This window comes from Enterococcus sp. AZ194 (assembly GCF_051713825.1).
Lineage (GTDB): Bacteria > Bacillota > Bacilli > Lactobacillales > Enterococcaceae > Enterococcus_K.
In genome coordinates this window covers 2,217,672-2,333,014 of sequence record NZ_JBIOQR010000001.1, presented here as the reverse complement: position 1 = coordinate 2,333,014, position 115,343 = coordinate 2,217,672, and the positions used below count along the sequence as shown (strand labels likewise).

Sequence of the window (115,343 nt, the reverse complement as noted above, 5' to 3'; positions counted from 1 at the left end):
CTCATGTCAATTTACGTTCAACTCAAAAAAGCATGTAAAGAAAATAAACTAAATAAGATATCCTTTATTCGATTATCTTATTTTGAAAATGAACCAACAGCCATAAGTACAATGAAAGAACAAGTAATCTCGCTTGTCGAGCAATTATCCAATGGCAAGTTAACAGACGTCCATGAGTTAGTGAATCAACAGACGACTCTTATTTCGGGTCGATTAGATAAGAAAGGACTCTTTAATATAAGTCTCGCAGTAACAAAAGTTGCCAGTCCCATACTGAAGGTTGAACTCGTTGGCGAGCATGTAATGATTCAATTAGACACCTCTACAGACAGCGCATTTGGAGGAACCTACCACGGAAGTTTAGTCACTCACTTTCATTGAAAAATAAAGTATCAGGAGTTGAAAAAAATTGAAATTATGTATCCTAGGCGTGGCACATATGCACGTGACTAGTTATTTAAAGATATTTATAGATAAGAAAATTGACATTTTAGGTGTATACGATAACGATCCAGTCAGAGCGGAACAATTTGCGAAAAAAAATCAGCTACTTCGCTTTGAATCATTAGATGAGTTGTTAAAAACTGACTGTGATACCGCATTAATCTGTTCAGAGAATGTTTTTCATAAATCACTTGTACTAAAAGCCGCAGCGGCAAACAAACACGTGATTGTAGAAAAACCAATGGCGCTTTCTGGTGACGACGCACAAGAGATGATCGATGCAACTCAACAAGCAAATGTGAAATTGATGGTTGCACATCCTGTTCGGTTTTCAAAAGTTGCCCAAGATATGAAACAGATACTCCATACACATTCACTAGGAAAGCTACGTTCAATCAATGCATCAAATCATGGCAAGAATCCCGGGGGGTGGTTTATTAATCCAGCGCTTTCTGGTGGGGGAGCTTTAATTGATCACACCGTTCATATTTGTGACCTTGTTCGTTATTTTTTTGATCTTACACCGAAAACCGTAACAGCTTACAAAGAAAGGAGCATGCCTTCCTTACTCGTAGAAGACATTGGCTTAGTTCAGATTCGTTTTGAAACAGGGGTCATCATGTCGCTAGATACTTCATGGAATAGACCTCACTCTTATCCTGTTTGGGGAGATGCTGTTATGGAATTAGTTTTTGAAAAAGGTTACTTAGTTATGGATGGCTTTGGTCGCAAGATGTCTGTATTCAACGACTCAAAAGGAGGGCAATCTAATTTTTATTATGAAGAGGACATGGATCTATTAATGATTGAAAAATTCATTCATGCAATCGATGAGAACGAGCCTTCTCCAGTTAACGGTGAAGATGGTTTATATACGGTAAACATCACTGAAACTGCTTTTAAATCCGCTCAGAAAGGAGAAACAATTAATTTATGAAATTACTAAAAGGAATGAACGTTTGGTCTCTACCAAAAAACTTAACATTGAGAGAACAATTTCAACTCGTTAAAGAAGCAGGTTTTGATACGATTGAGTTAAACGTATCGGAAATAAACAGTCAACCAACCCTCGTTAGTGAAGAGCTTGCATTGAGCGACGTCCCTTATTTAACTCTAGATAGCACATCAAATGAGATAGGGAGGCTCCTTGATTTAAGCAAAGAATTTGCTCTACCTATTTCTAGTCTATCCACCTCTTTACACTGGACCTATCCATTAAGTTCATCAGATACCTTGAAAAGAGAAAAGGGTATCACCATTGTAAAAAAAATGCTTCAGTTTGCAGCACAACTTGAATGCGACACCATCTTAGTTGTCCCAGGACTTGTGACCAAAACAGAAGCTTATGATGAATGTTATAGCCGAGCTAGTCAGGCACTCAAGGAACTTGCACCGCTTGCAGAAATGAAAGAAGTAACAATCGGCTTAGAAAATGTTTGGAATAAATTCCTTTTAAGCCCATTAGAAATGAGAACTCTGATTGACACAATTGGTAGTCCCTATGTAGGTGCCTATTTTGATGTCGGAAATATTCTTCAATACGGGTTTCCAGAGCAATGGATTCAAATTCTTGGTCACAGAATAGCAAAGATTCATGTAAAAGATTTTAATCAATCAATTGGAAACATTCAAGGGTTCACCTCGCTTCTAGCCGGTGATATAGACTGGGCAGCAGTCATTTCTGCACTAACAGCTATCAACTATAACGGACCTTTGACTTGTGAACTATCTCCATATAAACAATTTGGAGAGCAGTTGACTTTTGATAGTAGTCAGGCGCTTAATCACATCATTTCATTACAAAAAAAGGAAATAGGAGGAACAAATAATGATTAGAGTAGGTTTAGTTGGTTTAGGATTTATGGGAAGTTCACATTTAAGTCAATACATGCGTTTGATGAGGGAGGGCTTTCCCATTGAACTAGTGGCAATTTGTGATGTCAATACCAGCAAAAAAGAAGGAAAGCTAACACAAGGAAATATTGATATCAGTGATAAAAGCATTGATTTCCATCAATTCAACTTTTATACAGACATGGAAAAAATGATTGAGACGGAAAAGCTTGACTATGTTGACCTTTGTTTGCCGACTTATCTTCATGCACCTTATGCAACCAAGGCTATGGAAAAAGGGTTACATGTATTTTGTGAAAAACCAATGGCCATCTCATCAAAAGCTTGTCAAGAGATGATTGATGCTAGCGTTAAATTCAAACGCAAATTAATGATTGGTCAAACATTGCGATTCTTTCCTTCATATAATTACATCAAAGAAACAATAGAAAGTAATCGTTATGGTAAATGTACAGAGGCAAGCTTATTTAGAGGCGGAACTACTCCTTTCTGGTCTTGGGAAAACTGGTTACTCCAAAAAAATAAGTCAGGTGGTTGTTTACTTGATCAACACATCCATGATGTAGATACAATCAACTGGTTATTCGGCACACCAACTGCCGTTTCAACAACAGGAAGGGTGGTCTTTGAAGGCAGTGGTTATGATGTAGTTTCAACAAACTATCTGTTTGATGACAAAGTAGTCAACGCGCAAGATAACTGGACAATCAATAATGATGATTTTGGGTTTACCATGAGTTTCCGTTTTAGTTTTGAAAAAGGGACCATCATACTAGAAAAAGGGAAACTAACTGATTATCCCTATGATCAAGAAAGCTTTGTCCCTCAAATTGATTCAGAGAGTGGCTACTACATTGAAATTAAACATTTTGCCAACTGTATACTTGAAGGAACGGATCCACAGATAGCTGCACCTTTAACAAGCACAATGGAAACTATTCGAATTGCCGAGGCCGAAGTAGCTTCTGCGGATTCGAAAACAATTGTGCCCCTATAATAAAGCAAGAGACAGCAAAGGGCGAGTTAAATTTTTAATAATTGATTTCTACTGCTCTTCTTTTGCTGTCCTTTTCATCTTACGTGAATGAGCCTATAAATAAACGAATGGAGTTGACGATACAGATAATGAAAGCCACACACACATTCAAAGAACGATTATCGGCCTTGATTCAACAAGAAATTCTACCAAAAATCAATGACAATTTAAAAACTTATAAAACAACTTTCCCAAGTCCAAATTCTGAAAATCTGATTTATGAAGCGTGGGAAAATATTGAGTGGACACCAGGTTTTTGGACGGGGATGCTCTGGCATGCGTATCAAATAACCAATGACGAAATCTATTTAAATACTCTTTACACATTACTTCCTACTTTCAAAGACCGCATGGATAACCAAGTGATGTTGACCACCCATGATATTGGGTTTATCTATGGTTTATCGACTTATCCAGCTTATTTACTAGTCGGTAATCAGGAATACAAAGACCTCACGATACAAGCCGGCAACACCTTGATGCAACGTTATAACCGAACGGCTAATGTGTTTCAAGCGTGGGGGAAAAGTAACGATTTAAACCAACAAGGAAGACTAATTGTTGATTCTCTACTGAACATGCCTTTATTATTTCAGGTCTCCAAACTAACAGGCAACCCAATGTATGCACAATCGGCAAAAAAACATATCCAACGCTGTGCGCAATTTCTAATGCGTGAAGATTATTCAACCTACCATACCTATTACTTTGATACCTTGACTGGTCGACCACGATTTGGTAAAACTGCTCAAGGAAAATCCGATGACTCTACTTGGGCTAGAGGTCAAGCTTGGGCAGTATTAGGTTTTGCTTTAAATTTCACGTATACGAAGGATCTTACTTTACTTGAAAAGGCTAGCCAAGCTGCAGACTATTATTTGACGAAACTTCCCGAAGACTTAGTTCCATACTGGGATCTGTCCTTTCAAGAAGGCGAAGAGCCTAGAGATAGTTCAGCTGCGGCTATCTTGGTATGCGGATTACTTGAGCTATCAAATCATCTTCCTCTATTAGATGAAAAAAGAACCCGTTATGAAGAATTTGCCATAAAAATCATGTCTTCTTTAATCGACACCTATACCACAAAAGGATTGAAGTCGACTGGTATTTTAAATCATGGAGTCTACTCAGTTCCCCATGGAAATGGCGTTGACGAGTGTTGCATTTGGGGCGACTATTTCTTTTTCGAAGCGGCCTTACGTATGTCAGAAAATATTTTACTATTTTGGTAGGAGGAAAATGATGAAAAAAGATATACAGAAACGCGTTGTAGTAGGAGTACTTCTAATGCTTCTGATTCTCGTCAGCGGATGTTCAAAAAAAGAGGATCAAACTTTGAAGAACTTTAACGTTAACCAAGAGCCCGTAAAAGAGGCGACACTATCTATTTATGTTCCTCAAGGAAAAAATGAAAACTATATTACAAAATCAATTGAGCTATACAATAAAAAATATGGCGCCGATATAAAAACTAACATTACCAATGTGACCCCTGGTGGTAGTACGACTCAAATGATTTCCCCAAAAATGGTCGCACATGAAAAAATGCCGGAAATTATTTTTATTCAAGATACAAATGCCGCTGGAATTCTACAGCTATTCTCAGATTCATTTTTAAGCGCTTCAGATTTTGGTTTCTATGATAAATATGCTGCCGATTTTTACGAACCAAAAGTAGATGTTCTAAACAAGATGTCAGAAGGTGGACGAGCGACTGCCTTTCCAAATGATTTTGGTGTAGCCGTCACTTATTATCAACCCGAATTATTTAAAGCGGTGGGTGCAAACTTTGAGGATATAAACTCTTGGGATGAGTTAATTGATATTGGAATAAAAATAAAAGAAAAAACAGGTCATCAACTACTTGCCTTATCGACAGCCGGAGAAGTAGAGCAGGTCTCAGCTATCATGGATCAGCTAGATACTCCTTTAATGGATTCATCCGGAAATATTAACCTTGGTTCAAAAGCAGCTAAAATTTCAGCTGAAACTCTTCAAAAATTAATTGATAACAACTTAATAGCTTGGACTACGGACAGCAATGGAGAAAAAGTGAAACAAGATATGGCGATTAATTTGACTGGGAGTTTTTACGCATCAAACATGCAAATGAATTTCCCTAGCGCAAAAGATAAATGGCGTGTCGCTGAGTTTGTACCTTTTTCAGAAGAAAATCCAGGGAAAACACCATTAAGCGGAGGCTCTAGTTGGTATGTACCAAAAGATTGCGACTATCCATTAGCCGCGGCTCAGGTACTAACTTTTATGTTAACCGATCCAGATGCACTAAAAATTGCTCTAGAAGAAGGTGTCATGATTTCCAATCGAGAAGCGTTCAAAACCGATGCTGCTCATAAAGAATTTGAGTATTTTGGAAACCAAAAAATATTGGAAATTGTTGCTAAAGCAAATGAAAATGGGGCGGCTATTAATATTTTCCCTAATTCAACGGATAGCCGTGCCTATGTGGGAGCTGCTAGTTATGCGTATTGGAAAACGAATGACTTTGAAAATTCTTACGTGCGAGAAGCAACAAACTTCGCAAAAAAATATGGATTAAAAGTTAACAAATAGAACAGTAATAAAATGAGAAAGAAGGCTACAATATGGAGAGTTCACATGAAAAAAAGAGCTTACTCGTGAAAAGTTCAAGAGAGAAAAAATCTCGTTTGTCAGACCGAGTAAATGAAAGCGGGTACTATTTCGTATCACCGTTTCTATTATTTTTTGCCTTTATTGTTTTAGTCCCTGTAGTCATATCATTGTTATTTAGTTTTATGCGTATAGGGACAGGATTCACGTGGGTAGGCTTTCAAAATTATATCGACATGTTTCGTGACCCGCTACTGTTTCAGTCCTACTACAATGTTTTATTGTTAATGGTGTTTTCAATTCCCATTACAATGATTCTTGCCTTATTTTTAGCTGTCTTATTAAACAGCACCCATTTAAAAGGAAGAGGATTCTTTCGGACCGTTTATTATATCCCAACGGTTACTTCTGTTGTCGCTATTGCTTCTGTTTTCATGACTTTCTTTGATCCTGCTGGGCTATTTAATTTGATTTTAAATAGGTTTGGTATTGAAAGCATTCAGTGGTTAACTCATCCGTTTTGGCTACGTGTTTCCATGGTTATTACAGTTGTCTGGATGAATACTGGGTACAATACCATTCTATTTCTTGCAGGGCTTCAAGGATTACCCACTGAAATTTATGAAAGTGCTGAAATAGATGGTGCATCAAAAGTAAAACAATTTTTCTTGATTACGATTCCATTACTCAAATCAATCATATTAATGGCCGTCGTCTTAGCTACTATCGGTGGTTTATCCACCTTCGAAATTCCAAATATTTTCTTCGGAAGTTCAAACGGACCAGAAAATGCTGCATTAACAGTAGGTGTAAACCTTTATAAAACGAGTTTTGAAGCGGTAAACTTTGGTAAAGCTTCTGCAATTGCTTGGTCTATGGTATTTGTTGCCTCTATTATTTCAGCAATCCAATTCAAACTCGGAGGAAAAAACGATGAAAAATAATCGACGAACTGCCAATAAAATTTTTCTATATTTAATTATCATCTTAGGAGCCATCGTCTTTTTAATTCCTTACGTCTATATGATTTTTGCCTCTACTCAAAATAATGAAATGATTATCGGTGGGGGACTAAACTTCAAGTTTGGTTCATCTCTCGTAGATAACTGGAATGCTTTAATGAGTCGGTTTGACTATGGGCGTGTCTTATTTAACTCACTATTCATCGCTTGTGCTAGTACTTTTTTAGCAACAGCAAGCTCGACAATGGCTGGTTATGCGTTAGCAAAATTTGACTTTCGCGGAAACAAGACTATCTTTCGACTCATCATGCTCGCTCGGATGGTCCCTGGTTTTACCACTCTAATTCCCTTGTTTTATCTGCTTAGTCGGATGGGGTTAACAAATAGTTATGCAGGTTTAATTATTCCAGCTATTGCTGCGACATCATCCGTTTTTATCATGCGACAATATATTTATCAGTTTCCAAATGAACTGTTAGAGTCTGCTCGAATTGATGGGGCGAGTGAGTGGCGAATTTTTATTTCTATTGTTATTCCTGTGTTAAAACCGACAATCATTACTAATGCCTTACTCATTTTTATGGGCAGCTGGAACAGTTACCTGTTTCCACTTGTAATGATTTCTGATCCTAAAAAATTTACGGTTTCTCTTGTAATTAAGAACATGTCCGTAGCAGGGATGGAACCTATTAACTATGGTGCGCTAATGCTAGTGTTGACCATTTCAGTAATTCCTATCATCTTACTGTACTTCTTTGTTCAATCAAAATTTAAAGATGTCGGTGTAAGCTCTGCAATTAAATAGAATCTGGAGATAAAACAATGATGCATAAGATTACCTATTCTAATGTGGACTCAGATTATTTCGAGGCGCTCCCGTTAGGAAATGGAAAGTTTGGCTGTATGGCTTACTATAAAGCACACACACTGCATGTAACATTAAATCATTATGATATTTATTACGAAGCAGTTGATAAAGAAAAAACATGGGGGACGGCTAATTATTGGGCAGATAAAGCAATGTATCAAAAGCTACCTATTGAACAACGATTAGCCCAGCCCTATCAGCAAACCTTACGTCCATATACTACACAAATAGACCCGTTGTATTCACTGAAGAAGACACCCGAAACCGGGCGTCTTCAGATTCAGTTTAGCCAAGATATCGTGTTTCATGAGCTCTCACTTCTCATTGAAAAGTCAATGTTAGAGCTAATTATTTCTAAAGATCGGCAACAGATTATTATACAATTATTAATCATAGAGTCAGAAGATACGCTCATTTTGCATTCCGAAGAAAACTTATCTGAGCTGCTACTAGGTATTTCTCTCACTTTTACTCAGCATGAAAATAGCTACACTACACAAAAGCTTACAGATAGTACCCTCCTTGTAAAAAAAGCAAATAATGATTACTTGTTTATTCAAACAGATGGTTCACTAAAGAAGGGGGCAAATAATTTACTGGTTCCTAAACAGGAGCAGCAGAACCATCTTTTGGCCTTTTCATTATTTTCACCAATGAGAGAAACTTTTACTTGGCAAACTATTTTAATGAATCATCTAGATTTTTGGACAGATTGGTGGAAAACAACCCTTAGCATTCCTGATAAGTTCCTTGAAACACTTTGGCACTTATATACCTACCTCATCAAAGCATCCAGTGGGATAGGTAGCCTCCACTTCAAACAAGGGCCTGGGCTAAACGGATTATGGGATACTAAAAATGAATCCTTATGGGGAAGTATGTGGTATTGGGATGTGAATATTCAATCCATCTTTTGGTCAACTTTCTCGTCGAATCATCTAGAACTAGCGAAACACTTTTGTGATGCTTATTTAGCCCATGAGAAGGACATCCGCTCCTACACCAAAGCCTATTATGGAAAGGACGGTTGGGCAATCGACTATCCTCATCATTTTTACAACTGTATTCAGCCTTGGTGTGCCCAATTCTTATTTTGGTATTATGAATACACAAATGACCTTGATTTTTTGCGAAAAGCTTCACTTGTTTTTAACGCACAATGTGATTTTATTCTCGCTACCTATACACTAACAGAAGACGGGTTATTTTTTCCGGACATTTCGCCAGAACAAGGCCCTCTTACATCAGATAGTACGATTACGATTGCAACAATCCGTTATCTGTTTGAATTTACATTAAAAACTTTAACAATTTTAAACGAGGAAACAAATCCTATCTATCAACAATTTTTAGAAAAGCTACCTAATTATGCAATTACAAACGAAAAAAAGCCTCGTTTAATGGATTCGCCGTATACAAAAAAAGAGCAGTGGCTTCGTCATCCATCTGTTCTAATGCCCATTTTTCCGATAAAAGACCCACAATACAGTCTGAACGGCACATTTGAAACGATTGCCAAAAATACTGTAGATTATGCTTTTAATAACTGTGAAATAGGGATGTTTGGTCCCACTTGGATTGCCTCGGCTTATGCCCAACTAGGTGAAGGCGATAAAGCCATTAAAACGCTATATGAAAAAGGTCTCGATTTCTATATTCATTCAAATGGACTTGCTTATGAAGAGTCTGAACGTTGGATTAATCTCGCACTGATTACAAAACCACCCATCCAATTGCCTGCAATGATGGAGCCAACTGGTGGCCTGACCAATACTATAAATGAGTTATTAATTCAAAAACAGGGGAATATCCTTTGTTTGCTACCTGGACTGCCCATTGGAGTCAAAAAGATCCCCAATTCAATAGCTTCTGATATAGAGAAGGGCGGCTGGAAAAATTGCGCATTTTCTAATTTGCTAGTCAAAGGCGGACATGTCATTAGTCTGCAAGTAATCAACCTCCGCATTTGTTGGCTAAAAATTATTGGAGGTAGTACTGAAACCATTCAAATACGATACCCTGCTCATCTAATTCTAGACTTTAAAGAGGCGCTGCCAAACATATCACTAAAAGAGGGGAGTGTTGTCGAGTTTGGAAAACAAGTTAAAGAACCTGATTCTATAAATTATCCACTAAAAAGAGAAAGTCTTTGCAAAAGAACTTTATTTTTAGGAAAAGATGAGACTACTCATTTTTGGAAAAAAATTGATGCGATGACTAGACCTTATTTGATGGGCAACACTTATATTTATCCTATGACCGTCTACAAGTTTGACTTTGGTGGGACTCAGGAGAAAGACTATCGTAGTCTATTTGCTCGTCAGGTAAATCTAGCAACACCTGTTGAGTTGCTCGTTACAGGTTATCGTTCTATTGATGCTGAGGATACAATTTGTAAGCACCAAATGTATGGATTTGATCAACCAACTGTTCAGTCTATCAAAGGGAAAACAGCGAATATATTACAAGAGGATTGTTTAGTATCAGATAAAAAAAATATATTTACTGTTGTTATGCCTGCTGGAAAATATACCTTGCTACTCGGTATTGGTGGAACAATTGCTTCTTATACAGAGGTTCGGGTTAATCAAGAAAAACAGACGTTTAAGCTTGAAGCTAACCAGTACGATTATCTTGAATTTCCTTTTGTTCACTCTGGGGGCCCATTAGCCATTCAATTAGATACGAACCCCAGTAATAACCCTGCATCAGGTTCTGTGTGGGCCATCAATTTTTTAATTATTAATAAAGATAGGCTCTTTTACTAAGGAGGAGAACAAACTAATGAAGAACCAATCTACTGTAGTCAATTTAGATTCGACGACTTTTGAAAAATATTCTACAAATGATACTCTCAAAAGCTATTTCTCTCAACGAAAACAAGCTTATTTAGGAACTCATTTATCTTTAACTCTCTCGTTGATTAAAAATAATCCTGACTATCAAGAAGAACTTGAGCATTTGATGAGCCATGGCGAAAAATTGCTCCATCAAATTATTACCTATGACAACGAATGGGACATGGAACGCTGCCCAACACCTTATCAAATGAACAAACTCATTGATTGGGAGAAGACTCCGAACGGGGATCCAGAATGGATGTGGATGCTTAATAGACAGCGCTATTTGATTCAACTAGTTCAATTATATAGCCTGACAAAAGACGAAAAATATCTGTTTTGCTTCTTTGACTGGTTAGAACAATGGATTTCTTATCATAAGAAGCCATTAACTCACTATGCCAGAACCTCTTGTCGAACAATCGATACAGGCATTCGTCTAAAAAATTGGTGTTTCTGCCTCATGATGATCTTTCAACAAGATGAAGCGATGGATTTATTTCCTTCAGAATTATTAGTGAAGGTTTTAAGAAGTATACAAGAGCAGATTGTATATTTAATGAGTCCAAAAAATTTAGCGGTCGCACCTGTTAGTAACTGGAAAATCTTAGAAATGAACGGTGTCATTGCAGCACTCTCACTATTTCCAGAATTACGTGTTCCGACTGATTACTTAAAAAAAAGTATCGATTATTTGAACGAATCTGCAGAATTACAGATTCGCAAAGATGGACTACATTGGGAACAGTCATTCATGTACCATCATGAAGTCTTTCTTTCACTATTGGAAATTCTAGAGCTAGGCCACCGATTAGGCTTTGAAAAACAACTTTCCTTTAAGAAAAAGGTCCAACAGATGTTGGTTGTCTCGCTCGCTTTAACAAAACCAGATGGAAAACAATCGCCTTTTGGAGACAGTGATGAAGAAAAAATGGCTTCTTTGTTAACCAAGGCTGCCCTCATTCTACGTAGTTCACAGGCAAAATTCTTAGGAGAAACTAGACTTTCTTTTGAAACCTTGTTCTTTTATGGGGGCACAGCTAAGGAAGAATACGAACAACTCCCTTCCTTAACTCCTAATTTTGATAAACTCGTTTTACCTGATAGCGGCCTAATTTTTTTAAGAGACTCATGGACCAATAGTGGGATATATACCATGTTCGCTTCAGGTCCTCAAGGTGGTGGACATGGGCATTGCAACTTATTACATTTAGAGATTCATGCCGGAAATGACTACTTGTTGACTGATTCTGGCCGTTTTACTTATCTTGAAGGAAGTCAGACACGCAAAACATTTAAGAGTGGCATTGCTCATAATGTTCCAACCGTCGATAACCAAGAATTTACAAGACAAGAAGGCTCATGGACCTTTCAATCTGTTGGACATAGTTTGCCAACTTATGTACGCTTAACCGATTCTGTTGACTATATTGAAGGCAGTCATTTAGGCTATATGAATGATTCGATGAATGTTTTTACACAAAGAAAGCTGTTCTATATTCAAAAAGGAATTTGGTTAATTATTGATTATTTTCATACGAATGAACCTCATTCCTATCAACAACACTTCCATTTCCCGAACACTTTATTAGAGCAAATAAATGAAAATGAGTTCGTCTATAGTGGGGACGAGCACCAGTTATTTATCCAGACGCTCAAAACGAAAAATTCTTGTATTAAGATAGAAGATGCATGGTATTCTCCACGATACAATGAATCTCATCAAAGTAAAAAAATGATTCACGAGTCAAGCGAGCCGATTATGGTGTCTGTTCTTAGTTTAGATCAATCTATTCAGCTTAAGGAACGAAAGTTAGTTGATTTATATCACACAGAAATTGCTTCAAAATATGCTTGCTGTTACGAAATTACTGATAACCGAGACACACATCAGATAATTTTAACTCATCTTGAAGATCAAACTTCATCTAGCAGAAAAGTCTATCAACTAGATGAGCTCAAGGTAGTCGCTAGAGCTGCTTATAGTAAAAATTCTACAAATAAGATTATTTTGAAAGGTTAGCCGTATGGATAGGAGAGGGAAAAATGACTATTGGCTTTGGTATCATCGGCCTAGGAAACAGGGGATATAAATATGCTTTACGAACGATTTCCAAACAGAAAGATTGTCATATTGAAATTGTTTGTGACACAAATGAAAATAATTTTGATCAATTTCCAACGGTGGAAAAAACGACAGACTATCAACAGGTATTAAATCATCCGAATGTTCAAGCTGTTTTCATAAGTACGCCAGATGACACACATGGGGAAATTATGTTGGCTGCCGCTGCCGCTGGAAAACACATTCTTTGCGAAAAACCGCTAGAAATTTCTACAGAAAAAATTGTAGCGCTTTGGTGTAAATTATCTGCATATCCGAATGTAATTGAAATTGGTTATGTATTAAGATATGCTCGTTTATTTCAAAAAGCACGTCAGCTTTTAGATGAAGGACTGCTAGGAGACCTTGTAATGATTAACGCGATTGATCATATTCCCTATGGTGGTTATGCTTTCTTTCATGACTGGCATAGGCTTCGTAAAAACTCAGGAAGCTTACTTCTACAAAAAGCCACACATTCACTAGATTTACTCAACTTTTTTGTGAATTCATTGCCTGAAAAAGTCGTTGGATTTGGAGGGCTAGCCACAATGGGGAAACCCGGAGCATTAAAAAAATTTGGGCATCCTGTTCCAACAGACCTTCATTGTTGTACTTGTCCTTATCAGATGTCCTGTGAAGAAAGTATACAAAATTTAGCGACTGAAAAAAATATTAACTGGGGGGAAAACTGGCCAGATAGCTGTGTCTTTCATGAGGAAATAGATGTTGATGATCACCAGACACTCGCCATCCAGTATCAAAATGGAGCAAAAGCTTCCTATCAGCTTTGCCAATTTAGTGCTTATTATAAACGAGAATTCCAGCTATTTGGCTCAAAGGGAGAAATGATTATTGAAGATGCAACCAATACAATTACATTTAGGAATCGATTAAAGAATGAATCGATTATTTATACCGATTCATCTGAAACGGTTGAGATGGAAACAGGAGACCTAGAACAACTTCAAGATTTCATACAAGCGATTCACTCGCAAAAAGCCCCCGTTTCCTCTCTAAGTTCAAGTGTAGCGGTCGGTTTATTGGCGCTAGCTGCACAAGAATCAATTGATCAAAAAAAAATTATGACACTCTCTTGGCCAAAAGGGCTCGGCTGATTACGTCATAAACAAAAAATATAATAGATTGTATGTCAGAAAAAAGACCTTATTCTGTCGTACAATCTATTTTTGTAGCAACTAAGATAAAACGCGAAACCACAGTATGCCTAAGTATTTCTGTCTAACTATAATTTTCAAGCTACAAAATTGATACACTTATTTTTTTATAATCATTTGAATGGCTTTTTCTAGTTTTTTTGTCTGCTCTTGAGGATCTTTTTCAGGGTCTTCCAAACAATCTTTCAAATTTTCCGCCACAATGATTCCCATCACACGATCGATACTTGAACGAATGGCACTCAGTTGTGTCATTACATCCATACATTCTTTTTCTTCCTCAATCATTTTTTGAACCCCACGAATTTGACCTTCTGTTCGTTTCAAGCGATTTAATACTTGTTTTGTTTGAGAAGTTTTCTCCATATCATTGCCTACTTTCTAAAAAGTTCTAAAGGGAGCTTTATCTATTATTGACGCAGTTTCTGTCTTTTGATGTGTGTGTACTAGAAATAAATACTCTTTTTTAGTAACACGTTACTAACACATCATACCCACTAGGGGTATGATTGTCAAATCGTTTGGTAGGTCTAGATAACCCACTCAACTAATTAGTTCTTGACAATAAAGGAAAACAAGCGTTTAATATACCGTATAGGGTATATTAGCACAGTAGAAAAGGAGGAATTGGTGTGTTCTCATTATTTCAGCCCATCAAATCTATTTCAACGACTCAATTCGCGCAAATAATCGATAAAAACAGCCAACTATTAGATATTCGAACCCCATTAGAATATCGTTCAGGACATATCCAACGATCAATAAATGTTCCTTTACAGAAGATAAATACCTATAAGGGTAAAAAAGTCCTTCACTATCTCATTTGCCAATCAGGTGGTAGAAGTCGACATACAGCAAAAATAGTAAAAAAAAAGGCTATGAAGTGATCAATATCCGTGGTGGTATGAACAGCTGGACCGGAAAACAAGTAGGAGGAAAATAGAGTGAAAATTGTAATTATAGGCGGTGTTGCAGGAGGCATGTCTGCGGCTACACGTTTACGGCGACTGATGGAAGATGCAGAAATTATCGTGTTTGAGAAGGGACCTTATGTTTCTTTTGCCAATTGTGGCTTACCCTATTTTGTTTCAGGAGAAATCGACACACGTGAAAGTTTGGTTGTACAAACACCCGAAGCGTTAGCCGCTCGTTTCGGTTTAGATGTTCGCCCACATCATGAAGTTATCGGCATCAATCCCAACGAACACACGGTCACAGTTCAAACAAATGGACAAATCTTTTCTGAAAGCTATGACCGACTTATTCTTTCACCTGGGGCAAAACCACTGATTCCGCCAATTCAAGGAATAGAAGAAGCGAAAAATGCCTTTAGTCTCAGAAGTATTCCTGATTTAGATCAAATCATCAAGACTCTTGATACTCAGGCTCAACAAGCAGTGGTTATTGGTGCGGGATTTATTGGCTTAGAAATGGCTGAAAATCTAAAAAAGAGAGGCCTTTCAGTGACTCTCATCGAAAAAGCGCCTCAGGTTCTCCCTCAATTTGACGAGGAAATGGCCGCATTTATAGAGAAAGAATTAAAGAATAACGAAGTGCAGGTAACCACCGGACAATCAGTAGTTGCGTTTGAAAAGGAAGGCAAAATCCTCATTTTAGAAGATGGCACACGACTATCTTCTGATTTAACCATTCTTTGCGTTGGCGTTCAGCCAGAAAACTCGCTTGCTCTACAAGCAACTATTAAAACAGGTTTTCGTGGGGGCATTTTAGTGGATGAGCACTATCAAACCAATCAACCAGATATTTATGCAGTAGGGGATGCGATCGTTGTCAAACAACAACTCACAAATGAAGATACGCTGATTTCTTTGGCCTCACCCGCAAATCGACAAGGAAGACAAGTCGCTGATGTGATTGCAGGGTTTAAAAGAAAAAACAAAGGGGGGATTGGAACGGCTATCGTTCGAACCTTTTCTCTGTGCGCTGCTTCAACGGGACTAAGTGAACGCGCAGCACGCCAAAAAGAGCTACCAATTTCTGTGGTTCATATCAATGGAAAAGATCATGCAGCTTATTATCCTGGTGCAACTGAGCTGAATTTGAAACTAATTTTTAATCAAACCACTGGAGAAATCTACGGGGCACAAGGTATCGGAGAAAAGGGTGTAGACAAACGCATTGATATTCTCGCTACAGCCATTAAAGCTAAATTATCTGTTTTTGATTTGCCTGAACTAGAGCTAACTTATTCGCCACCATTTGGTTCAGCCAAAGACCCAGTCAATATGTTAGGGTATGTGGCCATGAATCTAATCGAAGGCTTCAGCCAGTCTGTACAATGGTATGAGTTAGCTGATGAACTCGCAAAAGGAAAAATTCTTTTAGATGTACGAACGTCAGATGAACAAACACAGGGTAGATTTCCTCATTCACTAAATATCCCATTGAATGAATTGAGAGAACGCCTTGATGAGCTAGATAAAACAAAGGAGTACATTGTCAGCTGCTATAGCGGACTACGTAGCTACATTGCAGAAAGAATATTGAAGCAGTCTGGTTTTTCTGTTGCCAATTTAGATGGTGCTTTTAGACTATATCAAATCGTCAGAGAAGAGGAGCTTATCTATGTTTAAAACCATTTCTATGCCCGAATTTTACCAACTCAGCAAACAAAATCAACTAAATGTTATTGATGTGCGAGAAGCTGATGAATATGTAGTGGAACACTTGTCTAATGCTACAAACTATCCATTGAGCCAGCTGAACTGTCAATTTAAACAGCTAGATAAGCGTCAAACGTATTACCTTATTTGTCAGTCAGGAAGTCGTTCTATGACGGCTTGTCAATTTTTGTCTAGTCAAGGATATGAGGTCACTAATGTTCTTGGAGGAATCTCAAGTTGGTTAGGAGAATTGGTCTCATAAAAAGCTTCTTTCTATTTTGCAAGAGACCTGCTTTTCCTGTTTAAAAGTGTAGAATTGATGTATCTAACCATCGATTCTATGCTTTTTTTATTCATTTAAACGGCCCAAAATATTTTTATAAATAGCTGATATCACTAGTGTTGCGCAAATATAGTCAGAATAATCTGAAAACTATCTTTCGCTAAAATTTAAAAAAAAGTCGAATGCTTACGCAAGGGATGACTTTTTTCCAGAAAATTTTGGTCGTATTTAACTGAATCCTAAAAGCGTCGACAACGTATTTAGTCAAAATCACCCGGGTCTGTGGCGCTCTAACCAGATTTCTGCAGGCTCAAAACGTAGATAATGAAATGAGCGCTTTAACTGGAAAAGTGTCGCTACCGAATTCAATTCGATCTTTACCAAATAGGTTAACAGCGTCGCGATAAGGGTGAGAATCACTTGATTAATTGCACCTTGTTCGCTTCGTGAGTAAAGTTGCTTGATTGCCAGATTCTGTTTTAAATGTTTGAAAAACAGCTCAATTTGCCAACGTGCTTGATACATGTCGGCGACTTCATTTGGCGAAATATCAAAACGATTGGTAACGATTCGCAAGAGACGTTGACCTTTCGTCAAAACGGTCACAAGACGAAATCGTTCGGTGACGTGATTGTTTCCGCCGCCTAAAATGACGTGTTGATCACTGATAAGTTGACCGTCTGTTGTTTTTGGATTCACGAGTTCAATTTGTTCTAAGACTGTAATCGTCGTATTGGATTTTGTTCGTGTCACAAAGAAATAACCGTCATTGTGCAGGTGATCCAGCAGTTTGTAATCAAAATAGCCGCGATCCACAACATAGGTCGCTTCTGTTTTGTCCACTAAACATTCGAAATGATTCCGGTCATGTTCTTCGGCATTAGTAATCGTAAAATGTTCTGGGTATTGATTGGTTTTGTCCAGATAACAGAGGTTCAAATGAAGCTTGATACCTGCTTTAGTTTTCCGAAAATTTGCCCATGGAAACCGCGTCTTATTCAACGGGATCGTGGTTGAATCAACAAGTTGAAGGCTAGTTGTTTTTGAACTTGGTCGTTCTTTTGCCACTTTCTGAGCCAACTGCGCAAAGATCTCCATTAGAACTTCTTGACTGATTTCAGGAATTTTACGAGAAAGTGAACTGTAGCACAGCGAATCTATGCCTATTTCTTGGCGAAGACTTCGATCCATAAAGGATCTGTCCATTTCGCGAAAGCTTGGAAGCTCTTCATAAACGGCATGTAACAGAACTTTAATTGTGGTCGTGAAGTCCAGTTTTTTACTGTAAGAATTAAATTGTTGCATCCAATTTTTGGCTTCTTCCGATAAATTATTCAAATTTATTGAAGAAAACCATTTCTGAAATGAAGTTTTTGAGTTATACTTATCCATGTTGTGGTCCTTTTTATTGGTCTTGGATAAGTCATCCAAGAGTAGTATAAAGGATTTTTTTTTGTCTGGATAGCTTTATATCAAGTTTTAGATAGGTTGAGGAGTCTTTGCAACACTAGTGAGCTGATATAAAAGTAGGAAAAATTGAAAGGGAAGCCTATAATATAAACCAAGTATCAAATGTCATAATAGAAGCCGAATTAAAAAATAGGAGATGTACAATGAATACGACAAAACAGTTTTGGAAAAAGACTTTGGATGAACTAGCTCGGACACCTAGCCAATTTCAGCGAAAAAAAAGACCAGATGTATTCCCACATGCAGAGGTTTATGATTTTTCTTTTCAAAGCCTACTTGAAGAGACAATCTATGGCCTTCTTTTAATCCCTAAAATTGCTCATCCTTGCCCAATCATCATTGATTTTCTTGGTTATATGAATCAGATCCAATCGCCTGATCATTATATTGGTTGGCTAGAAACAGGATGTGCTTATCTCCTAATTGACAATCGTGGACAAGGCGGTAAGACAATGGACACGGCTCCTTATGAGACAATTACTTTGAACGCCCCTATAGGAAAAGGATTCTTAGCTAGTGAAGATTTTTATATGAGAAGAATCATTGCCGATAATTTGCGGGCAGTGACTCTTGTCTCACAGCTTCCTGAAATTGATTCCAAAAAAATATTCCTACGTGGGGGTTCGCAAGGTGGCGGGCTGGCACTAATTGTTAACGCACTGACAGAACAGTCGATCCAAGCGACCTTCGCGAATGTTCCTAGTCACTCAACTATTTCCAAAAGAATTGACGAGGGGACTGGTTCATATGGGATAATTCATGACTACATTAAACAACATCCGGAGACGGATTCTCAAATTAAAGGAGCTCTTTCTGTTTTTGACACAGTCAATTTGGTCGAATCGATTCAAAATCCTGTCTATATTTCAGTTGGAAGTGCGGATCCCATTTGTCCAATGACCAATTTTATTCCAACCTATCATAAACTTCATTCGCCAAAAGAAATCATTATTTATTGGAACAAAGGCCATGAAGGTGGTGGACAGCGTCAATTAAAAAGAGAAATGCGAAAAATAAACGAACTGCTGAAGGAACAATAAGCTGAAAAAAAATATATTTATTAGAAAAACGAGCATTAAACTTTTTTAGTGAATGCTTGTTTTTTTTACGGCTACTTTGAAATAAGGGCAACTATGTTTCACATTCAGTGTAACAGACGGTTGTTCTTTTTATAAAAATGCGATAGGTAAGAGGATAAGTAAAGAAAAAAAAAGAAATTTCAGAAACAATAAAAAACAGCGGAAATAAACTTTTTAAAGACTTTAAAAAGTTTATTTGAATGGTTATTCTGAAACATCTGCATTTGAATAAGTTTTCATTACTATTTTCATTTAAGTAGATTTCACTTAATAATAGCGACATATAAATTTAAAATAACAATTTTTTGTGAATAATTAGTGTGCTATTAATTCAGATGTTATCCACAGATTTTCGAAAAAACTTTATTTGCCTGTTTTAAAAATTTTTTCGCCATTTTTTTGTGGATAACTTAAAGAGAGGTTTTTTCCTTATTTATTTGAATGAATTTTTTTTTAAAGAAAGGTACAAAAATTCCCATAAATTAATTTAGTTTATTTACTTTATCAATTTAGATAGTTGATACTTAATACTTTATTTTATAGTAGATAAAAGTGATAATTTTCTATCAAAAACCCGTGAAACACTGATTGAATAAGCGTTTATTAGAATATTCTAGTTGCAAAAGTGTCCTAGCAAAAGTACAAAAATATCCTGTTAAGGAACAAAAAAGTTCAAGAAAGATACAAAAATTCCCGAGTAAAAATCAATTATTCCCATCAAAAGAACAAAAATTCCCTGAAAGGTACAAGAAATCCCTAGGGTACAAAAATTCCCATATAAGCGATTATAAGGAGCTGCTTTAGGGTACAGAAATTCCCATCATCGAGAGGCGTTTATATTTCATCAAAAATACAGAAATTCCCAGGGGAAATCTGAATAAGCTCGTTCAAAATGCTACTAAATAAGGCTTTTTTCTCTCGTCGTGATTGTAGAAGTACAAAAATTCCCATGATAAAAGGGCGTGTGGATAACTATTTTTGAGGAAAGGTACAAGAATTCCCATAAAAAAGAACAACTTTTCCCATCAAAGGTACAAAAAATCCCCGAAAACGAGTGGGAATTTCTGTACTTTAGGATAAATAGCCGAAAAGTACAGAAATTCCCATCAAAAGTACAAAAATATCCACCGAGTCAATCTATAGAAATTTTGAATGTAGTTAGGTACAATTGTATTTGTGTCTGGAGGGGCAATATGAATAAATTAAGTTTTCCACATAAACAACATAATTTCCACATTGCTAAGTCCAATAAGCTTTTACGAGAAGGTCGAAATGATCTGAGTAAAAAAGCATTTATTATTAGTGAGTTCTTAATTTCAAACATCAAGCCTGAAGATACTGGATTTAGTACAGTCGAGGTCAGCGTTAATGAGTTAAATGAAATTTTGGGCTTTCCTAATGAAGGTGGAAAAGCAATCCAAAACACCAAAGAGGCGATTTTAGAATTAGGTTCGAAAGCCTGGTGGTGGGTGGAGTATGATGAAAAAAAGAATACAAAAGGGATTAAGCCAAAAAAGAAAGAATCTTTGATGCGGTGGCTGGATAAGGCGGAGTTAATTGACAACAATACGTATCACTTAAAGTTGTCAGAGGTGCTGACCCCTTATTTGATTCAGTTGAAGAACCAAGGAAATTATACCCAGTATCAGCTATACGATGTGGTGAACCTTGGAACTGAAAGTAAAGCTGCATTACAATTATATGGCTATCTTAGATCATATGCATTCCAGGGTGAGGTTGAGATCACTGTGGAAATTTTGCGTGAGCTTTTAGATAAGCATGTGGATGCAACGGGAAATGAGATACGTTGGGCCACGGTTAATCGTGATATCAAAAAAGCGATTGAAGTCATCAACAAAAAAACCTTGTTGAAGGTTGATTATATTGCCAAAAAATCAGGTAGAAAGACAACGGCGCTCGTCTTCTTTTTAGAGTTGAAGGAAACTAAGGTAATCAACGAAGAAGAGCCTGCACTAGTTGAAAATAATAAAGGGCTTATTAAAGCTGAGTTTGAAAAAATTTGGCGTAATTTTCCGAAAAAGACCAATAAAGTTTCTGGTGAAAAATACTTCCTTCAAGCGATTGAAGAGGGAACGGATATTGAAGTAATTAAGACAGGCATTTTAAATTATTCTCAGTACGTTGAAGAAAATGAGATTGATTTCAAATATGTTCTCTCAGGTGGTAACTTTTTCAAAAACAAACGTTGGGAAGATGAGTGGCCGACCAATCATGCTGAAGTCGAGGAGACAGAAACCTTCACGCCAGATTTTGAAGAGCTATGGACAATTTATCCGAAAAAAGCTGATAAAGAAAAAGCTTTTCTGGCATTTGATAAATTGATGGTGGAACACTTAGATGAGTATGGTCTCATACGAAATGGCGTTTTTCGCTATCGACGATTTGTCAATCAAGAGAAAAAGAGTGTGGGGACATTACTCGACTTTAAACTGTTTTTAGAAAAAAGAGAGTATCTAAGTAAGTGGAAGGTGAAGGGACAAAAAGAAAATCTCCCTTCATGGTTCTATGATGATTTACCGAGTAGACCACATGATTTGACTGAAGAAGAGTGGAAAAATGAACAAATTCAGCGTTTAAATCAAAAACTAGCGACTGAGACATTTGAAGAAGCTTCTGCTACGCGAGTGACGGAACAAAAAGAGTGGGAAGAAAAAATTCTTCGAAAACTCTGAGTAGGTTTAGACAGATTGAATTATCTGTTTCAGTGTGATAAAAAAACTGTATTAATAAATGAGCTTAGAAAATCGACAATTATGTTTGTCGGTTTTCTTTTTTTAGAGTGCTAGACGTTTGAAAAAAAGTTGTATTTTCATAAATTTGTTTATATATAAGCAGAAATCTATTCATCAATTTTGAAATGGTTTTTAGTAAACAATTTCTGTGAACTATGCTATACTCATTTTGAAACAAAAATATAAACTGTATCAACAAAAATGGATATATTTGTACTTTTAATAAAAGAAGGCTATGAATTAGCTGTAAAGAAAGAAGTAATACAGATGAATAAAAAACTGAAACAGGGTTCAGATTTAGTGGTTGAAAGTTTAATCAATCATCAAGTTCCTTATATCTTTGGGATTCCTGGAGCTAAGATTGATGGCGTATTTAATGCTTTAGAAGACGCGGGACCAGAATTAATCGTAACACGACATGAACAAAATGCGGCTTTTATGGCACAAGCGGTTGGTCGAATTACGGGAGAACCAGGAGTAGTCATTGCGACGAGTGGACCTGGTGCGAGTAATTTAGCGACCGGATTAGTCACAGCTACCGCAGAAGGTGACCCTGTTTTAGCAATTGGCGGTCAAGTGAAGCGTGGTGACTTATCCAAACAAACACACCAAAGTATGAACAATGCGGCCTTATTTGCACCGATTACCAAATATAGTGTGGAAGTTCAAGATCCAGAGAACCTTTCTGAGATTATTGCGAATGCCTATCGAACAGCTAAAGCCTCAAAAAAAGGCGCGAGCTTCATTAGTATTCCTCAAGATGTTGTCGATGCACCAATCAGCAGTGAAGCTATCAAACCATTGAGAGAACCAAAGCTTGGTTCAGCTTCACCGGAAACGATTCAAGAGCTCGCACAAAAAATTAAAGAGGCTAAATTACCTGTGTTACTAGTCGGTATGCGTGGTTCAAGCGTTAATGAATCAGCAGCGATTAGAGAATTGATTAGCCAAATACAGCTACCTGTAGTGGAAACCTTCCAAGCGGCGGGCGTGATCTCTAGAAGATTAGAAGACCACTTTTTTGGACGCGTTGGTTTATTCAGAAACCAACCAGGGGATATGTTGTTAAAGCGCAGTGATTTAGTGATTGCGGTGGGGTATGATCCTATCGAATATGAAGCACGGAACTGGAATGCAGAAAAGGATGCTCGAATTGTGGTGATTGATGAAATCCCCGCTGAGATTGACCAATATCTTCAACCCGAATCAGAGCTTATCGGAAATATTGCGGCGACGTTACAGTCATTAACACAGGAAATTGGTAGGTATCAGTTGGCAGAAGATTCTTTAGCTTATTTAAAGACGCTGCAAGAAAGATTGACCGCGCGAGATATGTTTGAACCTCAAGAAGAAACAGGGGAGCTTCATCCGTTAGAAGTGATTCGTACATTACAAGGCAAGGTCACAGATGAGATGACTGTGACGGTTGATGTGGGGAGTCACTATATTTGGATGGCTCGCCATTTTAGAAGTTATGAACCTCGTCATTTGTTGTTTAGTAACGGCATGCAAACACTAGGAGTTGCGTTACCTTGGGCGATTGCAGCAGCCCTAGTTCGACCTAATACTCAAATTATTTCTGTATCTGGGGACGGCGGATTTTTGTTTTCTGCACAGGACTTAGAAACAGCAGTGAGAAAGAAACTAAACATCATTCATTTAATTTGGAATGACGGGCATTATAATATGGTCGAGTTCCAAGAAAAGATGAAGTATAATCGCTCATCAGGTGTCGATTTTGGTCCTGTTGATTTTGTCAAATATGCCGAGGCGTTTGGCGCTAAAGGTCTTCGGGTATCCTCGGTAGAAGAACTATCAAACGCGATTAAAGAAGGTATGGACACACAAGGGCCGGTGATTATTGATATTCCGATTGATTATCGAGACAACGAAAAACTGGGAGAAACGATTTTACCAGATCAATTCTATTAAGAAGGAAGAGGAATAGTATGAGTAAGACAGTACTGCATCAGCATGGTACGTTGGGCGCATTAATGGCTGGGTTAATGGATGGCACTGAGGATTTAGCGAATCTATTAACGCTCGGAAATTTGGGTATTGGCACTTTACATGGTTTAGATGGGGAGCTAATTATTTTGGGAGACAAGGGGTTTCAAGGGAAATCAGATGGAACGCTCGTTGCGCTGACTGGACAAGAACGGGTACCTTATGCCGCGGTTACGCAGTTTGAAGCCGAGGAAATTTTCTCTGTTAATGAAAGACTTTCTAGCTATAAGGTGAAACAAAACCTGCTTCATCAAATGAAGAGTCAAAATATGTTTAGTGCAATCAAAATTACGGGGCAGTTTTCGTTCATGCATATCCGCATTATGCCTAAACAAGAAAAACCGTATAAACGACTGGTTGAAGTTTCTGCTAATCAACCTGAATTCACGAAAAAAAAGGTCACTGGCACGATTGTTGGTTTTTATGCACCGGAGCTGTTTCAAGGAGTGGCTGCTGCTGGGTTTCACTTACATTTTTTGAATGAGGAGCAAACATTTGGTGGGCACATTTTAGATTTTGAATTAGAAAAAGGAAAGATAGAGATATCTAGGATGGATAGTCTATGCCAACATTTTCCAACGACAGATGAAACATTCTTAAAAACAGCGATTGATTATGCCGATTTAGCACAAGAAATTGAGCGTGCAGAGGGTTCGAAATAAAGAATGAAAAAGTTTCGATTATCGAGGGGGAAGAACCAGATAATCGAAACTTTTTTAGCTAATCAGTTGAAATTTAAAATGACTCTGGATAGACAAGGTCAATGTTGTTTTCTTCACAAATTTGATTGTATTGACTATTTGGTTTGTCGTTGGTGACAATCACATCATAATCAGTGAATGTGCCTATTTTGAAGAAGTGAGTGGAGTTGAATTTTGAAGAGTCGGCTAAAAGAATTTTTAATTTTGCGTTGTCCATCATACTTTTTTTCATTTGAGCTTGAGAAAAGCTTGCTTCATAAACTCCTTCATAGTCAAGTCCACGACAGGAAAAAAAGGCAATATCGAAACGAAATGAGCTGTTTATAAGGTCAAGGTTATTTGAGATGACAGAGCTGGTATTCAATTTTACTGCTCCACCGGTCATATAGGCCTTGATTGTCCCGTTATCTGTTTCGCTAATTTTTAAGGCAGTTTTTAAGCCGTTTGTAATAATAATTAAGTTCGGAATTTCTAAAATGTAAGGGATAAGTTGATAAACCGTACTGCTAGAATCTAAAAAAAGGCACATGTTAGGACGAATATAGTCTCGAACTAATTCGCCAATCACTTTTTTTTGTTGAATGTTTATAGTAGTACGATAAGAGTCACTGTATTCATTGTTGGAAGTCTCAGATAAAATCGCGCCTCCTCGAAAGCGTTGAATAGTTCTTTTTTTCTCAAGTTGAATTAAGTCTCTGCGTAAAGTACTTAGACTACAATGTAGTTCTTGACATAATTGTTGGTGTGTTGCTCGTTTATGCTTTGAAAGATAGCTCATTATCTCTTTTTCTCTAGTGTTTTCCATATTTCTCCTCCACACCGGTTGAAATCGTTTGCGTGATATCAGCTTGAACATAATTTAACACTCTTTTGAACAATTATCAATCTATTGTTCAAGTATATATTTTCTCTTGAAAGCGATTTATAATTTTGTTGTAATAAATATTGATGGAGGTCAGAGATGAGTGTAGATGAACAATTATTAAAAGAGCAAATTTGTGATGTGTGTCATAAGATGTGGCAAAAAGGTTGGGTTGCAGGTAACGATGGGAATGTTTCGGTAAAGATTGATGAGGATCATTTTTTATGCACACCCACTGGCATCAGTAAAAGTTTCATAACCCCCGATAAACTAATTAAAATTAATGCCAAAGCTGAAGTACTTCAAGTAAATGGTGACTACAAGCCATCGAGTGAAATTAAAATGCATTTGCGTTGCTACAATGACAGAGAAGATGTTGGAGCGGTAGTTCATGCGCACCCACCAGTAGCCACAAGCTTTGCACTAGCTCATATACCGTTGGATAGTTATTCACTAATTGAGAATGCGATTATTATTGGTTCTGTCCCGATTGCACCATTTGGAACGCCTTCAACAGATGAAGTACCAGAATCTATTGCACCATTCTTACCAAATCATGATGTACTTCTTTTAGAAAATCATGGCGCACTAGCTGTGGGGTGTGATGTGATTACTGCTTTTTACCGAATGGAAACCTTGGAATTAGTAGCAAATACTACGTATCACGCGAGAATGTTATTGGGTGGAGAAAAGGAGCAAGAAATTCCTAAAGAAACCTTGGAGCGATTGTTTGCCATGAGAGCAAACTATAAAGTAACAGGAAAACACCCGGGGTATAAGAAGTACAGCTAATAGGAAGAGAGGGATGTAGATGAAGAAGGTTTTAGCTTTTGATTTTGGTGCTTCTTCCGGTCGAGCTGTTTTGGGCATTTATAAAAATGGGCATTTGGCGCTTGAAGAAGTGCATCGTTTTTCCAATTACCCTCTAGTAAAAGAAGGAAGATTATTTTGGGACATTCATTATTTATTTCAGGAAGTCCTTATTGGTATAAAAAAGGCGCTAAAAGATCATGTCATTGATAGTATTGGCGTGGATACTTGGGGAGTTGATTTTGGTCTGATTGATAAGGGTGGGGACTTGTTAACTCTTCCAAGAAGCTATCGGGATTCATATACTCAAGGTGTGCTCCAAGAGATTGAAGAAATTACTGATTTGAAACACCTTTATAAGCAGACAGGAAATCAGTTGATGGAGATAAATACCCTCTTTCAACTTTATAAGTTAAAGCAAGAAGATCCTGAAATTTTTAATCAGGTTAAGAAAATCTTATTCATGCCAGATTTGATTAATTATCTATTAACGGGTGAGCTTTTTGCGGAAAGAAGTATTGCGTCTACTTCACAAATGCTAAATCCAGAAACAAATGAATGGGCAACCGAAATTTTAGAGGAGTTGAAAATTCCCATTAGAATTTTACCAACTTTGGCTGATGCTGGTCATGTGGTAGGCTACACCAAGCCTGAGCTAAAAATAGGAAACATCAAGGTCATTCACACTTGTGAGCACGATACAGCTAGTGCGGTAGTGAGTGTTCCTAGTAATCAGAAATTTTTGTTTATTTCTTGTGGGACTTGGTCGTTAGTGGGGACAGAATTGACGACACCTGTGATAACTGAAAAGGCATTTGACTATAATTTGACAAATGAGTTAGGTTTTGGTCGAAGGACTAGATTTCTGAAGAATTTAACTGGACTATGGATTTTGCAAGAATTGCGGCGAAATCTTTCCTGTGAAGGGAAAAATTACACCTTTGAAGAGCTGACACAGTTAGCTGAGGATGCAAGAGCATTTACTTGTTGGATTGATACAGATCATGCATTATTTTCCGCTCCTGGTTCAATGAAAGAACGAATCATTCAGTATGCGGAGTATACCCATCAAACACCTCCTAAAACAGAAGGCGAATTTGTTCGCTGTGTTTATGAAAGCTTAGCAATGAAATATAAATTGACGTTCATGGAAATTTCAGAGGCGATTGAGGGCGACTTCGACATTATTAATATTGTTGGTGGGGGGTCCCAGGCAGCAATTCTCTGTCAGTTTGTCTCTGATGCTTGTAATATTCGTGTGGAAGCTGGCCCAGTTGAAGCGACAGCAATGGGGAATATCGCAGTACAGCTTTTTTCTGAAAATGAGTTTTCTTCTATTGAAGAAGTGCGTCAGTGTGTGAAAGAAAACACCCAAACAAAATATTATTTTCCTGAAAAAAATTATAAAAATTGGGACCGAGAGTTTTCTACTTATCAAAATATTATAAAGACAGAAGGAGTTGATTGTCTTGTTAAAACACATTCCTAAAAAATTATCGCCTGAATTAGTCAAAACTTTGATGGAGATGGGGCATGGCGATGAATTAGTCATTGCTGATGGCAATTACCCTGCAGCTTCTAATGCGAACATTTTAGTTAGAGCAGATGGGGTAGGTGGTGTAGCGCTATTAGAAGCAATTTTAGAATTGATGCCTTTAGATAGTTATGTGACAGCTCCTGTAGCTCTTATGGCTGTTTCGCCGAATGAAAACTTTACACCAGCTATTTGGGATAGCTATACAGAAATTATTAGGGAAAAAACAGGAGTGAATTTTATAATTGAGCAGATGGAGAGAAGTGCCTTTTATGAGCGAGGGTCAAAAGCTTATGCTATTGTGGCAACGGGTGAAGAGGAAATTTATGCGAATATTCTTTTGAGGAAAGGTGTTGTACAGTGACATCTGAGTTAGCGTTGAGTGAAGATCAATCAGTAAAAAGAGGTATTGTATGTAGGTTGAAAGTCTACTCAGAGTAAAAATTATTGCCTTGGAGAAGAGGTAGAGGCTTCTCTGTATAGAGTATAAATTTATAGAAGATGCAAAAATGGAGGAAAAAGAAATGAATAACTATCCAAAAATTGGGATCCGCCCGACAATTGATGGGCGTCAAGGTGGCGTGCGGGAATCTCTAGAAGAAAAAACGATGGTGATGGCTAAAGCGGCCAAAGAGCTTATTGAAGCCAGGTTGTATTATGCGGATGGAACACCGGTTCAGTGCGTTTTAGCAAGTCGAACGATTGGTGGAAAAGGAGATGCTGCTCTTGTAGCAGAAGAATTTCTTTGTGAAAATGTTGTCGCTACTCTATCTGTGACACCAAGTTGGTGCTATGGAACTGAAACAATGGACTTAGACTCAAAGACTATTAAAGCGGTGTGGGGATTTAATGGTACGGAACGTCCGGGCGCAGTTTATTTAGCTGCTGCAATGGCTGGTTATGCTCAAAAAGGATATCCTGCTTTTAAAATTTATGGTCAAGACGTGCAAGATTTAGATGATAATGAGATTCCAGATGATGTTCAAAAGAAAATTCTGAGTTTTGCTAAAGGAGCCATTGCGGTAGGCCAAATGAAAGGAAAATCATATGTTAATATTGGTTCTTCTTGTATGGGGATTGCGGGCTCTCAAGTAGATAGCGGTTTTTTTAATAAGTACCTTGGGATGACCGTAGAGTTTGTCGACATGACAGAAATTCTTCGTCGAATGACATTGGGTATTTATGATCCCGAAGAATATGAAAAAGCACTTTCTTGGATAAAGGTTAACTGTAAAGAGGGACTAGACATTAATGAAGGGAAAAATTTTCCTGAAATTATCACGAAGTCTAAAATAGTTGCAGCTGATGAGGATTGGGCATTTATTGCGAAGCATGCTATTATTATTCGAGATTTATTATTTGGAAATAAAAAATTAGCTGATTTGGGGTGGTATGAAGAATCTAGAGGTCGAAATGCGATTGCTGCAGGTTTTCAAGGACAGCGTCAATGGACGGATTGGTTACCGAATGGTGACTTTACAGAAGCGATTATGGCCTCTACCTTTGACTGGAATGGGCCAAGACCTGTAACTGCTTTTGCGACAGAAAATGATACACTGAATGCTGTTTCGATGTTATTTGGAACATTATTGACTAATAAAGCACCGATTTTTTCAGATGTCCGAACGTATTGGTCTGCTGAGTCGGTGGAAAGAACCACAGGAAAATGTTTAAGTGGCAAAGCCAAACAAGGAATGCTACATCTGATTAATTCAGGTGCTTCTGCCTTAGATGGGACCGCTGCCGCAGTCAACGAAGTCGGGGAAAGAGTGATGAAAGAGTTTTGGAATATGACAGACTCAGATATTCACAATTGTCTGGAAGCGACTGATTGGTGTCGAGCGAATTATGAGTATTTCCGTGGCGGTGGTTTTTCTTCTCATTTTACAACAAATGCAGAGATGCCGATGACGATGATTCGAGTGAACATGGTCGACGGAGTAGGTCCGACGTTACAAATTGCTGAGGGATATACATGTGTTTTAGATGAGGAAATCCATAAAATCTTGGATGAGCGAACAGATAAAACTTGGCCAACGACTTGGTTTGCGCCTAATTTAGGAGAAGCAGGATTTGAATCTGTTTATGAAGTCATGAATCACTGGGGCTCAAATCATTGTGCATCTGTTTACGGACATGTGGGCGATGAGCTTATCACTTTGGCAAGTATGCTACGAATTCCTGTTGCGCTTCATAATGTTTCGAAAGAGAGAATTTTCCGCCCCCATGCGTATAGCGGTTTTGGAACAAAAGATATCGAAAGTGCCGATTTTGTAGCGAGTCAGCATTTTGGCCCATTATATAAATAATCTCGTAAATTTTAGATTATTTTTCCGAGCATTCCATTCTAGCATACGACTTTGCGTAGAAGTTATTGAGGATGAAACGTAGTGTAGATGGAGGCACTTCTGTGTCGTCTATTCGGATAATAGGAGTGTAGGACATAACTTTTTGAGTTCATGTCCTACACTCGTTTTTTTTTTGCAACTGTTAAGAAGAAAAAGTTATGGTAAAATAGTTTACAGTTATGTTTTATGAAAGGACATTCATCGCACACAAAAGCTTATTTTTGACTCATCTTTGCTTTTAAAAATGGAGGAAATAATGAAAATTGCGATTAAAACAAATCAAGAACATGCTTATCAAGAGTTATGTAAAATGATTAATGAATCGTTGCCTGATACAGAATGTTTTTTGTCAAATGAACAACAGACGGCTCGTTGTGAACTATTGTTAGTTATGCCAGACTTATTGACTGAAAATTGGTTGATGTATTCTACGGAATGGTTAACACAACGAAGTTATTTGCAGATTGCTGTTGTTGAACGTGAGGACGCAGCAAGTATGGTCGACTATCTAGATCAAGGAGCCGATTTCGCTTGGATTTTACCAGAAAATTTAGATGAGTTGATAACTCGTTTGGTGGCTATACAGATATGGAAAGAACAAGATGCACTAGATAAGCAGTTGATTTTTAATGAAAAAGAATTGGTGATTTTACACGAAACAAAACAAGTTTTCTTTCGTGAAAAGGAGCTGCTGCTGACTTCTTCAGAATACCAAATTTTATTACGATTGGCTGAGCATCCTTTCCGAATTTATTCTAGAGAAGACTTATTATTATTGATAGGAAATGATTCGGGGATGAATCGAGTAGTTGATACACATATAAAAAATCTGCGAAAAAAAATGGAGATTGATCCCAAAAATCCACGTTATATTCAAACCGTTCACGGGCGAGGGTATCGATTTGGAATTAAGCGAACTGAAAATCAATAAGAAATTGTAACCTAATTCAGAGAAAGAAGTGATTGACAGATGACATGGAAAAACGAGACACAAAAAAGACAAGCTTACGAAATTTTATTAAAACAACAAGAAGGACTCCTAGAAATCGAGTCTAATTGGTTAGCGAATTTAAGTAATTCCTCGGCTTTATTAAATGAAACTTTACCAGAGACAGTGTTTGCGGGTTACTATCTTTTTGAGGAAGGGGAACTTATTTTGGGACCTTTTCAAGGGCGTGTGTCTTGTACGAGAATTAAACTAGGCAAAGGTGTCTGTGGTGAGTCTGCTAGTAAACGAGAAACGTTGATTGTAGAAAATGTAAAGGAACATGAAAACTATATTTCTTGTGATTCAAAAGCAATGTCAGAGATTGTTGTTCCGATGATTCATGAGGATCAATTAATTGGTGTGTTGGATATAGATAGCGGCGTTGTTGGGAACTACGATGAGGTCGATAAAGAATTTTTAGAAGCCTATGTTGAGCTATTATTGACAATGAAAAAGTAATTAATGAAAGGATTGCTGGGGCTAGTTGTCACTTAAGGTCTAGGCTCTTAACATTCGAATAAACGGTGGATACAGAAGCAACTCCATCTACACTCCGATCTCATCAATTTCTAAAGGTGAAACACCTTAAGAATTGAAGGACTGCGTTCCGCTCTCAACAACTTCTACGCATGAGACATGCTAGAGTTGAAGGTTCTTATTGCTGTAAAACACAACGAAGCATGAGTTGATGTTGCACAGTACCTAATCGGTGCTGTAAAACACAACGAAGCATGAGTTGATGTTGCACAGTACCTACCCGGTTCTCGGAGTTAAACACTTCTGTCCCAACCTCATTTTTTGTCTTTGTTTAGAGAATGAGTTTATTTTCTAACTGATGGAATCCATAGATAGGGTTCAGCGTACCTTCATAGGAATACAGCAGTTGAAAGGTTTTATACAGCATTAATTTGGTGTAAACTTCCTTCATGGTTAAGGGGGTAAGTGAAGGTTGGAAGTCGAAAATTAAGTGGCGGTCTTGAATGTTTATAGCGGTTAAAGGGAGGAAACGGTCCTTTTTTTGTAGAAAGATTCCTGCATATTCCTCGGTGATGGTTGGAATAACGATGGCTGTTAACAAATCATTGGCACGCATAGTAATCAGTCTCCCTTTTGGCATGTTGTTTATTCTTAATAAAGTATATCAGAGAGTGGGAGAAACAACCATGGTCGATTCCCTAAAAAAGCTCCCAAAGACAGTAGCTACCCCAGTTGTTTAACCATTTATATTAGGGGAAGTTCAGTAAGAAGGTATCATTTGAAAATGGATATTTTTGTATTTTTGATAAATTGAGACGAAACGAGTGATCTCTCTCAAATCACGTTGTCTACAAAAAACTCGCTGCATCTTTTTGTGCGGCGAGTTATACGTTTTATTTTAGTACGGCGATGGCCAGTGCTTTTTGGATTTCGTTGATACTTTTATCTTTGCTAAATTGCAGAGATTCAGCCGGTTCGAGGCCACTCGAAATCCATATCTTTAATTCTGCATCTAAATCAAAGTGTCCAGATGTTTCAATACTAAACCGAGAAATACTCTTGTAAGGAATGGATTTGTAGGCGACTTTTTTTCCAGTCATTCCTTGTTTATCTACAATGATTAATCGATAATCTGTAAAAACAATCAAATCACGGACAAATTTGTACGCTAAATTAATTTGCTCACCTGGTATTAGAACCTCTTCTAGTTGCTTTTCCGCTTTCTCTTGTTTGATGCTAGTTGCGTTCTCCATCAAGCCGTTAAATAAACCCATAACAGTCATCCTTTCATTTTTTCTTTCTATTCTAAGTGTAGAGGAAGAGGGACAGAATGAAAAGGATTATTTTTTGCGAGAAGACTCACTGGTTTTTTATTGTGTTTTTAACCAAACTTTTCTTTTTTTAGTTATAATAAAAGTGAGGTAGAATAATTGTTCTATCAATAATGCAAGCGATTACTTTCGAGCAGCTAGCTAAGTGACGAAAAAAGTAGAGTCAATGCTCAAAAGACATCAACTCTACATTTTGCTATAAATCGTTTACGAGTTTTGTTTAGTTGCACGGACCTAATCCTCTTTATCTAAAGGAATTCCTAGGATAAAGGTGGTTCCAGAAGGGCGACTGTGTATATCGAGAATCCAGTCATTCTTTTTAGTAATCGATGAGACGATAAATAGGCCAAGCCCCGTTCCATCTGATTCTGTTTTTGTCGTAAAGAAGGGAGTAAATATTTTTTCTTCTATTTCTTTTGGAATACCAGGACCATTGTCGGTCACAGCTATTTGGGCAAACTGTTTCTTCTGATACGCAAGTGAATGTTTCTGGAACTTTTCTAATTGTTCTTCGCATGCTAAGGATAAGCTGACGGCAATTTTTGGGTTATGCACAGAAGCTTGGTAGGCGTTTGTAATTAAGTTATAGAGGATAACCTGCAAATCGTTGGCTTCAAATTTTGCGTTGCCTACTGAAGCTGATTGATAGGTTAATGAGACCCTTTTAGGAACGAGTATATTCATTGTTTCAATAGCCTCAGTTACTACCTCTTCGACAGAAAAATAACTTTTGTTTCTTGAACCTGTTTTTGTAAAACGGAGCACATTTGTTGAGAGCATTTGCCCTTTTTCAGCAGCTCTATAAACTTCAGATAAGTCAGCGATAAGCTCTGTGTCAGAGTGACGTTCTTCAATGAGTAGCTGTAGGTTTCCAATCATAGGTGTTAAAAAGTTATTCATATCGTGAACAATGGTCGTCGTTAGAAGACCAACTGTTTCTAATTGAGACTTTTGCATCATTGTTTTTTCTAGCATATGTTTTTCTTTTAAAAATGTTTGGCGTTCGACTAGTTGAAGGTTCTCTAAGTAGGTTTGATTTCGACGAGTATAGTTGATAAAGCTGACACCCAAAAGAATAATAATAGCTAATAAGAGAGCCAATAGACCCAATATAATAAGATTTTCTTGGAGGGCTAAGCCATTTCGTTCGTAATAATCAGAAGAACTAGCGACAATCCAATGGGCATCACCGATAGTGATCCATTCGTAAGCGGAAAGTTTCAAGACTTTTTTTGGTTCTTTTTCAGTCCACCAGTAAGAATTATAGCTTAAAGTTCCTTTTTTATTTGTTTTTTGGACTTTTTCAAGTCGGATTAAATCACTGTAGTCTAGGTTTGGGTATTTTTTCTGACGGTCTTTTACGATATCAAAGCCAATCTGTTCTTCTGAAGGATGCATCAAAACTTTCATCTCTTCATTCTTAACCATTGTATAGCCATTCTGGTTCTCTGTGGTATCAATCTCTTTTTGATAGAGTTCCTCAAGATTGATGGGCAAAACAAGGATCGATTGAAGCGTGTGTTCTTTATCATAAACGGGCCTATACAAATTAACATAAGAAGTATTTTTAGCAAAGTAAGCTTCGCCATTTTGAAGAATACTGCCTGTAAGAGCCTTTTTATAGAGCGGATCATTATCAAGGTCGATCGTGGTTACGGGTTTTTCAATGAACTGATCTCCATGAATATCCTTTCCGTAAAGGAGGGTTCCGTTTGGCGAAATAAGGTAGAGTCCAGCAGCTGCTGAGGTCTTATATAAAAGGCTATTTTGAATTTGTTTGTCTTCAATTAAGGTATGATAATTTCCATCAACAAAAATATTCGAAGCGTAATCTTCCAAGGCTAAAGTATAAGATTGTATCTCTAAACGCAGTATTTTGATACTTGAATCATTGATTTTAGCTAGTTGGTTTTGCCCCATTTCCAATGCCTGTTTTTGTGTTTGGCGATAACTGCTTGCAGTAATTAACATCCCTAACATGGTCAGGAAAATGACTGTGATAATTCCCAGGCTAAGTAATTTATTTGAAGGTTTTTTCATTAGGTAGCTCCCTTTAAAATTAGATACAAAAAATTAGGAGGAAAAAAAGTGAGAAACGAAAAAATTCTTGTTATTGATGACGATTCTGCTATCCGGCGACTAATATGGAAATCATTACAATCAACAGGGGTACTAATCTATCAAAGTGATTCTGTAGAAAAGACCGTTGATATTATGACAAGGATACGATTTGATTTGTACTTGTTAGATATTAGTTTGGAGCATGAAAATGATGGCTATCATTTAGCTCAAATTATACGCGAACAAGATCCTCTTGTACCAATTATTTTTTTGAGTGGTAAAAAAAATGAAGAAGATATCATTGCTGGCTTAGAGATGGGTGCAGATTATTATATGACCAAGCCCTTTTTACCAAGTTTATTAAAAGCACAAGTTATCGCAACGCTTGATCGAGGCCGGGTTTTAAAAGAACATCGTACTTTTTCAAAAGAGAATAAAATTAAAATAGGCGACTTTTGTTTTGATAAAGCTCGCTATCATTTGTACAAAAAGGATGAGCAAATCAAACTTTCATCCAAAGAAATAAAGCTAATGCAATTTTTTATGGAGAATCCAGATCAAGTTTTTTCAAAAGAACAAATCTATCAAAGTGTCTGGAACGAAAGTGAGCCAGATGTAAATACAGTGATGGTTTTTATTAGTCACTTAAGAAATAAAATTGAGGATGATCCTAAAAATGCGAATTATATTAAAACGGTTTGGGGCTTAGGTTATACTTTTTTGCCACATGGGGAATGAAGGATGCCTTCTAGCTGAGCAAAATAAATACCCAAGGCCAACAAATCCGCTGAACCACCAGGGCTTAGATGGCGTTTCGTTAAAAGTGTATCATAGTGGTCTAATTCATCAAGTAACTCTTTTTCTGTAAAAGAGGCTTGATGAATTTTTTTGCTTTCAGATTTTACTTTCATCCAAGCGTCTATCCCACCTCGATGGAGTAGATTTCCATCTTCAATTTCACTCATTAAGAACACAAGTGCACGCAATAAACGATCTCTAGTAGACAAATCTAGCGTGTTTCGCAAAAAAGGAAGGAGTTTGTCTTGGAGGGTGGGGTACCCTGCGGCCGCTTCTCCTCGTATCCCTGTTATCCCATAATCCAAATACAATTTTTCGCCATAGGTAAGTGTCTCTTTGGATTCTAAATCAGTAAAATCTTCAATAAGTAGGTGCTCAGTCAGTTGACGGGTTCGCGATAAAATATGCTGAATATCTACTTTAGTCAAAGGTAATTCACTGTGTTCTTTTTGTTGAAGGTACCAACCAGACGCTCCTAAGATAACGGCAAATGAGAAATTAGCTCCTTTGTGTGCGTTAATCTGTTGAGTGGCTTGAAGCATAGCTTTTTCGGCTTTGATACCAATCGTTCTTAACTTCTGAAACAAATTAATAGCTGATCCGTTATGAGTGAATCCAGCCTCGGCGTATTGCTGGAAATACGTGCGTAAACTAACGGTACTATCTAAAAAAGTGAAGATGTTCATGTCGCTGTGTGCACCTGTAGATAGAGGATCAACAAGACCTGGCTTAGGTGCTAAACTCACCTCATAAAGGAGAGCTTTTTCAGCATAATCAGCTAAGAGTAGGGGGAAGTTAGTCAATTTGTCTACGCTCCATTTCTGCTAAAATAAACTGTAATGAACGATCCAAATGCTCGTGTGTAATTAAGGTGATTTGTTCGACATTCTTCGTCTTCATTCCTCGATAGATTAACCAATGTTCTTCTAAGGCTTTGTCTCTTCTTTTAGAGGAACGAATCGCAATATCACGAAAATAGACAAGATAAGCTTGCAGTTCCAAAACAATCGATTTTAAACGAAGCATTTGACTTTTCTCATAGATAAAGGCGTTAAAATCAGAGAAGTTTTGTAAGACTAACTCTGTCTCATCTGCTTTGTTATAAGCTTCTCCACGTTCTAAAAGTTCTTTTAACTCACGAAAGTCTTGTTCAGTCATCTTATTCATGGCTTTAATGGTGGCCAAGGTATCTAAAGATTTGCGAATATCATAAATTTCATAGGCGTCTTTGACTCGAATTCCTTGAACGACAATCCCGATTTTAGGCACATGAACAACTAGTTTTTCATTTACTAATTGTTTCATAGCCAAACGAATAGGGGTTCTACTGATATTTAGCTCTTCTGCAAAGACTTTTTCGTTAATTCGCGTATCAGCTGGAATATCCCCTAAAATAATTGTTTTCCGGAAGGCTTCATAAATCAAAACATTCAATGTTTTATTTTGTGTTAAATCCAAGTTTTTTCTCACGGCTTCAACAATGGTACTCATTTATCTCTCCTCATTTCTTCTAATGCAATGAAAATATATATCTATATGGGAAATTATTCAACAGTTCTTAGAATATCCTCATTCAAAAAATAATAGGGGCGGGACCGTAACAACGACCCGCCCCTGTAATATACTACCTATTATTGTGGAATGTATAGTGGCATATGACCAAGTAATACAATAGTTACGATAAAGATAACAAAGATTCCAAGGGCATACTTAGCCGCTTCTTTTTGCCATTGTCCCATGTCTAAACCAGTTAGACGTAGAAGTAAGTAAATGAATGCAACTAATGGACTTAGTAAATGGAATGCTTGACCCATAAGAGAAGCAAGGGCCATTTGCATACTTGTAAAACCATACGCATGTCCAGCTTCAGCTAATACAGGAAGAACACCAAAGTAGAAACCATCATTTGAGATGAAGAAGGTTCCTGGTGCAGAGATTAGGGCAATCACTAATCCCCAGAATCCAGCTAATTGTTTAGGAATGATATGAGTGAAGCTGTTTGCTAAAGCTTCAGCCATTCCTGAACCTTGGAATAAGCCCATAAATACGCCGGCTGCAAAAACTAAGATAACAACTTGAACGGCATCTCCGCCGTTAGCGCCAATACGTGCAGACTGATCTTTTAATACTGGATAGTTGACCATCAAAGCAATACATGTTCCCACTAGGAATAATAAAAGTGGTGGAAGAGCAATAGAATCAATGAATGAACTTGCAACTAACCAAGCGATAAGACCGATAGTTAGAATACCGTTAAATGCGAAGTTTTTTGGACGACGAATTTGTAATGTTTCAGGATCTGTTACAGTCGTCATTTCTAAAATTTCATCTGCTGATAATTCAGTAATTCCCAAACGAGCACGTTCTTGTTTCCCCATACGGCGAGCAACAAAAAAGATAACGTAGATGATTGATAAAATCATTCCTGGTGCAAGATAGGTAAGAATATCCGCATCCACTTCTAGAACTGCCATGGCACGAGCTGTTGGTCCGCCCCAAGGTAATAAGTTCATAATGGTGTTTTGTAGAATAATTAACACACCAAGGTTCATCATTTTCATGTTTAATTTTTTATAAATTGGAATAAACGCAGAACAGCAAATCAAGGTAGTTGTTGTACCATCTCCATTTAGAGAAACAGTGGCTGCAACGATAGCTGTTGCCATTAAGACCTTCATCGGGTCCCCTTTAGCAAAATAAATCATTTTTTTCGTGATTGGATCAAATAATCCTGCATCCAACATAATAGAGAAATACAAAATTGCAAAGAGCAACATAATCCCTGTGTTCGATGTAGTCTTAATTCCTTCTAATACAAAATCTCCAATATTTCCTTTGTTTGATACTCCTGAGACCATTGCAACTAAGGTAAACACTAAAGGAATGACTACCAAAGAGGTGAATGGCGACATTTTCTTTTTCATGATTACAAACATGAAGACAATAATCATGGCATAAGATAAAACAGTCAATAACATAATTTTCTTCCTTTCTACAAATCAATTAATAAGTTCTTGTAAACGGTGTCAATTCCAACAAATAAAAAAGCGACTAAAAAAGTATGTGAGAGAAGTGAATCAGACGCTTAGTGAGGAATAACTTTTCCGTTTGACGTGTATAGAATAAGCAATATTTCGTTTATAAGATAGGTCAATTACGGAAAAAGAACAGGAAAAAAACAATTCGGCATAGGTATTCTTAGTAAATGTTTAACAAGATATTAACAAAATCTTAACGCCTTAAAAAGGCTGGTATAACAACGTTTGTGAGGTTTTTTTGTTAATTCTATAAAAATAAGAACAGAAAAAAAACAATAAAGTCCTCTTTTGAACTTTCAGATTTATCCATTCTTACTATAATGTGAATGAGAGAAGGAAAGGAGCAAAAAAGAAGGTATGGGAATATTTGCGCGACTGTTTAAAAAAGAAGAAACACCCGTGAAGACGACACAGACCGCTTCTATCATTTCTACTAAAGATGAAATGGAAGAAGGGTGGACGACAATTCCAGCCTATATAGATGCGAATGCAGAAGATTATCAGCTGGTGAGTTTGATTGCGACAGCGATTGCGGCCGGGGATCAGCCGGATAAACAGTTTGTTGTCAAAAAGATCAAAAAACGCAACCCAGAAGCAAAGCTAGTTTCTCTTATAGCATCTAGCATTGCTGCAGGCACCAATGAGAACAGTCAATTTGTTGTTCGACGTATGGCAAAAAAATAGAATTTTGGAGGGAACAAAATGTTACGTAAATTTAAAATTTCGATTGATGGAAAAGAGTATTTAGTAGAAATGGAAGAAATTGGCGGCGTACCACAACCAACTGCTCCTGTACAACCGGTTGCTGCACCTGCTGCGCCAGTTGCTCAAGAAGCACCTCAAGCGGCTGCACCTGAAGCTGCACCTGCACCAAAAACACAAGCTGGGGCAGATGCAATGCCTTCACCAATGCCGGGAACTATTTTGAAGGTTTTAGTGGCTGTCGGTGACACCGTTCAAGAAAACCAACCATTGATGATCTTAGAAGCCATGAAAATGGAAAATGAAATTGTCGCAGGTGCAGCTGGAACTGTAACAGGAATTCATGTCACTCAAGGTGAGATGGTCAATCCAGGAGATTCTTTGATTACGATTCAATAATTCAAGTGAATCAATTGGTGTAAAAATGAAAGTGAAAAGGAAGTGACATTAGTGGAAACACTTGTTGAAGGGATTTTAGGAATGGGTCAAGAGCCAGGACGTTTCGTCATGATGGTAATTGGTGGCATTCTGATGTATTTAGGAATTAAAAAAGAGTATGAGCCAACCTTGTTAGTACCGATGGGGTTAGGAACAATTTTGGTCAATTTTCCAAACTCTGGTGTGTTAAGTGCTGGAGGCGAAGCCGGCCCATTTCAAGTATTGTTTGATATGGGGATTTCAACCGAGCTATTCCCGTTATTATTATTTATAGGGATTGGTGCGATGATCGATTTCGGTCCGTTATTGCAAAATCCATTCTTGCTTTTATTTGGAGCGGCAGCCCAGTTCGGTATTTTCTTTACGATTATCGTTGCGGTCTTAATCGGCTTTGATTTAAATGATGCTGCCTCTATTGGAATTATCGGTGCGGCAGATGGACCAACGTCTATCTTTGTTGCCAACACGTTAGATTCGAAATATATGGGCGCTATCATGGTCGCTGCGTATTCTTACATGGCGTTAGTGCCAATCATTCAGCCGGTAGCGATTAAAGCTGTGACAACGAAAAAAGAACGTCGCATTCGTATGAATTACCGAGCAGGAGAAGTTTCGCAAACAGCAAAAATATTATTCCCGATTGTTATTTCAATTGTCGCAGGACTGATTGCCCCAGTTTCTCTACCTTTAGTTGGTTTCTTGATGTTCGGAAACTTATTGAGAGAATGTGGCGTGTTAGACCGTCTATCAGTGACTGCCCAAAACGAGCTAGTGAATATTATTAGTATTTTGCTTGGGTTATCTATCTCTGTAAAAATGCAATATGAAGAATTCTTACAGCTAGATACATTAATGGTTATTGGTTTAGGATTAGTAGCGTTTATCATGGATTCAATAGGTGGGGTATTGTTTGCCAAGCTATTAAATCTATTTAGAAAAGAAAAAATCAATCCGATGATTGGCGCAGCCGGAATCTCAGCCTTCCCAATGTCGAGTCGAGTGATTCAAAAAATGGCAACGGATGAAGACCCACAAAACTTTATCTTGATGCATGCAGCAGGAGCGAATGTATCAGGACAAATCGCTTCAGTTATCGCAGGTGGCTTATTGCTTGCGTTACTTGGATAAGAAAGGAGAACGTATATGTCAGCAGATTTAATGAAATCATTGGAATTACTAGTATTAGGATGGGGTGGCGTATTCGCAGTTATCTTAATTATCTATCTTGCGTCTGTGTTACTAAGTAAATTATTCCCAATTAAAAAATAATCAAAGAAGAGGATTGTATGTATTCATTAAAAAGATTGTGGTTGAAAAAAGATAAGCAAGCCTACGAACAATGGGCGAATTTAATGGACAAAGCGAATTTGAATAAAGAAGAAGCGCTTGATTATACTGTCGGGATTTATATGAAGGATCAGCTAATGGCGACGGGATCTTATTATCGGAATATTTTAAAGTGTCTCGTTGTTTGTAAAGACGCTCAGTCGGAAAATTTATTGACTGAAATCGTTCAGCACCTGATTAGTCGCTTGTCAGATGAGGGTGAGCATCATTATTTCTTATATACAAAACCGATTCATGCGTCTATTTTCCGTTCATTAGGCTTTCAAAAAATTATCGAAACTGCAGATATTCTTTTTATGGAGCAAGGATTTCCTAACTTCCAGAACTATCTTTCTATGCTCAAAAAAAATAAAAAGGTCGGTTCTGGAAGTGGGATTGTTATGAATGCCAATCCGTTTACTAAGGGACATCAATATCTGGTGGAAACAGCCTCAAAAGAATCTGAACAAGTCTATGTATTTGTATTATCGGCAGATGACTCAGAGTTTTCTTCTAGTGATCGGTTTGAAATGGTCAAGCGCGGAGTGGCACATTTAAACAATGTTACGGTGTTTCCTACAAATGATTACCTTATTTCATCTGCTACCTTTCCCTCATACTTTTTAAAAAGTAGTGCGATAGAAAGTGTAGCAAAAATACAAGCAACCGTTGATGCGCAGTTGTTTAAAGAGAAAATTGCACCTGTTCTAGCGATTGATACTCGTTATGTAGGAGAAGAGCCTTATTCAAGAGTGACAGAAATTTATAATCAAGCAATGGCTATTGTGTTTGATTCTTCTTTGAACTTAACGATTGTGCCTAGAATTAGTGTTTCAGGGCAGATAATTAGCGCAACAAAAGTTAGAAAAGCCCTACAAGAGGGAAACGATCAACAAGTAAAAAACTATGTCCCGCTAACAACCTATAATTATATAAAAAAGCAAAGTGAGAGGTGAAGCAAAGTGGAAATCACAAGAAGTGCAGTTGCAGGAACCGTTGAATCGAGCGATATTATGGTGACCGTTGAGCCGATGGAAGAAAAAGGAATTCAAATTTCTTTAGAAAGTAGTGTTGAGAAACAATTTGGTGAACAAATCAGACAGGTAATTTCAGAGACACTTGCAAAATTAGGGGTTGAAGCGGCCCAAATAACGGCAGTGGATAAAGGAGCGCTTGATTGTACCATTCAAGCTCGAACAATTACAGCCGTTCATCGTGCTTCAGAAACAGAGACTTATGATTGGAAGGAGATTCGCTCATGGAACGCTTAAGAAGAACCATGATGTTTGTGCCTGGTGCAAATGCTGCAATGTTGCGAGATGCCCCATTATATGGAGCAGATTCAATTATGTTTGATTTGGAGGATGCTGTCTCTTTGAAAGAAAAAGACTCCGCTCGAACATTGGTTCATTTTGCTCTACAAACATTTGATTATAGTCAAGTGGAAACAGTGGTCCGTATTAATAGTTTGGATGCAGGTGGCGCCCAAGATGCTGAAGCGATGGTTTTAGCAGGTGTGAATGTCATTCGTTTGCCAAAAACGGAAACAGCCCAAGATATTGTGGCTGTTGATGAAGTGATTACCGCCGTTGAAAAAGCCAACAAGATTCCTGTCGGCACAACAAAAATGATGGCAGCTATCGAGTCAGCTGAAGGGGTCTTGAATGCACGTGAAATCGCAAAAGCGTCAGATCGTTTAATTGGGATTGCTTTGGGAGCAGAAGATTACGTAACCAACATGAAAACAAGACGTTATCCAGATGGTCAAGAGTTATCATTTGCACGAAACATGATTCTTCATTCAGCTAGAGCTGCTGGAATAGCTGCAATTGACACCGTTTACTCAGATGTAGATAACGTTGAAGGCTTTAAAAATGAAGTCCAACGCATTAAACAATTAGGTTTTGACGGGAAATCAGTGATTAACCCACGTCAAATTCCATTAGTAAATGCCATTTATGCACCAACAGAAAAAGAAATCCAACAAGCAAAAGAAGTGATTTGGGGGATTCGTGAAGCTGAAGCAAAAGGCTCAGGTGTTATTTCTGTGAATGGGAAAATGGTTGATAAACCAATCGTTGAACGTGCAGAACGAGTGATTGCCTTAGCGAAGGCAGCAAAATTGATTACTGAGGAGGATATTTAGTCATGGTCATGAATAAAGCAGGAAAAGAAATTCCTCAAGCATATGCAGAAACATATGGCGTATTTGAAGGTGAACTAGCACATATTGATACGTATAAAGAAGCAAGTCGAACCATCAAGCCTGTTCGTCCAAGAGACACAAAACTGTTGAAAAGTGTCCGTGAAGCGATTGAAAAAACAGGATTAAAAGATGGCATGACTATTTCGTTTCATCATCATTTCCGTGAGGGCGATTTTGTCATGAATATGGTTTTAGAAGAGATTGCTAGTATGGGAATCAAGAATCTTTCTATTGCCCCAAGTTCAATTGCCAATGTTCATGAGCCATTGATTGGACATATCAAAAATGGCGTAGTAACCAATATCACATCAAGTGGGCTACGAGATAAAGTCGGAGCGGCTATTTCTGAAGGGATTATGGAGAATCCAGTCGTTATTCGTTCTCACGGAGGGCGTGCGCGTGCGATTGCCGCAGGAGATGTGCATATTGATGTAGCCTTCTTAGGTGCGCCAAGTTCAGATGCTTATGGAAATGCTAATGGAACAGTTGGGAAAGCGACATGTGGTTCTTTGGGCTACGCGATGGTGGATGCAAAATATGCGGATCAAGTCGTGATTATTACAGATACATTGGTTCCTTTTCCAAATACACCAATCAGTATTCCACAAACAGATGTTGACTATGTGGTTGAGGTGGAAGCAATCGGCGATCCAAATGGAATTGCCAAAGGAGCCACTCGTTTCACAAAAAATCCCAAAGAGTTATTAATTGCAGAGTATGCCGCTAAGGTTATTACCAACTCGCCGTATTACAAACAAGGATTTTCTTTCCAAACGGGAACAGGGGGAGCTTCCTTAGCCGTTTCAAGGTTTTTACGTGAAGCAATGATTCAAGATGAAATTACAGCAAGTTTTGCATTAGGTGGCATTACGAATGCGATGGTGGAGTTGTTAGAAGAGGGCTTAGTTGAGAAGATTATTGATGTTCAAGATTTCGATCATCCTTCTGCCATCTCTTTAGGAAAAAATGAAAACCATTATGAGATTGATGCCAATATGTACGCTTCTCCATTAAGTAAAGGCGCGGTGATTAACCAATTAGATACGGCTATTTTATCTGCTTTGGAAATCGACACAAATTATAATGTGAATGTTATTACCGGTTCTGATGGTGTCATTCGTGGTGCTTCTGGGGGTCACTCAGATACAAGCATGGGTTGTAAGATGAGCTTGGTTATCTCACCACTTGTTCGTGGACGTATCCCAACAATTGTAGATACTGTAAATACAGTGGTGACGCCAGGAACAAGTATTGATGTCGTCGTGACGGAAGTTGGCATCGCGATTAATCCAAACCGTCAAGATTTAATTGCTCATTTCAAAAAATTAGATGTGCCACAATTTACTATTGATGAATTAAAAGAAAAAGCATACGGAATCGTGGGAACACCTGAAGCGATTAAATATGGCGAGAAAGTAGTCGCTTTAATTGAGTATCGTGACGGCACATTGATTGATGTTGTGAAGAATGTATAATTCATTATTTGATGGACCAGAAGTTTCTTTACCGGAGATGTTAGCGGCAAGAGAAAACCGAGCAGCTTTACAAAAAGAGTTACTGGAATCGTGTCCTCAACAGATACTGTTATCTGCGACGATGAATATTCCAGGGGCGGTCAAAACATCAAAAGAGCTAGAAACTATTTTTAGATGTGTGACAGACGAAATTGAAGCTGTCGTCATGGAGATTATTCCACTGGCCAATGTTTATCGAAACGAAAAGACAGGCTATGAATACTTTTTGTTAGTACCTCTAGAAAAAAAAGAGTTAAAACAACAGATGATAGAAATTGAAGAAGAACATAAATATGGGCGACTAGTTGATTTGGACGTTCTTTGGCTTGAAGAGGGCGAAGTAAACGTGTTGAGTCGTGAAGCATTAGACTATCCTAAACGAACATGTTTTGTTTGTAAAGAGGATGCAAAAATTTGCGGACGTACACGAGCACACTCGGTTGAAGAGATCCAAAAAGAAATTAGCCAGCTAGTTGAAAGAGGAAGGATGCAAGCAAATGACTAAAAAAATTCATTTTATGGAGACGGTCTTACGCGATGGGCAACAAAGTTTAATTGCAACACGAATGCCTACAGAAGATATGCTACCAATCATCAAAACGATGGATGAAGCGGGCTACCATTCATTAGAGATGTGGGGAGGCGCGACATTTGACTCTTGTATTCGTTTCTTAGATGAAGACCCATGGGAAAGATTACGCCAAATTCGTAAAGCAGTGAAGAATACGAAGCTTCAAATGTTGCTTCGAGGCCAAAATTTACTTGGATATAAAAACTATGCGGATGATGTAGTCAGAGAATTTGTGGAAAAATCCATAAAAAATGGAATTGATGTCGTTCGTGTTTTTGATGCTTTAAATGATACACGAAACTTAAAAACGTCTATTGTGACAGCTAAGGAAGCTGGCGGGCACTGCCAAACAGCTATTTCTTATACAACAAGTGAAATCCATACCGTAGATTATTTTGTTCATCTAGCAAAAGAAATGGCCGCTACGGGCGCTGATTCCATCTGTATCAAAGACATGGCGGGAGTTTTGACTCCTCAAACAGGCTTTGAATTAGTCAGTCGAATCAAAGATGCCGTGGATTTACCATTAGAAGTGCATACACATGCAACGAGTGGTATCTCAGAAATGACTTATTTAAAAGTAGCAGAAGCAGGTGCGGATATTATCGATACAGCCATCTCTTCATTTGCTGGTGGGACAAGTCAACCAGCGACAGAATCAATGGCGATTTCATTAGAAGAGATGGGATATGATACTGGATTAAGCATGGAAAAAGTGGCACAAATTGCTGAATATTTTAATCCTATCCGTGATCGTTTCCGTGAAGAAGGGATTTTGAATCCCAAAGTCAAAGATGTCGAACCTAAGACCTTAATCTATCAAGTGCCTGGGGGGATGTTATCCAACCTTTTGAGTCAATTAACCGAACAAGGTTTGCAAGATAAGTATGAAGAAGTTTTGGCAGAAGTGCCAAAAGTTCGTGCAGACCTTGGATTTCCTCCTTTAGTTACCCCTTTATCTCAAATGGTTGGAACCCAAGCCTTGATGAATGTGATTTCTGGGGAACGGTACAAACTTGTGCCGACAGAAATTAAGGAATATGTTCGCGGATTGTATGGACGACCACCAGCACCGATCGCAGCGAGTATTCAAGAACAGATTATCGGCGACGAAGAAGTGATTACAAAACGTCCTGCTGATTTGATTGCCCCACAGTTACCAGAATTTAAAGAAGAGATCAAAGCGTATGCCAAATCAACAGAAGATGTGTTGATGTATGCCTTATTCCCTCAACAGGCGAAGGATTTCTTAGGGCGTCGTGAAGATCCATTTTATGATGTACCTGTTCAAACAGTTGATGTGAAAATCGACATAAACTAGACATAAATAGACTGATTAAACGTTTTTTGTAAGAGGAAGAGTGAGTCCATCTTGCAAAAAAGGCCTTTAATCAGTCTATATTTTGTTAAAAAAGAGAGTGGCTTTTTGGATAACGACTATTTTCAAATTCATACATAATCTTGGTTTTCCCTAGAACGCGGTAGTTGCGCGTTACAAACTGGTTTCTCGCATTCAGCGTACCTGCAATAAGAATAGTCATCTGATCTTCTACCTCTGCTAAAAAAGTCAGGGAATGAGTAGCAATCAGGCAATTTACCACTTGGTCTTTTGCCTGCAAAGTAAAACGAACAAGCGGTTGTGGGGAATAGGTAAGAATTTTAATTTTGCTAACGGTTCCTGTTAAATGCATTATCTATCATCCTTCCTCATACCAATCCTGTGAAAAATCGGCTTCCTGATAGTCATCTTGATAGTCTTCTGTTTCTTGTGAAGCAAAGACATCGAAGCTAGACCATTTTTTTTGCTCCACCAGTTGAATGTGGCGAATATCTTCACAAAGAATAAGGGTATCTCCAATTAGTAAGGTATCTTCGTAAAACTGTCCAGAAAAAAAGCCTTCAATCGATTCTAGTGGGCGCCCCCAGGTATCTTGTCCATTTAGTTGGATACTAACTGCTTTTGTCTTTAGAAAGGCGGTTGTTAAGACCGCATTGATTTCTTGGATGCTCATTTGAGGAAGTAGCGGAATCGTTTTGATGGCCTCTGCGTGATTTTCATCAATACTAGAGGTTAATTCATCTAAAGCAAAGGCGGTGACCCATTTTAAAAAGCCACGATCATGGTAGTTGTTATAGTCAGAAAATTCTTTTTTTGTTCGGTTCCTCATCAGTTTTTTCACCTTCTATTCCTGCCATTCCACCTGCGTGACCACCAACCAAATTACTTCGGGCGATGGCTCGCCCTCCATCTAATAAACTATTCGCATGAACCAAACTGCTAAATCCATAACGACTTCGGATGGTATCAACTGCTCGATCTGTCGTCATTTGCTTGACTTGGTCATCTGGACTAGAAAATAAATCTAACTGAATACTATCTGTAAAAATGAGCTTTGAGCAACCGACAGAAATATTTCGAACATCTTGGTTTTTGTAATGGTGTCGAAAAATCAGCAGAAGATGTTCAGCTAACTGTTTACTACTGGCTGTAGGGGAGACTTTCATTTGTTTATGAAACCCTTTCTTACCTGAGGGATCTACATATCCTAATGAAAAACCAATCCAGAGAGAGACAACTTGTGTTTGCGCATGCATCCTACGAAGTCGAGTGGCTACTTGATCGGCCATCTCTTTAATGACTAATTCAATCTCATTTTTCCGCGTATAGTCTTTGTGTAGTACTTGAGAGTTTCCGATTGATTTTTCTTTTGGTTTGATTTTTTTGCCAAGAAAACTTCGATCGATTCCCCAAGCATGGGCATAGAGCTGTGCGCCTAAAACACCTAGTTGCGATTTTAAATAGTAGTAGTTGGTATGTGCCAAATCATAAATTGTTCGAATACCCATACGATTTAGTGTTTTGGCGGTACGGCGACCGATTCCCCAAAAATCTGTTAGCTTTTGGATGGACCAAAGTTTGTCGGGGATATCTTCGTAACGCCATTCCGCCTTCATCCCTTCTATATGCTTGGCTTCGTTATCTAAAGCCAGTTTGGCTAACAAAGGATTGTCACCAATGCCAATTGAAGTGTAGAGTCCTGTTTTTCTATACACATCAATTTGAATCTTTCTTGCCAGTTCGTAGGCAGATTGACAATCAAAAAGCTGAAGAGAATTGGTCACATCTAAAAAAGATTCATCTACTGAATATACATGATGGTTTTCCTCGTCGGTATAGCTTTTATAGATAGCATTAATTTCTCTGTTTTTTTGCATATAAATCTTCATTCGAGGAGAAGCAATCACTAAATCGTCGGGATAAGGGAAAGGCAAGTCACGTGCGCGACTAACATTTGTGATATTATAGGCTTCTTTTGCCATAGGGGAGGAGGCTAGAATCAATCCACTACCTCGTTCGGTTGGACTGTCGCTAGGGTAAGACATCACAACCAACTTTGTTTTTAGCGGATCTAAATTACGTGCAGCACACTCCACAGAGGCATAAAAACTCCGACAATCAATACACAAAATATCTCTGCTAGGTTCTTTTGAATAATCGAAAAAGAGCTCCGTGTTATACATCTTCCAATCACCTCAATAAAAATTATACGAACGTTTGTTCGATTTGTAAAGCGAACAAACTTTAAAAATTTAGAAAAGTTTTTATTTAGATTACGAGAGGAAAAAGAGGCGCATTTTTAGAGAACAAAAAAACCTTATAAAAAAAGTCTTCATCATGGGTAATGAGAAGCGCTTCTTATAAGGAAAATCATAAATTATTTTTATCCGTGAATGAAAGGTTGTTTTTTTCTTGTCTTCACTAATAGTGGAATGACAAGTGATACGGCAACTAATGCGGTTATTGCAGCAACTCTTTTTTTCATAAAGATCGGCTCCTTTCAAAAGTAAACAGCGACGCATAATTTCGCGCTACGTGAACGGTAGGATTCGAACCTACACCTCAAACATCAGAGAACAAACCATCGTTAATTCTCGAAAAAGAGTCATAACACCACGTTCATCCACGAGAGGGTGAGGGTGGCAGATGAGCCACTCTCACTTGAAAATTAACAAAATTCCTTTTACAAGAGAATAAAAGGGAATCGGAAGAGGGAAATGGTCCCTTTTGTTAATGTATCTATAGAATAATCGACAAAACTTAAATCAAATGTAAAAAAGGGTAAAAAAAGTCCTAAGAGTGTGAAAAAAAGAAGAAAATTCGAGAATAACAAGTTAAAGAGAGTAAAAATAAAGAAGAACCCCTTCAAAAATGAGGATTTACACCATTTTTGAAGGGGGACTGTGGAACCTGTATGTGAGCTAAGCTTGCTGCTCATTTTTTCTAAATTCAATCATTTCCTTAATTAAAGCGTTAGGGAGCGGTTTGTTATAGGGAAATTGAACGGCTCCTTTACTTGTTTTGTAGTCGGAAAGCTGTTCTGAGAATGCTTCTATGGCAGAGGGTGTTGGGTAGAAACCCAAATGTTTTTTCATCCCTGCAAAATGAATTAAATTTTCTCCTTGAAAAAACGTGGGCATACCATAGCTCATTTTTTCAACTGCATCAGGCAAAACTTCTTTCGCGATTTTGTAAACAGTTTGTAAATATTCTTGTTGTTCTGTAGGTGCTGATTGAATGTAGTCGGTGATGACGGTCACGTGAATTCCTCCTATAAAGTTATCTGTGTCAATTTGGCAATAGGTCTTTTTCTATGCTCTTCACTTTGAAGTATACGTAGTTAGGAAGTGGACGTCAATGTTTGTTTGAATTATGCTTAATGATGAAGATAGCTCAGAAATTCGTCTGATTTAACAAAGAAACAAGTTTAGCCAAAGTAATCGATAAAAAGGAAGAATCCCACAAGTGTTGATTGGTGTATCGGAAACTTGTGGGATTCTGAGTATTCAATTTAAATTTAGAAGAAATTAGATTGATTATACGCGGTCATAGTCTTCTAAACGAATCGCTTCTAATTCATCTTCGTTAAAGTTCAGCTCTTGATTTAACACTTGTTCAACTGCTTTGATTAATGAAGCCGCATCTAAATGATATTTCTTCATTAAGTAGGGTTTTGACGCACCGTGTGTCCATTCATCTTGGATACCAACTTTCACTAATTTTTTGTTTAGTTGATTTTCAAGCATTACTTCACCAACAGCTGTTCCTAACCCACCAATTACGGTATGGTTTTCCATAGTAACTACGCCATACTTGGCTTTTTTGATGGATTCAACGACTAAAGGATCTGTAAATGGTTTTAATGTAGTGATATGAACATGTTGCACAGAAATTCCTTTGTTCTTTAACCATTGTGTAGCACGCATAGCCTCCTCTGTACATATACTACTTGAGAAGAGTGTAATATCTGTTCCTTCAGAGATTACGCGCCCTTTGTTAAACTCTGTTGGTTGTTTTGGATCGAATAGGCGAGGCATTTCTCCTCGTAACATCCGGACATAAATCGGTGCGTTTAACTCTTTACAAATTTGTAAAACGGATTCGACATCTGTAGCATCCCCGCAATCAAAAATATTCATATTAGGAATCGTTCGCATGATTCCAACATCTTCAATTGATTGATGTGTGACGCCACCAGGGGTAGTGATACCTGGAACGAATCCTAGTAAAGAAACAGGCAGGTTTGGATAAGCGATGGACATTTCCAACTGATCTAATGGGCGTCGATATAAGAAGACAGCGAATGTGTGTAAGAAGGGTCTGAAGCCTTCTCTCGCAAGTCCAGCAGCCCAACTTAACATGTTTTGTTCTGCTATCCCCATAGAAAGATATTTTTCAGGTAATACTTTAGGGAACTCTTTTACTTCACATGAGGTGCCTAAATCAGCAGATAATACGAGAACATCTTCGTTTTCTTGTGCGAATTTAATCATGTTTTTTGAATGAACATTTGATTCTACTTTCATTATTTTACCCCTTTTCTTTATGCCATTTCATTATAAAATTTTTGGTATTTGTCGAATTCTTCTCCTTGTTTTAAGCGTACAAAATGAAGAATTGGGCGGCGTTCCTCTAAATAAGGTATTCCTTGAGTTGGGTTTGTGTAACATAAGATAACGAGTGGTTTCCCAACTTCTCCTTGTTTTGTTGCCTCTTCAATTGCTTCTATATCATGTCCGTCGACTTCGACGGCTTTTGCTCCAAATGCGTCAAACCGAGCTTTTAATGGTTCGATAGCCATAACAGAGTCGGTTGTTCCTTCTACTTGAGAGCCATTGACATCTACAAGGAGGACTAAGTTATCTAATTTGTAGAATGCCGCAGCTTGGATGGCTTCCCAAAGCTGGCCCTCTTGCATTTCACCGTCTGACATCATGACATAAATTTTGCCATCTTCTCCGCGGAGTTTTCTAGCATGAGCGGTTCCTCCTGCAACACTAATCGCTTGGTCCAAAGTTCCCGCAGCATTCTCAAATCCTGGGGTGTGATTTGCGCCAATCATTTCCATTGCGTAGCCATCTCGGTTAAACATTTCTAATGAGCTTTGCGAAAGTCTGCCTGCTTCAATGAGTGCTGCATAAACAGGGGCAGCATAGTGAGCTGGAGAGATGAAAAAGCGATCGTAGGGTGCAGATAAGTCGCCATGATAGTCTGCGCCTTGAATATAGTCCATGTTATCGTTAGAAGGTGTTCCGGGAAATGGGCCAGGAACTTTAGGTGCTTTACTTTCAGTGATATTAAGAACTCTGAGATAGAGAGTTGCTAACAATTCCGCTGAAGAGCAAGCTTGAGAAAGGTAGCACCCATTTCTTTCAAGTGTTAACTGTAAGACATGCTTTCTGATATTTGTAGCAGCTGTTTGTACTTCTGAGATTGAATGATTTTGTGACATTTTGAAACCCCTTTCGTTTTTATTGACCATAATTAGTTTGGTAGAAATCGTAGACCTCAGAAACATAGTCTGTATCTAGAGGTGAAATCCCTTGATTCAATGTTTTTGCGAAATAGACGCTTTGGGCTGTTTCTTCTAAGATGACTGCAGCTTTTAATGAAGATGTGGCACTTTTTCCAACTGTAAACACCCCATGGTTCTTTAATAAAACAGCCGGACAATTTGTTTCTTTGTAGCATCTAGAGATTTCTTCTCCAATTGCTTTTTCTCCAACAGCTGCAATGTTTGAGGTAGGAATGGTGTTACCGAAAACCGCAGCTGAAGTTGTGGTGTAAATCTCCAATGGCTCACCAAGAATAGAGAAACAAGTAGCGTAGGGTGAATGCGTATGAGTGATGCCAAATACATCGGGACAGTTTTTATAGACATATAGATGAGAATCCGTATCTACTGATGGTTTTAGCTCGCCCTCGATGACATGACCTTCTAAATCTACAACAATCATCTTCTCTGGAGTTAAATCTTCAAAATGAATTCCGCTAGGTTTAATGACTACAAACCCAGTTTCTGGATCTCTAGCGCTGACATTTCCGCTTGTCCAAAGAACGAGTCCGTTTTTAGGAAGTGCTTGATTGTCCTTACAAACGATGCTCTTTAATTTTTCTAACATAATGTACCCTCCTAATTTCTATTTTTTCAATTACATTATTTCACCGTTGTGAAAAAATGTCAACAAGTATATTTTTGTATTTTTAGTGATGTTTAATAATTAGTTCCTTGACAATGTCAGTAAAACCAAATGTGTAAGCGTTTCTAAAAAGTTGTTGACAGCAAATGTTCGATATGTAACAATACGGGTATAAAGTTCTTTTGTTTGAAATAAATTTCATTAGGAGGGAAAGAATTGGAATTATTGCAAAGTATTTTAAACTCTTTTGGAGCGGCGGTAGTTGTTCCGATCATGTTGTTCATTGTGGCGTTGTTTTTGAGGGTGACACCAAAGAAAGCTTTTCAGTCTGCCTTGAATGCGGGGATTGGATTAACAGGATTTAACTTGATTGTTAATTCGTTTGTTCCTATTATCACACCGGTCATTAACAAAATGGTTGAACAAACTGGGATTCGCTTACCCGTATTAGATACAGGTTGGCAAGCGACTTCGGTAATCGCTTATTCTACACAAATTGGCGTCATCTTTTTGGTTGTCGGATTGGTATTGCAAGTAGTTTTATTCCTAATTAAATGGACAGATGTTTTCATGCCGAGTGACATGTGGAATAATTATTCATTTATGGTCTGGGGCTCAATGATTTATTTGATCACCAATAATATGATACTTGCTATGACATGTATGATTGTACAAAATTTATATGTCATGTTATTTGGAGAAGTAATCTCCAAACGGTGGGCGTCATACTACAATCTTCCTGGAACTACGCTAACTGCACCACACCATGTCTGTAGTGTTCCTTACGCTATTACGATGAATTGGTTATTAGACAAGTTAGGCGCAGATAAGGTAAATTGGGACCCACAAACCTTGAAGAAAAAACTAGGATTTTTGGGAGAACCTGTTACATTAGGTTTGTTCTTAGGACTTTTGATTGGAATTATGGGGAATTTAAATGCGCTTACGACTTTGGAAGGCTGGGGCAGCGTCTTCAGTGTCGGACTAGCAACGGGCGCGGTAATGGCTGTTTTCCCAAGAGTGGCAAGTATTTTTGCTTCTGCATTTACTAGCTTAACGAATGCAAGTAAGAAAACCGCAAAAGGAAACGGAAAAGATAGAGAATGGTTGCTTTCAGTGAATGATGCAGTTGGTTATGGAGAACCAGCGACATTGATGACGGGGCTAATTTTGATTCCTATTATGGTTCTATTAGCAATGGTGCTTCCAGGAAATGAAACTTTACCATTAGTTGATTTGATTGCTTTACCTTATATGGTTGAAATGATTATCTGTGTCTCAAAAGGCAATGTATTTAAAGGGATTATCTCCGGTGTTATCTGGTTTACAATTGGGTTGTATGTGTGTACATTCACCGCCCCTTATTTTACAGAAGTTGCAGCTCAAGTAGGTGTAACTATTCCAGAAGGCGCTATGATGATCACAAGTTTTGGTATTTTGTATAATCCAGTGATGGCCTTGATTTTCTTGAGCTTCTTGTCAGGTAATTATGTGTTGATGGGCGTGGTCGTGGCTATATATGCTGTGATGTATATTGTCTTCAAAAAAAACAAAGAAAAAGTTTGGTCATTCATTGAAAATGATAAGACACCAACTAACGAAGAGGTGGCTGCATGAAGGCATTAGTCAAAACAGCTCCTGGATATAATCAAATGGTGCTTCAAGAAATTGACAAACCCGTACCAATGAATGCAGAGGTTTTGGTAAAAGTAATGTATACGGGGATTTGCGGAACGGACATGCACGGATTTAAAGGGGAATATGACCGTTTAAAGACACCACTAGTTCTTGGACATGAGTTTTCAGGAATTGTAGAAGCGATTGGACCGGACGTTGATCAGGTTAAACTAGGTGATTTAGTGACTAGTGAAACAACATTTTCAACTTGTGGAGAATGTGCGTCTTGTAAAAATAAAGAATACAATCTTTGTTTAAAGAGACAGGGATTAGGTTCCCAAGTTAACGGCAGCTTTGCTGAGTATGTGTTAACAAGACAAGAGAGTATCCATTTGTTGAATGATCAGATTTCTTTACTGGAAGCATCAATTACGGAACCTATTGCTTGTGGTGTGCATGCTTGTATGGAAAAAACACAAGTCAAAAAGAATGATTATGCAATTGTTATCGGCCCTGGACCAATCGGATTATGTTTAACGCAAGTTTTGAGCGGAATCGGTGCGAAAGTAATTGTACTAGGGATTACCCAAGATAAACAGCGATTGCAGACAGCTAAAGAAGTGGGTGCAGATCATGTCATTGATACACAAACAGAGGACGCTGTTTCGATTATTCAGGAATTGACGAATGGTGTTGGTGCAGATTATTGTTTTGAGTGCTCAGGTGCTGCACCAGCAGTGAAGAACGCATTTGATTATTTAAAACAAAAAGGAACACTAGTACAAATGGGCGTTTTCTCCAAAAATGAGAATTTATTGGATTTGAATTCGATTGTTCAAAGAGAAATGACTATCATCGGTTCTCGTTCGCAAAAGCCTTCTACATGGTTAATTACATTGGATTTAATGAAAGAAAACAAAATTGATGCAAAAAAATTAATTACAAAGGTCTATCCGCTAGAGGAATGGGAAGCAGCATTTGAGGCAGTACTAGCGGGAAATGAAATTAAAGTCGTGCTACAACCGAATCAGACTTAATGGGGGCAAATAGTATGGTGGATAATCAATTAATTGAAGAAAGTTGTATTTTTTTGAATCAGGATATTCAGACATTTGAGGAAGTAATTCAAATGGTGGGGGAACAATTTGTTGCCAAAGGAATCGCAAAAGAGAGTTATGTTCAAGCAGTGATTGATCGAGAAAAGATTTATCCGACTGGCTTGCCTGCAGATGGTTACAATATAGCCATTCCTCATACCGATTCGAATCATATCTTACGACCTAGCATTGGTGTGGTTGTGACAAAAAATCCAATAGAAGTTTCTATGATGGGCAATCCCGAAATGAAGCTTTCTTGCCAGATGTTTTTCCCATTAGCGATGGAGCATCCTAAAAAACAATTGGCACTATTAAAACAATTGATGAAGTTTTTCCAAAATAAAGAAGACTTAGAAAAAATTTGCGCGGCAACAAACAAAAAAGAAGTCTTACAAGTACTAAATAAAATTACCTTATAAAACATTGGAGGAAATAGAAATGTCAAAAATCAAAGTATTGTCCGTTTGTGGATCAGGAACAGTCAGCTCAGCAATGGTTGGAGAGCGAATTGTTGAATTGTTATCAGAACATGGTTATGAAGTAGAAATAGAAGAAGTAAGTCCGGGTATGGTCAAAGGAGCGGTTGTAAATGGAGGGATTGATTTAGTGGCCTTTACAAGTCCAATTGATCCAGAAGATGCAAAAGGAATTCCGCAAATTAATTCTGTAGGCCTTCTTACTGGGTTAGATGAAGAAACATTTATGGAGCAAGCTTTGGAGGCTTTGAAAAATTTGGGAAAATAACTACCCAATAGTAAGGAAAAAAGCGTGGTTGAGTAATAGTTATTCTGAAGGATTGGGACCTAACAGTCTCAGCCCTTCTTTTTTCAAAAATAGTGTAGATTCCTGTGAATTGGCTGACAAGTTTTATTTTAGTCTGTTTTTAAGGAGGAAAAACGTATGCGATTAGTAGCATTAGATATTGATGGAACAATATTGAATTCCAAAGGGGAGCTCACGCCAAACGTAACAAAAGAGATCCAGCGGTGTATGGATGACCCTGAATTACAGGTTGTTTTTTGTTCAGGGCGAAACCTAGCAGGAATTAAGCGTTTATTTAAAACACTCCAGACATCCGGTGAGCAAGCTCATGTCCTGTACAACGGCGCGTGTATTCAAAAAGAGACAGGTGAAAAGTTATACGAAAAAACAATTTCTGGCCATCAGTTTATTGAGGTACAACAATATTGTGAACAAGAACATTTGACATTGGTTGCTGTCAAAGAAGATTCTGTTATCTCGATTACGAATAAACTGAACAGTTCAGCGATAAAATTTTGTTATCTGACTGAAAGTGATATCTGGTTTAGAAGGATAGAGGAGTGTCGTTGCGACCAGTATTTAAAACTGATGATTTGTGAAAAAGAGCAAATTATTAATAACATAAAGGGAAACATTAACCAACAATTTTCTAATCAATTTTATTGTATACAAGGTCATGAAGAATTTATTGAATTAGCCCCAAGTGGTGTCAATAAAGGAAAAACCTTGGCTAAACTGGTAGAGTATTATAATATAGATAAGGAAGACGTGTATGTTGTTGGAGATAATGAGAATGATTTATCTATGTTTGAATTATTTTCAAACTCGATTGCCATGGGAAATGCTGTGGTAGAGTTAAAACAAAAAGCAAAAAGAGTTTGTGCATCAAATGATGAAGATGGAGTAGTTGATGTACTCAAAAATATACGTAAATATATTTGGTAATTCGGAGGAAAATGATGGCATACGATATTTCCACACTATTAAAGGTCGCAGAACTATACTATTTAGACAGAGTAAACCAAAGTGAAATTGCCAAAAGAATGGGTATTTCACGTCCCTCAATTTCTAGAATTTTGGAAGAAGCTCGGGAAAAAGAGATTGTTAAAATTTCTATTGAAGCCCCATTTGAACGAAATAATCGTTTAATGAGTCAGCTGCAAGAAATGTTTCAACTCAAAGATGTGATTGTTGTAAAAGATTTAGGTGAGTACAATTATAATATGGAAAATGTTGGAAAAGCCTCTGCAGATTATTTATGTAGCATTTTAACAGAAACTTCTATTTTAGGGATTTCATGGGGGAATGCAGTAGAAAAAATGGTGAGTAATTTTCCCAAAATAAAAATGAGTGACATGAAAGTTGTTCAGCTAAATGGTAGCTTAGGATCAGAAGGTGAATCCAAAGATGGAAATGAGTTGGTTTTTCGATTGGCTCAAAAAGTTGGCGGACATCATGAGTTCTTTAATGCACCTGCTTTTGTTGATTCAAAAATGCTACAAGAAGCCCTTCTATCACAACCTCAAATTATTGAAAATATCAAATTAGGGAAAAAAATGAATATCGCGTTTGGTGGAATAGGAAATTTAGAAGTTGCACATAATACACTTGTTTCATCGGGTATTTTGGACAATCAAGATTTACTAGTTTTAAGAAATGAAGGAGCAGTCGGCACGATGATGGGACGAGCCTTTGATTTAAGCGGGAATGAAGTATTGTATAAAAACCGATTTCCAATTTCAGGAGAATTAGAGTCTTTAAAAAGTGCGCCTATAAGTATTGGTGCTGTTTGTTTAAAAGAACGCGCGAAAGCAACATTGGGAGCCATCCGTGGTGGTTTAATCAATGTATTAATCTGTGATGAGAGCTTGGCCAATGAACTATTAAACATAGCTTAAGAGGTGAGGACTTGCGTTATAAGATAGAACGAGAAAAAATTGTAACTTATGGAAAGAAGATGTTAGCCGACCAACTAACCACAGGGACGGGTGGGAATATTAGTACTTTTTTACGAGAAGAGCAGCTCATGTTGATTAGTCCCAGTGGTCTTAATTATGAGGAAACCTTGCCTGAGGATATTGTTCTTTTAGATTTAGAAGGTAATATTGTAGAAGGGCGAAGAAAACCTTCGAGTGAGTATGACTTACACCGAATTTTCTATCAGAATCATCCGACGATTGGTTCTGTTGTGCACACACATTCAGAATATGCAACATCTGTGGCTTGTTTGAACGAAGAAATTCCACCTATCCATTATTTAGTTGGTTTGATTGGCGAAAAAATCAGATGCTGCAAATATAAAACATTCGGAACTATGGCGCTTGCAGAAGAAGCTTTTCAAGTGATGGCAGACAATAAAGGAATATTGATGGGCAATCATGGTGTATTGGCTGTAGGTGAGACCCTAGAAAAAGCGTATGGAACGGCTGCAGATATCGAATTTTTAGCTAAATTGTACATTCATGCAAAAAGTGTCGGTACACCAACTTTGTTAAGCAAGAATGAGATAGCTGTCGTGTTGGAAAAAGCAGCCAATTATGGTCAAAACGCGCATAGCTAAAGGGAAATTAGAAGAGGCAGATAACTCTCTGTTTAGTCTATGATGTGTGGAAAAAAGGAATCAATACAACAGCTTGAGGTTGGGACAGAAGTGTTTAACTCTGAGAACCGGGTAGGTACTGTGCAACATCAACTCATACTTTGTTGTGTTTTACAGCAATAAGAACCTTCAACTCTAGCATGTCTCATGCGTAGAAGTTGTTGAGAGCGGAACAACGTCCTTCAATTCTTAAGGTGTTTCACCTTTAGAGATTGATGAGATCGAAGTGGTTTTACGGAGTGAAGACCTTCAACTCTAGCATGTCCCATGCGTAGAAGTTGTTGAGAGCGGAACGCAGTCCTTCAATTCTTAAGGTGTTCCACCTTTAGAAATTGATGGGGCGGAGTGAAGATGGAGTTGCTTCTGTACCCACCGTTTATTCGGATAAAGAGATCCTGAGACTGGGACATAACTTATAAAGTTGTGTCCCAGTCTCAGGCTCTTTTTTTAGAAGGCGGGTTCTTCAGATAGGTAAAACCATAGATAAATCATGATTATTGTCTCAAATTAGTCAGAGTTACTAAACAAATGGCCTAGATTCCTAATTGACAAGTATGCCTTCTCTGTCTATAATTAAAACACTTAATAAACCAACTTAAATAAATGGTTAGGGATGATTCTATGCAAATAAAAAAAAGAATAGAGCGAGGGGCACCTTATTTGGAGAGCTGTCAGAGCCCATCAAGAGAGCGACTTCTTGCCGAACATCGGATGAGGGAGTTTAACCAAACGAAACCAGATGAAATTGTGCTAAGATTTTGTCTGTTCAAAGAAATTTTCGGTGTTCAAAAGAAAGTCAGAATTGAGCCGCCTTTTTTCTTTAGTTATGGGAGAAATATTCAGATTGGTGATCATTGTTTGATTCATTCCAATTGTACCTTTTTGGACGAAGGGAAGATTTCGATTGGAGAAAATGTTTTGTTTGGTACGGGGGTTACCATTCTTACAAGTGAACAATCAATCAATCCAAACGATGGGGAATTTATGTATACGAAGGCAGTAACAATCAAAAATAATTGTGTTATTGGCGCGAATGTCACGATTTACCCAGGAGTGACTATTGGTGAAAATGCCGTGGTAAAAGCAGAAAGCGTAGTATCCGAAAGTCTTCCAGATAATTGTGTTGCTAAAGGGAATCCGTGTAAAGTAGAACAAAAAATGAATGACCAAGATTAGATGTTTTACGAAGGAGACAGAAATATTTGCTGAGAAGAAGGTTACTGAGATTATGAAGACGAGTGTGCATACAAAAAATAAACGTTGAGAGGGCTTCTCCACGCTTTGAATTTCAGGATGGGTGTGTCTACAAAAAAAGAGAGGTTGGGACAACTTTATAAGTCTCAACCTCTTATTTTTGCGAGTGCTTGTTTAATAAACGGCTAAATCATAAGGCGTGCCTCTGTAAATCATCCAATGCAGCCCATAGACAATGGATTGCTCAATATTGTCAGCGTAATTAATGATCGGGACATTGGCTTGTTTATTTAAGTAGGTATTTTCAGATAATGAGTGCTCGACAGCTTCTTTCATTGAATTGTCAATGGAAATAATGATACGGTGGGGCGCAATGACGGCATTGTAAGTGGCTAAGAGATAATTGAGATTCTCAATAAATTCTTGGCTATTTTTTGCGCTTCCTTTTTCAATAAATAAAGGTAAGTATTTGGCTTCACCAGCTAATGAAACTTGGCCTTCTAGAAGGGTCGAATTTCCGATGATAGTGACGCCAGGGACACTGTTTTGCGGATAATAAACGCCGACGATAGTTTCGGATAGTTTGATATGGTTCAATATACTATAACCAACCGTTAGGACATGGGCATCATTTTGAAAATAGCACGTAATTTCAGTTACTTCTTTGACTAATTGTTCGACGTTCCAGTCATTCATCTTCTCATACCAACTAGAGGTAATCACACCATTGGCTACTTTTGCTGGAAATAAAACGGCAATCGAGTCAATCGTTGTCTGATCGCTCAAATTAGCGGCAATCAATAATTGAAACTTTTCTGGCGAGATTTCATGAAAATCCTCTTTTTTATGTGAGAGAATGGTTCCGCCCATATTTATCGTGTATATATCGACATAAAGTTGATGATCAAATTCTATAAAAGAAAAGAGGAGAGATTTTTGTGAATTATAGTTAAACTCATATTGAGTCGCAGGCCGCCCAAGTTCTTTTTGCACATTCGGATGCTCGAGTAATATAGTTTGATCAACTAACTCCTTGAGTAAAACATTCACCGTGACCATGCTAATTTGTGTAGTAGCGACTATTTCTGCAGCAAACATTCGTTCATTTTTAAAAATACAAGAGGTGACTGCATCGATATTTGCTTGGCGGATGAGATTTTTTTTGGAAGTCATTTAATTCCTCCTAGATTTATTAAGTAGATTAATTAAGTATAGGTCAGTTTATAGGTAATGTAAATCTTATTATTGAAAGTCGCTAGAATAGAAAAAATGACTTGACTATTTTTATATAATTGATAAACTTAATAAACAACATTAATTAAATAGGTTTGAACTTGGGAGGGAACACGATGATCAAATTAATTTTAACAGATATGGACGGAACTTTTTTAAATAGCCAGGGAAGCTTTGATAAAGAATTATATATCCAGGTCAAAAAAATGTTAAATGTGCAAGGTATTGAGTTTGCGCCTTGTACAGGCAAACAATGTGAGCGGGTAGAGGAATTGTTTGGTCCAGAGTTATCAAAAGATTTATGGATTCTGGGCGACAGTGCCACACGGATTAAACATAATGGTGAGTTTGTCTATCAGTCATTGTTGCCGAATAAAATTGGCTTGAGTATTATTGAAAAACTGGAGAAAATCGCCGAAAATCAGACAATTATTGCGTGTACTTCTACAGCTGCAGTCATTAAATCATCTGTGTCAGAAGATGAAGAAAAAATTGTTCGAGGATCGTATCAAGTTGTTAAAAGCGTCGATAATTTAAAAGAAATTACCGATGATTTTGTAAAAATCACTGTGTTCGATGCTCATAAACGGTGCTTTGAAACGGTCAAAGAGCTTGATGAATTTAAAGACCAAGCCTATCTAGTGGCTTCGGAAGCTGCTTGGATCGATATTTCAAACTACAATGTTCATAAAGGGACGACCGTGAATAAGCTACAAGAAATTTTAGGGGTAAGTTATGAAGAGACAATGGCGTTTGGGGATGGCCTAAATGATATCGAGTTACTTGCCTGTGCAGACTATAGTTTTGCGATGCGAAACGGGTTTGAGGAAACAAAGAAGGTCGCGAATTTTATCACTCAATCTAATGATGAGAATGGTGTATTAAATACCATCAAAAAAATAATCTCTCTTCAAGAAAAAAGCACTTATTGAACCAGTTATCAGTTTAACTTTTTTGTATCATCGTAAGCGCCTTGGTTATTGTTTGTGGGAACACCACTCAGTAATAGAGGTCGCCTTGCGATGATTTTCTTTTATTACGATGTAGAAGGGGTTAATTTATTTATTAGATGCTAGATTGTTCCTCAATAATTCTTCATTGTCTACAAGCCATTTTTTTAGGTTATAAAATACCGGAAGTACAGATAGACCCAATTCAGAAAGAGAATATTCAACAGGATGTCCAGTTGAAGGGGCTCCTTTTTTTGAGAGTAATCCCATATTGACGAGTGAATGCAAGTTTTCTGCTAGGACTTTTCTTGAAATTCCTTCAATTGATCGCTCCAGTTCTGCGAATGTGCATGCCTTGTTTTCTAAGTTTAAAATGATGAAGGGTATCCACTTTCCCAAAAGCGGAGAAGCTAAGTTTCTTAAATGTTTTTTTTCATCGCAAATATATGTCATGGCTAGTTACCTCTAAGTACCTTCTTTTTTTATTTTTTATTCTATGTAGACTAATTATAACGGAAAAAGAGAGGATGAACGGGATGAAAAAGCATTTTTTTAAGAAATTTGAATTTGAATTTGAAACTTATCGATTACTTTGGTATGGTTCGACAGGAGGTTCAGATTTCACGGAAGTAGCCAACGTTACGGAAAAAATTAAAGATGGTAACTATGAATCATGGCATAGAGAGTGGCAAAAATTTGCAGAAAAGCTTGAGACGCGTGCGAGTTTGTTTACAGAGCCACAAGTAGTAGGAAAGGCTTACCTTAGAGCCAGTCGCTACTATCAAGCAGCAGAATTTTTTTTGGATCCCCATGATTCACGTAAACGAACGATGTATGATAAATCGGTGACCTTATTTTATAAAGGCTTGGAAAAAATAGATGTGGCTTATGTAACTCATTCAGTTAGCTATCAAAATGCGTTACTAAGAACGGTCTTTTTTTCAAAGCAAACACCCGAGTCAAAAGGAACTGTTTATGTTTGTGGAGGATTTGATGCGTTATTAGAAGAGCTATATTTTACAAATGCAAAATATCTCACAGAGAATGGATATGATGTGATTATTTACGAAGGACCTGGGCAATCGGATGTCATCCGCAATTATCCACTTCCTTTTGACAAAAATTGGAATCAAGTTGCTTCTGTGGTGAAAGAGTTCTATCAAACGAACTATTTACTTTCAGAGTATACGATAGGAATTGGCCTTTCTCTAGGCGGACTCTTACTTTCTAGAGCGGCTAGTTTAGATCAGAAGTTGTATGACAGAATTGTATTATATAATTATTTCCCATCAATGATTGAGTCGTTTAAATCATCTATTCCTACTTTTTTACATAGATATCTTACGAAAGGCTTTCCCGATGTCTTGGAAAAATTGATTTCTTATTTCATTTCAAAGCAGCCTTACTTGAATTGGCAAGCCGAGCATGCTAAATGGGTGATAGGAGCCTCTAGCTTGAATGAATTGTTGGTACACTTACAAGAATTGAGTGAAGAAATTGCCTACACTAGATTAGTGACGGATACGTTAGTTTTGGCGGCTGAAAAAGAACATTTTTATCCAAGTAAGCTTGCTAAAGAGTTTTTCCATAAAATTCCAGCAGAAAATAAAAAATTGATTTTATTTAATAAAAGTGAACATTCGACAGACATGCACTGTGAAGCTGGGAGTGGGTACGCGGCTAATGATGAAATAGTAGAATGGCTAGCTAATCGAAAAAATAAAGATTAATACGAGCTAATCTGCGAGTCCTTTAGGAATGGAATGATTCAACATAAGTTGGAAATTGCTTGATTTTTTTTGATATAATGAGTCGTGGGATAGCTAATAGTAGACAAATGAGGAGCGACAGATGATAAACGAATTAACAAAAGAAGACTTATTGAAAACGGTAGCTATGTTAGAAGCGAATCTCATAGATAAAACTTACTATCTAAAGGCGTGTTACGAGGCATCGAAAAAGATAGTTGCAAGGAATTATGGCTAATTGATTTAGCTTATACGACAAATAATCACGAGGCGATCCGTGTCTTGTTGCGTTATATATATTCTGAGCCGTTTGAAAAATTTGACAGCTCAATTAGTGATTATTATGTGGCTTCACAATTAGTTAGGTATGAAAAAAAGACAGTTGATGGTACTCATTGTTGCTTAAATGTGGAGAATATACGGATAATGCTTATGATGGAGGGAAGGAAGACTGTAGTTTTTTCTTTGTGAAAGCAACGGATTTGGAGATAAACAATTCTTATCTCAGAAGAAGTAATCAGTATACTGTGGTAAAAAAGCTGTATCCAACTGAAATGAAGGAGATTAACAGGTTATTCCAAATGTTTGAGGGCTATCATGATGAAGATATCAAATAAACCGCTTGAAGCGATACAAAACGCAGACCATAGAAAAAGCACCTTGTGTGGTCGACAAGGTGCGGGTATGTAAAAAGTGATGCAAATAGGAGTATCTTCATACCGTTAAACACAGTTTATCATAGAGGGAAATGAGTAGAAAATAGAATGCACTTTTTTTTAACGTAGGCTGATTTGTTTGGCTGATGAGTGGATAAACGCTATAAAATGGGGGATTTTTTCAGGTTTGCCAGCTGATTAACTACACATAGTTTAGAATTTATGGTACAATAGTTTAGCAACAATGAAGTAACTTCTTTTATTTTACGGGGACGTTACGGATTCGACAGGCATAGTTGAGCTTGAATTGCGCTTCGTAGGTTACGTCTACGCTAAAACGTTACAGTTAAATATAACTGCTAAAAACAATAATAACACTTACGCTTTAGCTGCCTAAAAACAGTTAGCGTAGATCCTCTCGGTATCGCCCATGTGCTCGAGTAAGGGTCTCAAACTTAGTGGGATACGCTAAATTTTTCCGTCTGTAAAATTTAGAGGAGCTCATCAGACTAGTGATGTTCGACGCCTGTTATGCGGCAGACAACAAAGCGAAACTTTAATAGTATAACTATGAGCGTAGAAGTTGAAGTGGCAATATGTTTGGACGCGGGTTCGACTCCCGCCGTCTCCATTGTAGTGTTTCACTACTTGTCAGTATATGTCAAAACTCTTTATTTACAAGGGTTTTGACATTTTTTGTTTTCTCTATTTATCCCTGTTTGTCTACAAATCTACATCAAATCTACATCAAAAACTAGAAATCTACATAGTTATTAAATTTTGTAGCTAATTGTTCTTTGGCATGTTTTGAGACATGTGTATAGACGTCCATCGTGGTTTGAATATCGGAATGTCCTAAACGTGCTTGAACATCTTTTATAGTTGCTCCAGCTTCAAAAAGGAGAGAAGCGTGCGTGTGTCTAAATCCATGTACTGAAATTCGTTTCATGGGCTTTTTTCTATTTTCGTCTACTTTATCCTGAATAGCTAACATCCATTTTCTGGGCTTGGAGGTAGACAAAATTCCTCTTTTGTCAGACATAAATATTAAGTCATCTTCATTTTCGATATCACTCTTAAATTCTTGTAGAATGTCCAATGTTTTATCATCTAACGAAATGCGTCGAATACTAGACGGGTTTTTAGGTGGTTGGATGTATAGGCCTGTTTCTTTTCTGCTAACAGCTTTGGTGATATTAAGTGTCTTTGATTCAAAATCAATATCCAACCAATTTAGAGCCAGTGACTCACCAGTTCTCATACCTGTAAAAGCTAGTAGTCGAAAAAATACATAGGCTCTGAAATTAATAGATTTTTCAGCAGCGGCCATAAATTCCTTTAATTCAGGCTTATCATAAAAGTTAAGATCGTCATCATTTTTCACTTTCTTTTTCCGAACAGGCTTTTTAATAATCTTTGTCGGATTGATGGTTATTATTTGCATGCGCATAGCGTAATCAAATACAAGACCAGCATAATTCATTACTGTATTTGCACCAGCTAACTTCTTGTGCCAGGCAGTCATTTGTTCTTGTACGTCAAGTGGTTTTATTTCATCAATGTAAAGCGTAGAGAAGGCGGGTAAAATATGATTTTTAAAGAGGCGCTCGGTTTTAAGTAGAGTAGATTCTTTAACTGTCTGAGTGTATTCAACTATCCATAAGTCATAGATATCTTGATAAGTCTTTTTTTCTTCTACTAATCTAATTTTTTCTTCATCAAGCCCCAATTCTAATCTTGCATAGGCATTCTTAGCCTCTTTCTGAGTCTTAAATCCTCGACGTGTAACATTCTTTTGTTTCCCATTAATTACGCCAGAATAGGCTGTAAACATCCATGCCCTGGTTCCGTTTTTCTTTTCGTATTGTTTAAAAGTAGCCAATTGAATCAACTCCTTAATTTTGATACAATAGACATGACGAAATAAGCCTATTGTTTATTTATGCTTAGCACGCCATTCTTTCGACGGAGGGGCGTGTTTTTTTATTTAAAAATATCATCATCCAAAAATCCAAAAGGATTTACCTCTTCTATAGGTTTAAAATCATCAGATGTAACTTCCATATCTTGTAATATTTCATTCCAAAAAGAAGAACCAGCAAGTTTATCCATATACTCAGTTTGTGCTAGAGTTAATAACTTATTTTCCTCATTGATTTTTTTTCGCCAGGAATAAATATAACGATTGATAATCAAGAAAACTCTTTTATTACCTCTTCTAAACTTCCAAACATAACTTAAGGAGATATCAGAGGCTATACCTAAAGTGTAATTAAAAAAGTTTAATAATCGGTTGTGCATTGCGGGAGCACTCATATTTGAGCTTCTACACATATCTTTAAATGTATATTCACTCTTGAGCATATATTCAAGTCTTTCATTGGTGCAGAAAAGAATTGAACCTATAATATTGGCTTCATTTTCAAATGGAATTAACTCAGGTGAGTATTTTCCATCAATTTGTTCATTTGATAGAGAAACGAAATATTGCTTTTTACTTTTATCCATTACGTGAAAATAGAAATGGCAAAGTTCATGAAGAATAGTGAATATGATTCTTTGAGTAACACAATCTTGGTTAATCATAATTAATGTTCGTTTGCCCATGGGGATTGTAATTCCAGATATCCTACTGCATATTTCCTGATCTAAAAATGTGAAGTCGGCAGATTTAACAATATTGGGATTTTTAATCCATGAAGAATCCGGTTCAATGGCACTCTGCCAAGCTCTGTCGTCGCTATCCACTAAATTATCAAAGGCTAATGATATATCTTCACTGAAAAAGGTAAAATGAATATTGAAATTATCTTCGAAATATTCAATAATGTGAAAATATCTTAATTCAGCCAAAGAAACCTTTTGATAAGCTGCTATTTGAAACAATAGGCTTTGGGCTTTATCTGAATAATTCAAATAATCTTCAACGTTAACTTTTTGATACTCATAATTTGCCATAAGAAACTAATCCTTCCATTTAGAGTCATCCTTGAGTAGTTCTTTTGCTACTTTCATCATACCCTTAAGTGAATTATTAAACTTTTTCTTTTCCTCAGGAGCCATATCTTCACTTTCTAGACGGAAAGCAGCAATAAGATCCTCTTCATCTTTATCATAATCTCTGTATAGGGTGTCATCAAAATTTAGTTCAACTCCTAAACTGTTAGGATCATCTGTTCTTCCAAGAAGGTAATCCACAGATACATTAAAATAATCAGCAACTTTTTGGATATTCTCTATTTTGGGAGAAGATGTGTTCCAGCGTCTGATTTGACCATTGGATATCCCAGTTTTTCTTTCAATTTCCGCAAATGTTACTTTCTTTTCAACTGCTAATAATTTTATTTTCTCCACTAAATTCATATTTATCAGCCTTTCAGAAGCTCATACCAAAAAATATAATAGCTTTTACGCTAAAATAGTTTGACAAATAACTTTTGCGCTATTATACTGTTTTCATAAGCTAATTATTTAGCAAATTTAAAACTAAAGAGAACCTATAAAAAATAATAATTTCATCGGTCGGCAAACTTAGAAATGTTTATTTAAAGGTTTTTGTAGTCTTATTTAGCTATGTATATATAATAGCATTTACGCTAATTTTGTCAATATATAATTTCAGATATTAGCGAAATAGTTAGCTTATCATTTTCAAGAGTAGAAAGAAGGTGAATATGATGAGTGAAAATTTAGATTTGAAAATTAGAAATGAATTACGCAAACGAAAAATGACTTTTAAAGAATTAGCTGTGGAAGTAGGTATATCTAGTCCGTATATGTCAGATATTGTAAATGGAAAACGGGATGGTGAAAAGGCGCAGGAACATATTTGTACGATAAAAAAAATACTAAACATCAGATAGGAGAAAAGAACGGATGAAAGAGTTAATTAAAACATTTAAAAATGAACGAGGCGAAATTTTAGTAAGCGGTCGAATGCTGCACGAATATTTAGAAGTGAAAGACAATTATACGGATTGGTTTAAGAGAATGGTAGGTTATGGATTTACTGAAAATGATGATTTTATGGGTTTTTCGGAAAAATCCGATAAACCTCAAGGAGGACGTCCTTCAATTGATCACGCAATGAAATTGGACATGGCAAAAGAAATTTCTATGTTACAGAGAACAGATAAAGGAAAACAAGCTCGTCAATATTTTATTGAGGTCGAGAAACAACATAAAAATTTATTAGATACATCTAAACTAAGTCCAGAGCTTCAATTCATGAATAGTGTGGTCACTCAACTTGCTTCTCAAGAATTAGCCACTAAACAATTAGAAACGAAAATTGATAGTGTTTCAGAAATTGTTGCTTTGAATACTTTAGATTGGCGTAAAAATGCTAATTCATTAATCAATCAAGTGGTTCGCGTCCAAGGTGGTGGAGATGCTCATAGAACAGTCCGCAGTGATATTTACAAAGAGGTAGAACGTAGAGCTGGGGCGAATCTATCGCAACGCGTCACGAATAAACGACGTCGAATGGCAGACGAGGGAATAAGCAAATCTAAGAGAGATAAATTAAATCAAGTAGATGCAATCTCTGATGACAAGAAGTTAGTAGAAATTTACATGTCCGTTGTAAAGGATTTCGCAATCAATCATAAAGTATGGGATGAAAATTTTTAAGAATGAGGTGAAATATATGTCAGAAGTGATCACTAGGGAACAACTTGACATAGCCTTGATTAACTATATCCCGAAAAGATACATCAACCAATCAGAGGCGGTTAAGTACACGGGTACTTCGCACAACACTATAAAAAAATGGGTGAAGATGGGATTGAAACAGATAATTTTCGATGAAGATTCAAGGCCTAAATATGATGTAAAGGATTTAGATAAGTGGATGAATGAACATAAGGTATAGGAGGAATGAATTATGGAACTTATATTCTATTCAAAAAAGAATGGCGTGAATCAGAGGTTACCTATCACTGGTAACAGCTTACTAGGTATTGAGAAGGTATTTGATACAGATGAATTTAAAGAGCATAAGCCGTTTGCCTACGCTCTAATAGATGGAGTTGAAATAAAATTATTTACAGACCAAGTAGCTTAGTGGCAACCGATGTGGCAACGACTCCCATGACTTGCAGTGAAGTTGTCCCAACTGTCGATGTTATCTTTTCTTTCGTCTTATTCCAAACAGTATCACTTTGAATAGTGTCTAAGAATTTATGACCTTCCCAAGTAATACTGTTGATAGTTAAAAAGATATTGATAGCACCGTCAGCAGTTGTTTCAAGAGCAGATATAAAACCAGCTTCTTTTAATTTTGCAAGAGTATAACTAAATTGCTCTTCACCAAATTTTTTATAACTAGTAAATTCTTCAAAGATATTGGAAGTGATTATATCATGTGCAGGCATATTGTTTTCTATATCGATTAATACCTGTCTGACACAGTCATGATTTAATTTCATAGGTTTTACCTCGCTTTCATAGTGAGTATACCAAATATAAGGAGGGAAACAAATGAAAAAAATTTGGAGGTTGAGACGTCAAGGTATCCTTCTGATGACGCTCGGTTTAGGAATCATATTAGGAAGTATTAAGGGTATGGAATGGGTGATGAGTATGCTACCACCAGACAACGTAGGATACAAAGAAGCTTCGCTTCGTAGCGAAACTTATGAAGAAGTGTTAGAGAAAATAAAACAAGAGCCTACCTCGTTGGTAGACGAAGTAAGCCATTAAATAAAATACAAACTATAAGGAGAATATAACATGATTACAGAAAAAATTCAAAACATGATCATAGAATTAGCCCAAGAATGCGAAAAAGAGGATATCGGTCTATCTATATGCGCTATTGATCGAAAAGGGAATGAAGAAAGTATAGGTATTGCACAAGTAGGTACCGAAGGGGATGTGGAAGCTTCTATAAGTTATCAAATAAAGGAATGGGAAAAAATGTTGGAAGATTGCGATTGCTCGCATTGTTCAGAAAAATTGGCTTTGCTTAATGAAGTTAAGAATAGTGAAGATACCGAGGTTGAGGAGGAAGAAGCATGTCAGTAAAAATTAATAAGCTAGAAATTGAAAATGTGAAGCGTGTCAAGGCAGTAAAGATTGAGCCAAATGCAAATGGGCTCACTATTGTCGGTGGCAATAATAACCAAGGCAAGACAAGCGTGCTAGACGCCATTTCGTGGGCGTTAGGTGGTAACAGATATAAACCTAGCCGAGCTACACGAGAAGGGTCTATGACGCCACCACACCTGCAGATTGTAATGAATAACGGATTAGTAGTAGAGCGTAAAGGAAAGAACTCTACTTTGAAAGTTATTGATCCTAATGGTGACAAGGGTGGCCAAGAATTGCTTAACAGTTTTGTGGAAGAACTAGCCATCGACTTGCCGAAATTCATGGACTCAACTAGCAAAGAAAAAGCGAATATCCTCCTTCAAATTATTGGGGTAGGTAATCAATTATTTGAATTAGAACGCAAGGAGCAAGAAATTTACAATCAACGTCATGCGATTGGTCAGATTGCAGATCAAAAGAAAAAGTATGCAGCAGAACAGCCGTACTATCCAGACGCTCCCAAAGAGTTGGTATCCATCAATGAGTTAGTCAAGCAGCAGCAAGAAATACTTGCACGCAATGGGGAGAATCAACGCAAGCGAACAGAAGTAGAACAGATTCGTTTTCAACTTACTCAATCCCAACAGAGTATTCAGACGCTTACTGATCGTATCGCTGAACTCCAAGCACAACTTGTCACTGAGCAACAAAGCTTCAGTAATTTGTCAGCGGATTTTGAAACGGCTCAGAAAACTGTAGAAACATTGCAAGATGAATCGACCGAAGAATTGCAACAAAACATTGCAGAGATTGACGAGATTAACCGCAAGGTAAGGACCAACCTCGACAAAGAAAAAGCTGAGGAAGATGCCAATCAATATCAGAACCAATATGACACGCTATCTAATGATTTGGAGTCTGTGCGTGAAGACAAAGCGGCTCTATTAACCAATGCACAGTTGCCACTTCCAGGATTATCTGTTGACGATGGAGACTTAATCTATAACGGGCAGAGATGGGACAACATGAGTGGTTCTGACCAACTGAAAGTTTCTACTGCTATCGTCCGGAAACTCAAACCCGATTGCGGATTTATTCTCTTAGACAAACTGGAGCAGATGGACATGGCTACGCTAAATGAGTTTGGACAATGGTTAGAACAAGAAGGGCTGCAAGCAATCGCCACTCGGGTCTCTACAGGTGAAGAATGCGAGATTATTATCGAGGATGGCTATGTCGCAGAAGATAAATTAAGCAAGCCTGAGGGCGGACCTACACCTCAGCAAGCAACACCAACTACACCAACATGGACGAAAGGAGCATTTTAATGAATATCACTAAGGGAGTTATTGCAAAAGCGCAGAAGGCAGTTATATATGGTCCCGAGGGAATTGGGAAAACATCTCTGGCTTCACAGTTTCCAGACCCTGTGTTCATCGACACGGAAGGCAGTACCAATAATATGGATGTGGCTCGTTTGGATAAGCCATCGAGTTGGATCATGCTCATGCAACAAATTGATTTTGTAAAACAGACAATGCCGTGCAAAACGTTAGTTGTCGACACAATCGACTGGGCAGAGCGCCTGTGTATTGAATATATCACTAGTAATGCGAACAAGAAGAGTATCACTGAGTTCGGCTACGGCGAAGGGTTCATCAAATTAGAAGAAGAGTATGGCCGTTTCTTAAACAAGCTATCTGACCTAGCAGAAATGGGCATCAATGTGGTTTTAACTGCTCATGCCAAAATTGTGAAATTTGAGCAACCGGATGAAATGGGAGCTTATGATCGCTGGGAATTGAAACTAGGGAATAAGACAACTGCTAAGACTGCAGCACTTACGAAAGAATGGGCGGATATGGTCTTGTTCTGCAACTACAAGACGTTATCGGTTGCTAGTGATGATAAAGGCAAGAAATTTAAAGGACAAGGTGGGAAACGTGTCATGTACACATCACATCATCCGGCATGGGATGCAAAGAACCGTTTCGGGCTACCTGAGGAGTTGGATATGAGCTTTGTTGGCTTGGCTCATATTTTTATGCCTCAACAAGTCCCAACGGCAACTCAACCGCCGATGAATAACTGGCAAACAAATGACGTGCCAAATGTCCCACAACAAACGACGCCACCGCCTGAACCAACACCACAGCCGGCCACTCAAATAGCAACAACATTTGAACGTGAAGCAGTGGACTATTCAAAGTTGCCTAAGAACTTAGCGGATTTGATGCAAGCGAACAATGTTTTACCAGCTGAAATTATGGCAGCTACTGAGTCCAAAGGCTACTACCCAGTGGGCACACCGATTGAAACTTACGATCCTGGCTACATTGATGGCGTATTGGTTGGAGCATGGGACCAGGTCTTTGGAATGATTAAAGATTTACGAACAAAACAACAATTTTAGGAGGAAAACAGAATGACACAACAATTTCAACAAGATCATGAATTAGGATGGGATGACACGATTACCCAAGATAGCAGCGAAGGCGGTATTGTTTTAGCACCGGGCGATTATATTTTTGAAGTTGTTAAATTTGAACGTGCTCGTTACACACCGAAGAGTAGCAGCTCAAAATTGCCACCATGCAATATGGCCAAGATTGAACTAAAGATTGAATCGAATCAAGGAACAGCTACAGTGTTCAATAACTTATATCTACACACTTCAACCGAAGGCTTATTATCCGCTTTCTTCGCCTCAATCGGACAGAAACGTAAAGGTGAAAAATTGAAAATGAATTGGGGATTGGTCACTGGAGCAAGAGGAGTAGTTAAGATTAAAAATCGAACTTACAATGATTCTATTTACAACGATGTAGATCGTTTCTACCCAAGTGACCCAAGCTATTACACAACCAAAGAAATGCCGGCAATCGTACAACAATTACAACAGGGGCAAGCTCAAACGCCACCAAATCCGTACCAACAGTCCGCGCCAAGCTACCAAACAACACCGGCGCAAAACTATCAACAACCTCAACAACAGCCTACAACGCCACCTGTGCAACCACAGCAACCGCAACAACCACAATTGCCAGGATATCAAGCGGGAGCATTTTAATCTAGGAGGAGAAAATAATGAGTAAAGAGATTGACTTACAATTATCCGAACTAGCAGAAGGCGCCATCCAAGAAAAATTGGATGGTGAACTGCAAAAGGTGTTCAGCAATATCCATGACCCTAATACGCCTGCAGGTGTGAAGCGAACAGTCACAATTAAACTAGATTTTAAACCAGATGACAACCGGCAAGTAATTGCGGTTAGCAGTGATTTTACAACCAAACTTGCACCAGTTGAGGGAGTATCTACTACAGTTCTTACTGGTCGAGATTTAACAACCGGAAAAGTAGAAGCCCATGAATTAAAATCGTCCGTTCCTGGTCAAACATATATCGATACAGTAGATGGACAAGTAAAAACCGATACAGGTGTACCGGTGGATGTGATTGAAAAAGAAGAAGCAAAGAAACAACAAATAATCGACTTACAACAGAAAAGAGGATAAATAAATGACAATGACAAAAGAGGCAATTCAATATCTAATGGAGCAAGGCATTAAACCAGAAGACAGATTGATTAATTTTGACAATGATGAGCGTTGGTTAGTGATTGATAGCGGGGGACGATCGGAGGAACTTCTACCTCGTGTCTTCACTGCAAAAGAACACTTAGTAATCAAAACTCTTTCGGGATTTGTTAACTATGTGAAAGCAAACTTAGATCGTACGGATAAACCGTTGATTGTACATGTAAAAAATGAATCAAGTGTTGTTTTAAATGGACTGCTTGAAGTTGATGGTAGCCGTGAAACGTTAGCGGTTGCCAAGGCAATTGTTCCTCGGTTTGACTTTGACTATTTCTTAGATATGGAAGATTTTAATATCTCCTTGCAGTCCAAATTCGTTCCAAATAATTATCGAGATATTTTACTAAAAGTAGTTGGTAATGTATCAGAAGACAACGTGAAGAGCACCGGGGACGACGGTGTAAGCCAAGCGGTCACGATTAATCAAGGGGTTGCAACTAAGGCATCTGTGAAGGTACCCAATCCAGTCACGCTAGCACCGTTTAGAACATTTTTAGAAGTAAAACAGCCTGAAAGTCAATTTATTTTCCGCATGAAAGACGGTCCTCGTGGCGCTATCTTTGAAGCTGATGGAGGAGCGTGGAGAAATCAAGCGATTGTGAATATCCGTGAGTATCTCAAAGAACAACTGTCAGAAGAAATTGAAGCGGGAAGAATTACGATTATAGCTTAGGAGGGACCCCATGGAGCTACGTCCATATCAGAATGAAGCGAGGGAATCCATCCAACAGGAGTGGGCAAGTGGCAAGAAAAAGACGCTGCTTGTCCTACCTACTGGGTGCGGGAAGACGATTGTTTTCTCGAAAGTAATTGAAGATCGTGTGAGGATGGGCGAGCGTGTGCTCGTCCTTGCTCATAGGGGAGAATTGCTTGACCAAGCTTCAGACAAATTAGAAAAGTCTACGGGACTTAAAACAGCAACCGAAAAAGCGGAACAGACAAGCCTAGGGAGTTTCTTCCGGGTAGTTGTTGGATCTGTTCAAACACTAATGAGGGAAAAACGACTGAGCAAGTTCCCAGCTGATTTTTTTGACACAATTGTCGTTGATGAGGCTCATCACTGCATAAGTGATGGCTATCAACGGGTATTAAAACATTTTGAGAAGTCAAACGTGTTAGGTGTTACAGCGACTCCAGACCGTGGCGATATGAGAAATCTAGGATCTTATTTTGAATCATTAGCCTACGAATACACTTTGCCTGAAGCAATTAAACAAGGGTATCTGTCACCAATCAAAGCATTGACTATTCCATTGAAATTGGACTTAACCACAGTTGGACAACAAGCCGGGGACTTTAAAGCAAAGGATTTAGGTACTGCATTAGATCCATACTTGTATCAAATTGCCGATGAGATGGTAAAACATTGTTCCAATCGGAAGTCAGTCGTATTTCTTCCACTAGTAAAAACGAGTAAGAAGTTCCGTGACATTTTAAACGAAAAAGGTCTGAGGGCTGCAGAAGTAGATGGTGACTCAAAAGACCGTGCAGAAATTTTAGAGGATTTTGACAATGGTAAATACGATGTGCTTTGTAATTCGATGTTACTAACTGAAGGTTGGGACTGTCCATCTGTCGACTGTATTGTGGTTTTGAGACCGACAAAAGTACGCAGCCTATACAGTCAAATAGTCGGTCGTGGAACTCGATTATTTCCGGGTAAAGAAGAATTACTCTTACTAGATTTCTTGTGGCACACAGAACGGCATGAACTTTGTCATCCGGCGCATTTGATTGCTAGCAGTGATGAGGTGGCCAAGAAGATGACAGAGAATATTGAAGATGCAGGTGAGCAAGGTTTTGCAATAGATATCCAAGATGCAGAAGTACAAGCCGAGAAAGATGTCATCGCTGAACGAGAAGAAGCCTTAGCCAAACAGCTTGCTGAAATGCGGAAGAGGAAACAAAAGCTTGTGGATCCATTGCAGTTTGAAATGTCAATTCAAGCAGAAGATTTAACAAGTTATGTACCTTCATTCGGTTGGGAGATGGGTCCACCATCTGAGCAACAAGTATCAGCATTGGAAAAACTAGGGATACTGCCAGATATGATAGACAACGCAGGAAAAGCTAGTCTCATGCTTGATCGCTTGCAAAAACGAAAAGAAGCAGGACTAGCTACGCCTAAACAAATTCGATTATTGGAGCAACGAGGTTTTAAAAATGTGGGTACGTGGTCATTTGAAAATTCAAGTAAGATGATTAATCGTATTGCTGCTAATGGGTGGCGACTACCAGTAGGGTTAATTCCTACAGAATATGTGCCAGAATAGGAGAAATTAATTATGGAACAAGAAAATCAATACTTAAAAGAACGGATAGCTTTTCTTGAAGCTTTAATAGATGTTCAGACTGAAACGTTGGAAAAAGCTATAGCAACAAATGCCAAGTTAATCAACTATTTAAAAGAAACTATTTAGGTTTGTTTAACAGTTTATTTGCTTCAAGAATTACCATTTCATTATCAATATGGCTCAGTAATGCCTTGAGAAACATTTTTATAGATTCAATATCATGTTCTGGATGACGTCTAGTGTAATGTGTCTCATCATTACCGATAAATGAAATTGCCTTAGATAAATTTTTGATAGTTTCATTTGGTAACACATTAATTTTGTTGGATAAGGAGGTCTTGTAGTCTTTCAGCCATTCTTCGGACACTCCTTCAACAGGGTAGGATAACAGATAATCAGTAATTAGAAATTCTACAGCTTTCCTATAGGCCATACCTGCTATGGATTTTAGTTTTTGTTCCTCAGCTTGATTTGCCTCATTATATATATTATGAAAATCTGGGGACATTTTTTTTATACTATCAGATATTTCAGCAGAGTTTGTTGTGTTGAATGGTATAGTTTCAATTGATTTCAAATAATAGTCTTTTTCTGAATCAAAAGAATCCTTATTTTTATCAGTTACTTCCATAAGGTGAATGGTATTAGAGCCACAAAATTTGCAAGCAAAAATACAGATTCCACCTTTTTGCCTATCCATTTTTCCTAAAGTACCACACCCGGTTATATATAATTGATCTCCCGTGTTTTTACAGTGCATGCATATACGTGGTTCTTCAATTTCAATCGCGACTGAACGTATGCTATTTTCATCTAGTAAATAAGTATTTACTTCTTTATGAATCATGTTGTAAGGTTCTCCTTATTGTTTTTCTACCATTATACCAAAGAAAGTAGGTGATACTACCTTGGAAAATAAATTTGATTTACTAGAACTACTTGAATATATAGAGCCGGCTGCATTGTCTTATCAAGAATGGACAAATGTTGGCATGGCATTGAAGCATGAAGGCTATACAGCTATCGACTGGGATGTGTGGAGCCGAAAAGACGCTGCGCGATATCACGAAGGAGAATGTTTTAAAAAATGGATTTCGTTCGAGGGATCCGGACAACCAGTTACAGGCGCAACAATTACCCAACTGGCTAAGGAACAAGGATGGCGCTCACCATACAAGCAAGAAGATGGTGGCCATGAGTTAGATTGGAATGACACTCTGCAGCGTGATGAGTTGGTCATTATCGACAAGAATTGGATTGAAGGAAAAGAAATCCATGAGCCTACTGTTTGGGATCCAGCACGCCAGATTATTCGTTACCTTGAAACGCTATTCGAGCCATCGGAAACAGTCGCCTACAACGTCCAGTCTTGGGAAGATGAAGATGGGAAGTGGAAACCTTCAAATAAAGGAGCTTACGACCGAACCGCAGGACAATTGATTGAAGAACTGACGCATTGTGGAGATGATATTGGTGCAGTTTTAGGCGATTATAACCCAGAAGCCGGGGCATGGATTCGATTCAACCCAGTGGATGGAAAAGGCGTAAAGAATGACAACGTAACAGAATTTAGATACGCATTAGTTGAGTCTGACAACATGAGCCTTGAAAAGCAAAATGCGATAATGCGCGAACTTGAATTACCAATCACAGCAATGTTATACAGTGGCGGAAAATCAATTCATGCTATTGTCAAAGTTGATGCAGACAACTATCCGGAATATCGGAAACGAGTCGACTATCTCTATGACGTCTGCAAAAAGAACGGGCTTACAAATGACAACCAGAACAGAAATCCATCCCGTTTGAGTCGTATGCCTGGTGTCATCAGAGGTGACCAAAAGCAATATATTATTGATACGAATTTAGGTAAAGCGTCATGGGATGAGTGGAAAGAATGGATTGAAAGCGTCAATGATGATTTGCCTGATCCAGAAAGCTTAGACAATATTTTCGATGAAGAGATTGAGCTTGCGCCTGAACTAATCAAAGGCATGTTACGACAAGGGCACAAGATGTTAATTGCGGGACCGTCAAAAGCTGGGAAATCATTCTCACTAATTCAGTTGGCCATAGCAATTGCTGAAGGTAAACAGTGGTTTGGTTTCGATTGTGCCCAAGGCAAAGTGCTATACGTCAATTTGGAATTAGATGCTCGTTCTGCAAAAATTCGTTTCGTTGACATTTATAATCGTCTTGGTCAAGGCCATTCGAATGTTGGGAATATCGACATCTGGAATTTACGTGGTAAGACCAGTCCGCTAGATAAACTGGCACCAAAATTAATTCGACGTGCACAAAAATCCGAATACATGGCCGTCATCATTGACCCTATCTATAAAGTGTTGACCGGGGACGAAAACAGTGCGCATGAGATGGCTAAGTTTACAAATCAGTTCGATAAAATTGCAACCGAGTTAGGGTGTGCAGTGATCTATTGTCACCATCATTCAAAGGGTTCGCAAGGTGGGAAAAGTTCAATTGACCGTTCGAGTGGTTCCGGAGTGTTCGCTCGGGATCCCGACGCAATCCTAGATTTAATCGAATTACCCGTAAATGAAGAACGATACACAGCATTAGAAAGCGAAGCAGCTTGTACAGTCTACAATGAAGCGATTCAGAAACATAACCCTTCATACGTAGGGAATATTAGCCAAGATGACGTGTTCAGTCCTAAGCAGATGAGCCATCATCTTATGAGTGCGATTCATTCGCAAGCTATCCTTCAGCAAGTGGAGGAAGAACGAAGAAAACAGGTACGTGCTGCACGTCAATGTACTGCCTGGCGAATTGAAGGAACACTGCGTGAGTTCCCAAAGTTCGACCCGATAAATGTGTGGTTTAGGTATCCAGTACATGAATTAGATGATTCGCTAGCAGATATCAAGCTAGATGAGGATCCGAAAGAGAACTGGAAGAAAGGTACCAAGAAAGCTAACCAGTCTCGTAGCGAACAATCTAAAAAGGAACTTGAAACAGCATTCAGCGCTCTTTCTATGGATGGCGGTCCAATAGAGGTGAATGATCTAGTGGAGTATTTAGACGTTTCTCGTCAGACTGTCTATAACAAAGTAAAAAAACATGAAGGCTTCGAAATTATAGACGGTCTAGTAGAAAAAAAGAGTGAACAACAAGTGTAAACAACCAATAGCTATTTACTAGATATTTACAAAACGAAGTATCCGTAAAACTCAAAATAGCTATTTACTAGACAGTTACAATCTCAAAACGTTGTTATACCGCTGTCTGCCTCCCTTATCAATAGCTCCCTTTCAGGGATAGCTATTGATAGAAGGGAAGAGCACGACAAAAATTAGAATTTGACAGAGAAAAAAATAATGGACTATACCAAAATAAAATAACAAGAAAGTGGTGGTTGTGGTGGAATACATTGAGGATGAATTTACTAAAGAATATAGGCAACTGAGTCGTAAACAGAAAATCTTTGCCGAAATGCTTCTATACAGTTTTATAGCTTTTCAAACTGGAAACAAATCCAAAATAAAAATTTTAAAAAGTTGCGGAATGTCTATGGATGGAAAAAAAGTAGTCAAATATGAAATAGAAGTTCCAAGACACGAAGGGAAGGAATAGACATTATGAGAACGGTTAGAGAACTTTATAAAGAATTACGTGACAAACACGGGATCACGACAAGTACAATGTTTCATGAAAATTTAGACGAGGAAATTACAGAAGAAACGTTTAATTGGAGATTAAAAATTATGTCTAGTCTTTTTGATGATATAGATGAGGAGGACGAAGATGAGTGATGGATTTAAAACATTAGACGAGTATAAAGTCGGTTGGTGGAAAAAAGGAAATCACTATAGATATTGTTATGGAATATTTTGGGGCGGATTGACACCTTTTGTAAAGTATCGTACAAAATCAAGTCATTTATCCAACTCTAGAAAAGCAACTGCAATTAATGCTGTATGCGACAACTGGTTTCCAAAAGCGGAATACCTCGGAATGGAGTTGGAACAGGAGGGTGAGACGGATGATTGAATTCTTCATGCCGATGAAGAAAGTGCCGACTACGACGCACCAGCAAAAACAAATTAATGTTCAGATGACGATTAAAACAGGAAAACCCCATTTCTATGAACCTGCCGATTTACAAGCAGCACGTTCTAAATTAATGGCACATCTAGGACAACATGTTCCAAATGAAAAATATAAAAAAGCTGTCAGATTAACTACAAAATGGTGTTTTCCAGTCACAGGTAAGCATAGTGATGGTGAGTATAAGACGACGAAGCCAGATACAGATAATCTACAAAAGTTACTAAAGGATTGCATGACTGATCTAGGCTATTGGGTCGATGATGCACTTGTGGCTAGTGAAATCACAGAAAAGTTTTGGGCGAAGATACCGGGAATTTATATCAGAATCGAGGAGCTGTGAATGGATTGGAATGCCGTGTTCGAAGATATCCATCAATGGATGCAAGAATCAAACCAAGTGCTGCAGAGATATCCGATTACCTCAGATGACTACTGGACGTGGTTAATTCGTTCGATTGGAGAGTTATCTCAAAAATACAATAACCATCCGTTAGTGATTGGGTTTCTAACAGTGCTGATTGATTTCCAGCAGAAACAATATGAGAAAGTAGGAGAGACAATATGAACAAAGAAATAGTTAACGTTAAAGAACTAGGGGCATTTGGTGATGGGGTACATGATGATACAGCGGTATTCAAGAGTGCGTTAAGTCAAAGTAAAGTAGTGATAGTACCTCCAGGGGAATATATTATCAGTGAAACATTGAATATTTTACAAGGGAAGTCTCTAATCGGGGAAACAAATAATATAAGAGGATATGGGCCTACAGCTGTTTTGAGATTTACTTCAGATGTGATTAAAAGCAAGTCAGCGTTTATTCTTATGGGAAGAAATGCGGTCGGTGCAGAGCCGATAGAACAAAGAAGTGAAGTTAAACTTAAGAACATTCAATTGGATTGCAATGGAAAAATCGGATTTGGTGTCTATGCGTCATATTTAACAAATGAATCAGAGATTAATAATGTAGCTGTAAAAGGAAGTTCTGAATATAATTTTTTCATTGTAAAATCCTGGTATGCTAAATATGAAAATTTGGTATCACTAGAATGTAATAATAATGGGATTGCTTTTGGGATGCCTTTAGAATATTCTGATGGTGAAAAAGTAGAATGGACAAGTGCTAACCCTTTAGAGCTGAACAATACACTGATTAAAAATATTCGTAGCATTAAATCAGGTCAAAGGTTTATTGGTGATATTGAAAAATATGATCCTGAGAATAAAGAATTAAGAAATAAAGGATATGGTATTGGTTTTGGCATGGGATCAGCTTTACAATTAGAGACATTCTTGTCTGAACAGAGCGGAGGGGCAGGATTATATTGCTTTTCTGGAGCTCATTCAGTAAAAAGAATTACTCAAGGATATTTAGAAAAAAATTCATCAGGTATAAAAAGTGGAGCAGAAAAAGCTCATATGATTATTGAAAATACAAGTTCTTATGGAGGTCCTATAGTGCTTGAAAATATTCAAATGAGTAATTTGCATGGAGGGATTTATCATACTGGTGTTTTAGGGAAAAAAGTATATTTAAGTAATGTGTATGAACCCGCATTTTTAAAATCTTTAGATGGTGTATCAAATTTTGAACTTTATTCAGAGGTTTTGAAAGATAAAATATTTTACCAGTGTGGAACATTTAATACTGACATCAACAGTCGTTCATTTTATAAAACTCAAAATGTAAACACCAGATATAGTTTTGAAATAAGCATCGAAGAGGTTTCAATGAATAGTCTGATATTTATAAAATCCAACACTAATAAAGTTTGGGGATCATTAATCCTTCATTATTCAGATCGTGAACCTGAAAATGTAAAATTACCCGAAACTATCGGAGAAGAATATCAATTTTTGATTGCAGCAAAAAATAATCTTATTGGCATTAGCAAAGGCGGTGGAACTGGTGCAGGAGATAGGTTTATAGATATCAGAATAGAGAGAACCAAGCAGACTTATAATTGATTTTTAAATGCAAGGAGGATGTTTAATGGCTAAGAATAATAATCTAACGAAGCACCAGCTTGAAATTATTACAGCAACGGTTTTACAGGAACATAGAAAACAAAGCAATAAAATGAAACGTGAAGAGAAATCACGTAACCTTAGGAACACAGAGCTACTTTTGAAAAACTATATCAAATTAAAAGATTTATGCGATGAGACAATTCAAGAAGCAATACCGGACGACTATCCAGACTTTAGCTTAGAATCATTGACTTTAAAAAGCTTAACAATATACCGAAAAAAAACACTGATGATGATGAACCATGTAGATAAGATGCTGGTAGCTTATGAATGGAATTGTCGCAAAGGTTCTGTTGAGGAACAACGTAGATTTAAAATTTTGAAGCAAAGATATTTAGTTGATGAACATATGACAGTGAAGGAAATATGTGAGTATTTTCATGTTGAACAAGGGACAGTATATCGTGATACAAAAATTGCTATTAAAGATATGGCCGTTCTATTGTTCGGTGTATCAGCGATTGACTTCAAGTGAGGTTAAAAAAAGTTTGAAAAAAACACCACTCTTTCCGTGGTATTATGATAGCGTGGAATGAGACCGATAAACGGATAAGTTAAACAACCTATCAAACTTCCTTTTAATTACATGTCAATCCAGTTTGTCGGTTTTTCATTTTTTAAATTAAACGATCAAGTCGCTCATAACTGGGTGGCTTTTTTAGTACATAAGGAGGTGATTAAGAATGTCTAAAAATGGTACAGAAAGTGACAAATACAAGCTAACGGCTGCAGAGAAGAAACTCTTTGAAGTGTTGGTAAATCCGGAACATATAGGTAAAACAGTCACAGAATTGTGTAATCTGGCAAGAATTAGCAGAAATAAGTACTATGATGCTATGAAAAAGGAAGGATTCGTTACTTTAGTCAACGATACAACAATGGACCTCATTAAGGGCAAAGCTTCGGATGTTCTTAATGCCGCCTATAAATACGCTCTCAAAGAAAAAGGACATCAAGATAGAAAAATGTTACTTACTATTGCAGGAATATATGCTGATAAACAAGAAATCGAGCACTCAGGAAATATTAATAATCCATTCGAAAATCTAACTGAAGATGAATTAAGGAAGTTGGCTGTACGAGATGGATAAAATTGCTTTGGGTGCAAAAGTTCAGCTTGCTAAGATGTTTTTCTTTGATTACTGTCACTTGATTATGCCCAGCTTTTACAAGCGAGATAGAAAGTACCTACAAAATGTATGCACTGAGTTTCAAGGGTTCTTAAATGACAACGAGCACGATGTTCTCGTGCTTAATATGCCGCCTAGACATGGTAAGTCGTTAACACTGGGAAAATTTGTTGAATGGGTCCTTGGAAACGACCATAGCAAGAAAATTATGACAGGGTCGTATAACGAAACGTTGTCTACCGTATTCTCTAAAAATGTACGTAACACAATACAAGAGGTTAAAGCTGATGAAAATAAGATTGTTTATTCCGATATATTTAACGCCAAAATAAAATATGGTGATGGTGCAATGAATCTTTGGAGTCTAGAGGATGGTTATAACAACTATCTAGCTACTTCACCTACAGGGACTGCCACAGGTTTCGGTGCAGATATTATCATTATCGATGATGTAATCAAAAACGCCAAAGAAGCGAATAATGCAACTACCCTAAACGATCAATGGGAATGGTTCATTAATACGATGCTTTCTCGCCTTGAGTCTAAGGGCAAAATCATCATTAATATGACTAGGTGGCATAGTAATGATTTGGCTGGCAAGGTATTAAAGGAGCTTCCTAAAAGCGGATATCGAGTGAAGCATATTAATTTTAAAGCCTGTGACGAAGAGACACATCAAATGCTTTGTGATGACGTTTTGTCTTACGATGAGTATCAACGTAAAGTTAAAACAATGGGACAAGATATTGCGCTGGCTAACTATCAGCAGCAACCTATTGATTTAAAAGGCAGACTGTATCAAAAGTTTCAGACTTATGAAACGGAATCAACGTATATCAAACGATGGGTGTATACAGATACTGCAGACAGAGGGGAAGATTATCTTTGCTCTATAGCGTTTGGCGAAACTGAGGATCATACAGCAGAAGTGTTAGATGTTTTGTACACAAAAAAACCGATGGAAGATACTGAAATTGCACATGCTAATCAAGCGATAGTAAATAGAATTAACCATGTTCGTGTAGAGTCTAACTCTGGTGGGCGTGGTTTTTCTCGTAACTCGGAACGTATAGCTAAAGAAAAAGGATATCGTAATGCTTATTACGAACCGTTTCATCAATCAGATAATAAGCAGTCTCGAATATTATCTAACTCAGCATTAGTCGAGAACCTAGTTTATTTCCCAGAAGATTGGGCGATACGTTGGCCTGAGTTTTATGAAGCAATTACTACGTTTCAACGTGAGGGTAAAAACAAACACGATGACGCTCCTGACGCACTGACTGGAGTAGTAGAAACAATAAACGAGGAAGATGACTTCAATTTCATTCAATATTAGGAGGTGACTGAATATTGTTTCAATCAAATTTATCATTAAAAAATTACAAACGAATACGAACTAAATACGCTACTCAGATTGAGGTTGGCGAATTCGACCCAAACGGTTTTATGTCAGACATGAAGCCTTTTTTTGATGACAGAGAACGAAAGTACCTAGCGTACACGAGCGAGAAAAACGAAATAGATAGTCGCCCAAAACCAAACACAAAAATCATCAAAGTAAACAATAAGATTCACGCAGGTATGTTTAACATTGTTGTCGACCAGGCTGTTAACCATTTTATTGGCAAGCCTGTCAAGTTAGATTACGACGTGTCTACGCAGAAACGTAATTTGTTACAGAAGATGAAAGATAAATTTTTAGGTAATCAGATTGACAGTCCTACAACACCCGAAGAGTTCGAATCTTTCAGCCAAAAAGTTGAGGACATGCGTTTTAATATGCTAAACACCGATACTGCCACATATCAAGGCGCTTGCGGTGTAGCATTTAGGCTGATTGAGCCCAAGCAGATAGCGGACAAAGAATGGGAACTGTGGGCTTCCAATATTGAACCATGGCGAGCTGAGAAGTATGAGAACGGCGCTATCTATATCAAGGAAAAATATGATCCATATATGAAAAAGTATTATGATGAATTGGTGTTAGTGACAGATAAAGAAATCACTACTTATAACCAGTATGTTGATTCAAATATTTCCAGTATCAGCCCTGCATTCAAGAACATGGGGGCTGTAGTAAATCCTTTAAACATTATCTATTTGTCCGAGTTCAAGAACAACACAAACCGCTACTGTGATTTTGAGGTAGCGGAGGAAATAAGCGACGCAATAGACCGCACCTTATCAGATCAGCAGAATGAAGTTGAACAGTTCAAATTAGCGTACATGCTTATCACGGGAACGTCGATGAATGAAAAGGAAGCTAAAAGTATGATGGAATCGTTGGGGATTATCAACCTAAAGGATCCTAATGCTAAAGCTGAGTACGTTACTAAAGACTTGCTTAAAGATTTTAACGAGTATCACATCGACTTACTAAAAAAACAATTTTACACTATCTGTAAAGCAATCGATTTTAACGATGAGGTGTTTAAATCAAACAGTTCGGGTGAAGCTAGAAAGTGGCAAATCATAACACTTGAAGCCAAGACGAATACGAAAGAGCAATATTTTACTGAAGGCTTGAAAGAATGTTCTGATACGGTTGCTGCTTTCATGAAACAAATCGATAAAGTGGACTTGGACACTAGCAAGTTAATCTACACGTTCACACGCTCATTACCAACAGATTTGAGCTACCTAGCTGATTCGTTGCCAAAACTAGCTCCGTACGTATCTAAACGGACGATTCAAAGTCAGATTCCATTCGTGACTGATGTCGACTACGAAAACGAGATGATGGACGCCGAAAGTAGTCAGCAATACCCTGATAGCGAATACGGAAAATTAGGCGGTGGGGACAATGACCAAACAGACACCAAGTGAGCAATACTGGGAGCGCCGTCGAGAGTTAGAGGACAAGGCTCGGTTGGAAATGGAGCAACAAACCATTAAGCAACTCACAATGACTTTTCCTAATGCGTTGAAACGTATTGAAGAGATGTTGCTAGGGCAATCTGACCTACATAACATAACTCAAGACGAGCTTCTTTCTGACGCTAATCGGCGAGATCAAGAGAAATATAGAAAGTACCTTGATGAACATTACAAAGAACTAATGAGTTCAGATGAGAAATATCAAGAATTCATTGATGAGTTTTTTCCGAGCTATGATTATGCGAAAGTTAACCGATTATTGCAAATGCGTGGGGATATTTTTTCTATCCTGGCTGCAGAAATTCAAAACGAAAATATCGAAGAAAAGTTTAATGACGGTCTTGAGAAAATGGTCAACAGACTATACGCTTCAAATTCAAGAGCCCTGGGCATAATTCTAGGGACGGGAGATTATTCCAGGTTACCAAAAACAGATTTAGAAACCATGTTGAACTATCCCTGGAGTGGTCGGACGTTTTCTAGTCGTTTGTGGGGCAATGTGTCACGCTTGGAGCAGAATTTGAGCCAATCTATCGTCAATGCAGTAGCAAGCGGTGAAGGCGTGTTGGAAGCTCTTAAAAGCATGCGTGGCGATAGTGATATCTCCGACATGTTTAAGCTCGAAGAAGGTAAATTTAACAGGGCAATTGAAAATCTCGTGCGAACGGAATACGCTCATTTTGCTGTGGCCGGTATTAATAGATCATTGGATGACGCCGGTTTAAAAGATAGGATGAGTTGGTCAGCAGAAGATGAGCGAGTTTGTTCCGTATGTGGCCAACAAAGTGGAAGGCATGGCAAACTCATAAAGGATGGTTGGTACCCACCGTATCATGGTCGTTGTCGTTGTACTGTGATTCCTAAAATGCCGGAGTTAGATGAAAGCATAGATGAACTATACGAAGAAATGTTTGGGGATCTATTAAACGACTTCGCGAAAAATGAATTTGGGATAGACTTATCAAAGCGTAGAAAATTCGATTATATCAACCCGGATAATTACCTGGAATTTATAAACAAGCATAATAAGGCTAGTGATGAAGAGCAGTATGCTATTGATGGACGTCTTCGTAGAGACAGGGAAGGGTATATACAAACCGCGAATAGTTTCATGATTAATCAAGCGTTAAGAAAAGATGATTTATCAAATTTAACTTCCGAATCTATTAAAACCATCGAAGCTTTGAGTCGTGTAATAAGTAAAAATGTATTAAATCAAGACATAAAGGTTGATAGATGGGTAGGAATGCCTTGGTTATCAGAAATCGCAGAAAATTGGACTAATTCAAAAGTTAAAGCTATTTCTGAATTAATTGAATTTATGAACAATAATAAAGTAGAATTCGTGGATAAAGGTTTCTTGTCTACTAGCGTTATTCCAGCAAAAAACGTCTTCCGTTCATATCCCATTAAAATAGAAATTAGAGTGCCTAAAGGGACGAATATTTATGCTACAGATAATATCCATGAAAGTGAATTGATTTTGCAAAAAGGCAATAAATATGAGATAATCAGTGCGAAGATGGATACCATAGATAAAAAGAAAAAAATAGTTATTGAAGTAATGGTGAAAGGAGCTGAGCAAGATGAGTAAACCATTTGAATTAATTGATGATGTTGGATTAGCTGATGTTCCTAAAATCAATCCTAAGTCTATGACAGACGAAGAGCTTGCTAAACTCAGATTTACCTGGCTTTCTTCCGATGAACAGGATGCAGTATTAAAAGAGTTAGAAAAAAGGAATCAAGTAAAATAGCACCCAATCATTTTAAGCAGTGATTGAGTGCTATTTTTGTACCTAAAATTAAGGAGGACTAAAAGAAATGGATAACAACAAATTTACAGACAAATGCAAGGATATTTTAGAATCAAAAGGTTTTGAGCGAGACGACATTTTCATTGTTTGGTCATGTAAGACTTTGCAAAACAACAAAGCTATTTTGAGCGCTACAATTAAAGGTGCACCGTTGTATGAGATCACTCATAACGGTGATAAAGGAGAAATCTACGTAGATACTTACGCCAAAGAATCAAATGAGTGTTTGAAAGTAGATGTTCAATAATGGACGAAGATCACGAAGAATACTGGGAAGCAGAAGACTTAGGTATTTACTAGGTCTTTTTATTTTGTCCGAAATGACGTTAAACTAGCGCAATGCTGGGCTTAACAGAATGGTGGGGCGCATACAAAAAAACTTATGCAATGCGGGGCGCAATGCGAATCGTGGGGCGGAAGGAGCAAGACAATGAAAAAACAATTATTACCAATGAATTTACAAATGTTTGCTGAAGGCGGAGACGGTAACGAACAACCAAAATTTTCTTTTGATGATTTTAAGACATTTGTTGAATCAAACGAAGAAGCACAGAAATTCATACAGGCTGAAAGACAAGCTTTTTCCGACAAGTCAATAGAATCGTGGCAGAAAAATAATCTCGATAAAATCAAACAGGATACCATCAAGGATTATGAAGCGTCAAAGAAGAACAAGTCACCTGAGCAAGTAGCACTTGAAAAGTTGCAAGCTGACTTTGAAGCGGAAAAGAATTTGCGTGTCACTAGCGAAAACAAAGCATTTGTTGCTGAACAGATAGCTGGGCTAAAACTTAGTGATGATTTAAGTGAATCGGTATCTCAGTTCATGCTAAACAATTTAGTTAGCGCAGATACAGAGTTTACTAAAAATGCCGTAGAAGCCTTCACAAATGTTTTGGGGACAATCAGCGAGAAACATTCAGATGAACTCAAAAACATTGAAATGAGTAGTGCATTTGGCAACAAGAATCAACCGCAACAACAAAATAATGAACCTGTTAAAAATGGCAGAGAACAGCTAGCAGCTGGTTTAAGCCAATTGATGGGACAATAACGGAGGAATTTTAAACATGAAAAAAACAAGCACAAATAATTTAGAATATTTGGATATCTCGCCGATCATTAATGCAGAAAATATCCAAAGTACGCCGTTCTTATCTTGGTTATTGGGAACAGGTAAAACGGAAGCCGCTAAATCAACTGAAATCAAGTGGAGAGAGTACCAAATCAATGAAGATGATTCGTCCGAACAACTTGAAGGTGGAGAATATTCGGATGCCGAATCTGGTCGTATTTGGTACTCTAACTTAACGGAAATTTTCCGTAAATCAACATCTGTTTCTGGAACGTTAGACTCTATCAATGTCGATGGTGTAGGGAATGAGCTAACCAACCAAGTAATGTTACGCGCGCAGGAGATGAAGCTTGATCTAAATCGCAAACTAATTACAGGTGTCAAAGCAGAGGAAAATGGTTCTGTGGGTCGTAAAACAAATGGTATTCTAAATTTAATCAATGCAGGTAACGTAGTAACGACTGCAGCAGTCGATGCAGTTACTCGTAAAGATGTAGACCAAGCGTTTAAAGTCATTTATGACAAAGGCTATGCAGGAGAAAAATTGGTATTAACGTCAACGGATATGGTTGATTCCATGACAGACGAAATCGATAAAGCTGGAACAAAGGTATTTAGCTTTGGTGATACAGTGGCTTTTGGTTTACAAGTCGGAAAAATTGTATCCAACTACGGAAGCGGTATTGCATTGATTGAGCCTAGTTTACCAAACGGGACAATGATTTTCTTAGATCCAATCTACGTGAAATTACGCTCATTACGCGAATGGAGAGCTGAGGAATTGGCCAAAACGACGGACTCGCGCCGTATTGGTATTGTGGGTGAGTATACTATCGAGTACACAGCTTCAAATTCAGGTTCAATTTTAAAACGGAAAACAGTTTAAAGAGATAGTTTAACAGCTATCTCTTTTCTTATTACAAAATTTCAGGAGGAAATCATAATGGCTAAAGCAAAAGAAGAAGTAGTGGTAACTACTGAAGAAACAACTGAAGAAGTAACAAAATTGGAGTATCGAACGGTGAAAGGGAAAAACTTTGTTGGTTTCGTTCACCCAGATACTCGGAAACTGATTACGGTCAATGAAAAAGGTCGGTTGTTTGTTGATAAAACAGATACAAAGGCGATTGCTATTTTGGATGCTGCTCAAGATGTATTTTTGCTTGAAGATTAAGGTGCTTTCTTATGAGTGATGAAATCAAGCAAGCAATCATTCAATCGCTAAAAAAACAGCTGCCAACAGCCAATGAGGAACGTTTGAGCACAATTCTTGAGCTGATTATCGTTGAAATTGAGTCGTACAATTCGTGTGGCAATATAATTCCATGGGAAAAGCTCCAAGGAGTGATTACAGAGGTTTTGTATCAAACTATGCATAATGAGCTAGAAAAAACTATCTCATCCGTAAGGCGTGGAGATACGACTATTAACTACTCAACTAATAGCCAACAGATTCAAGGGTTATTATCGGGCTATGACGATTTAATCAGGCGGATTATTGGTTGTGGGGGAGTTGAATTTTTCTGATGAACGAAGCAGATGTGTTAGCAAGTACCTATCTCGACACTTGTGTTATTGAGCGGTTAATGGATGTCGAAAATGATGAAACAGGGCTAACGGAACAAACCTATCAACTAGTATACGATTCACCATTGCCGTGTGGCCTATCACAAGGCAGCCAAAGTGGACTTGCAGTGGTTGAGCATACAAATGTGGTCAATGTGACGCAAGAGGAACAGAAGCTTTTCATGGCTCCAGGCATTGATGTAATTAAGGGCGATAGATTAACTATTACTCAGTCGACTGGGCATGTTCTAGTATTGTTTGCTAAAAAACCTTTCTTTTATCCTAGCCACACAGAAATTGGACTGATAGGAAGTGAAATAGATGGCTAAACAAGGATACAGCATGAGTTCAAACGCTGACAAAGTTATCGCTAACTTGAAGAAGTGGACACCAGTAGCAGAACGGGAAGGAACGGCTATGGTTAACGATTCGTTAGGTAAAATAATGGAGCTTATTGTTCCGTTAACTCCTGTCAAATCGGGCGATTTAAGACGTGGGTATCGAATCGTAAAAGCACGTAGATTATCAAGTGGTCGTATAGTCGGCGCCTTGATTAACAATGAGCCGTATTTCAAATATGTAAATGATGGACACAGGACCAGAAAAAGCAAAACTGTTGTAAAACTAGGAAGATTCAAACTAACGAGAAAAACAAATGGTTTCGTAAAAGGTAAGTTCATGCTCCAAAAAGCTCAAAACTTAGCTCACATGACCTACATTCCACGTCGATTTAAGCAGATGGCTATCGTTATTGCTAAGAAGGGGTGATGCTTATCAAGGCTCGAATTATTAAGGTGATTACATCCACTTTAAAAGCAATCAAAGCGGACGCGACTATCTATTTAGATTCTGTTATGCAGTCGTCAAAACCTTTTTATCTTGTCTTGTCAGTTGACGAAGGCGGAACGGATAACGTAGGTTTAAATGTCCAAAACAAAGTGTATCTGGTTGATGTTGCGTTTATTGACAATAAAGAAACAACTGAATCAAAACAAATGATTGAAGACCTCATAGCACAATGTGGGTCTTTTTTTAATGTGCTGAATATTGATGGGAATCAAGTGTTTCCCGACAATTATCTAGCTTATGAATCTGACGGTGTGCCACACATTAGTTTTAATGTCGCATTCCCTCAAAAAATTGAATGGAGTGAAATTTAAATGGCAAAGAAAAGTAAAGTAGGAATTATTTCCGTGGAAAAGCCAACATGGTTTCCATTGACGGATGAAACGGGAGATTTCCCAACCTATGGACCAGCTGTAACAATCGGAACAGCTGTCAGTATTAACCCAACACTTAATTACGAGACGACACCCGACTATGGAGATGGAACTATCCAAGACCAGTTCACTGCGTTCGGTGGTGCTGAAATCTCGTTAACTACTAACGGGTACGCAAATAAGATTCTTGCGGAATTGACAGGCTCTAAAATAGTAGGTGGCGGTGTTCTACGTTCTGCTGATGACATTGCACCAGATGGAGCTTTTGCATACCGTCGAATGAAATCTAATGGGCATCATCGTTATACGATTTTTTACAAGGGACAGTTCAGTTTGTCAGCTGATGAATCTACAACATTGGAAGGTTCAACTGTTTCCTTTACACATCCCGAATGGACCGGAAATTTCGTTGATATTCCAGGGGTTGGTTATATGTGGTCTGTGGATTCTGACGATGAGAATGTGGATCCAGAAGTTATTGAAAATTGGTTTAAAACTGTAACTAAACCAGCTGATTTTACACCGGCTAAATTAAAAACTAAAGCAGACAAAGGAGAATAATAATGGCTAGCAAATTACAAACAACAATCAAATTAAATTTTAAAAACGATGAAGGTAAGTATCAAAAGAAACAGTTCAAGTCTGCCGAAATGTTACCAGGTTCTGTTATGGAAGACGCGATTCAGCTTCAGGGTGAACTAGAAGAATCCACTCAAACGAATGAAATGGAAGAAATCCGGCCAGTCTTACGTAAATGCTATGACTTTATCGCTGACGTAATTTTCGAAGGTCAATTCACTGGTCAAGAATTTTTAGACGGCATGGACGCTCGTGAAATTTTAAAAATGACCGGTCAGTTATTAGGTTCTGTCACTCAAGGTTACGATGCAATCTATGCCGAACAGAAAAAAAAGTAACAGACCTTCTTTATCATCCACGGATAGCCGAAACACCTCTCTATCGAGAAGCTGAGTTAAAAGTCCAACTGTTAGAAAACGGTTGGACTTTTAACGAGATAGAAGCTACGGATATGGGCGAATTGATGAAGCTATTGGCCTTTCGTGATGCAGTCAAAGAATTCAACGATTTGAAATATCTTGATGAAAATACAATGTTTTAGGGGGTGACGCTTTGAACAATGAAGATTTAGTATTGAAGATGATACTTGATGAGTCGGGATTTTCTGCTGGCTTAGATGGGGCTGTAAAAAAACTGAACAAGTTTGATGGTCAGGTAGACAATACTAGTAGACGAGGCGGTCGCTCCCTAGGCAGTATTTGGACATCGTTTGTCGGTAATTTTTTAGCCAGTGGAGCAAGTAAAATTATTTCATCAGGAATTGGCATAATTTCCAGTAATTTAGATGGCGCAATTAGTCGTGTAGACACGCTTAAAAACTCAAATCGAGTATTTGAAAATATGGGCTTCCAGACTACGGAAACAAAAAAAGCCATGAAGAATCTACAGAAGTCCATTGCTGGACTACCTACACCGTTAGATACGGCGGTTCGAGGTATGACCGCTTTAACTGCTACTTACGACGATATTGATTTAGGTCAAAAAGTATTCTCCGGGTTAAACAACGCAATCCTTGGGTTCGGCGGAACAACTGAAATGGTGGATAATGCAATTATGCAGTTATCACAACTGCCTATGGACGGTCCACTTGACGCTCAAACGTGGAACTCATTAAGAAATTCAGGATTAACACCAGTATTAAATGCTATGGCCAAAGAATCAGGTACGAGCATGTCCGCCATGAAAGAAGCGTTTGGTAGTGGTGAGTTAACTGTTAAGGATTTCACTCAAAAGCTGATGGACATGAATAAAAACGGCGGTGGCGGTCTTAAATCCCTAGAAAAAATTGCTAAAGATTCCACTGATGGAATTAAAACAGGAATCGCCAATGCAAAGACTGCAGCTGTCCGTGGCGTTGGTAATATCATTACAAAAATTAATGAAGGCTTGCAAGATGCCGGATTTGGCAGCATTGCAGAAATCATTGCTGAAAAAGGTGCTGCGCTAGAAAAAGGGTTGTCTAAGTTTGCCGATGCAATACCTGGGCTTATCAAAGGCGCTAAGGATTTGTACGATAAAATCGAACCCTTCATCCCTTTAATTATGGGGCTAACGGGTTACTTAGTGACATTTACAGCAGTTCTTAAAATTCAAAATACGATAAGTACCATCACAAAAGCATTCAAGGCATGGGGCACAGCGACAGAAGGAGTGACACTTGCACAACGTATTTTAAACGCAGTTATGAAAGCGAATTGGGTCACTGTTTTAGTATCGGCGATTGTTATGTTAGTAGGCTATATCATCTACCTGTGGAACACAAACGAGGACTTTCGGAAAGCTGTTATCAAGATTTGGGATGGTATCAAGAAGGCTTTTTCTGCAGCTGCTGAATGGGCTGTAAAAGCTTGGGAAAATACATTAGAGTTTTTTGCTAGTCTTTGGGATGGTCTTAAAGAGGGTGCTAGTAACGCAGTTGATGGAATTAAAGAAGCTTGGGACGGAACTAAACAATGGTTTGCCGATGTCTGGAATGGCATGAAAGAAGGTGTCGCAGGTTTTTGGGACGGTCTGAAAGAAGGCGCATCGAATGCGATTGAAGGTGTCAAAGAAACATGGGGAAATATCAAGCAGTGGTTTGCAGATACGTGGAACGGAATTGTAGATACTGTTACTTCCATTTTTAGTGATTTAGTTGATGGCATTATGAGCCGAGTGGGGCCTTTGATTTACGGTGTTCGAAATGCTTTTACCCACATGTCATTATTCTTGAAAAATCTATGGACGAATCTTGGTAAAATTGCAAAAAGCTTATTTACCATCTTAAAAAACGTTGTATTGGCACCTGTCTTATTTGTTACATCCATGATTACTGGGGGATGGGAAGAAGCCAAGAACAATATGATTGCTGTTTGGAATAATATCACGGAAGCGGCAGGTGAAATTTGGCAAGCTATTACCGATACGATTAGCAACTTTATGCTTAACATCAAGATGGCTGCATTAAATATTTGGCTAGGTTTAAAGATGTCTATCACTAACATTTGGAATGAATTATCTCAGATAGCAAGTGACACATGGAATGCAGTGAAAGAATTTTTCTCCGGTCTTTGGGAAGGTATTAAACAGGGCGCAATTGACTCGTGGGAAGCTTTAAAGCAATCAGTAGTCGATACTTGGGAAAACATGAAACAATCAGCTGAGGACACTTGGAATGCTGTGAAAGATTTCTTCGCTGGATTATGGGATAACATGATACAAACCGCAGCAGATACTTGGGATAATATTAAACAATTCACTGTCGATGCGTGGAACTCAATCGGAGATTTCTTGAAAGGTCTGTGGGAAGGCATTGTACAAGGTGCTAAGGACGCTTGGGATAATCTTAAAAAGAGCGTTACTGATGCGGTTGATAATGTTGGAAAAACGTTTGACGAACTGAAAGAAATTGATTTACTTGAAGTTGGTAAAAATATCATCGATGGATTGATTAACGGTATCCATGAAAAATGGAATGAGTTAAAGCAAGGTGTCAAAGATATTGCTGGCAATATTAAAGACTGGATTACTGATGCGTTAGATATTCACTCACCATCGCGGTGGATGCGTGACATGGTTGGTAAGAACATTGTGTTGGGTGTAGTTAAAGGGATTGAAGAGGAACAATCTACATTAAACAATGCCGTGACTCAAATGACTGACTTACCAACTGAATTGCCAACGATCCGAGTGAAATCGCAACAAGAAAACGGCTCATTTTCTGACGATAGAAATAGCACTTTGTCTAGAGATAGTCTAAATAGTGCCACAGTTGAAGGCGATACGTTTAATGTACAATTGCAAGCATTTGGTGACTTGCCAGAAGCACAAATGATGCAGATGGCGCAAAAGTTTGTAAAATACATTAACGATGTACGAAAACGTGATGACGCACCAAAAGGAGGGGCATTCAGTGGAATTTAAAAGAGGTCAATTTAAAATCAACGGATTACACAGCGAAGAGTTTAATGCTTACATGCGTGATCGGCCAGAACGTCTCTCCGCTGGTCGAGTTATCGAATTAAGAGAACGACCGGGCAACGATTCATTTGTGGTCGATTATGCTTACTACAAGAATGTAGAGTGGACTATTTCTTGTTACGCGAAAGCAGAAGACTTGGAAAATGTTCACAATTTGGAAGATAGAATAAGAGCTTGGTTGGATATGGATAACTATTCCGAGTTTATCTGTTACTTTGATGAACACTATATCTATCAAGCAGTTGTCACTAGTCCTCCACTTTTTAGTGGGACAAGGAAGAATGGGCACTTAATCCCGTTCGAATTTACAGTTAGCTTACGACCGTTTAAGACTGCGCGAGTTGGACAACAATGGATTAGCAACAAGAAAAAGATTAATAATAGCGAAAAGTATCCTTCGAAACCTAAGATTCAGATTTTAGGTTCGGGGGATATTTCTTTTTGGATCAATGACCAGAAGTTTGATTTAACGAATGTTGGGAACGAAATTATTATTGATTCTATGTTTCAAGAATCTTACCGGATCGTTGACGGCATTCTTGAGTCACAAGACAAAAAAACAAAATTCAAAAACTTTCCTGCATTAAAAATCGGGATGAATGAATTTAGATGGAGTGGAAATGTGAAGGAATTCAGAATACAACCAAGGTGGTGCACGAAAATATGACTCCTATCATTTACGAACCAAGAGAAACAGATTTTGCGCATAATGGACTAGGCTTCCTCGCTGACACTACTAGATGTGATGTCACAGAGGAAGCAAACGGTAAATATGAACTAGAACTAGAATATCCATTGATGAGTCGTTTTTCTGATTATTTTGAAAACGGCTATCAGATTAAGGCCAAGCCAAACGATCAAGAAGAATACCACGTTTTCGAAATTAAAAACACGTATAAGGATACGATTAACAACTCTATACTAATCTATGCCCAATCGCGCACCTACAAGCTAGGTAATCGTGAAGTACAATACGTCAAGATAGATTCTAGCAATGGTACTGAAGCAATGTCTGCAATTACAAACGGTATGGATGAGGGGTCAGATATTAAACTTTATTCTGACATCACCACCACGTCATCTACAACGTTTGAAGCTCGAAACGTACTCAATTGTATTGTTGGGGAGCAAGGGAGTCTATTACAATACTGGGGCGGAGAAATCAAACGAGAACCCTTTAAACTATCTCTCTTGAGACGTAGAGGACGAGACAACCTCGGTACTGTCCGTTATGGCAAAGATCTACAGGGCTTAAAAATTAAAATTGATTATGAATCAATCACCACCAAAGTATTACCTTATGCAGACTTGCAAAGCGAGGGTGATGGCACAACGAAACGGATTTACGGAAGTCCAGTTTTAAGTGACTTAGTAAAGAATTATCCAGATGTTCGTGCGCGGCATATTCAATTTACCGAAGAACAAGGTGTGAAGGATCTAGCTAGTCTTAATAAGGTGGCTAGTAAATACTTCAAGTCAATCAATCCTGGATCAGACAAACCAAAAATAAGTATTGAACTAGAAATCGAAAAATTGACTGACTCAGAAGAAGCAAAAGAATTCGCTAAGATAAAAAATTACGGTTTGTTTGATACTTTTTCTGTTTATCACAGTTTGTATGACATTGAAATTGATACGAAGATTACTAGTGTCGTTTATGATTCATTAAACGAAAAAAACAAACAGATTACTGCAGGTGATGCTCGTATAGCGTTTTACCAACAACAAAATTATGAGCTGCAAGAGACAATTAAGACATTAACCAAAAAGGGCTACATGTCCGAATTTGTCGATTATGTGACTAACCTTATAAATGGAGTCGAAGGCGGGAGCGTGCTTCAGTATCCCAAAAATAAGCCGCACACTACTTACTACATGGATACCGATTCTCGCGACACTGCCAAAGACGTGATTGCTATTAACAACAAAGGTATCGGATTTTCTCAGACTGGTTGGCTAGGTCCTTTCTTAAATGCCTGGTCAATCGACGGTATTTTAAATGCTGATTTTATCCGTACAGGTCTTATTCGTGCGGATATTTTAGAGACCTCATTTAATGGTATGGGAGATATCTTGAGAATGGTATCAGGTACTCTACAAGCTTGGAATAAGAATAAAAAAATCATGGAGCTTACAAAAAGAGGCATGGAGTTTTGGAGCACAACTGGCGAACAAATAGGGACTATGGGAACAACTGATTCAATCGGTAATCCATTTCCTGATGCTATGACGTCAGAGCCGATAGAAGACAACTCGGTGGTTATTAGAGGAAATGACAAGTTTGTGCTGCTGTCTCCGACTGAAGGGAAAGGTCTGATTATGCTTCCTAAGGGCGGATCTATACATTTAGGCGATCTAAATATTCAAGGAACTTTGCGCGTCGATGGCAAACCCGTTATCCCTGGTCAAGGTGGAGGCCCTGGCGGAGGTGGCGGAACAGGAACAGGCGGTTATCCTCCCGAACTAACCACTGACACCGAAAAATGGGCTTGGGATTTATGGGCATTTTTAACAGCTAACGGATACACTAAACAAGCAGCTGCTGGAATTTTAGGTAATGCCAGTAGAGAGACAGGCGGAACGATGAATCCAGACACAGACCAAGTAGGTGGCCCAGCTTATGGAATTGTTCAATGGGACGGTTCAGCATATCCATTGATTGGCTCACCCACTTATGATGGGAGAGAATATGTTCAACGATTAATGGCTGCAGCCGGAATTAAGGCTGATTATAAAACCATGGGAGCACAGGCAAGGCTATTGGAATGGACAATGTTTAATGGTCAATGGATTGGAGCTGTTGATCCACTCACAGTTGCTGGATTTAAAATTACAAGTGACATAAGTACAGCTACATTAGCTTTCCTAAAAAACTATGAGCGTGCAGGAGTGGAAGAATTAGGTCAGCGTGTTGAAGCCGCAAATTATTGGTATAACAGATTCAAAGATCTAAAACCAAGCACTGAAACTGGCGAAGCCGGATTAAAACATCTCGAAACACTTGTCGGCCAACGTATCGGGAACGGCGAATGTTATGGTTTATCTGCTGAATATTCGGGTTTTTTAGGCGGTTGCGGCATGGGCGCTGGAACTCAATACGCTTTGAGTCACGTCATCGGTGACACATCTGCAGCGTCTGATATCGGAATCGCCTACGATTGGCAGGCTGTCGGATGGAAGGTGATTCAGAATCCCTCAAAAGATCAGTTGGTTGTTGGTGCGCTTATAAACTGGTCAAAAGGCGGACGTGTGGGCAGCTGGAATGCTGATAACTACTATGGTCACACTGGTGTGATAAGAGGTTTGGATAATGGAAAGATTCAAACGTATGAACAGAATACGGAACTAGGTAGGATAGCTGGAAAGCTTGAGCGAGAATATTATAGCTCAAGTGATATTTCATCGATTGTAATTCCGCCAAAATAATAAAGGAGTTGAAAACATTTGGATTTAAATCAATTTAGAGACGTTGACTTAGTGATTGATAAGGCTAACGACAGTTTCATTCAACGTCAATTTGTGTCTCAGGGTGATTACAAGGGACGTACATTGACCGTACAAATAACTAATAATGGTGTTATCGGTGAGGTACCAGGGCTCACACTAAACCTTCGCTGGCAAAACCAAGCAAGTGGACTGACAGATTTATCAGCGTTAACGTTGATTGATAGAGCTAATAGTATCTATCGCATTGAGTACCCGCAGCATATGATGACACCTGGCACAGTAGTAGCAAGTATACAAATCTTGCAGAATGGTAGGAGTACGTTTACTAAACAGTTTGAACTCACGGTTCAGAAATTGATGGGGGAGGCAGTGGGAATTGTTGGAAAAGCCGAATTTAGCGCGTTAGTTCAAGCTCTAGCTGAAAACAATCAATTTAAATCAGATGTTGAAAATGTCCAGATGGAGAAAGTTGATAAAAATGGCGTTGGACAGGTGAAGATGTCTAACTTGGCTCAAGAAATTAAAGATGCTATAACAGGTGGTTCAGTTGCTATCGTGGGTGAGGATGCGATAACAGATATTAATGTTGTAAATAATAGTCTTCCACCATCTAAACTATCCGATTCAGTTGATTATTTAACTGTAGCCGAAATTGTCGATGGAAAATATATGCAGTCGGTGACAGATGATGGAGATATTATATTTACAGAAACAGCATTTTATTGGCTAGCAAAACTGGATCTAAAACAGTTAGGTTATTTATTGATTACAAAATCAAACTTGCAACACGGCTTATCACTTGTATTGACAGATAGTCAAAATAAGTCGCTCGCATACTGGAGTCATAGTTTTGATGGTGGGTTATTTAATTATGCGTGGATTCAAGATTATGGTGACTATTATCAAATTAACGTTGATTTACTTAACCAGACGTATCCAAATGTCAAAAAGATCTATGTCGAGTTTAGGATAGAAGATCAAGAAACTGCATTTATTCGAGGTATTAAATCTGAGGATTTAACGATGCACGAATGGGGCGCTGGCCAATCATTTGATAAGTTGCGAAATGTTCCAAACAGGATAGCAGATATTTATGATTTAAAAAATGAATCTACGTCAAAAATAACTTATAACAATTCGATTCCTCGCTTTAATAGTTCCACAGGTATGCCTGAGTTTGTCTCGGCATCAAACAGGTCAGTTTTTGAGTTTGAGCTGACAAAAAGAGGGCTAATCCGATTTCCTATCTATAGCTTACCTGATCAGCAATTTATATTGGTAGCGGATAGCGAAGGTAAAGTGATTAAAAATTATGACTCAACGTATGCACGGGGAGAAAATATAGTCAGCTGGTTATTGAAGACTGAAGAATATTTTGAAATCACAATAGATGATTTATCGACTATGTATCCGTCAGCTGAAAAAATCTATCTAGTTGTATGGAACAAGTCGGTTGATGGATTTTATATCGGTGCCTACGATGCATTTTCTGTGGAAGAGGTTTTTCCCGCTATAACTTTATCAGCAGCTCAACAGGGAGCAGCTGAATTAATAACACTATCTGAATACCCCATCGTCGAGGGCAAAACAGGTTATGTATATTTAGATAATATTAATTTGAACGGTAATTACTATACAGACAATGATTTGTATGTTGCTCAAACAGATCATAACGATGTGATAGCGGGAGGTTACCCAATACAAATGGGGGACAAAGATATATTAGTTCCTGTTATTAGAAAAAAACAAAATGAAGTATTAGAAAGCATAAAAATTGTTTGTAAATCTGTAAGACTAGATGCTGGAAGTGGTCAGACTAAAAAAGCTCAATTAATTGGCGAGTCGACAACAGAAGCACAAGCATATCGCACTGCAGTAGCCGAGCGTTTTAGTACTGACGTAATGTCGATTGAAATGGGTGGTACAAGAGGGAGTGGAAACACCAAACATGAAGGACGTAGTGGCTGGACAACTGAACATTTTATGAGTTCCGAGTCATACAACGGCGCTACAAATAGTTTTTACAATCCGTCGACTAAAAAGTTTGATTATAGCTACTATCTTGCGAAATTCAACATTGATATACCTGATATTGTCTTATTGAATTTTGGGATTAACGACGCAAATCAAGGCATATCGCCAGAACAAACAATTAATAATCTATATACGATTATGGGACAGATTCGTGTTAAAAATCCTAACGTAAAATTTGGTATCGGTTTAACCTCGAACCTTTGTCGTATTGAAAATGTTGCCTATCGAACAGAATCAAGACGCAACAACATCCTTAAGACAGTTAAAGCTTTAATCACTGAATTCGATAATCGTAAATCGGAAGGGATATATTTAAACCCAATGTATTTAAATATTGATCCAATTTGGGACATGCGTTTTGAAGAGCAACCATTAAGTATCTATCAAACTAGGACGGAATTGTATTGCACAGACGGAACGCATCCGGCCGACTCTACAGGTTATCAAAAAACAGCTGATACAACATATTTTACAATCAAAAGTATGTTTGCTTAAAGTTTTGAGACTCACGAAAGTGGGTCTCTTTTTTGTGAGGTGATCAATAATGAAGTGGCATGACAAGATACAAAAATATCATGTTTGGCGTGGTTTTGCATTGTATTATTTAGTGCTTATTGGAATATTACTGTATTGGATTTTTGGATAAGTTGACTAAAGTCAAAATAGAAAAGGAAAGTGAGAAATATGGATATGAGAATGCTGTTATGGGCGGAAGAAATGATGAAAAACGAATATGGGAAGGTATTAATTTGGCTTGGATTCATTGTCATTTTGATGGCGATTGATATGGCTACAGGGTTTATTCAAGCCTATATCAATCGAGAAATTAAGTCAGGTAAGATGAGTACGGGTTTACTTAAAAAGTTTGCCTTGTTGCTTGTGTTAGTGGCTATCATACCACTGACGATAGTTTTACCCGACTTGTTTTCTGTAAGCATTATTATTGGTGTGTATGCGTTGGAGACACTTAATGAGATGGTCAGTATCGTAGAAAATTTAAACAAGTTAGGAATTGCTACAGCAATGTTTGAACCAATTATTAAACGGCTACAAAGCGGAAATAAGGATGATAGCTCTCAGAAATGAGGGCTATTTTTTATAAATAAAATTTAGGAGTGATATTATGGCAAAGATTAAAATCGAAACATCAATTAGTTATATGGACACGCTACGAATAAATAAAATCAGATACTCAATGAACGGTGCCCGAGACGGTTCTGACGGCACAGGCGACTGCTCTGGAACAATTGTCCGGTCAATCGAAAAGGCTGGAGCAAGTAAGCCAGCGTGGTTATACAATACCGATTCAATGCACTCGTGGTTAGCTCAAAATGGTTACAAGCTTATTGCATCCAATAAGGAGTGGACTGCCAAACGTGGCGATATCGTCATTTTTGGAAAAAAAGGTTCTTCAGGTGGAGCTGCAGGACACGTTGTAGAGTTTATCAACAATACTCAGATTATTCATTGCACGTATAAAAACCCACAACTTAACGGAGTCTTTATCGATAATGAAGCTAGCGTCTGTCCTTACTATATGGGATGGTATGTGTATCGTAATGACAACGTGGACACTAGCAAGCCTATCACAGTGCCGCCGACTGAGAAGCCTGATAAAGTGGGCTGGTACATGGAAAAAGGTACATTCCAGTCTAACAAAGGAAATCAAAATATTGCTATTTTGGATAAAGCCGTTGACGGTAAAGTATTAGGATGGCTTAAAGCAGGTCAGACAGTCAAATATGACCAATTTACGCACAAAGGTGGCTATGTATGGGTTAGACAACCGCGTGCGAATGGCAAGTATGGTTTTGTGGCCATTGGTAAATCAAATGGATCCAAAAAAACTGAGTCATGGGGCCCATGTTATTAATTTTTGAATAAACTAAAAGCCAAGTATCCTGATATGGGTACTTGGCTTATTTTTATTTAATTCTAATTGTATCGCCTGGTGAGAAAAAGTATTGATCCAAAGTGAATCCATTCAATTCTAAAAACTTCTCGACAGATATACCTGCATTAGCTGCAATGGTGTTTATATCATCACCTTTGTTAAAAGTAGTGTATTCCTCTACCGGAGCTTGACTAACTGGTTGTTCTACTGCTTGTTGCTGCTGTTGAGGTTCTTCCTCTTGCTGATAGACTACAGGCTCACTAGATTCAACAGGTGTAGCAGATACCTGGTAAGCTTCAACAATCTTTTGAGACTCTTCAGTATAAACAGCCATCAATTTCTTGGACCATTCCTCATAGCTTGATTGCCCATCTTTGCTCTCAGACTTTACATCAGCCATCTTACTAATACCCTCATTCGATATTTCTGCTAACTTTTCCACTTTAGCATTGGATAATTCCGCCAATGCATCAACTCCACCTTGTTGTTGTGGATATTCTGTATTATATTCATCGACAAGCCCAGGAGTTGCATCTTTAATTTTTTTACTATAGTCATCTAAGATAGATTGGTAGGCTACTTCTGGATCAATTGATTCAGTAGTGCTTTCTACTGTAGTTGTTTCAGTTGTTGACTGGTCGCTAGTTGCATCTGTAGATGTTGTCTTTCCGTTGGTACATCCTGATGTAAAAACGATAGCTGATAATAATGCAATACCCAACAATGCTTTTTTCAATTTTTATTCCTCCCACATACATATTAGTAGGTTAATTGTAACAAACAGATGGGGTATAGGCTAGTGGTAACTGAAAGCGGTATTGCTTCATAAGTATTAAATTAGTCAACTTCAGCAAGTTCAATTAATAAGAAATCTACATCAAAATCTACATCAAATTGATGGGAACGTTATAAAGAAAGGGTAAAGCAGACTCCCGCCGTCTCCATATGAGGTTTAAAGATAGACAGTAGAAACGCTGATGTACAGGGATTTGTACAGTGTTTCTACTGTCTGTTTTTTTGCTTTGAATACGTAATTGAATGCGGTTAGCCTAATTGCCGACATAGTTAGCAAACATTTTAGCAGTTTTTTTTGGCTCTTTGTGACATGAGCGTAGATATTCTTCGTATTAAATCTGTGTAAAATATACGAATTTTTTTGTGGTTTACGCTAGTCTCATGATCTATGCTAATAATTCGCTTGTGGACCCTAACATAGAAATGTGACTGAGATGAGTTCTAAGTAACTTTTGAACGATTAAATTTTATCCGATTAGCAGTAACTAAGGCGTTGTTCTTTAATCAAATTTTCTATGTCTTGTTCCACTCTCGATAATTCATTTGTAATAACCGTTAAATTCGCTTCCCATTATGTCCTTGTTCCGCAATGTTGTTTGTTTTCTTTAAGTTGCTTAATGATTCTGATAGGGAGACCCATATTTCGAAGTTCTCTAACATTTTCAAAAGCAATTTTCTCTTTGTCAAAAAAATAATATTTTGCGACTACTTTTTACGGGATGATTAGCTGCTCGTCAATATAATAGCGGACGGTTTCTTTTGCCGTGTTCATTTCTTTCACAAATTCACCGATAAACATAGGTACCTCCTAAAAAATCATGACAGGTGGTGCACCACCTGTAGTTAACTAATAGTATATCTATATCAAAAAAGGAGGGTCTTTTTATGGAAATTATAACTATCTGTTTCTCTATTTTATATGCTTGCTTACTGTTTTTAGCAACTATCAAAATTATTCGAATTTCTGAATATCCGGTTATTTTTTTGTGTAATATGTTGGGTGTTCTACTGACAGTGCTGTGTTTTTCTGATTACCGTTTTTTGTATCTAGGAATGATTATTTTATTTGCTTCAGCTTTGTTGAAGGGTCATTTTATATTAGAGGGGGGTTACTTTCTCTCATGTACTTATCCGTTTGTTGTTTACAATCGTCATCCTTAGCTTGAATTATTTTATACATAGAAGCTAAAAAGAGTATTTGAAAAAAGTACTTTCCGATAAAAAGCATCAAAGAGAGCTTGAAAAACAAGCTTTCTTCGGTGCTTTTTGTTAACTGTAAAATGCCTTTACTTTGATATCTTGATTGTAGTTTCCAAAGCCTTTTCCAAATAGCGTACAACCACCGACATTTTTTGCATCCTTTTTGACTTCCACTTTAAATTCCCAAGTATCTTCATGACTTGGAATATCAGCAATGGTTATGTTAGAAAGAAGGACACCATCCATATTTGTCAGATGTTTGGTGATTCGGATGGTTTTAAGTAGACCATATTGGTTTAAATTATCTGGGTACCAGCTTGGTGTAAGTTTTCCTCTAATGTCCGCAAAATCTCCAGGACTAGTCCACGTTCCTAACTCTACTCCATTCAAGGTGAACGTAATATCAGAAGGCCAGTTATCATTAGAAAATGGGAATTCAGAAGAAATTTCCATGGATATTTCAAGCATTTCTAATTTTTCCGTTTTGGTCAGGAAGTTAGGCGTTTTATATTCCAAAAAACCTTGAGTGAACCAAAGAATTCGAGCATCCATTCTTCGTGTATCCATAAAATATTTTGGTTCATCGACTTCACCAATAAAATCATTTATTGTTGCTAGACCACAAGTGGGCTCAACAGAGTAGTTGGTGTAATGACCCACAGGGATACAAGTTTCTTTAAAATCAAACGCATTAAAAATCTTCTCAGGGAAATCGACGATGATTTTATCAACACGCAGGCTAGAGATTTTCTTTTGACCGATTTTCTCCGTTTTAATGATGTTTGCTGCTTCTAATTTCTTGATGTGCATCGTAACGATTGCGCTACTTAGCCCTAAAGAGTGAGCAATCTCTTTGATATTCATCTTGTTTTTAGAGAGTAGCTGAATAATCTCGATGCGCACTTCGCTTGCTAAGGCTTCATAAACAGGTAAGGCCTCTTTATTAATTTCTAATTGCATAATATATTCACCTTCAAAAAAGAATTTTTCTTCTACTTGCATATTAACATATTTATTAACTTAATGGAATCATCAATATTATATCGCAATACAATTAATAAATTTGTTAATTGTAATCTATTTTAATCTTTTTAAATTAATATATTTATTGTTGACAGCGATTTCAAAATAGTTTATTATTTGGGTGAATATTAAAGGAGGTCTGTTATGAAAGCAAGATTAAGTATTCACTCAAAGTATCAGGTCGGTAAGATTGATAATCGTTTGTATGGTTCGTTCATCGAGCATATGGGTCGAGCGGTGTACGGGGGGATTTATGAACCTCATCATTCTACGGCAGATGAACAGGGCTTTAGGCAAGATGTCCTAGAGCTAGTCAAAGAGTTGAAGGTTCCACTGGTCCGCTATCCAGGAGGAAATTTTTTGTCGGGGTATAACTGGGAGGACGGAATTGGACCTAAAGAAAAGCGACCGCACCGCTTAGATTTGGCTTGGCGAACGATTGAAACAAATCAGATTGGAATTCATGAGTTTTATGAGTGGTCGATGAAAGCGGATACCGAAATTAATATGGCAGTTAATTTAGGTACAAAAGGTATTGATTCTGCTAGAAACTTGGTTGAGTATTGTAATTCTCCAATAGGAACTTATTGGAGTGATAAGAGAGCAGACAATGGGCACAAAAAACCGTTTGGGATTAAGACGTGGTGTTTAGGCAATGAGATGGATGGTCCTTGGCAGATTGGACATAAAACGGCTGATGAATATGGTCGTTTAGCTGCCGAAACAGCTAAAGCAATGAGGTGGGTGGATGATTCGATTGAGCTCGTTCTTTGTGGTAGCTCAAGTAGTAGTATGCCAACGTTTGGGAGCTGGGAGTTGACTGTATTAGAGCATGCTTATGAGGAAGTCGATTATTTATCCTTGCATCAGTACTATGGGAATCAAGAAAATGACTTAGCGCATTATCTGGCTCGTTCATTAGATATGGATCAATTTATTTCGGGCGTTGTAGCCATGTGTGACGCTATCAAAGCAAAGAAAAAAAGTAAAAAACAGATTAATTTATCGTTTGATGAATGGAATATATGGTATCACAGCAATGAGTCAGATAAGGCTATTGCTCCATGGGAAGTAGCACCACCAATTTTAGAAGATCACTATAACTTTGAAGATGCGTTACTTCTAGGTTGCTTGTTAATTACGCTACTTAAGCATAGTGATCGAGTGAAGATTGCTTGTTTAGCTCAGCTGGTAAATGTTATTGCGCCAATTATGACCACTCAAGATGGTCCTGCTTATCGCCAAACTATCTTTTACCCGTTTATGCAAGTGGCTACGTATGGAAAAGGGACAGCATTAACACCGGTGGTTACTTCAGAGAGCTATGCCACTTGTGATTTTGAGGCAGTTCCTTATCTTGAAAGTATTGCAGTCCTTAATCAAGAAGAGTTGGTCATCTTTGCAGTTAATAGAAGTCAAGAGGTGATGGACTTTGAGGTGATGCTTGAAGATCTTTCAATTACTAAAGTGGTTGAGTTTTCTCAGATGAGTGGCTTTGATATCAAACAAGTCAATTCGGAGGCTAATCATAAAGTAAAACCGGAAGGCTCAAATGACTTTGAAGTGGCTGGCGATAGCAAGAAATTATCAGCCTCATTAGCGCCTCTTTCTTGGAACATGATTCGTTGTGCAGTAAATAAAAAATAGACATGGGAGGAAATTAAAAATGAGATTGAAAAAATTATTAGTTGGTTCGATGGCACTATTTTCTATTGGCTTGTTAGCCGCTTGTGGGGGGAAAGGCGCAAAGGAAGGGAAGTCAGAGGATGGAACAACAACGCTAACTTTTTGGAATGGTTTTACTGCTTCAGACGGTGAGATTTTACAAGGAATTGTTGACGATTTTAATAAAACGAACGACAAGAATATTAAGGTTGAGATGGATATCATGACATGGGCCAATTTGAATGAAAAGTTACCACCAGCCATTTCATCTAAAACTGCTCCTGACTTTTTTGCTCTGAATTATCCTGATTTCGCTCAATATGTTGAAAACGGTGCTGTTCAGTCATTAGATGATTTTTGGGATGTTGACGGGGTGGATAAAGCCGATTTTACAGAAACTGCCGTTAATTTAGGGCGAGTTAATGACAAACAATATTTTGTGCCTATGCAAGTCCAAGGTATGTATATGTATTGGAATAAAGATTTATTCAAAAAAGCTGGTGTAGATACAGAAGCCGTACCAAAAACGTGGGAAGAATTAACAAAACTAGCGCCTAAATTAGCGAATAGTCAAGACAATGTATCTGGGTTTGTTTTTAATAAAGATGGCACCGCTCCTCTATATAATTGGATTTTGGCAAATGGTGGGAAATTAGTGAATGAAGACTATACAAAATCAGCGTTTGCTTCTCCTGAAACATTGAAAGTTTTACAAGCGATTCAAACAATGATTCATGATGAAAAAGCGGGTCCAGAATCTATTTCAGGTGCAGAGATGGATAACTTAATGAATGCTGGACAATTAGCTATAGAGATCAATGGGCCATGGTTAAACAATGGCTTGAAGGCAAATGAGATTAATTACGGTGTGACTACATTGCCTCAAGGAACGAAGGGGGCATCGGCAATTTTAGATGGTGTCGGCTATGCCATTCCAGCTAGTACAGATCCTAGTAAAAAAGAAGCAATCTATGAGTTCTTGAGATATTGGAATTCAACAGAAATTGGGAAAAAATGGAGTCAAGAAAATGGGTTTCCAGCTTACCTACAATCAGTTGCAGATGATGAAGAAGTAAAACAAGATAAAATAGTGACAGAGCTGTCTAAACAAATGGAGTATGCTGAACCATTTTTGCCTGGATTTACAAAAATATCCGCAATCAACAATGACATTATCAACCCGATGCTTGAAAAATTATTAGCTGGAGAAAATGCTGAAAAGTTGATGAACGAGGCAGATAAGGCAATTAACGACTTACTTCAGCAATAAGTGTGTGAGTTGCAAGCGCGAGACTATGGATTATTTCTGAAGCGCAGAGAGTGGGACTTCAATAGTTTGATTGAATGTCCCATCCTCTTTCAAAATTTTATTAAAATGAGGTGGAAATATTGAAAACAATCGCTAGGTATTGGAATAAGCCAAATCATGCGGCCTATCTCTTTTTATTGCCTTCCTTTTTGATTTTGCTTTTATTTATTGTCGTTCCATTAATTGGAACTTTTGGGATTAGTTTTACGAATCTAAATATATTTTTTACAAATAAGGATTTTGTTGGTCTAGAGAACTTCACGCGAATTTTCGGGGACGAGCGAGCAATGAATTCTTTGCTTCATACGCTCTATTTCACCTTACTAGAGACTCCAACACAAATTGTTGTCGGTTTGTTAGCAGCTGTTACTTTGACAAAGAACACTCGATTTAACAAATTTTTCCGTTCGACTTTTTATATTCCAGTTATTTGTTCATTGACTTCCATCGCTATTATCTTCTCGATGATTTTAGATCCGAATGTTGGGGCGATTCCGTACTTATTTTCACAAATAGGCTTGCCTATTCCGCAGTTTTTTAGAGATCCTGTGTTAGCTATGCCCACAGTTGCTATCATGACTGTGTGGAAAAATTTTGGTGTAACGATGACCATCTTGCTGACGGCTATTCAAGGAATTTCTCCATCATTATACGAATCAGCTGAAATTGATGGGGCAACCAAACAACAACAATTCTTTAACATTACTTTGCCACAGATTGTTCCTTCTCTTGGTTTTTGTATTTTAACCAATCTGATTGGTTCTTTACAGGTGTTTGACCAAGTCTATGTCGCAACAGGTGGGGGCCCGCAGTTTAAAACGGAAACAGCAGTTCAATATATCTACAGTAGAGGGTTTACGGCACCTTATGAATTAGGGTATGCTTCTGCGCTATCTTCTGTTTTATTTATCATTATTGCTGCCATTGCGATTTCGACTAATTTATTTATGTCATATAAAGAAAAACAAATGAAATAAGAAGGTGAAAAGATGGCATCAGGGAATATAGAAACTAAAACAGTAAAAAGAGAAAGAAATTTGAGTGGGAAAAGTATTTTAGGGAAAATCGGCATGATACTGGTTCTTTTTGTAATTGCTTTTCCTTTCATATGGTTAATAATTTCTTCTTTCAAATTTGAAAAAGATATTATTTCTTTTCCTCCTAAGATTTTTGCAAATAAATATACCTTAGATAATTATCTTAAGGTATGGACGACCATCCCTTTGTTAGACTATATAAAAAATACAGTTATATTTGCGGGTGGGACAGTGATTACCTCAGTCTTCTTTGATTCTTTAGCAGGGTATGCGTTTGCTCGAATGAACTTCAAAGGAAAATCAGCCCTTTTTTATTTTGTGTTATTAACGATGATGATTCCTTTTCAAGTATTTATGATTCCACTTTTTATTGAAGTCAATGTAATGGGGCTATTAGACACGTATGCAGGGTTGATTATTCCGAGAATGACGACTGCTTTTGGGATATTTATGATGAGATCCTTCTTCATTACTTTACCAGCTTCATTGGAGGAAGCAGCAAGGATTGACGGCTTAAATGAGTTCAAGATTTTTTGGAAGATTATGTTACCGTTGAGTAAACCTACGTTGTTATCATTGGGGATTTTCACGTTAATGAATAGTTGGAATGATTTACTGTATCCATTGATTTTAACAAGTAGCTCAAAAATGCGGACCTTACCTGCAGGATTGGCTTTGTTTTCTGGTCAAAATATTTCCTTCTATGGGCCAGTTATGGCTGGGACAGTGATTTCTATGTTGCCACTACTGATTATTTATATATTTGCACAAAAATATTTTGTTCAAAGTAACGCGATGACTGGAATGAAGGAGTAGGAAGAGTAAATGAAGATAGTTGAAACTAGAGTTTATGGGCATCTAATTATCATTGCAGATTATATTTTACTGGGCTTTATGTGGATCACTTGTTCATTGCCTATTCTAACGATTGTTCCGGCGAGTGTTGCAAGTCTATATGTGATTGCACAATGGAAAAAAGGGACTTCACAAGGGTTGCTTTTGACCTTTTTTAGGGGGATGAAAAGAAATCTTTTTAGTAATCTTTTGCTCAACTTATTGACACTTTCTATAGTAGTTATCATGAAGGTGATGATTAGAGAAGGAAGTCAATTGTTCGGGGTGGTTTGTTTCGGATCACTGATAATTTACGGCATATTTCTCCTATCCTGGATGAGTAATTGTGTCATTTATTCTAATAGAACAGCCAAAAAAATGTTTATGAAAAGCGCAGCCGACGTTATTTTCCATTTCGGGGAAACGAGCGTGGCCCTTCTTTTAGTGGGAATGTTCAGTTTATTTGTTTCTGTTTTCCCATTAGCGCTTTTTCTGTTTGCTGGTGGGTTTTGGAAACTAGTTTCGTTATTAATAGTAAAGGTAGGTAAATAAACGTATGACTATTTCTAAAATTAGTGTAAGAGATGGCTTTGTAGTGGGGGATATTAGCCATCGATTATTTGGTTCATTTGTTGAACATATGGGTAGCACAATTTACAGTGGGATTTATGAACCAGAACATCCGGAATCTAATGAAGAAGGATTTCGTTTGGACGTAATGAAATACATTCAAGCATTGAATTTGGGCGTTATTCGTTATCCTGGCGGAAACTTTACTTCAGGGTACAATTGGTTGGATACGATTGGTCCAAAAGAAGAGCGGCCGAGAAAAATTGATCTCGCTTGGCGAGGAATAGAGCCGAATACATTTGGCATCCATGAATTTTTTTCGTGGTTACAACTAACGAATGCAGAAGCTATCTTCACTGTAAATTTAGGAACAAAAGGAATTGATGAGGCGAGAAATATTGTTGAATATTGTAATTATCCAGCCGGTTCCTACTGGAGTGATTTAAGAAGAACCAATGGGCAAGAGGAACCGTTTAATATTAAGTTATGGTGCTTGGGTAATGAGCTAGATGGACCGTGGCAAATCGGCACAAAAACAGCTTATGAATATGGACGATTGGCCAATGAGGCAGCAAAGGTAATGAAGCTAGTAGATGATTCTATTGAAACGATTTTGGTAGGTAGCTCAACACCAAGATTGGCAAGTTATCCAGAATGGGACAGAATTGCTTTAGAAGAGGCATATGAAAATGTTGATTATTTAGCTCTACATAATTACATTGATAAATATGATGAGGATGATTTAACAAGACCACCCAAAAATGAACGAGATGATACACCAACTTATTTAGCAAAATCTTATCGCTTTGATCGTCAAATTGAAGAAATTATTGCTACTTGTGATTATGTGAAAGGGTATTTGAGAAGCGATAAAACCATGTATTTAGCTTTTGATGAATGGAACGTTCATTCTCAACCAGAAAAATCGCACAATAATTTTGAAGTCGGTAGCCCAATAGATTGGTGTTATTTTACGATGGAGGATACGTTACTATTTGGTTCACTAGGACTAGCGATAGTTCGACACGCTGACCGCGTCAAGATTGCTTGTCAGTCTTTATTAGTCAACACAATTCCTTTAATTTTGACTGATAAAAATGGTCAAGCTTGGCGTAATCCAACTTACTTTGTTATGGAGCAATTGGCTAACCATGCAAAAGGCAGAGTGTTGACTAGTCAATTTGATGGGCCAACTTATGATTGTGAGAAAATTACGGATGTTCCAGTTGTCGATCATGTCGTTGTTGAAAATGAGGATGCGCTTGTTTTATTTATGGTCAATCGATCTTCCGAGGAACAAACTGTTGTGATGGACCACGACTTTCATTTAGCACAGGAAGGGCTTCATACTAGTTTAAAAAGCCCGAATTTATTAGATAAAAATTTAAGAGAAACACCAGACAAAATTGTTCCGACTGAAGAAAAAATCTCGTTGGAGACACAAAAACAACTAACGATTTCTGTTCCAAGTTATTCATGGAATATGGTAAGAATTGAGAAAGTTTGAGGAATTCATATGGCAGACACTAAATATAAAAACCCTATAGTTACGGAAAGAGCCGATCCTTGGGTATATAAACATACAGATGGGTACTACTATTTTACAGGTTCATTGCCAGGGTATAAGGCAATAGAATTGAGAAGAGCAAAGCAACTAAATGATTTAGAGACGAGTGAACGATTGCTTGTTTGGCATGCCCCAGAGACAGGAAAGATGAGTCAGCTAATCTGGGCGCCAGAGATTCATTTTATTAATAGTCGTTGGTATATTTATTTTGCAGCAAGTGATGATCAAAATATTCGTGATCAGTTTCATCATCATCGAATGTTTGTTATTGAAAATTGTAATGAGAGTCCGATGAATATGGATTGGCAAGAGAAAGGGCAAATTATCACTCAAATAGATAGCTTTAGCCTCGATGCAACCGTGTTTTGTTGCAAAGAAAAACTTTATTATGTTTGGGCGCAACAAGAGCCTAGAATTCCTGGGAACTCCAATTTATATATTTCTGAGATGGAGAATCCTTGGACCCTTAAAGGGAAAGAGACACTCTTGTCTATACCTGAGCATGACTGGGAAAAAATTGGGTTTATGGTAAATGAAGCACCTGCTGTTATTCAACGAAACCATAAAGTATTTATTTCTTATTCTGCAAGTGCAACGGATGAAAATTATAAGATGGGTTTATTGTGGGCAAATGACGAGGATGATTTGTTGGATGGTTATTCATGGAATAAATTAGAAGAACCCGTTTTTGTTTCGTCTGAGAGAAATAAACAGTTTGGTCCAGGGCATAATTCGTTTACAAGAAACGAAGAGGATACAGAAGATGTTTTAATCTATCATGCACGTCCAGAAAAAAATAAGGTTGGAGATCCGCTAGATAATCCCAATCGCCATGCGAATGCTCAAATATTTCAGTGGGATGAGAAGGGCTTTCCGGTGTTTGGAGAGCCAGAAGCATACAGCAAATAACAATGAAAACTACTGTAAAACTTCTTAAGAGAAAGAAATGACTTTCTTTTGAGAAGTTTTTTTAATCTACTATACAAGAGTCTGGCACTGCTAATCAGTATCTTTTAATCTCATACACATGATTGGCTTTCTTTCAACGCAAGAGAATAGGTATGATGACTTGGAACAGTTGGAAA

120 protein-coding genes, 1 other RNA gene and 3 pseudogenes (1 of these 124 only partly in view) are annotated in these 115,343 nt (G+C 37.8%); 99 read left to right on the top strand and 25 right to left on the bottom strand.

All coding sequences use genetic code 11. From position 1 onward, the window contains the following. Positions 1 to 3 precede the first annotated feature (3 nt). From IGI37_RS10905 to IGI37_RS10855, 11 genes are all read left to right on the top strand, one after another. Positions 4 to 381, top strand: a complete 378-nt coding sequence (locus IGI37_RS10905; RefSeq protein ID WP_438761869.1) for a hypothetical protein — start codon at positions 4 to 6, stop codon at positions 379 to 381. Positions 382 to 409: 28 nt separating this feature from the next. Next, positions 410 to 1,381, top strand: a complete 972-nt coding sequence (locus IGI37_RS10900) for a Gfo/Idh/MocA family protein (protein WP_438761867.1) — start codon at positions 410 to 412, stop codon at positions 1,379 to 1,381. Continuing rightward, positions 1,378 to 2,280 carry a sugar phosphate isomerase/epimerase family protein gene (locus IGI37_RS10895; RefSeq protein ID WP_438761866.1) on the top strand — a complete coding sequence of 301 codons (903 nt, stop codon included), beginning with the start codon at positions 1,378 to 1,380 and terminating at the stop codon, positions 2,278 to 2,280. Before IGI37_RS10900 ends, IGI37_RS10895 begins: the two co-directional genes overlap by 4 nt. Then, the gene (locus IGI37_RS10890) at positions 2,273 to 3,295 is read left to right on the top strand and encodes a Gfo/Idh/MocA family protein (RefSeq protein ID WP_438761865.1); all 1,023 of its coding nucleotides are present in this window, start codon (positions 2,273 to 2,275) and stop codon (positions 3,293 to 3,295) included. The genes IGI37_RS10895 and IGI37_RS10890 overlap by 8 nt, the downstream gene beginning before the upstream one ends. Before the next feature lie 128 nt (positions 3,296 to 3,423). After that, on the top strand, positions 3,424 to 4,566 hold the full coding sequence (locus IGI37_RS10885; protein WP_438761863.1) for a glycoside hydrolase family 88 protein: 1,143 nt from the start codon (positions 3,424 to 3,426) through the stop codon (positions 4,564 to 4,566). A gap of 10 nt (positions 4,567 to 4,576) precedes the next feature. Beyond that, positions 4,577 to 5,908 (top strand): ABC transporter substrate-binding protein, encoded by a 1,332-nt coding sequence (locus tag IGI37_RS10880; RefSeq protein ID WP_438761862.1) that lies wholly within the window; start codon positions 4,577 to 4,579, stop codon positions 5,906 to 5,908. Positions 5,909 to 5,940: 32 nt separating this feature from the next. Next, positions 5,941 to 6,870 carry a carbohydrate ABC transporter permease gene (locus IGI37_RS10875; RefSeq protein WP_438761860.1) on the top strand — a complete coding sequence of 310 codons (930 nt, stop codon included), beginning with the start codon at positions 5,941 to 5,943 and terminating at the stop codon, positions 6,868 to 6,870. Beyond that, positions 6,860 to 7,693: a carbohydrate ABC transporter permease gene (locus tag IGI37_RS10870; protein ID WP_438761858.1), complete on the top strand. Its 834-nt coding sequence runs from the start codon at positions 6,860 to 6,862 to the stop codon at positions 7,691 to 7,693. Before IGI37_RS10875 ends, IGI37_RS10870 begins: the two co-directional genes overlap by 11 nt. 17 nt (positions 7,694 to 7,710) lie before the next feature. Further along, complete coding sequence (locus IGI37_RS10865) at positions 7,711 to 10,524, top strand: glycosyl hydrolase family 95 catalytic domain-containing protein (protein ID WP_438761856.1); 2,814 nt, start codon at positions 7,711 to 7,713, stop codon at positions 10,522 to 10,524. 16 nt (positions 10,525 to 10,540) lie between these two features. Beyond that, positions 10,541 to 12,619, top strand: a complete 2,079-nt coding sequence (locus IGI37_RS10860) for an alginate lyase family protein (RefSeq protein ID WP_438761854.1) — start codon at positions 10,541 to 10,543, stop codon at positions 12,617 to 12,619. A gap of 23 nt (positions 12,620 to 12,642) precedes the next feature. After that, positions 12,643 to 13,818: a Gfo/Idh/MocA family protein gene (locus IGI37_RS10855; protein ID WP_438761853.1), complete on the top strand. Its 1,176-nt coding sequence runs from the start codon at positions 12,643 to 12,645 to the stop codon at positions 13,816 to 13,818. A gap of 159 nt (positions 13,819 to 13,977) precedes the next feature. On the opposite strand, the gene IGI37_RS10850 is transcribed toward IGI37_RS10855, so the two are convergent. Continuing rightward, positions 13,978 to 14,244 (bottom strand): metal-sensitive transcriptional regulator, encoded by a 267-nt coding sequence (locus tag IGI37_RS10850; RefSeq protein WP_438761851.1) that lies wholly within the window; start codon positions 14,242 to 14,244, stop codon positions 13,978 to 13,980. A 266-nt stretch (positions 14,245 to 14,510) separates the two neighbouring features. Between IGI37_RS10850 and IGI37_RS10845 the strand changes: the two are divergent. The 3 genes and pseudogenes from IGI37_RS10845 to IGI37_RS10835 all read left to right on the top strand — a co-directional run bounded on the left by IGI37_RS10845 (position 14,511) and on the right by IGI37_RS10835 (position 16,764). After that, positions 14,511 to 14,821: pseudogene (locus tag IGI37_RS10845) on the top strand (rhodanese-like domain-containing protein). A gap of 1 nt (position 14,822) precedes the next feature. Further along, complete coding sequence (locus IGI37_RS10840) at positions 14,823 to 16,472, top strand: FAD-dependent oxidoreductase (protein WP_438761849.1); 1,650 nt, start codon at positions 14,823 to 14,825, stop codon at positions 16,470 to 16,472. Further along, on the top strand, positions 16,465 to 16,764 hold the full coding sequence (locus tag IGI37_RS10835; RefSeq protein WP_438761847.1) for a rhodanese-like domain-containing protein: 300 nt from the start codon (positions 16,465 to 16,467) through the stop codon (positions 16,762 to 16,764). The genes IGI37_RS10840 and IGI37_RS10835 overlap by 8 nt, the downstream gene beginning before the upstream one ends. 291 nt (positions 16,765 to 17,055) lie before the next feature. Here IGI37_RS10835 and IGI37_RS10830 read toward each other — a convergent pair whose 3' ends face one another. Next, complete coding sequence (locus IGI37_RS10830) at positions 17,056 to 18,177, bottom strand: IS4 family transposase (protein WP_438759920.1); 1,122 nt, start codon at positions 18,175 to 18,177, stop codon at positions 17,056 to 17,058. A gap of 221 nt (positions 18,178 to 18,398) precedes the next feature. On the opposite strand from IGI37_RS10830, the gene IGI37_RS10825 reads away from it, so the two are divergent. The 4 genes from IGI37_RS10825 to budA all read left to right on the top strand — a co-directional run bounded on the left by IGI37_RS10825 (position 18,399) and on the right by budA (position 24,756). Next, positions 18,399 to 19,295 (top strand): acetylxylan esterase, encoded by an 897-nt coding sequence (locus tag IGI37_RS10825; protein WP_438761845.1) that lies wholly within the window; start codon positions 18,399 to 18,401, stop codon positions 19,293 to 19,295. Between the two features lie 1,232 nt (positions 19,296 to 20,527). Beyond that, positions 20,528 to 22,027, top strand: coding sequence for a replication initiation protein (locus IGI37_RS10820; RefSeq protein ID WP_438761843.1), 1,500 nt, complete (start codon positions 20,528 to 20,530; stop codon positions 22,025 to 22,027). 327 nt (positions 22,028 to 22,354) lie between these two features. After that, a complete protein-coding gene (alsS, locus tag IGI37_RS10815) occupies positions 22,355 to 24,019 on the top strand; it encodes an acetolactate synthase AlsS (protein ID WP_438761841.1) in 1,665 nt (554 codons plus the stop codon). A 17-nt stretch (positions 24,020 to 24,036) separates the two neighbouring features. After that, complete coding sequence (gene budA / locus IGI37_RS10810) at positions 24,037 to 24,756, top strand: acetolactate decarboxylase (RefSeq protein WP_438761840.1); 720 nt, start codon at positions 24,037 to 24,039, stop codon at positions 24,754 to 24,756. A gap of 73 nt (positions 24,757 to 24,829) precedes the next feature. On the opposite strand, the gene IGI37_RS10805 is transcribed toward budA, so the two are convergent. Next, on the bottom strand, positions 24,830 to 25,600 hold the full coding sequence (locus IGI37_RS10805; protein WP_438761838.1) for a DeoR/GlpR family DNA-binding transcription regulator: 771 nt from the start codon (positions 25,598 to 25,600) through the stop codon (positions 24,830 to 24,832). Positions 25,601 to 25,756: 156 nt separating this feature from the next. On the opposite strand from IGI37_RS10805, the gene IGI37_RS10800 reads away from it, so the two are divergent. The 6 genes from IGI37_RS10800 to IGI37_RS10775 all read left to right on the top strand — a co-directional run bounded on the left by IGI37_RS10800 (position 25,757) and on the right by IGI37_RS10775 (position 31,796). Continuing rightward, positions 25,757 to 26,449: a class II aldolase/adducin family protein gene (locus tag IGI37_RS10800; RefSeq protein ID WP_438761836.1), complete on the top strand. Its 693-nt coding sequence runs from the start codon at positions 25,757 to 25,759 to the stop codon at positions 26,447 to 26,449. A 19-nt stretch (positions 26,450 to 26,468) separates the two neighbouring features. Beyond that, positions 26,469 to 27,956, top strand: a complete 1,488-nt coding sequence (locus IGI37_RS10795) for a rhamnulokinase (protein ID WP_438761835.1) — start codon at positions 26,469 to 26,471, stop codon at positions 27,954 to 27,956. Further along, positions 27,937 to 28,365 carry an RbsD/FucU family protein gene (locus tag IGI37_RS10790; RefSeq protein ID WP_438761833.1) on the top strand — a complete coding sequence of 143 codons (429 nt, stop codon included), beginning with the start codon at positions 27,937 to 27,939 and terminating at the stop codon, positions 28,363 to 28,365. The genes IGI37_RS10795 and IGI37_RS10790 overlap by 20 nt, the downstream gene beginning before the upstream one ends. Positions 28,366 to 28,525: 160 nt before the next feature. Then, a complete protein-coding gene (locus tag IGI37_RS10785) occupies positions 28,526 to 30,310 on the top strand; it encodes an L-fucose isomerase (protein WP_438761832.1) in 1,785 nt (594 codons plus the stop codon). A gap of 295 nt (positions 30,311 to 30,605) precedes the next feature. Then, entirely contained in the window at positions 30,606 to 31,280 is a 675-nt protein-coding gene (locus IGI37_RS10780) for a winged helix-turn-helix domain-containing protein (protein ID WP_438761830.1), read from the top strand. Positions 31,281 to 31,319: 39 nt separating this feature from the next. After that, complete coding sequence (locus IGI37_RS10775) at positions 31,320 to 31,796, top strand: GAF domain-containing protein (protein ID WP_438761828.1); 477 nt, start codon at positions 31,320 to 31,322, stop codon at positions 31,794 to 31,796. Positions 31,797 to 32,145: 349 nt separating this feature from the next. On the opposite strand, the gene IGI37_RS10770 is transcribed toward IGI37_RS10775, so the two are convergent. The 3 genes from IGI37_RS10770 to IGI37_RS10760 form a co-directional block, all read right to left on the bottom strand. Then, complete coding sequence (locus tag IGI37_RS10770; protein ID WP_438761827.1) at positions 32,146 to 32,454, bottom strand: hypothetical protein; 309 nt, start codon at positions 32,452 to 32,454, stop codon at positions 32,146 to 32,148. Positions 32,455 to 32,707: 253 nt separating this feature from the next. Further along, complete coding sequence (locus tag IGI37_RS10765; protein WP_438761825.1) at positions 32,708 to 33,088, bottom strand: PH domain-containing protein; 381 nt, start codon at positions 33,086 to 33,088, stop codon at positions 32,708 to 32,710. A gap of 291 nt (positions 33,089 to 33,379) precedes the next feature. Next, positions 33,380 to 35,185: a sensor histidine kinase gene (locus tag IGI37_RS10760; protein WP_438761823.1), complete on the bottom strand. Its 1,806-nt coding sequence runs from the start codon at positions 35,183 to 35,185 to the stop codon at positions 33,380 to 33,382. A 48-nt stretch (positions 35,186 to 35,233) separates the two neighbouring features. On the opposite strand from IGI37_RS10760, the gene IGI37_RS10755 reads away from it, so the two are divergent. Then, positions 35,234 to 35,944, top strand: a complete 711-nt coding sequence (locus tag IGI37_RS10755) for a response regulator transcription factor (protein ID WP_438761821.1) — start codon at positions 35,234 to 35,236, stop codon at positions 35,942 to 35,944. Here IGI37_RS10755 and citG read toward each other — a convergent pair. The 3 genes from citG to IGI37_RS10740 all read right to left on the bottom strand — a co-directional run bounded on the left by citG (position 35,917) and on the right by IGI37_RS10740 (position 38,982). Next, positions 35,917 to 36,807 (bottom strand): triphosphoribosyl-dephospho-CoA synthase CitG, encoded by an 891-nt coding sequence (gene citG / locus IGI37_RS10750; protein ID WP_438761820.1) that lies wholly within the window; start codon positions 36,805 to 36,807, stop codon positions 35,917 to 35,919. The genes IGI37_RS10755 and citG overlap by 28 nt on opposite strands. Further along, a complete protein-coding gene (locus IGI37_RS10745) occupies positions 36,800 to 37,495 on the bottom strand; it encodes a GntR family transcriptional regulator (protein ID WP_438761819.1) in 696 nt (231 codons plus the stop codon). Before IGI37_RS10745 ends, citG begins: the two co-directional genes overlap by 8 nt. Before the next feature lie 140 nt (positions 37,496 to 37,635). Continuing rightward, complete coding sequence (locus tag IGI37_RS10740; protein WP_438761817.1) at positions 37,636 to 38,982, bottom strand: CitMHS family transporter; 1,347 nt, start codon at positions 38,980 to 38,982, stop codon at positions 37,636 to 37,638. A gap of 417 nt (positions 38,983 to 39,399) precedes the next feature. Between IGI37_RS10740 and IGI37_RS10735 the strand changes: the two genes are divergently transcribed. Genes IGI37_RS10735 through IGI37_RS10690 form a run of 10 tightly spaced genes read left to right on the top strand, consistent with a single transcriptional unit; the run spans position 39,400 to position 47,120 of the window. Beyond that, entirely contained in the window at positions 39,400 to 39,726 is a 327-nt protein-coding gene (locus tag IGI37_RS10735) for a hypothetical protein (protein ID WP_438761816.1), read from the top strand. A gap of 18 nt (positions 39,727 to 39,744) precedes the next feature. Next, positions 39,745 to 40,143, top strand: a complete 399-nt coding sequence (locus IGI37_RS10730; protein WP_438761814.1) for an acetyl-CoA carboxylase biotin carboxyl carrier protein subunit — start codon at positions 39,745 to 39,747, stop codon at positions 40,141 to 40,143. A gap of 51 nt (positions 40,144 to 40,194) precedes the next feature. Then, complete coding sequence (locus IGI37_RS10725) at positions 40,195 to 41,310, top strand: sodium ion-translocating decarboxylase subunit beta (protein ID WP_438761812.1); 1,116 nt, start codon at positions 40,195 to 40,197, stop codon at positions 41,308 to 41,310. 15 nt (positions 41,311 to 41,325) lie between these two features. Next, entirely contained in the window at positions 41,326 to 41,451 is a 126-nt protein-coding gene (locus tag IGI37_RS10720) for an OadG-related small transporter subunit (protein ID WP_438761811.1), read from the top strand. 17 nt (positions 41,452 to 41,468) lie between these two features. Continuing rightward, positions 41,469 to 42,464, top strand: coding sequence for a [citrate (pro-3S)-lyase] ligase (gene citC / locus IGI37_RS10715; protein ID WP_438761809.1), 996 nt, complete (start codon positions 41,469 to 41,471; stop codon positions 42,462 to 42,464). A gap of 57 nt (positions 42,465 to 42,521) precedes the next feature. Then, a complete protein-coding gene (gene citD / locus IGI37_RS10710; protein ID WP_438763635.1) occupies positions 42,522 to 42,779 on the top strand; it encodes a citrate lyase acyl carrier protein in 258 nt (85 codons plus the stop codon). After that, positions 42,767 to 43,654 carry a citrate (pro-3S)-lyase subunit beta gene (citE, locus tag IGI37_RS10705; RefSeq protein ID WP_438761807.1) on the top strand — a complete coding sequence of 296 codons (888 nt, stop codon included), beginning with the start codon at positions 42,767 to 42,769 and terminating at the stop codon, positions 43,652 to 43,654. The genes citD and citE overlap by 13 nt, the downstream gene beginning before the upstream one ends. Before the next feature lie 2 nt (positions 43,655 to 43,656). Next, the gene (citF, locus tag IGI37_RS10700; protein ID WP_438761806.1) at positions 43,657 to 45,189 is read left to right on the top strand and encodes a citrate lyase subunit alpha; all 1,533 of its coding nucleotides are present in this window, start codon (positions 43,657 to 43,659) and stop codon (positions 45,187 to 45,189) included. Then, positions 45,182 to 45,733 carry a citrate lyase holo-[acyl-carrier protein] synthase gene (gene citX / locus IGI37_RS10695; protein ID WP_438761805.1) on the top strand — a complete coding sequence of 184 codons (552 nt, stop codon included), beginning with the start codon at positions 45,182 to 45,184 and terminating at the stop codon, positions 45,731 to 45,733. Before citF ends, citX begins: the two co-directional genes overlap by 8 nt. After that, entirely contained in the window at positions 45,726 to 47,120 is a 1,395-nt protein-coding gene (locus tag IGI37_RS10690; protein ID WP_438761804.1) for an oxaloacetate decarboxylase subunit alpha, read from the top strand. The genes citX and IGI37_RS10690 overlap by 8 nt, the downstream gene beginning before the upstream one ends. Before the next feature lie 85 nt (positions 47,121 to 47,205). Here IGI37_RS10690 and IGI37_RS10685 read toward each other — a convergent pair whose 3' ends face one another. The 7 genes from IGI37_RS10685 to IGI37_RS10655 form a co-directional block, all read right to left on the bottom strand. Further along, positions 47,206 to 47,490 (bottom strand): hypothetical protein, encoded by a 285-nt coding sequence (locus IGI37_RS10685; RefSeq protein ID WP_438761803.1) that lies wholly within the window; start codon positions 47,488 to 47,490, stop codon positions 47,206 to 47,208. Positions 47,491 to 47,496: 6 nt separating this feature from the next. Further along, positions 47,497 to 47,967: a hypothetical protein gene (locus IGI37_RS10680; RefSeq protein ID WP_438761802.1), complete on the bottom strand. Its 471-nt coding sequence runs from the start codon at positions 47,965 to 47,967 to the stop codon at positions 47,497 to 47,499. After that, the gene (locus IGI37_RS10675) at positions 47,936 to 49,321 is read right to left on the bottom strand and encodes a Y-family DNA polymerase (protein WP_438761800.1); all 1,386 of its coding nucleotides are present in this window, start codon (positions 49,319 to 49,321) and stop codon (positions 47,936 to 47,938) included. Before IGI37_RS10675 ends, IGI37_RS10680 begins: the two co-directional genes overlap by 32 nt. A gap of 738 nt (positions 49,322 to 50,059) precedes the next feature. Next, a complete protein-coding gene (locus IGI37_RS10670; RefSeq protein ID WP_438761799.1) occupies positions 50,060 to 50,398 on the bottom strand; it encodes an iron chaperone in 339 nt (112 codons plus the stop codon). A gap of 276 nt (positions 50,399 to 50,674) precedes the next feature. Next, positions 50,675 to 51,664, bottom strand: coding sequence for a transketolase family protein (locus tag IGI37_RS10665; RefSeq protein WP_438761797.1), 990 nt, complete (start codon positions 51,662 to 51,664; stop codon positions 50,675 to 50,677). Positions 51,665 to 51,681: 17 nt separating this feature from the next. Continuing rightward, positions 51,682 to 52,590: a transketolase gene (locus IGI37_RS10660; protein ID WP_438761795.1), complete on the bottom strand. Its 909-nt coding sequence runs from the start codon at positions 52,588 to 52,590 to the stop codon at positions 51,682 to 51,684. A 19-nt stretch (positions 52,591 to 52,609) separates the two neighbouring features. After that, entirely contained in the window at positions 52,610 to 53,260 is a 651-nt protein-coding gene (locus IGI37_RS10655; RefSeq protein WP_438761793.1) for an L-ribulose-5-phosphate 4-epimerase, read from the bottom strand. A gap of 234 nt (positions 53,261 to 53,494) precedes the next feature. Here IGI37_RS10655 and IGI37_RS10650 point away from each other — a divergent pair, with 234 nt between their 5' ends. The 8 genes from IGI37_RS10650 to IGI37_RS10615 all read left to right on the top strand — a co-directional run bounded on the left by IGI37_RS10650 (position 53,495) and on the right by IGI37_RS10615 (position 60,529). Then, entirely contained in the window at positions 53,495 to 54,895 is a 1,401-nt protein-coding gene (locus IGI37_RS10650; RefSeq protein WP_438761792.1) for a PTS galactitol transporter subunit IIC, read from the top strand. Then, positions 54,892 to 55,932, top strand: a complete 1,041-nt coding sequence (locus tag IGI37_RS10645) for a zinc-dependent alcohol dehydrogenase (RefSeq protein WP_438761790.1) — start codon at positions 54,892 to 54,894, stop codon at positions 55,930 to 55,932. Before IGI37_RS10650 ends, IGI37_RS10645 begins: the two co-directional genes overlap by 4 nt. Before the next feature lie 14 nt (positions 55,933 to 55,946). Next, positions 55,947 to 56,411: a PTS sugar transporter subunit IIA gene (locus tag IGI37_RS10640; RefSeq protein ID WP_438761788.1), complete on the top strand. Its 465-nt coding sequence runs from the start codon at positions 55,947 to 55,949 to the stop codon at positions 56,409 to 56,411. Between the two features lie 19 nt (positions 56,412 to 56,430). Continuing rightward, positions 56,431 to 56,736 (top strand): PTS sugar transporter subunit IIB, encoded by a 306-nt coding sequence (locus IGI37_RS10635; RefSeq protein ID WP_438761786.1) that lies wholly within the window; start codon positions 56,431 to 56,433, stop codon positions 56,734 to 56,736. 156 nt (positions 56,737 to 56,892) lie between these two features. Then, positions 56,893 to 57,699: a Cof-type HAD-IIB family hydrolase gene (locus tag IGI37_RS10630; RefSeq protein WP_438761784.1), complete on the top strand. Its 807-nt coding sequence runs from the start codon at positions 56,893 to 56,895 to the stop codon at positions 57,697 to 57,699. A gap of 14 nt (positions 57,700 to 57,713) precedes the next feature. Further along, positions 57,714 to 58,652, top strand: a complete 939-nt coding sequence (locus IGI37_RS10625) for a sugar-binding transcriptional regulator (RefSeq protein WP_438761782.1) — start codon at positions 57,714 to 57,716, stop codon at positions 58,650 to 58,652. 11 nt (positions 58,653 to 58,663) lie between these two features. Beyond that, entirely contained in the window at positions 58,664 to 59,314 is a 651-nt protein-coding gene (locus IGI37_RS10620) for an L-fuculose-phosphate aldolase (RefSeq protein WP_438761780.1), read from the top strand. A 660-nt stretch (positions 59,315 to 59,974) separates the two neighbouring features. Continuing rightward, entirely contained in the window at positions 59,975 to 60,529 is a 555-nt protein-coding gene (locus tag IGI37_RS10615) for a sugar O-acetyltransferase (protein WP_438761779.1), read from the top strand. A 192-nt stretch (positions 60,530 to 60,721) separates the two neighbouring features. On the opposite strand, the gene IGI37_RS10610 is transcribed toward IGI37_RS10615, so the two are convergent. After that, positions 60,722 to 61,720 (bottom strand): ROK family protein, encoded by a 999-nt coding sequence (locus IGI37_RS10610; RefSeq protein WP_438761777.1) that lies wholly within the window; start codon positions 61,718 to 61,720, stop codon positions 60,722 to 60,724. A gap of 176 nt (positions 61,721 to 61,896) precedes the next feature. On the opposite strand from IGI37_RS10610, the gene IGI37_RS10605 reads away from it, so the two are divergent. After that, complete coding sequence (locus tag IGI37_RS10605) at positions 61,897 to 62,712, top strand: HAD-IIB family hydrolase (RefSeq protein ID WP_438761776.1); 816 nt, start codon at positions 61,897 to 61,899, stop codon at positions 62,710 to 62,712. A gap of 126 nt (positions 62,713 to 62,838) precedes the next feature. Here IGI37_RS10605 and IGI37_RS10600 read toward each other — a convergent pair whose 3' ends face one another. Then, positions 62,839 to 63,183 (bottom strand): winged helix-turn-helix transcriptional regulator, encoded by a 345-nt coding sequence (locus tag IGI37_RS10600; RefSeq protein WP_438761774.1) that lies wholly within the window; start codon positions 63,181 to 63,183, stop codon positions 62,839 to 62,841. Between the two features lie 83 nt (positions 63,184 to 63,266). Here IGI37_RS10600 and IGI37_RS10595 point away from each other — a divergent pair, with 83 nt between their 5' ends. The 4 genes from IGI37_RS10595 to ssrA all read left to right on the top strand — a co-directional run bounded on the left by IGI37_RS10595 (position 63,267) and on the right by ssrA (position 65,768). After that, positions 63,267 to 64,460, top strand: coding sequence for a serine aminopeptidase domain-containing protein (locus tag IGI37_RS10595; RefSeq protein WP_438761772.1), 1,194 nt, complete (start codon positions 63,267 to 63,269; stop codon positions 64,458 to 64,460). Between the two features lie 121 nt (positions 64,461 to 64,581). After that, the gene (locus IGI37_RS10590; RefSeq protein WP_438761771.1) at positions 64,582 to 64,716 is read left to right on the top strand and encodes a hypothetical protein; all 135 of its coding nucleotides are present in this window, start codon (positions 64,582 to 64,584) and stop codon (positions 64,714 to 64,716) included. Positions 64,717 to 64,876: 160 nt separating this feature from the next. Then, positions 64,877 to 65,095: a hypothetical protein gene (locus IGI37_RS10585; RefSeq protein ID WP_438761770.1), complete on the top strand. Its 219-nt coding sequence runs from the start codon at positions 64,877 to 64,879 to the stop codon at positions 65,093 to 65,095. Between the two features lie 307 nt (positions 65,096 to 65,402). Then, positions 65,403 to 65,768: a transfer-messenger RNA gene (gene ssrA / locus IGI37_RS10580) on the top strand. Positions 65,769 to 65,888: 120 nt separating this feature from the next. Here ssrA and IGI37_RS10575 read toward each other — a convergent pair. From IGI37_RS10575 to IGI37_RS10565, 3 genes are all read right to left on the bottom strand, one after another. Next, positions 65,889 to 67,016 (bottom strand): tyrosine-type recombinase/integrase, encoded by a 1,128-nt coding sequence (locus IGI37_RS10575; RefSeq protein WP_438761768.1) that lies wholly within the window; start codon positions 67,014 to 67,016, stop codon positions 65,889 to 65,891. A 101-nt stretch (positions 67,017 to 67,117) separates the two neighbouring features. Beyond that, positions 67,118 to 68,092 (bottom strand): ImmA/IrrE family metallo-endopeptidase, encoded by a 975-nt coding sequence (locus IGI37_RS10570; protein ID WP_438761767.1) that lies wholly within the window; start codon positions 68,090 to 68,092, stop codon positions 67,118 to 67,120. 6 nt (positions 68,093 to 68,098) lie between these two features. Further along, entirely contained in the window at positions 68,099 to 68,497 is a 399-nt protein-coding gene (locus tag IGI37_RS10565; protein ID WP_438761765.1) for a helix-turn-helix domain-containing protein, read from the bottom strand. Positions 68,498 to 68,811: 314 nt separating this feature from the next. Here IGI37_RS10565 and IGI37_RS10560 point away from each other — a divergent pair, with 314 nt between their 5' ends. The 4 genes from IGI37_RS10560 to IGI37_RS10545 are packed head-to-tail and all read left to right on the top strand — an operon-like array spanning position 68,812 to position 70,199. Next, positions 68,812 to 68,997: a helix-turn-helix domain-containing protein gene (locus IGI37_RS10560; protein WP_438761764.1), complete on the top strand. Its 186-nt coding sequence runs from the start codon at positions 68,812 to 68,814 to the stop codon at positions 68,995 to 68,997. 13 nt (positions 68,998 to 69,010) lie between these two features. Continuing rightward, positions 69,011 to 69,766, top strand: coding sequence for an antA/AntB antirepressor family protein (locus tag IGI37_RS10555; protein ID WP_438761762.1), 756 nt, complete (start codon positions 69,011 to 69,013; stop codon positions 69,764 to 69,766). A 16-nt stretch (positions 69,767 to 69,782) separates the two neighbouring features. Next, positions 69,783 to 70,007 (top strand): DNA-binding protein, encoded by a 225-nt coding sequence (locus tag IGI37_RS10550; RefSeq protein ID WP_438761761.1) that lies wholly within the window; start codon positions 69,783 to 69,785, stop codon positions 70,005 to 70,007. Between the two features lie 12 nt (positions 70,008 to 70,019). Next, positions 70,020 to 70,199 carry a hypothetical protein gene (locus tag IGI37_RS10545; protein ID WP_438761760.1) on the top strand — a complete coding sequence of 60 codons (180 nt, stop codon included), beginning with the start codon at positions 70,020 to 70,022 and terminating at the stop codon, positions 70,197 to 70,199. Here the strand turns inward: IGI37_RS10545 and IGI37_RS10540 are convergent. Beyond that, positions 70,180 to 70,563, bottom strand: a complete 384-nt coding sequence (locus IGI37_RS10540) for a DUF2513 domain-containing protein (RefSeq protein WP_438761758.1) — start codon at positions 70,561 to 70,563, stop codon at positions 70,180 to 70,182. The two genes, IGI37_RS10545 and IGI37_RS10540, sit on opposite strands and share 20 nt — an antisense overlap. 52 nt (positions 70,564 to 70,615) lie before the next feature. Between IGI37_RS10540 and IGI37_RS10535 the strand changes: the two genes are divergently transcribed. The 9 genes from IGI37_RS10535 to IGI37_RS10495 are packed head-to-tail and all read left to right on the top strand — an operon-like array spanning position 70,616 to position 77,184. Beyond that, positions 70,616 to 70,837, top strand: coding sequence for a hypothetical protein (locus tag IGI37_RS10535; RefSeq protein WP_438761756.1), 222 nt, complete (start codon positions 70,616 to 70,618; stop codon positions 70,835 to 70,837). 30 nt (positions 70,838 to 70,867) lie between these two features. Beyond that, positions 70,868 to 71,161, top strand: coding sequence for a hypothetical protein (locus IGI37_RS10530; RefSeq protein ID WP_438761754.1), 294 nt, complete (start codon positions 70,868 to 70,870; stop codon positions 71,159 to 71,161). Next, positions 71,152 to 72,495 carry an AAA family ATPase gene (locus tag IGI37_RS10525; RefSeq protein WP_438761752.1) on the top strand — a complete coding sequence of 448 codons (1,344 nt, stop codon included), beginning with the start codon at positions 71,152 to 71,154 and terminating at the stop codon, positions 72,493 to 72,495. Before IGI37_RS10530 ends, IGI37_RS10525 begins: the two co-directional genes overlap by 10 nt. Then, complete coding sequence (locus IGI37_RS10520) at positions 72,495 to 73,580, top strand: ATP-binding protein (protein WP_438761750.1); 1,086 nt, start codon at positions 72,495 to 72,497, stop codon at positions 73,578 to 73,580. Before IGI37_RS10525 ends, IGI37_RS10520 begins: the two co-directional genes overlap by 1 nt. A 12-nt stretch (positions 73,581 to 73,592) precedes the next feature. Beyond that, entirely contained in the window at positions 73,593 to 74,237 is a 645-nt protein-coding gene (locus tag IGI37_RS10515; RefSeq protein ID WP_438761749.1) for a hypothetical protein, read from the top strand. 17 nt (positions 74,238 to 74,254) lie between these two features. Further along, positions 74,255 to 74,683 (top strand): replication terminator protein, encoded by a 429-nt coding sequence (locus tag IGI37_RS10510; RefSeq protein WP_438761747.1) that lies wholly within the window; start codon positions 74,255 to 74,257, stop codon positions 74,681 to 74,683. 4 nt (positions 74,684 to 74,687) lie between these two features. Continuing rightward, positions 74,688 to 75,437 (top strand): hypothetical protein, encoded by a 750-nt coding sequence (locus IGI37_RS10505; RefSeq protein ID WP_438761745.1) that lies wholly within the window; start codon positions 74,688 to 74,690, stop codon positions 75,435 to 75,437. A gap of 10 nt (positions 75,438 to 75,447) precedes the next feature. Further along, a complete protein-coding gene (locus tag IGI37_RS10500; RefSeq protein ID WP_438761743.1) occupies positions 75,448 to 77,037 on the top strand; it encodes a DEAD/DEAH box helicase in 1,590 nt (529 codons plus the stop codon). Between the two features lie 12 nt (positions 77,038 to 77,049). Beyond that, entirely contained in the window at positions 77,050 to 77,184 is a 135-nt protein-coding gene (locus tag IGI37_RS10495; RefSeq protein WP_438761741.1) for a hypothetical protein, read from the top strand. Here IGI37_RS10495 and IGI37_RS10490 read toward each other — a convergent pair. Further along, complete coding sequence (locus IGI37_RS10490) at positions 77,177 to 77,905, bottom strand: hypothetical protein (protein WP_438761739.1); 729 nt, start codon at positions 77,903 to 77,905, stop codon at positions 77,177 to 77,179. The genes IGI37_RS10495 and IGI37_RS10490 overlap by 8 nt on opposite strands. 61 nt (positions 77,906 to 77,966) lie before the next feature. On the opposite strand from IGI37_RS10490, the gene IGI37_RS10485 reads away from it, so the two are divergent. From IGI37_RS10485 to IGI37_RS10345, 29 genes and pseudogenes are all read left to right on the top strand, one after another. Further along, a complete protein-coding gene (locus IGI37_RS10485; protein WP_438761737.1) occupies positions 77,967 to 80,198 on the top strand; it encodes an AAA family ATPase in 2,232 nt (743 codons plus the stop codon). 241 nt (positions 80,199 to 80,439) lie between these two features. Next, positions 80,440 to 80,652, top strand: coding sequence for a hypothetical protein (locus IGI37_RS10480; protein ID WP_438761735.1), 213 nt, complete (start codon positions 80,440 to 80,442; stop codon positions 80,650 to 80,652). 5 nt (positions 80,653 to 80,657) lie between these two features. After that, positions 80,658 to 80,831, top strand: coding sequence for a hypothetical protein (locus tag IGI37_RS10475; protein ID WP_438761734.1), 174 nt, complete (start codon positions 80,658 to 80,660; stop codon positions 80,829 to 80,831). Further along, positions 80,824 to 81,069, top strand: a complete 246-nt coding sequence (locus IGI37_RS10470) for a hypothetical protein (protein ID WP_438761732.1) — start codon at positions 80,824 to 80,826, stop codon at positions 81,067 to 81,069. The genes IGI37_RS10475 and IGI37_RS10470 overlap by 8 nt, the downstream gene beginning before the upstream one ends. Then, the gene (locus IGI37_RS10465; protein WP_438761731.1) at positions 81,062 to 81,469 is read left to right on the top strand and encodes a RusA family crossover junction endodeoxyribonuclease; all 408 of its coding nucleotides are present in this window, start codon (positions 81,062 to 81,064) and stop codon (positions 81,467 to 81,469) included. Before IGI37_RS10470 ends, IGI37_RS10465 begins: the two co-directional genes overlap by 8 nt. Continuing rightward, on the top strand, positions 81,470 to 81,694 hold the full coding sequence (locus IGI37_RS10460; RefSeq protein WP_438761730.1) for a hypothetical protein: 225 nt from the start codon (positions 81,470 to 81,472) through the stop codon (positions 81,692 to 81,694). It abuts the gene before it with no gap. Continuing rightward, positions 81,691 to 83,094 carry a glycosyl hydrolase family 28-related protein gene (locus IGI37_RS10455; RefSeq protein WP_438761729.1) on the top strand — a complete coding sequence of 468 codons (1,404 nt, stop codon included), beginning with the start codon at positions 81,691 to 81,693 and terminating at the stop codon, positions 83,092 to 83,094. The genes IGI37_RS10460 and IGI37_RS10455 overlap by 4 nt, the downstream gene beginning before the upstream one ends. Positions 83,095 to 83,119: 25 nt before the next feature. Beyond that, positions 83,120 to 83,632: a helix-turn-helix domain-containing protein gene (locus IGI37_RS10450; RefSeq protein ID WP_438761727.1), complete on the top strand. Its 513-nt coding sequence runs from the start codon at positions 83,120 to 83,122 to the stop codon at positions 83,630 to 83,632. Positions 83,633 to 83,840: 208 nt separating this feature from the next. Beyond that, entirely contained in the window at positions 83,841 to 84,248 is a 408-nt protein-coding gene (locus IGI37_RS10445; protein ID WP_438761726.1) for a phBC6A51 family helix-turn-helix protein, read from the top strand. After that, a complete protein-coding gene (gene terL, locus IGI37_RS10440; protein WP_438761724.1) occupies positions 84,241 to 85,626 on the top strand; it encodes a phage terminase large subunit in 1,386 nt (461 codons plus the stop codon). Before IGI37_RS10445 ends, terL begins: the two co-directional genes overlap by 8 nt. Positions 85,627 to 85,640: 14 nt before the next feature. Then, positions 85,641 to 87,116: a phage portal protein gene (locus tag IGI37_RS10435; RefSeq protein WP_438761722.1), complete on the top strand. Its 1,476-nt coding sequence runs from the start codon at positions 85,641 to 85,643 to the stop codon at positions 87,114 to 87,116. Next, complete coding sequence (locus tag IGI37_RS10430; protein ID WP_438761720.1) at positions 87,094 to 88,761, top strand: ADP-ribosyltransferase; 1,668 nt, start codon at positions 87,094 to 87,096, stop codon at positions 88,759 to 88,761. Before IGI37_RS10435 ends, IGI37_RS10430 begins: the two co-directional genes overlap by 23 nt. After that, entirely contained in the window at positions 88,754 to 88,924 is a 171-nt protein-coding gene (locus tag IGI37_RS10425) for a hypothetical protein (protein ID WP_438761718.1), read from the top strand. Before IGI37_RS10430 ends, IGI37_RS10425 begins: the two co-directional genes overlap by 8 nt. A 67-nt stretch (positions 88,925 to 88,991) precedes the next feature. Further along, positions 88,992 to 89,231 (top strand): DUF6275 family protein, encoded by a 240-nt coding sequence (locus IGI37_RS10420; protein WP_438761717.1) that lies wholly within the window; start codon positions 88,992 to 88,994, stop codon positions 89,229 to 89,231. Between the two features lie 183 nt (positions 89,232 to 89,414). Next, entirely contained in the window at positions 89,415 to 90,038 is a 624-nt protein-coding gene (locus IGI37_RS10415) for a capsid assembly scaffolding protein Gp46 family protein (protein ID WP_438761715.1), read from the top strand. 16 nt (positions 90,039 to 90,054) lie between these two features. Further along, positions 90,055 to 90,945: an SU10 major capsid protein gene (locus IGI37_RS10410; protein WP_438761713.1), complete on the top strand. Its 891-nt coding sequence runs from the start codon at positions 90,055 to 90,057 to the stop codon at positions 90,943 to 90,945. Between the two features lie 57 nt (positions 90,946 to 91,002). After that, entirely contained in the window at positions 91,003 to 91,233 is a 231-nt protein-coding gene (locus tag IGI37_RS10405; protein WP_438761712.1) for a hypothetical protein, read from the top strand. 11 nt (positions 91,234 to 91,244) lie between these two features. Further along, positions 91,245 to 91,586 carry a hypothetical protein gene (locus tag IGI37_RS10400; RefSeq protein WP_438761710.1) on the top strand — a complete coding sequence of 114 codons (342 nt, stop codon included), beginning with the start codon at positions 91,245 to 91,247 and terminating at the stop codon, positions 91,584 to 91,586. Continuing rightward, complete coding sequence (locus IGI37_RS10395; protein WP_438761708.1) at positions 91,586 to 91,954, top strand: hypothetical protein; 369 nt, start codon at positions 91,586 to 91,588, stop codon at positions 91,952 to 91,954. Before IGI37_RS10400 ends, IGI37_RS10395 begins: the two co-directional genes overlap by 1 nt. Next, positions 91,947 to 92,393, top strand: coding sequence for an HK97 gp10 family phage protein (locus tag IGI37_RS10390; protein WP_438761706.1), 447 nt, complete (start codon positions 91,947 to 91,949; stop codon positions 92,391 to 92,393). Before IGI37_RS10395 ends, IGI37_RS10390 begins: the two co-directional genes overlap by 8 nt. Positions 92,394 to 92,398: 5 nt before the next feature. Continuing rightward, complete coding sequence (locus tag IGI37_RS10385; protein ID WP_438763634.1) at positions 92,399 to 92,785, top strand: phage tail terminator family protein; 387 nt, start codon at positions 92,399 to 92,401, stop codon at positions 92,783 to 92,785. Further along, positions 92,786 to 93,355 (top strand): annotated as a pseudogene (locus IGI37_RS10380) (major tail protein); the annotation flags it as partial. 53 nt (positions 93,356 to 93,408) lie between these two features. Next, entirely contained in the window at positions 93,409 to 93,762 is a 354-nt protein-coding gene (gene gpG, locus IGI37_RS10375; RefSeq protein ID WP_438761705.1) for a phage tail assembly chaperone G, read from the top strand. Positions 93,763 to 93,976: 214 nt separating this feature from the next. Then, entirely contained in the window at positions 93,977 to 96,826 is a 2,850-nt protein-coding gene (locus IGI37_RS10370; protein WP_438761703.1) for a tape measure protein, read from the top strand. Beyond that, a complete protein-coding gene (locus IGI37_RS10365; RefSeq protein WP_438761702.1) occupies positions 96,816 to 97,550 on the top strand; it encodes a phage tail protein in 735 nt (244 codons plus the stop codon). Before IGI37_RS10370 ends, IGI37_RS10365 begins: the two co-directional genes overlap by 11 nt. Next, on the top strand, positions 97,547 to 100,309 hold the full coding sequence (locus IGI37_RS10360) for a phage tail spike protein (RefSeq protein WP_438763633.1): 2,763 nt from the start codon (positions 97,547 to 97,549) through the stop codon (positions 100,307 to 100,309). The genes IGI37_RS10365 and IGI37_RS10360 overlap by 4 nt, the downstream gene beginning before the upstream one ends. A gap of 18 nt (positions 100,310 to 100,327) precedes the next feature. Continuing rightward, complete coding sequence (locus IGI37_RS10355) at positions 100,328 to 102,859, top strand: hypothetical protein (RefSeq protein ID WP_438761700.1); 2,532 nt, start codon at positions 100,328 to 100,330, stop codon at positions 102,857 to 102,859. A 189-nt stretch (positions 102,860 to 103,048) separates the two neighbouring features. Beyond that, on the top strand, positions 103,049 to 103,450 hold the full coding sequence (locus tag IGI37_RS10350; RefSeq protein ID WP_438761699.1) for a phage holin family protein: 402 nt from the start codon (positions 103,049 to 103,051) through the stop codon (positions 103,448 to 103,450). 37 nt (positions 103,451 to 103,487) lie between these two features. Further along, positions 103,488 to 104,237: a peptidoglycan amidohydrolase family protein gene (locus IGI37_RS10345; RefSeq protein ID WP_438761697.1), complete on the top strand. Its 750-nt coding sequence runs from the start codon at positions 103,488 to 103,490 to the stop codon at positions 104,235 to 104,237. A gap of 52 nt (positions 104,238 to 104,289) precedes the next feature. Here IGI37_RS10345 and IGI37_RS10340 read toward each other — a convergent pair whose 3' ends face one another. Further along, positions 104,290 to 104,994, bottom strand: a complete 705-nt coding sequence (locus IGI37_RS10340) for a LysM peptidoglycan-binding domain-containing protein (protein ID WP_438761695.1) — start codon at positions 104,992 to 104,994, stop codon at positions 104,290 to 104,292. 944 nt (positions 104,995 to 105,938) lie between these two features. Between IGI37_RS10340 and IGI37_RS10335 the strand changes: the two genes are divergently transcribed. After that, positions 105,939 to 106,214: a hypothetical protein gene (locus IGI37_RS10335; protein WP_438761694.1), complete on the top strand. Its 276-nt coding sequence runs from the start codon at positions 105,939 to 105,941 to the stop codon at positions 106,212 to 106,214. Positions 106,215 to 106,322: 108 nt separating this feature from the next. Here IGI37_RS10335 and IGI37_RS10330 read toward each other — a convergent pair whose 3' ends face one another. Beyond that, positions 106,323 to 107,213, bottom strand: coding sequence for an ArsR/SmtB family transcription factor (locus IGI37_RS10330; protein ID WP_438761692.1), 891 nt, complete (start codon positions 107,211 to 107,213; stop codon positions 106,323 to 106,325). 207 nt (positions 107,214 to 107,420) lie between these two features. Here IGI37_RS10330 and arfA point away from each other — a divergent pair, with 207 nt between their 5' ends. From arfA to IGI37_RS10290, 8 genes and pseudogenes are all read left to right on the top strand, one after another. After that, positions 107,421 to 108,923: an arabinosylfuranosidase ArfA gene (gene arfA / locus IGI37_RS10325; RefSeq protein ID WP_438761691.1), complete on the top strand. Its 1,503-nt coding sequence runs from the start codon at positions 107,421 to 107,423 to the stop codon at positions 108,921 to 108,923. Between the two features lie 19 nt (positions 108,924 to 108,942). Continuing rightward, the gene (locus tag IGI37_RS10320; RefSeq protein WP_438761689.1) at positions 108,943 to 110,211 is read left to right on the top strand and encodes an ABC transporter substrate-binding protein; all 1,269 of its coding nucleotides are present in this window, start codon (positions 108,943 to 108,945) and stop codon (positions 110,209 to 110,211) included. Positions 110,212 to 110,330: 119 nt separating this feature from the next. Next, positions 110,331 to 111,227, top strand: a complete 897-nt coding sequence (locus IGI37_RS10315) for a carbohydrate ABC transporter permease (protein ID WP_438761686.1) — start codon at positions 110,331 to 110,333, stop codon at positions 111,225 to 111,227. Positions 111,228 to 111,239: 12 nt separating this feature from the next. Then, entirely contained in the window at positions 111,240 to 112,103 is an 864-nt protein-coding gene (locus tag IGI37_RS10310; protein WP_438761685.1) for a carbohydrate ABC transporter permease, read from the top strand. Between the two features lie 9 nt (positions 112,104 to 112,112). Next, positions 112,113 to 112,673, top strand: a complete 561-nt coding sequence (locus IGI37_RS10305; protein ID WP_438761684.1) for a DUF624 domain-containing protein — start codon at positions 112,113 to 112,115, stop codon at positions 112,671 to 112,673. A gap of 4 nt (positions 112,674 to 112,677) precedes the next feature. Next, on the top strand, positions 112,678 to 114,198 hold the full coding sequence (locus IGI37_RS10300) for an alpha-N-arabinofuranosidase (protein ID WP_438761682.1): 1,521 nt from the start codon (positions 112,678 to 112,680) through the stop codon (positions 114,196 to 114,198). Between the two features lie 9 nt (positions 114,199 to 114,207). After that, on the top strand, positions 114,208 to 115,167 hold the full coding sequence (locus IGI37_RS10295) for a glycoside hydrolase family 43 protein (RefSeq protein ID WP_438761680.1): 960 nt from the start codon (positions 114,208 to 114,210) through the stop codon (positions 115,165 to 115,167). Between the two features lie 109 nt (positions 115,168 to 115,276). Then, a pseudogene (locus IGI37_RS10290) lies at positions 115,277 to 115,343 on the top strand (GyrI-like domain-containing protein) (its annotated part continues 206 nt past the right edge of the window); the annotation flags it as partial.

What these genes read in the sequence shown, in the direction of transcription:
- IGI37_RS10330 (WP_438761692.1), bottom strand. Translation starts at nt 107,213, where the DNA reads ATGCAATTAGAAATTAATAAAGAGGCCTTACCTGTTTATGAAGCCTTA.
- IGI37_RS10595 (WP_438761772.1), top strand. Translation starts at nt 63,267, where the DNA reads ATGAAAAAGCATTTTTTTAAGAAATTTGAATTTGAATTTGAAACTTAT.
- IGI37_RS10545 (WP_438761760.1), top strand. Translation starts at nt 70,020, where the DNA reads ATGGAACTTATATTCTATTCAAAAAAGAATGGCGTGAATCAGAGGTTA.
- IGI37_RS10665 (WP_438761797.1), bottom strand. Translation starts at nt 51,664, where the DNA reads ATGAAAGTAGAATCAAATGTTCATTCAAAAAACATGATTAAATTCGCA.
- IGI37_RS10640 (WP_438761788.1), top strand. Translation starts at nt 55,947, where the DNA reads ATGGTGGATAATCAATTAATTGAAGAAAGTTGTATTTTTTTGAATCAG.
- arfA (WP_438761691.1), top strand. Translation starts at nt 107,421, where the DNA reads ATGAAAGCAAGATTAAGTATTCACTCAAAGTATCAGGTCGGTAAGATT.
- IGI37_RS10500 (WP_438761743.1), top strand. Translation starts at nt 75,448, where the DNA reads ATGGAGCTACGTCCATATCAGAATGAAGCGAGGGAATCCATCCAACAG.
- IGI37_RS10770 (WP_438761827.1), bottom strand. Translation starts at nt 32,454, where the DNA reads ATGCCAAAAGGGAGACTGATTACTATGCGTGCCAATGATTTGTTAACA.
- IGI37_RS10760 (WP_438761823.1), bottom strand. Translation starts at nt 35,185, where the DNA reads ATGAAAAAACCTTCAAATAAATTACTTAGCCTGGGAATTATCACAGTC.
- IGI37_RS10425 (WP_438761718.1), top strand. Translation starts at nt 88,754, where the DNA reads ATGAGTAAACCATTTGAATTAATTGATGATGTTGGATTAGCTGATGTT.
- IGI37_RS10490 (WP_438761739.1), bottom strand. Translation starts at nt 77,905, where the DNA reads ATGATTCATAAAGAAGTAAATACTTATTTACTAGATGAAAATAGCATA.
- IGI37_RS10880 (WP_438761862.1), top strand. Translation starts at nt 4,577, where the DNA reads ATGAAAAAAGATATACAGAAACGCGTTGTAGTAGGAGTACTTCTAATG.
- IGI37_RS10660 (WP_438761795.1), bottom strand. Translation starts at nt 52,590, where the DNA reads ATGTCACAAAATCATTCAATCTCAGAAGTACAAACAGCTGCTACAAAT.
- IGI37_RS10765 (WP_438761825.1), bottom strand. Translation starts at nt 33,088, where the DNA reads ATGGGTTTATTTAACGGCTTGATGGAGAACGCAACTAGCATCAAACAA.
- IGI37_RS10865 (WP_438761856.1), top strand. Translation starts at nt 7,711, where the DNA reads ATGATGCATAAGATTACCTATTCTAATGTGGACTCAGATTATTTCGAG.
- IGI37_RS10590 (WP_438761771.1), top strand. Translation starts at nt 64,582, where the DNA reads ATGATAAACGAATTAACAAAAGAAGACTTATTGAAAACGGTAGCTATG.
- IGI37_RS10360 (WP_438763633.1), top strand. Translation starts at nt 97,547, where the DNA reads ATGACTCCTATCATTTACGAACCAAGAGAAACAGATTTTGCGCATAAT.
- IGI37_RS10615 (WP_438761779.1), top strand. Translation starts at nt 59,975, where the DNA reads ATGCAAATAAAAAAAAGAATAGAGCGAGGGGCACCTTATTTGGAGAGC.
- IGI37_RS10430 (WP_438761720.1), top strand. Translation starts at nt 87,094, where the DNA reads ATGACCAAACAGACACCAAGTGAGCAATACTGGGAGCGCCGTCGAGAG.
- IGI37_RS10405 (WP_438761712.1), top strand. Translation starts at nt 91,003, where the DNA reads ATGGCTAAAGCAAAAGAAGAAGTAGTGGTAACTACTGAAGAAACAACT.
- IGI37_RS10850 (WP_438761851.1), bottom strand. Translation starts at nt 14,244, where the DNA reads ATGGAGAAAACTTCTCAAACAAAACAAGTATTAAATCGCTTGAAACGA.
- IGI37_RS10510 (WP_438761747.1), top strand. Translation starts at nt 74,255, where the DNA reads ATGAGTAAAGAGATTGACTTACAATTATCCGAACTAGCAGAAGGCGCC.
- IGI37_RS10600 (WP_438761774.1), bottom strand. Translation starts at nt 63,183, where the DNA reads ATGACATATATTTGCGATGAAAAAAAACATTTAAGAAACTTAGCTTCT.
- IGI37_RS10730 (WP_438761814.1), top strand. Translation starts at nt 39,745, where the DNA reads ATGTTACGTAAATTTAAAATTTCGATTGATGGAAAAGAGTATTTAGTA.
- IGI37_RS10745 (WP_438761819.1), bottom strand. Translation starts at nt 37,495, where the DNA reads ATGAGTACCATTGTTGAAGCCGTGAGAAAAAACTTGGATTTAACACAA.
- IGI37_RS10775 (WP_438761828.1), top strand. Translation starts at nt 31,320, where the DNA reads ATGACATGGAAAAACGAGACACAAAAAAGACAAGCTTACGAAATTTTA.
- IGI37_RS10305 (WP_438761684.1), top strand. Translation starts at nt 112,113, where the DNA reads ATGAAGATAGTTGAAACTAGAGTTTATGGGCATCTAATTATCATTGCA.
- citX (WP_438761805.1), top strand. Translation starts at nt 45,182, where the DNA reads ATGTATAATTCATTATTTGATGGACCAGAAGTTTCTTTACCGGAGATG.
- IGI37_RS10820 (WP_438761843.1), top strand. Translation starts at nt 20,528, where the DNA reads ATGAATAAATTAAGTTTTCCACATAAACAACATAATTTCCACATTGCT.
- IGI37_RS10495 (WP_438761741.1), top strand. Translation starts at nt 77,050, where the DNA reads ATGGAACAAGAAAATCAATACTTAAAAGAACGGATAGCTTTTCTTGAA.
- IGI37_RS10875 (WP_438761860.1), top strand. Translation starts at nt 5,941, where the DNA reads ATGGAGAGTTCACATGAAAAAAAGAGCTTACTCGTGAAAAGTTCAAGA.
- IGI37_RS10870 (WP_438761858.1), top strand. Translation starts at nt 6,860, where the DNA reads ATGAAAAATAATCGACGAACTGCCAATAAAATTTTTCTATATTTAATT.
- alsS (WP_438761841.1), top strand. Translation starts at nt 22,355, where the DNA reads ATGAATAAAAAACTGAAACAGGGTTCAGATTTAGTGGTTGAAAGTTTA.
- citF (WP_438761806.1), top strand. Translation starts at nt 43,657, where the DNA reads ATGGTCATGAATAAAGCAGGAAAAGAAATTCCTCAAGCATATGCAGAA.
- citD (WP_438763635.1), top strand. Translation starts at nt 42,522, where the DNA reads ATGGTGACCGTTGAGCCGATGGAAGAAAAAGGAATTCAAATTTCTTTA.
- IGI37_RS10805 (WP_438761838.1), bottom strand. Translation starts at nt 25,600, where the DNA reads ATGGAAAACACTAGAGAAAAAGAGATAATGAGCTATCTTTCAAAGCAT.
- IGI37_RS10345 (WP_438761697.1), top strand. Translation starts at nt 103,488, where the DNA reads ATGGCAAAGATTAAAATCGAAACATCAATTAGTTATATGGACACGCTA.
- IGI37_RS10645 (WP_438761790.1), top strand. Translation starts at nt 54,892, where the DNA reads ATGAAGGCATTAGTCAAAACAGCTCCTGGATATAATCAAATGGTGCTT.
- IGI37_RS10830 (WP_438759920.1), bottom strand. Translation starts at nt 18,177, where the DNA reads ATGGATAAGTATAACTCAAAAACTTCATTTCAGAAATGGTTTTCTTCA.
- IGI37_RS10835 (WP_438761847.1), top strand. Translation starts at nt 16,465, where the DNA reads ATGTTTAAAACCATTTCTATGCCCGAATTTTACCAACTCAGCAAACAA.
- IGI37_RS10465 (WP_438761731.1), top strand. Translation starts at nt 81,062, where the DNA reads ATGATTGAATTCTTCATGCCGATGAAGAAAGTGCCGACTACGACGCAC.
- IGI37_RS10740 (WP_438761817.1), bottom strand. Translation starts at nt 38,982, where the DNA reads ATGTTATTGACTGTTTTATCTTATGCCATGATTATTGTCTTCATGTTT.
- IGI37_RS10860 (WP_438761854.1), top strand. Translation starts at nt 10,541, where the DNA reads ATGAAGAACCAATCTACTGTAGTCAATTTAGATTCGACGACTTTTGAA.
- IGI37_RS10635 (WP_438761786.1), top strand. Translation starts at nt 56,431, where the DNA reads ATGTCAAAAATCAAAGTATTGTCCGTTTGTGGATCAGGAACAGTCAGC.
- budA (WP_438761840.1), top strand. Translation starts at nt 24,037, where the DNA reads ATGAGTAAGACAGTACTGCATCAGCATGGTACGTTGGGCGCATTAATG.
- IGI37_RS10825 (WP_438761845.1), top strand. Translation starts at nt 18,399, where the DNA reads ATGAATACGACAAAACAGTTTTGGAAAAAGACTTTGGATGAACTAGCT.
- IGI37_RS10520 (WP_438761750.1), top strand. Translation starts at nt 72,495, where the DNA reads ATGAATATCACTAAGGGAGTTATTGCAAAAGCGCAGAAGGCAGTTATA.
- IGI37_RS10410 (WP_438761713.1), top strand. Translation starts at nt 90,055, where the DNA reads ATGAAAAAAACAAGCACAAATAATTTAGAATATTTGGATATCTCGCCG.
- IGI37_RS10505 (WP_438761745.1), top strand. Translation starts at nt 74,688, where the DNA reads ATGACAATGACAAAAGAGGCAATTCAATATCTAATGGAGCAAGGCATT.
- IGI37_RS10515 (WP_438761749.1), top strand. Translation starts at nt 73,593, where the DNA reads ATGACACAACAATTTCAACAAGATCATGAATTAGGATGGGATGACACG.
- IGI37_RS10530 (WP_438761754.1), top strand. Translation starts at nt 70,868, where the DNA reads ATGATTACAGAAAAAATTCAAAACATGATCATAGAATTAGCCCAAGAA.
- IGI37_RS10460 (WP_438761730.1), top strand. Translation starts at nt 81,470, where the DNA reads ATGGATTGGAATGCCGTGTTCGAAGATATCCATCAATGGATGCAAGAA.
- IGI37_RS10350 (WP_438761699.1), top strand. Translation starts at nt 103,049, where the DNA reads ATGGATATGAGAATGCTGTTATGGGCGGAAGAAATGATGAAAAACGAA.
- IGI37_RS10390 (WP_438761706.1), top strand. Translation starts at nt 91,947, where the DNA reads ATGGCTAAACAAGGATACAGCATGAGTTCAAACGCTGACAAAGTTATC.
- IGI37_RS10785 (WP_438761832.1), top strand. Translation starts at nt 28,526, where the DNA reads ATGAATAACTATCCAAAAATTGGGATCCGCCCGACAATTGATGGGCGT.
- IGI37_RS10300 (WP_438761682.1), top strand. Translation starts at nt 112,678, where the DNA reads ATGACTATTTCTAAAATTAGTGTAAGAGATGGCTTTGTAGTGGGGGAT.
- IGI37_RS10415 (WP_438761715.1), top strand. Translation starts at nt 89,415, where the DNA reads ATGAAAAAACAATTATTACCAATGAATTTACAAATGTTTGCTGAAGGC.
- IGI37_RS10625 (WP_438761782.1), top strand. Translation starts at nt 57,714, where the DNA reads ATGGCATACGATATTTCCACACTATTAAAGGTCGCAGAACTATACTAT.
- IGI37_RS10550 (WP_438761761.1), top strand. Translation starts at nt 69,783, where the DNA reads ATGTCAGAAGTGATCACTAGGGAACAACTTGACATAGCCTTGATTAAC.
- IGI37_RS10310 (WP_438761685.1), top strand. Translation starts at nt 111,240, where the DNA reads ATGGCATCAGGGAATATAGAAACTAAAACAGTAAAAAGAGAAAGAAAT.
- IGI37_RS10655 (WP_438761793.1), bottom strand. Translation starts at nt 53,260, where the DNA reads ATGTTAGAAAAATTAAAGAGCATCGTTTGTAAGGACAATCAAGCACTT.
- IGI37_RS10470 (WP_438761732.1), top strand. Translation starts at nt 80,824, where the DNA reads ATGAGTGATGGATTTAAAACATTAGACGAGTATAAAGTCGGTTGGTGG.
- IGI37_RS10735 (WP_438761816.1), top strand. Translation starts at nt 39,400, where the DNA reads ATGGGAATATTTGCGCGACTGTTTAAAAAAGAAGAAACACCCGTGAAG.
- IGI37_RS10420 (WP_438761717.1), top strand. Translation starts at nt 88,992, where the DNA reads ATGGATAACAACAAATTTACAGACAAATGCAAGGATATTTTAGAATCA.
- IGI37_RS10320 (WP_438761689.1), top strand. Translation starts at nt 108,943, where the DNA reads ATGAGATTGAAAAAATTATTAGTTGGTTCGATGGCACTATTTTCTATT.
- IGI37_RS10605 (WP_438761776.1), top strand. Translation starts at nt 61,897, where the DNA reads ATGATCAAATTAATTTTAACAGATATGGACGGAACTTTTTTAAATAGC.
- IGI37_RS10630 (WP_438761784.1), top strand. Translation starts at nt 56,893, where the DNA reads ATGCGATTAGTAGCATTAGATATTGATGGAACAATATTGAATTCCAAA.
- IGI37_RS10295 (WP_438761680.1), top strand. Translation starts at nt 114,208, where the DNA reads ATGGCAGACACTAAATATAAAAACCCTATAGTTACGGAAAGAGCCGAT.
- IGI37_RS10475 (WP_438761734.1), top strand. Translation starts at nt 80,658, where the DNA reads ATGAGAACGGTTAGAGAACTTTATAAAGAATTACGTGACAAACACGGG.
- IGI37_RS10540 (WP_438761758.1), bottom strand. Translation starts at nt 70,563, where the DNA reads ATGAAATTAAATCATGACTGTGTCAGACAGGTATTAATCGATATAGAA.
- IGI37_RS10795 (WP_438761835.1), top strand. Translation starts at nt 26,469, where the DNA reads ATGAAGAAGGTTTTAGCTTTTGATTTTGGTGCTTCTTCCGGTCGAGCT.
- IGI37_RS10905 (WP_438761869.1), top strand. Translation starts at nt 4, where the DNA reads ATGTCAATTTACGTTCAACTCAAAAAAGCATGTAAAGAAAATAAACTA.
- IGI37_RS10780 (WP_438761830.1), top strand. Translation starts at nt 30,606, where the DNA reads ATGAAAATTGCGATTAAAACAAATCAAGAACATGCTTATCAAGAGTTA.
- IGI37_RS10890 (WP_438761865.1), top strand. Translation starts at nt 2,273, where the DNA reads ATGATTAGAGTAGGTTTAGTTGGTTTAGGATTTATGGGAAGTTCACAT.
- IGI37_RS10395 (WP_438761708.1), top strand. Translation starts at nt 91,586, where the DNA reads ATGAACGAAGCAGATGTGTTAGCAAGTACCTATCTCGACACTTGTGTT.
- IGI37_RS10335 (WP_438761694.1), top strand. Translation starts at nt 105,939, where the DNA reads ATGGAAATTATAACTATCTGTTTCTCTATTTTATATGCTTGCTTACTG.
- IGI37_RS10560 (WP_438761764.1), top strand. Translation starts at nt 68,812, where the DNA reads ATGAGTGAAAATTTAGATTTGAAAATTAGAAATGAATTACGCAAACGA.
- IGI37_RS10450 (WP_438761727.1), top strand. Translation starts at nt 83,120, where the DNA reads ATGGCTAAGAATAATAATCTAACGAAGCACCAGCTTGAAATTATTACA.
- IGI37_RS10445 (WP_438761726.1), top strand. Translation starts at nt 83,841, where the DNA reads ATGTCTAAAAATGGTACAGAAAGTGACAAATACAAGCTAACGGCTGCA.
- IGI37_RS10565 (WP_438761765.1), bottom strand. Translation starts at nt 68,497, where the DNA reads ATGAATTTAGTGGAGAAAATAAAATTATTAGCAGTTGAAAAGAAAGTA.
- IGI37_RS10455 (WP_438761729.1), top strand. Translation starts at nt 81,691, where the DNA reads ATGAACAAAGAAATAGTTAACGTTAAAGAACTAGGGGCATTTGGTGAT.
- citC (WP_438761809.1), top strand. Translation starts at nt 41,469, where the DNA reads ATGTATTCATTAAAAAGATTGTGGTTGAAAAAAGATAAGCAAGCCTAC.
- gpG (WP_438761705.1), top strand. Translation starts at nt 93,409, where the DNA reads ATGGCTAGCAAATTACAAACAACAATCAAATTAAATTTTAAAAACGAT.
- IGI37_RS10895 (WP_438761866.1), top strand. Translation starts at nt 1,378, where the DNA reads ATGAAATTACTAAAAGGAATGAACGTTTGGTCTCTACCAAAAAACTTA.
- IGI37_RS10800 (WP_438761836.1), top strand. Translation starts at nt 25,757, where the DNA reads ATGAGTGTAGATGAACAATTATTAAAAGAGCAAATTTGTGATGTGTGT.
- IGI37_RS10400 (WP_438761710.1), top strand. Translation starts at nt 91,245, where the DNA reads ATGAGTGATGAAATCAAGCAAGCAATCATTCAATCGCTAAAAAAACAG.
- citE (WP_438761807.1), top strand. Translation starts at nt 42,767, where the DNA reads ATGGAACGCTTAAGAAGAACCATGATGTTTGTGCCTGGTGCAAATGCT.
- IGI37_RS10675 (WP_438761800.1), bottom strand. Translation starts at nt 49,321, where the DNA reads ATGTATAACACGGAGCTCTTTTTCGATTATTCAAAAGAACCTAGCAGA.
- IGI37_RS10535 (WP_438761756.1), top strand. Translation starts at nt 70,616, where the DNA reads ATGAAAAAAATTTGGAGGTTGAGACGTCAAGGTATCCTTCTGATGACG.
- IGI37_RS10885 (WP_438761863.1), top strand. Translation starts at nt 3,424, where the DNA reads ATGAAAGCCACACACACATTCAAAGAACGATTATCGGCCTTGATTCAA.
- IGI37_RS10525 (WP_438761752.1), top strand. Translation starts at nt 71,152, where the DNA reads ATGTCAGTAAAAATTAATAAGCTAGAAATTGAAAATGTGAAGCGTGTC.
- IGI37_RS10610 (WP_438761777.1), bottom strand. Translation starts at nt 61,720, where the DNA reads ATGACTTCCAAAAAAAATCTCATCCGCCAAGCAAATATCGATGCAGTC.
- IGI37_RS10720 (WP_438761811.1), top strand. Translation starts at nt 41,326, where the DNA reads ATGTCAGCAGATTTAATGAAATCATTGGAATTACTAGTATTAGGATGG.
- terL (WP_438761724.1), top strand. Translation starts at nt 84,241, where the DNA reads ATGGATAAAATTGCTTTGGGTGCAAAAGTTCAGCTTGCTAAGATGTTT.
- IGI37_RS10690 (WP_438761804.1), top strand. Translation starts at nt 45,726, where the DNA reads ATGACTAAAAAAATTCATTTTATGGAGACGGTCTTACGCGATGGGCAA.
- IGI37_RS10685 (WP_438761803.1), bottom strand. Translation starts at nt 47,490, where the DNA reads ATGCATTTAACAGGAACCGTTAGCAAAATTAAAATTCTTACCTATTCC.
- IGI37_RS10680 (WP_438761802.1), bottom strand. Translation starts at nt 47,967, where the DNA reads ATGAGGAACCGAACAAAAAAAGAATTTTCTGACTATAACAACTACCAT.
- IGI37_RS10570 (WP_438761767.1), bottom strand. Translation starts at nt 68,092, where the DNA reads ATGGCAAATTATGAGTATCAAAAAGTTAACGTTGAAGATTATTTGAAT.
- IGI37_RS10555 (WP_438761762.1), top strand. Translation starts at nt 69,011, where the DNA reads ATGAAAGAGTTAATTAAAACATTTAAAAATGAACGAGGCGAAATTTTA.
- IGI37_RS10855 (WP_438761853.1), top strand. Translation starts at nt 12,643, where the DNA reads ATGACTATTGGCTTTGGTATCATCGGCCTAGGAAACAGGGGATATAAA.